General features: G+C 57.1%; 82 protein-coding genes and 1 riboswitch. Of the genes, 21 read left to right on the top strand and 61 right to left on the bottom strand.

Going from position 1 to position 85799, the window contains the following annotated elements; genetic code table 11:
• Window positions 1–161: 161 nt before the first annotated feature.
• The 14 genes from G7G_RS0102985 to ruvC all read right to left on the bottom strand — a co-directional run bounded on the left by G7G_RS0102985 (window position 162) and on the right by ruvC (window position 12474).
• Complete coding sequence (locus G7G_RS0102985) at window positions 162–737, bottom strand: MOSC domain-containing protein (protein WP_010438171.1); 576 nt, start codon at window positions 735–737, stop codon at window positions 162–164.
• Between the two features lie 95 nt (window positions 738–832).
• A complete protein-coding gene (gene ftsH, locus G7G_RS0102980; RefSeq protein WP_010438169.1) occupies window positions 833–2749 on the bottom strand; it encodes an ATP-dependent zinc metalloprotease FtsH in 1917 nt (638 codons plus the stop codon).
• A gap of 77 nt (window positions 2750–2826) precedes the next feature.
• Window positions 2827–4080 carry a tRNA lysidine(34) synthetase TilS gene (gene tilS, locus G7G_RS0102975; protein WP_010438166.1) on the bottom strand — a complete coding sequence of 418 codons (1254 nt, stop codon included), beginning with the start codon at window positions 4078–4080 and terminating at the stop codon, window positions 2827–2829.
• Window positions 4077–4907 (bottom strand): tol-pal system protein YbgF, encoded by an 831-nt coding sequence (gene ybgF / locus G7G_RS0102970; RefSeq protein ID WP_010438165.1) that lies wholly within the window; start codon window positions 4905–4907, stop codon window positions 4077–4079. The genes tilS and ybgF overlap by 4 nt, the downstream gene beginning before the upstream one ends.
• A gap of 4 nt (window positions 4908–4911) precedes the next feature.
• The gene (gene pal, locus G7G_RS0102965) at window positions 4912–5415 is read right to left on the bottom strand and encodes a peptidoglycan-associated lipoprotein Pal (RefSeq protein WP_010438162.1); all 504 of its coding nucleotides are present in this window, start codon (window positions 5413–5415) and stop codon (window positions 4912–4914) included.
• 86 nt (window positions 5416–5501) lie between these two features.
• Entirely contained in the window at window positions 5502–6821 is a 1320-nt protein-coding gene (gene tolB, locus G7G_RS0102960) for a Tol-Pal system beta propeller repeat protein TolB (protein ID WP_010438160.1), read from the bottom strand.
• On the bottom strand, window positions 6818–7921 hold the full coding sequence (locus G7G_RS0102955; protein ID WP_010438157.1) for a hypothetical protein: 1104 nt from the start codon (window positions 7919–7921) through the stop codon (window positions 6818–6820). The genes tolB and G7G_RS0102955 overlap by 4 nt, the downstream gene beginning before the upstream one ends.
• 15 nt (window positions 7922–7936) lie before the next feature.
• Window positions 7937–8407, bottom strand: coding sequence for a protein TolR (tolR, locus tag G7G_RS0102950; RefSeq protein ID WP_010438155.1), 471 nt, complete (start codon window positions 8405–8407; stop codon window positions 7937–7939).
• 2 nt (window positions 8408–8409) lie between these two features.
• Window positions 8410–9105 carry a protein TolQ gene (tolQ, locus tag G7G_RS0102945; protein WP_010438152.1) on the bottom strand — a complete coding sequence of 232 codons (696 nt, stop codon included), beginning with the start codon at window positions 9103–9105 and terminating at the stop codon, window positions 8410–8412.
• Between the two features lie 105 nt (window positions 9106–9210).
• A complete protein-coding gene (gene ybgC, locus G7G_RS0102940) occupies window positions 9211–9594 on the bottom strand; it encodes a tol-pal system-associated acyl-CoA thioesterase (RefSeq protein ID WP_010438150.1) in 384 nt (127 codons plus the stop codon).
• Window positions 9591–10214: a hypothetical protein gene (locus G7G_RS0102935; RefSeq protein ID WP_010438144.1), complete on the bottom strand. Its 624-nt coding sequence runs from the start codon at window positions 10212–10214 to the stop codon at window positions 9591–9593. Before G7G_RS0102935 ends, ybgC begins: the two co-directional genes overlap by 4 nt.
• 64 nt (window positions 10215–10278) lie before the next feature.
• On the bottom strand, window positions 10279–11298 hold the full coding sequence (gene ruvB, locus G7G_RS0102930; protein WP_010438142.1) for a Holliday junction branch migration DNA helicase RuvB: 1020 nt from the start codon (window positions 11296–11298) through the stop codon (window positions 10279–10281).
• A gap of 4 nt (window positions 11299–11302) precedes the next feature.
• Complete coding sequence (gene ruvA / locus G7G_RS0102925) at window positions 11303–11980, bottom strand: Holliday junction branch migration protein RuvA (RefSeq protein WP_010438139.1); 678 nt, start codon at window positions 11978–11980, stop codon at window positions 11303–11305.
• A complete protein-coding gene (ruvC, locus tag G7G_RS0102920) occupies window positions 11977–12474 on the bottom strand; it encodes a crossover junction endodeoxyribonuclease RuvC (protein WP_029621680.1) in 498 nt (165 codons plus the stop codon). The genes ruvA and ruvC overlap by 4 nt, the downstream gene beginning before the upstream one ends.
• 332 nt (window positions 12475–12806) lie before the next feature.
• Here ruvC and G7G_RS0102915 point away from each other — a divergent pair, with 332 nt between their 5' ends.
• Entirely contained in the window at window positions 12807–13019 is a 213-nt protein-coding gene (locus G7G_RS0102915; RefSeq protein WP_010438134.1) for a DUF1127 domain-containing protein, read from the top strand.
• A gap of 113 nt (window positions 13020–13132) precedes the next feature.
• Here G7G_RS0102915 and G7G_RS0102910 read toward each other — a convergent pair whose 3' ends face one another.
• The 4 genes from G7G_RS0102910 to G7G_RS0102895 all read right to left on the bottom strand — a co-directional run bounded on the left by G7G_RS0102910 (window position 13133) and on the right by G7G_RS0102895 (window position 18031).
• Complete coding sequence (locus G7G_RS0102910; protein ID WP_010438131.1) at window positions 13133–13558, bottom strand: hypothetical protein; 426 nt, start codon at window positions 13556–13558, stop codon at window positions 13133–13135.
• An 18-nt stretch (window positions 13559–13576) separates the two neighbouring features.
• Window positions 13577–14455 (bottom strand): 50S ribosomal protein L11 methyltransferase, encoded by an 879-nt coding sequence (locus tag G7G_RS0102905; protein WP_010438128.1) that lies wholly within the window; start codon window positions 14453–14455, stop codon window positions 13577–13579.
• A 68-nt stretch (window positions 14456–14523) separates the two neighbouring features.
• Complete coding sequence (locus tag G7G_RS0102900; RefSeq protein ID WP_010438126.1) at window positions 14524–15756, bottom strand: MFS transporter; 1233 nt, start codon at window positions 15754–15756, stop codon at window positions 14524–14526.
• A gap of 79 nt (window positions 15757–15835) precedes the next feature.
• A complete protein-coding gene (locus G7G_RS0102895; RefSeq protein ID WP_010438124.1) occupies window positions 15836–18031 on the bottom strand; it encodes a primosomal protein N' in 2196 nt (731 codons plus the stop codon).
• Between the two features lie 88 nt (window positions 18032–18119).
• Here G7G_RS0102895 and fsa point away from each other — a divergent pair, with 88 nt between their 5' ends.
• The 4 genes from fsa (at window position 18120) to G7G_RS0102875 (ending at window position 21362) form a co-directional block, all read left to right on the top strand.
• Entirely contained in the window at window positions 18120–18773 is a 654-nt protein-coding gene (fsa, locus tag G7G_RS0102890) for a fructose-6-phosphate aldolase (RefSeq protein WP_010438122.1), read from the top strand.
• Window positions 18774–18969: 196 nt separating this feature from the next.
• Window positions 18970–19677, top strand: a complete 708-nt coding sequence (locus G7G_RS0102885) for a DUF484 family protein (RefSeq protein ID WP_010438120.1) — start codon at window positions 18970–18972, stop codon at window positions 19675–19677.
• The gene (locus tag G7G_RS0102880) at window positions 19674–20594 is read left to right on the top strand and encodes a tyrosine recombinase XerC (RefSeq protein ID WP_010438118.1); all 921 of its coding nucleotides are present in this window, start codon (window positions 19674–19676) and stop codon (window positions 20592–20594) included. The genes G7G_RS0102885 and G7G_RS0102880 overlap by 4 nt, the downstream gene beginning before the upstream one ends.
• Before the next feature lie 54 nt (window positions 20595–20648).
• Window positions 20649–21362, top strand: coding sequence for a CDP-alcohol phosphatidyltransferase family protein (locus tag G7G_RS0102875; protein WP_010438116.1), 714 nt, complete (start codon window positions 20649–20651; stop codon window positions 21360–21362).
• Here the strand turns inward: G7G_RS0102875 and G7G_RS0102870 are convergent.
• The 10 genes from G7G_RS0102870 to G7G_RS0102825 all read right to left on the bottom strand — a co-directional run bounded on the left by G7G_RS0102870 (window position 21347) and on the right by G7G_RS0102825 (window position 33874).
• Window positions 21347–21814, bottom strand: coding sequence for a hypothetical protein (locus G7G_RS0102870; RefSeq protein ID WP_010438114.1), 468 nt, complete (start codon window positions 21812–21814; stop codon window positions 21347–21349). The genes G7G_RS0102875 and G7G_RS0102870 overlap by 16 nt on opposite strands.
• A gap of 76 nt (window positions 21815–21890) precedes the next feature.
• Window positions 21891–22349 carry a methylated-DNA--[protein]-cysteine S-methyltransferase gene (locus G7G_RS0102865; protein WP_010438112.1) on the bottom strand — a complete coding sequence of 153 codons (459 nt, stop codon included), beginning with the start codon at window positions 22347–22349 and terminating at the stop codon, window positions 21891–21893.
• A gap of 136 nt (window positions 22350–22485) precedes the next feature.
• Window positions 22486–25404 carry an isoleucine--tRNA ligase gene (ileS, locus tag G7G_RS0102860; RefSeq protein ID WP_010438110.1) on the bottom strand — a complete coding sequence of 973 codons (2919 nt, stop codon included), beginning with the start codon at window positions 25402–25404 and terminating at the stop codon, window positions 22486–22488.
• A 164-nt stretch (window positions 25405–25568) separates the two neighbouring features.
• The gene (locus G7G_RS0102855) at window positions 25569–28268 is read right to left on the bottom strand and encodes a DUF2339 domain-containing protein (RefSeq protein ID WP_238528754.1); all 2700 of its coding nucleotides are present in this window, start codon (window positions 28266–28268) and stop codon (window positions 25569–25571) included.
• 110 nt (window positions 28269–28378) lie between these two features.
• Complete coding sequence (locus G7G_RS0102850; RefSeq protein ID WP_010438107.1) at window positions 28379–28861, bottom strand: DUF2269 family protein; 483 nt, start codon at window positions 28859–28861, stop codon at window positions 28379–28381.
• Complete coding sequence (locus G7G_RS0102845) at window positions 28861–30144, bottom strand: DoxX-like family protein (RefSeq protein WP_010438106.1); 1284 nt, start codon at window positions 30142–30144, stop codon at window positions 28861–28863. Before G7G_RS0102845 ends, G7G_RS0102850 begins: the two co-directional genes overlap by 1 nt.
• A 115-nt stretch (window positions 30145–30259) precedes the next feature.
• On the bottom strand, window positions 30260–30970 hold the full coding sequence (locus G7G_RS0102840; protein ID WP_010438103.1) for a VIT1/CCC1 transporter family protein: 711 nt from the start codon (window positions 30968–30970) through the stop codon (window positions 30260–30262).
• A 54-nt stretch (window positions 30971–31024) separates the two neighbouring features.
• Complete coding sequence (locus tag G7G_RS0102835) at window positions 31025–32014, bottom strand: YcjF family protein (protein WP_010438101.1); 990 nt, start codon at window positions 32012–32014, stop codon at window positions 31025–31027.
• Window positions 32007–32462 (bottom strand): GNAT family N-acetyltransferase, encoded by a 456-nt coding sequence (locus tag G7G_RS0102830; protein ID WP_010438100.1) that lies wholly within the window; start codon window positions 32460–32462, stop codon window positions 32007–32009. The genes G7G_RS0102835 and G7G_RS0102830 overlap by 8 nt, the downstream gene beginning before the upstream one ends.
• Window positions 32459–33874, bottom strand: a complete 1416-nt coding sequence (locus G7G_RS0102825; RefSeq protein WP_010438099.1) for a YcjX family GTP-binding protein — start codon at window positions 33872–33874, stop codon at window positions 32459–32461. The genes G7G_RS0102830 and G7G_RS0102825 overlap by 4 nt, the downstream gene beginning before the upstream one ends.
• 107 nt (window positions 33875–33981) lie before the next feature.
• On the opposite strand from G7G_RS0102825, the gene truA reads away from it, so the two are divergent.
• Entirely contained in the window at window positions 33982–34749 is a 768-nt protein-coding gene (truA, locus tag G7G_RS0102820) for a tRNA pseudouridine(38-40) synthase TruA (protein WP_010438098.1), read from the top strand.
• 2 nt (window positions 34750–34751) lie between these two features.
• Here truA and G7G_RS0102815 read toward each other — a convergent pair whose 3' ends face one another.
• From G7G_RS0102815 to G7G_RS0102795, 5 genes are all read right to left on the bottom strand, one after another.
• Complete coding sequence (locus G7G_RS0102815; protein ID WP_010438097.1) at window positions 34752–35690, bottom strand: nickel/cobalt transporter; 939 nt, start codon at window positions 35688–35690, stop codon at window positions 34752–34754.
• Window positions 35675–36322, bottom strand: a complete 648-nt coding sequence (locus tag G7G_RS0102810; protein WP_010438096.1) for a DUF1007 family protein — start codon at window positions 36320–36322, stop codon at window positions 35675–35677. The genes G7G_RS0102815 and G7G_RS0102810 overlap by 16 nt, the downstream gene beginning before the upstream one ends.
• Window positions 36323–36392: 70 nt before the next feature.
• Window positions 36393–37193 (bottom strand): thioesterase family protein, encoded by an 801-nt coding sequence (locus tag G7G_RS0102805; RefSeq protein WP_010438094.1) that lies wholly within the window; start codon window positions 37191–37193, stop codon window positions 36393–36395.
• A gap of 16 nt (window positions 37194–37209) precedes the next feature.
• Window positions 37210–38445 carry an acyl-CoA dehydrogenase family protein gene (locus tag G7G_RS0102800; RefSeq protein WP_010438092.1) on the bottom strand — a complete coding sequence of 412 codons (1236 nt, stop codon included), beginning with the start codon at window positions 38443–38445 and terminating at the stop codon, window positions 37210–37212.
• A gap of 212 nt (window positions 38446–38657) precedes the next feature.
• Window positions 38658–39014, bottom strand: coding sequence for a hypothetical protein (locus tag G7G_RS0102795; RefSeq protein WP_010438090.1), 357 nt, complete (start codon window positions 39012–39014; stop codon window positions 38658–38660).
• Between the two features lie 176 nt (window positions 39015–39190).
• Between G7G_RS0102795 and G7G_RS0102790 the strand changes: the two genes are divergently transcribed.
• The 3 genes from G7G_RS0102790 (at window position 39191) to G7G_RS0102780 (ending at window position 41483) form a co-directional block, all read left to right on the top strand.
• Window positions 39191–40024 carry a bifunctional allantoicase/(S)-ureidoglycine aminohydrolase gene (locus tag G7G_RS0102790; protein ID WP_010438088.1) on the top strand — a complete coding sequence of 278 codons (834 nt, stop codon included), beginning with the start codon at window positions 39191–39193 and terminating at the stop codon, window positions 40022–40024.
• Window positions 40025–40115: 91 nt separating this feature from the next.
• Window positions 40116–40439, top strand: coding sequence for a hypothetical protein (locus G7G_RS0102785; protein WP_010438086.1), 324 nt, complete (start codon window positions 40116–40118; stop codon window positions 40437–40439).
• A gap of 54 nt (window positions 40440–40493) precedes the next feature.
• The gene (locus tag G7G_RS0102780) at window positions 40494–41483 is read left to right on the top strand and encodes a type I glyceraldehyde-3-phosphate dehydrogenase (RefSeq protein ID WP_010438085.1); all 990 of its coding nucleotides are present in this window, start codon (window positions 40494–40496) and stop codon (window positions 41481–41483) included.
• Window positions 41484–41523: 40 nt separating this feature from the next.
• Here the strand turns inward: G7G_RS0102780 and G7G_RS0102775 are convergent, their stop codons facing one another.
• The 3 genes from G7G_RS0102775 to puuE all read right to left on the bottom strand — a co-directional run bounded on the left by G7G_RS0102775 (window position 41524) and on the right by puuE (window position 44919).
• Window positions 41524–42951, bottom strand: a complete 1428-nt coding sequence (locus G7G_RS0102775) for a nucleobase:cation symporter-2 family protein (RefSeq protein WP_010438083.1) — start codon at window positions 42949–42951, stop codon at window positions 41524–41526.
• A 67-nt stretch (window positions 42952–43018) separates the two neighbouring features.
• Window positions 43019–43504, bottom strand: a complete 486-nt coding sequence (locus tag G7G_RS0102770; RefSeq protein ID WP_010438081.1) for an ureidoglycolate lyase — start codon at window positions 43502–43504, stop codon at window positions 43019–43021.
• Window positions 43501–44919, bottom strand: a complete 1419-nt coding sequence (gene puuE, locus G7G_RS0102765; protein WP_010438078.1) for an allantoinase PuuE — start codon at window positions 44917–44919, stop codon at window positions 43501–43503. The genes G7G_RS0102770 and puuE overlap by 4 nt, the downstream gene beginning before the upstream one ends.
• Before the next feature lie 163 nt (window positions 44920–45082).
• On the opposite strand from puuE, the gene uraH reads away from it, so the two are divergent.
• Window positions 45083–45439, top strand: coding sequence for a hydroxyisourate hydrolase (uraH, locus tag G7G_RS0102760; protein WP_010438077.1), 357 nt, complete (start codon window positions 45083–45085; stop codon window positions 45437–45439).
• Between the two features lie 2 nt (window positions 45440–45441).
• Here the strand turns inward: uraH and G7G_RS0102755 are convergent, their stop codons facing one another.
• Window positions 45442–46356 (bottom strand): LysR family transcriptional regulator, encoded by a 915-nt coding sequence (locus tag G7G_RS0102755; protein WP_010438076.1) that lies wholly within the window; start codon window positions 46354–46356, stop codon window positions 45442–45444.
• 95 nt (window positions 46357–46451) lie between these two features.
• On the opposite strand from G7G_RS0102755, the gene G7G_RS0102750 reads away from it, so the two are divergent.
• The 3 genes from G7G_RS0102750 to G7G_RS0102740 all read left to right on the top strand — a co-directional run bounded on the left by G7G_RS0102750 (window position 46452) and on the right by G7G_RS0102740 (window position 53716).
• Entirely contained in the window at window positions 46452–47675 is a 1224-nt protein-coding gene (locus G7G_RS0102750) for a urate hydroxylase PuuD (protein ID WP_010438075.1), read from the top strand.
• Window positions 47676–47828: 153 nt separating this feature from the next.
• Window positions 47829–49634 carry an autotransporter assembly complex protein TamA gene (locus G7G_RS0102745; protein ID WP_010438074.1) on the top strand — a complete coding sequence of 602 codons (1806 nt, stop codon included), beginning with the start codon at window positions 47829–47831 and terminating at the stop codon, window positions 49632–49634.
• Complete coding sequence (locus G7G_RS0102740) at window positions 49634–53716, top strand: translocation/assembly module TamB domain-containing protein (RefSeq protein WP_010438073.1); 4083 nt, start codon at window positions 49634–49636, stop codon at window positions 53714–53716. Before G7G_RS0102745 ends, G7G_RS0102740 begins: the two co-directional genes overlap by 1 nt.
• Window positions 53717–53769: 53 nt before the next feature.
• On the opposite strand, the gene fdhF is transcribed toward G7G_RS0102740, so the two are convergent.
• The 5 genes from fdhF to ychF form a co-directional block, all read right to left on the bottom strand.
• The gene (gene fdhF, locus G7G_RS0102735) at window positions 53770–56556 is read right to left on the bottom strand and encodes a formate dehydrogenase subunit alpha (RefSeq protein ID WP_010438071.1); all 2787 of its coding nucleotides are present in this window, start codon (window positions 56554–56556) and stop codon (window positions 53770–53772) included.
• A gap of 11 nt (window positions 56557–56567) precedes the next feature.
• A complete protein-coding gene (locus tag G7G_RS0102730) occupies window positions 56568–58271 on the bottom strand; it encodes an NAD(P)H-dependent oxidoreductase subunit E (protein ID WP_010438069.1) in 1704 nt (567 codons plus the stop codon).
• 85 nt (window positions 58272–58356) lie between these two features.
• Complete coding sequence (locus tag G7G_RS0102725) at window positions 58357–59238, bottom strand: LysR family transcriptional regulator (protein WP_010438067.1); 882 nt, start codon at window positions 59236–59238, stop codon at window positions 58357–58359.
• Between the two features lie 187 nt (window positions 59239–59425).
• Entirely contained in the window at window positions 59426–60193 is a 768-nt protein-coding gene (locus G7G_RS0102720) for an NYN domain-containing protein (RefSeq protein ID WP_010438065.1), read from the bottom strand.
• A 113-nt stretch (window positions 60194–60306) separates the two neighbouring features.
• Window positions 60307–61404 carry a redox-regulated ATPase YchF gene (ychF, locus tag G7G_RS0102715; RefSeq protein ID WP_010438063.1) on the bottom strand — a complete coding sequence of 366 codons (1098 nt, stop codon included), beginning with the start codon at window positions 61402–61404 and terminating at the stop codon, window positions 60307–60309.
• 201 nt (window positions 61405–61605) lie between these two features.
• On the opposite strand from ychF, the gene G7G_RS0102710 reads away from it, so the two are divergent.
• The 7 genes from G7G_RS0102710 to G7G_RS0102675 all read left to right on the top strand — a co-directional run bounded on the left by G7G_RS0102710 (window position 61606) and on the right by G7G_RS0102675 (window position 67644).
• The gene (locus G7G_RS0102710; protein WP_010438061.1) at window positions 61606–62091 is read left to right on the top strand and encodes an acyloxyacyl hydrolase; all 486 of its coding nucleotides are present in this window, start codon (window positions 61606–61608) and stop codon (window positions 62089–62091) included.
• Between the two features lie 79 nt (window positions 62092–62170).
• The gene (gene trpA / locus G7G_RS0102705; protein ID WP_010438059.1) at window positions 62171–62962 is read left to right on the top strand and encodes a tryptophan synthase subunit alpha; all 792 of its coding nucleotides are present in this window, start codon (window positions 62171–62173) and stop codon (window positions 62960–62962) included.
• Window positions 62963–63124: 162 nt separating this feature from the next.
• Complete coding sequence (locus G7G_RS0102695; protein WP_010438057.1) at window positions 63125–64291, top strand: alpha-hydroxy acid oxidase; 1167 nt, start codon at window positions 63125–63127, stop codon at window positions 64289–64291.
• Window positions 64292–64544: 253 nt separating this feature from the next.
• The gene (locus G7G_RS0102690) at window positions 64545–65204 is read left to right on the top strand and encodes a 50S ribosomal protein L25/general stress protein Ctc (protein ID WP_010438055.1); all 660 of its coding nucleotides are present in this window, start codon (window positions 64545–64547) and stop codon (window positions 65202–65204) included.
• A gap of 130 nt (window positions 65205–65334) precedes the next feature.
• On the top strand, window positions 65335–66018 hold the full coding sequence (gene pth / locus G7G_RS0102685; protein WP_010438054.1) for an aminoacyl-tRNA hydrolase: 684 nt from the start codon (window positions 65335–65337) through the stop codon (window positions 66016–66018).
• A 72-nt stretch (window positions 66019–66090) separates the two neighbouring features.
• Window positions 66091–67254, top strand: a complete 1164-nt coding sequence (locus G7G_RS0102680; protein ID WP_010438053.1) for a serine hydrolase domain-containing protein — start codon at window positions 66091–66093, stop codon at window positions 67252–67254.
• Window positions 67255–67263: 9 nt separating this feature from the next.
• On the top strand, window positions 67264–67644 hold the full coding sequence (locus G7G_RS0102675; protein WP_010438050.1) for a DUF2237 family protein: 381 nt from the start codon (window positions 67264–67266) through the stop codon (window positions 67642–67644).
• Here G7G_RS0102675 and G7G_RS0102670 read toward each other — a convergent pair.
• The 9 genes from G7G_RS0102670 to G7G_RS0102630 all read right to left on the bottom strand — a co-directional run bounded on the left by G7G_RS0102670 (window position 67641) and on the right by G7G_RS0102630 (window position 74477).
• Window positions 67641–68273: a class I SAM-dependent methyltransferase gene (locus G7G_RS0102670; RefSeq protein ID WP_010438048.1), complete on the bottom strand. Its 633-nt coding sequence runs from the start codon at window positions 68271–68273 to the stop codon at window positions 67641–67643. The two genes, G7G_RS0102675 and G7G_RS0102670, sit on opposite strands and share 4 nt — an antisense overlap.
• 51 nt (window positions 68274–68324) lie before the next feature.
• A complete protein-coding gene (trpB, locus tag G7G_RS0102665; RefSeq protein WP_010438046.1) occupies window positions 68325–69572 on the bottom strand; it encodes a tryptophan synthase subunit beta in 1248 nt (415 codons plus the stop codon).
• Window positions 69573–69640: 68 nt separating this feature from the next.
• A complete protein-coding gene (locus G7G_RS0102660) occupies window positions 69641–69976 on the bottom strand; it encodes a hypothetical protein (RefSeq protein WP_010438044.1) in 336 nt (111 codons plus the stop codon).
• Window positions 69977–70022: 46 nt separating this feature from the next.
• Window positions 70023–70667, bottom strand: coding sequence for a phosphoribosylanthranilate isomerase (locus G7G_RS0102655; RefSeq protein ID WP_010438043.1), 645 nt, complete (start codon window positions 70665–70667; stop codon window positions 70023–70025).
• A gap of 8 nt (window positions 70668–70675) precedes the next feature.
• Window positions 70676–71026 (bottom strand): lipopolysaccharide assembly protein LapA domain-containing protein, encoded by a 351-nt coding sequence (locus G7G_RS0102650; RefSeq protein ID WP_029621676.1) that lies wholly within the window; start codon window positions 71024–71026, stop codon window positions 70676–70678.
• Window positions 71027–71032: 6 nt separating this feature from the next.
• Window positions 71033–71317: an integration host factor subunit beta gene (ihfB, locus tag G7G_RS0102645; RefSeq protein ID WP_008758048.1), complete on the bottom strand. Its 285-nt coding sequence runs from the start codon at window positions 71315–71317 to the stop codon at window positions 71033–71035.
• A 270-nt stretch (window positions 71318–71587) separates the two neighbouring features.
• Window positions 71588–73264 carry a 30S ribosomal protein S1 gene (gene rpsA, locus G7G_RS0102640; protein WP_010438032.1) on the bottom strand — a complete coding sequence of 559 codons (1677 nt, stop codon included), beginning with the start codon at window positions 73262–73264 and terminating at the stop codon, window positions 71588–71590.
• A gap of 237 nt (window positions 73265–73501) precedes the next feature.
• Window positions 73502–73822 (bottom strand): DUF6525 family protein, encoded by a 321-nt coding sequence (locus tag G7G_RS0102635; RefSeq protein ID WP_310793670.1) that lies wholly within the window; start codon window positions 73820–73822, stop codon window positions 73502–73504.
• A 118-nt stretch (window positions 73823–73940) separates the two neighbouring features.
• The gene (locus G7G_RS0102630; RefSeq protein ID WP_010438026.1) at window positions 73941–74477 is read right to left on the bottom strand and encodes a hypothetical protein; all 537 of its coding nucleotides are present in this window, start codon (window positions 74475–74477) and stop codon (window positions 73941–73943) included.
• 218 nt (window positions 74478–74695) lie between these two features.
• Here G7G_RS0102630 and G7G_RS0102625 point away from each other — a divergent pair, with 218 nt between their 5' ends.
• The gene (locus tag G7G_RS0102625; RefSeq protein WP_010438023.1) at window positions 74696–75172 is read left to right on the top strand and encodes a YHS domain-containing (seleno)protein; all 477 of its coding nucleotides are present in this window, start codon (window positions 74696–74698) and stop codon (window positions 75170–75172) included.
• 24 nt (window positions 75173–75196) lie between these two features.
• Here the strand turns inward: G7G_RS0102625 and G7G_RS0102620 are convergent, their stop codons facing one another.
• The 10 genes from G7G_RS0102620 to miaB all read right to left on the bottom strand — a co-directional run bounded on the left by G7G_RS0102620 (window position 75197) and on the right by miaB (window position 85712).
• Entirely contained in the window at window positions 75197–75820 is a 624-nt protein-coding gene (locus G7G_RS0102620; RefSeq protein ID WP_010438020.1) for a (d)CMP kinase, read from the bottom strand.
• Window positions 75820–77178 (bottom strand): 3-phosphoshikimate 1-carboxyvinyltransferase, encoded by a 1359-nt coding sequence (gene aroA, locus G7G_RS0102615; protein WP_010438017.1) that lies wholly within the window; start codon window positions 77176–77178, stop codon window positions 75820–75822. Before aroA ends, G7G_RS0102620 begins: the two co-directional genes overlap by 1 nt.
• A gap of 69 nt (window positions 77179–77247) precedes the next feature.
• The gene (gene trmB, locus G7G_RS0102610) at window positions 77248–77958 is read right to left on the bottom strand and encodes a tRNA (guanine(46)-N(7))-methyltransferase TrmB (protein ID WP_029621673.1); all 711 of its coding nucleotides are present in this window, start codon (window positions 77956–77958) and stop codon (window positions 77248–77250) included.
• A gap of 97 nt (window positions 77959–78055) precedes the next feature.
• A complete protein-coding gene (metK, locus tag G7G_RS0102605; RefSeq protein ID WP_010438011.1) occupies window positions 78056–79237 on the bottom strand; it encodes a methionine adenosyltransferase in 1182 nt (393 codons plus the stop codon).
• A gap of 5 nt (window positions 79238–79242) precedes the next feature.
• Window positions 79243–79291: riboswitch (SAM-SAH riboswitch) on the bottom strand.
• A gap of 21 nt (window positions 79292–79312) precedes the next feature.
• Complete coding sequence (lnt, locus tag G7G_RS0102600) at window positions 79313–80839, bottom strand: apolipoprotein N-acyltransferase (protein WP_010438007.1); 1527 nt, start codon at window positions 80837–80839, stop codon at window positions 79313–79315.
• Window positions 80836–81720, bottom strand: a complete 885-nt coding sequence (locus G7G_RS0102595; RefSeq protein ID WP_010438005.1) for a hemolysin family protein — start codon at window positions 81718–81720, stop codon at window positions 80836–80838. The genes lnt and G7G_RS0102595 overlap by 4 nt, the downstream gene beginning before the upstream one ends.
• Window positions 81721–81756: 36 nt before the next feature.
• Window positions 81757–82251: an rRNA maturation RNase YbeY gene (gene ybeY / locus G7G_RS0102590; RefSeq protein WP_010438003.1), complete on the bottom strand. Its 495-nt coding sequence runs from the start codon at window positions 82249–82251 to the stop codon at window positions 81757–81759.
• Window positions 82252–82293: 42 nt separating this feature from the next.
• A complete protein-coding gene (locus G7G_RS0102585) occupies window positions 82294–83316 on the bottom strand; it encodes a PhoH family protein (protein ID WP_029621672.1) in 1023 nt (340 codons plus the stop codon).
• 147 nt (window positions 83317–83463) lie between these two features.
• Entirely contained in the window at window positions 83464–84198 is a 735-nt protein-coding gene (locus tag G7G_RS0102580) for an outer membrane protein (protein WP_120981289.1), read from the bottom strand.
• Between the two features lie 194 nt (window positions 84199–84392).
• Complete coding sequence (gene miaB / locus G7G_RS0102575) at window positions 84393–85712, bottom strand: tRNA (N6-isopentenyl adenosine(37)-C2)-methylthiotransferase MiaB (RefSeq protein WP_010437994.1); 1320 nt, start codon at window positions 85710–85712, stop codon at window positions 84393–84395.
• Window positions 85713–85799: the final 87 nt, after the last annotated feature.

Here is an 85799-nt window from a genome sequence, read left to right as displayed (position 1 = left end):
TCGGGTCCCTGATTGAATTCCGTGCACGGCCGACGCGCGGGAGTCGGCGCTAAGCAGTCCTTACGATGGTGCAGCGCCTTAGTGAACACAGATTCCGACATAATCAAGCCGTGAAACGGCTTCGATCCATTTCGGGCATTACCTATAGAGGTCTTATGTTTTCAAGGTGACCAAGGACGTTGATCCGGTACAAACAATGACATGCAATCGCCTATTCGCACTTTGCCTGGCCGTTCAACCCAGGCCGTCACGCCTCTGCGGCCCTGTGCCGCAGATTTGAATAATGCACCATAACCGGGGGAAACGGCCTCTATTTCACGCCCTGGCAGGACACAGGGGCGGTTTTCCATATCAACGGTGATGGTTAAGCCCCCCTCGGCCTGCAGCCGAGAGCTTGGCGGTATGTGGGTAAAATCCGGGATCCCTTTGAGAACCATACTTGCACCCAGCAAAGAGGGATCAAGCCCATCCAGCCGCATATCACGAGCGATCACATCCAGTTCATCAGCGCACAGAACAGAAAGCTGACGCACATTCCTTATCTCAGTGCCGTTCGAGTACAGGTCCCTGACCCGCGAACACGACGCCCGGGTATGCCCCTCATGGCGTGCACCCCGGTCGCCTTCGAATTCGAGATCAAGCGCTTCGACCGCCTGTGCGCTAATAGCGCCACCAACCACTACGTGACCCAACCAGACAACCTCGGCAGCGTATTCCATTTTCCGCAGTACCGGCATTTCCTACATCACCCTCTCGCCTTGTGGGTCATAGAGAACATGCGGGTGATGTGATGGAAAGAAAAAAGACCCGAGCAACGCCCGGGTCTGTCTGGTTAAGCTGAGGGTTCAGGCTCCATGCCACCTTCGGGTGGAGACTTCTTAGCCTTGGTTTTGGGAATCGCGGTGACGCTTGGCGCGTTGCCCTCATCTGGCTTATCGCCTTCGTCATCGCTCTCACTTGGCGATTCTCCATTCATAACCCGCTTGATCTCATCTCCGGTCAGCGTCTCGTATTCGAGCAAACCCTGAGCCAGGCGTTCCCATTCCTCGTTCTTTTCGGTCAGAATCTGGTGCGCGCGCTCATAACCTTGCTGGATCAAGCGCTTCACCTCTTCCTCAATCAGCTCTTTCGTATGAGCCGACACTGAGAATCCGGCAGTATTGCCCGAATAGCCTTCGTGGGCTTCGGCATAGTCAATGTTACCGACCTTGTCCGACATACCCCAGCGCATCACCATAGCCCGCGCCAATTGGCTGGCCTGCATGATGTCGCCTGCAGGGCCATTCGAGACGTGATCTTCGCCGTATTTGATCACCTCGGCTGCCTTACCTGCCATGGTCATGGCCAGTTTCTGCTCGCACTCATCCCGGTGATAGTTCAACCGATCCATCTCGGGTAAGGACACGACCATACCCAGCGCTCCACCGCGTGGAATAATGGTCGCCTTGTATACGGGATCGCACATCGGCAATTCCAGACCAACGACGGCGTGACCGGCCTCGTGATAAGCCGTCTTCTCTTTCTGATCCTGGGTCAGCACCATCGAGCGGCGCTCGGCGCCCATCATCACCTTGTCCTTGGCGTTCTCGAAATCTTCCATGGTGACAAAACGACGACCCACGCGGGCGGCCATCAGCGCGGCCTCGTTCACCAGGTTCGCCAGATCAGCACCCGAGAAGCCGGGTGTACCGCGCGCGATGATACGCAGATCAACATCTGGACCCAAAGGCGTCTTCCGCGCGTGCACGCCCAGTATTTTCTCACGGCCTTTGATGTCAGGGTTGCCGACAGTCACGTTGCGGTCAAACCGGCCCGGACGCAGCAGAGCCGGGTCAAGAACATCCTTACGGTTGGTCGCGGCCAGAATGATCACACCTTCGTTGGCCTCGAACCCGTCCATCTCTACCAGCAGCTGGTTGAGGGTCTGTTCACGTTCGTCGTTACCGCCGCCATAACCAGCACCACGATGACGTCCCACGGCGTCAATCTCGTCGATGAATACGATGCATGGCGCATTCTTCTTGGCCTGTTCGAACATGTCGCGCACACGGGATGCACCTACACCCACAAACATCTCGACAAAGTCTGAACCCGAGATGGTGAAGAACGGCACGCCCGCCTCACCCGCAATCGCGCGGGCCAGCAGCGTTTTACCGGTCCCCGGAGGGCCAACGAGCAACGCTCCTTTTGGAATCTTGCCACCCAAGCGGCTGAACTTCTGCGGGTTGCGCAGGAATTCAACGATTTCTTCCAGTTCTTCCTTGGCCTCATCAATGCCGGCGACGTCGTCAAAGGTTACGCGCCCATGCTTTTCGGTCAGCATCTTAGCCTTGGATTTGCCAAAGCCCATCGCGCCGCCTTTGCCGCCACCCTGCATCCGGTTCATGAAATAGACCCAAACACCGATCAGCAGCAGGAAGGGCAGCAATGTGATCAGGAACGACTGGAACCCTGACTGCTGCTGTTTCACAGCCTCAACAGGGATGTTTTTGTCGATTAGCAGCTTAGTGACCTCGGCATCGGCGGGTTTGATCGTAGTGTAACTGGCGCCGTTCTGAGTCGAATAGCGAATCTGCTCACCGTCCAGCGTGACTTTGTTGACCTCACCACTTTCAACGGCGGACACAAAATCAGAATAGGTTTTTTCATTGCCCTGAAGCGACCCGCTGGGTCCGCTGAACAGGTTGAACAGTGCAAGGATCAGTAGAAACAGAACGACCCAGAAGGCGATGTTGCGAGCGTTGCCCAAGGAAAATCTCCCGAAAGGTTTCGGCAGGTGGGGACCTGCCGGAGTTACCCCTTAAAATAGAGAGGATTGTGGCAGGTTCAATGCGATAAAATCAAAGCCGCAAAGTCAGACCTTTCTGGCAGCAATTCGACGCGCCATTCATTCGCAAAACTGGCCAAAGGTGCCGCCAAAACCGTATCACCAGCCCAAACGGCGGGTGTCGACAATACTGCTGTACGGGGTTTGCCTGTGGAGCGCCAATTTTCGAGCTGCAGAATTCCATCTTCACCCAACGCCCGAATTTCAGCATCTGCATGATTTGGTCCAGATACGATCCAGCGGCGATCCCATGGTTCAAGCGGTCGTGCGCGTTGATCCCTGATGGCGTTTAGCTCTCTGCAAATCCAAGTTTTTTTGCCTTCTGGAACCAGAATACAGCCCCCGAGCGTCGTCGTCTGGCCAGAAGAGATCGCATCCATCACTTGGTCCACCGCGTTGTGACGCGGAGGATAGCCAGCGCCAGCAATCCACAAGACAGACGCAATCACCAAACGCCGGCGAATTTCCTCGGGTAAAGTTTCGAAATCACCGCGGTCGAGACACAAATCGCCATCCGACACCTGGATGCATCTGACAGCGGATTCCTGCGTGTAGCGTGCCAGAGCCTCACGCGCTTGTGCCATATTTTCAGCAACCCTTGACAAGTTCTCTGCGGTGATGCCGATCTGATCCAACCCGGATAGGACCTGACGCGCCTTGATCCGATCAAAGCGATGGTCCTGATTCGAGGGGTCATCAATCCAAGAAATGTCTTGCGCGGTCAGATAGTCTCGTAAGCGCTCACGTGTCGTGGTTAGCAATGGGCGCAATAGGGCTATCTCCCCTTCTTTGCGCGACCCGGACATTGCTGAAAGGCCTGAAACGCCCGCTGCGCGCGCCAACCGCATCAGAACGGTTTCGGCCTGATCGTCTGCGGTATGACCCAGTGCGATTGCCTGCAACCCCTTGGCCTTGGCCCAGGCGCCAAGCAGTCGATATCGCGCACGCCGCGCCTGATCTTGCAGATTACCGGCTCTGTCCCAACCTTGCCATTTCAGTATTTCATGAGGGATACCCCAGCGCTGCGCCAGTGCCGCGGCAGCCAGAGCTTCCGAGGCTGATTCAGGTCGCAATCCATGATCGACCGTTGACGCATATAGTTCCAATTGCTCTTGCTGTGCTATGTCCGCCAACAAACGCATGAGGGCAGTCGAATCACTGCCCCCTGAAACCGCCACACCCAGCCGACATGGTAGCGGGTCCGGCAAGCGCGCCCGCACTTCAGCCCGAAGCGTATCGGCGTCAATGTTCAAGAACAGCCCAGCGTTGCCATTTCCTGCACGGCCGAAGCCGCTGGTGCCGAGGTCGGGAACCGCACACCAACTTCGCCGAGTGTAATGCAGGCCTGATCTGTTTGACCCAATTGTCCAAGCGCCGCGCCCAACTCGAACAAAGCCTCGGGGGCCAGGGGGCCTTCGGAATCGCCTGTGAAACTTGCCAAGAACGCGCGTGCAGCTTCCCGGGTATCACCCACCCCTTTAAGCGCCTGCCCGCGCCGCAAATTAGCCTGACTCGCCAGCGGGCTACCGGGATAAGACAGGTCGAACTGCGCAAACAGATCGGCAGCAGTTTGGAAATCCCCATCCGCCAATGCCTGTGAAGCAGCGTCAAAATCCGCCTGCTCACCCACAGCAAGTTCACCTTGATCTGTGTCCGAGGGTTGCGTCGGCGTTGGTGAAGGAGCTACCGCAACTTCCGTTTGTGTCTCACCGCCCAGTGTGGTGGTTTCGCCCAATGTGCTCAGGTCTCCGCCTTCAAGCTCAACCAGACGGAACTCCAGATCACCAATCCGGTTCGTGCCGTCGGTGACGATATTCTGCACCCGCTGGTTCAACTGCTCGGTTTGGCGCGTCAGACGCTGCAACTCGGCCTCGATCGCGTCGACACGTTCCAGAACGGAACTGCCGGACAGGTTCGGCGCGGGCGAGCCTGTGGTCGAAAACTCGCGCTTGAGACGCTGGATTTCAACATGCAGCACGGTCAGTTCCTGACGGATATCCGCCAGCGTCTGCTGATCCTGTGCTTGTGCCACACCAGCGACGGCCACAACCGCCGCCAGAACCAATCCTGCAAATCGCATCATCTTACCCCAAGGTTGAGCCGGTCAGCACCGTCACCGCGCGGCGGTTTTTGGAATAGCAATCCTCGGTGCTGCAAATTTCGATAGGGCGTTCCTTGCCATAACTGACGGTGGTCAATCGGTTGCCCGCAACTCCGCGCGAGATCAAATATTCCCGAGCTGCGTTTGCGCGACGGGCGCCAAGCGCAAGGTTGTATTCGCGCGTGCCCTGCTCGTCCGCGTGGCCTTCGATGTTGGCGACAAAATCCGGGTTGGCCAGCAGCCAGTCGGCCTGCCCCTGAAGAACCGTCTGCGCCTGCGGACTGAGCGTGGACTGGTCGACGGCAAACAGAACCCGGTCGCCAACTGTCTGCTGGAAATAAGCTGGCGAGCGCGGATCACTGGGAGACCCCGGAACCAGAGCACCACTGCCACCGGCACCTCCACCCAGTGCCGACGGATCGTTATTCGTACAGGCAGCAATCAGGGTCAGCACCCCGATAGCCGCGGCTTTGCTCAACAGTTTCATCTCAAGTGCCTCGTGTTTCGTTGTTTATTGCCGCGCTTCTATCACATTGCGGGTTTGTTGTGAACTTTACCCGCTGCCTGTTCCGATCAATTCTGCAGTGGTCCCCAAGACGGGTCGCTACCCCCATCCGGTGTTCGCACAGGACGCAGGTTCCTTCCCGAAATATCCACGGAGTAAAGCGTCGATCGACCGCCCGCGCCTTGTGTTTCGCGGGTGAACATGATGACCCGCCCGTTCGGTGACCAGGTGGGACCTTCGTCTAGGAAAGAAGCGGTCAGAAGACGCTCTTCACTGCCGTCGGTGCGCATAACGCCGATGTGAAAGCGGCCCTTATTCTGCTTGGTAAAGGCAATCAGGTCACCACGCGGAGACCAGACCGGCGTGCCATAGCGCCCCTGCCCGAAACTGATCCGCGTCGCCTCGCCGCCGTTGGCGGGCATGATATATAGCTGCGGAGTGCCCGAGCGGTCGCTTTCGAACACGATCTGGCCACCATCCGGCGAATAGCTTGGTGCGGTTTCGATCGCAGGTGTGTTTGTCAGCCGCACACTTTGACCCGAGGCCAGATCCATCTTCCACAGATCCGTGTTTCCGCCCTGCGTCAGCGAATAAACAATCGAGCGACCATCGGGCGAAAAGCGCGGCGAAAAGCTCATGGTGCCTTCCTGCGTTGGCAATTCCTGCCGTTTCACGCGACCAACATCCAGCACGTAGATGCGTGGCTGACCGGTTTCATAGCTGGTGTACAGCAGCCGGTCACCGGTCGGCGAAAAGCGCGGCGCCAGCACGATGGCGGCGCTGTCAGTCAGGTACTGCACATTCGCGCCGTCATAATCCATGATCGCCAACCGCTTGCGCCGCTGATCCTTCGGGCCACTTTCCGATACGAACGCAACCCGGCTATCAAAATAAGCACCCTCACCGGTGATCCGGGTATAGACCTGATCGGCCACCTTATGCGCCATCCGACGCCAGCCGTCGGTGGTGCCGACAAACTGCAACCCATTGCCCAGTTCCTGACCCGAGAATACGTCCCACACCCGGAACCGAACCGTCAGCCGTTTGCCCGAAACATTGACCGCCCCTGTCACCAATGCTTGCGCGTTTATCGCCTTCCAGTCGGCAAACTGCACCGGGGCATCAAAACTGCTGACCCGGCTGATGAACGCATCCGATGAGATTTCGCGAAACAGGCCCGTTCCCGTCAGGTCCGACACGATCACGCGCGATATATCCTGAGCGTATTGTGCCGCAGAAGGCCCATCCGGCACAAAACTCGGCACCGCAAACGGCATCGGCTCGATGATCCCTTCATCGATTTCCAAGCGCAACGGGCCACTCTGAGCATAGGCCGAGGTCGAAAGAAGAGTCAGGCCAACGAAGAGGCTGGTCAGAAGTTTCATCATTTGATCCGCATCCTCTCGGGATTGAAGGTAATCTCAATATCCTGCCATTGATCGTATTTGTCAGCAGGCAGGTCGTATCCTTTGGCGCCACAGCGTAAAATCGCGCGCCGCGCTGCCTCGTAGGCTTGTTTTGCCGAAGCGGCCGAGCCGCCGGTACTGTCCAGCAGCTGCAGGCTGCCACCGACCACTTTACCGTCCCGGGTAAGCGAGAACCCAACGACGACGACAGTTTCCAGCGCATCCGTCGACAGAGATCCGACATTCCAACACCGCGACACGGCAACCCTCATCGCATCTTTCTCGCCGCTGGTAAGTGGAGGACCCGAAGGTTCGGTACCATTCCCCAGCGCCTCAGCAAGCGCGTCGTTGATTGCCTGATCCTCTTGCGCGGGCTCTGGCGGAGCGGATTCAGGTGCTTCGGCAACCTCAGGCTCGGGTGGTGGCGCCGGACGGTTCGGACGCACGCGCGGGCGGGGCGAGGTGCGGGGAGCCGGGTCCTCGACCTCTTCCGCCTCGGTAACGATCTCGGGCGCGGCTTCTTCAGGAGCAGTCTGGTCCTGCTGCTCTTGCTGAACCTCAGCACCCTCATCCAAAGAGACGGGAGGGGTCTCAATGTCATCAGGTTTCGCCTCCGGCGGGGGTGGTGCAATCTGTTCAGGTGCGATCTTATCTGCGGGGCTCGGTTCCGCCTCGGGACCCGGAGGAACCGGAAGCGCCGCCACCTCGGGCTCGGGCTGTTCAAGCGTCGGGGGCTGTTCGATCAGCTCAGGCTCGGGCTGTAATTCTACCTCCTCGGGCTCCACCTCAGGCTCGGGTTCCGGCTCTGGCTGGGCAACCGGTTCCGGCTCTGGCTGTTCTTCCGGTGCTGGGTCCGGCGTATCAATCTCGTCCGGCTCTGTGGGTTGTTGTAATTCAGCCGGGTCAGTCGGCACCTCTGGTGCCTCCCGTTGGGCGGTCATTGCCGCAAACTGCTCAGACGATATCACGGTGACATCCTGCACTGCCATCGGCAACGGCTCGGACCGGAAGGTCCCTCCGAACAGCGCCCAGCTGATCAGGCTGACATGCGCAATTGCCGAAATCTTGGTGCCGGTCTCCACCGCGCGACCTCACTCTCACCCTTCGTCCAGCGTTGGCCCGCCGGTATCGGTTACAAGACCCACGTTGGAGAACCCGCCTGCATTCAGCGCACCCATGACCTGCATTACCTGCGCATATGGGATAGCACCGTCAGCACGCAGGAACACTCGATCACTGCTGCGCTCAGCCGCAATGGCGCGCAACTTGCCGATCAGCTCTTCGCGCAGCACATCTGTTGTCTGGATCTGTACTCGGCCGTCTGCCGTCAGAGTGACAGTCAATGGTTCTTCGTTGTCACCGGGTAAGGCGCTTGCGGCCGTCTTTGGCAGATCAACGGGCACACCAACGGTGAGCAAAGGGGCAGCCACCATGAAGATAATCAGCAACACCAGCATGACATCCACAAATGGCGTCACATTGATCTCGGCCATCGGCTGGGCACGGCCACGACGCCGCCCGCGCCGGCGTCCGTTATCACCCGAGGATTGCTGAACCGCCGCACCCATCGTCAGCTATCCAACTGTCTGGACAAGATCGTTGCAAATTCATCGGCGAATGCTTCGTAACCGCCTACGATCCGATCACTGTCGGCGCTGAGCTTGTTGTAGAAAATCACTGCCGGAATGGCAGCAAGCAACCCAAGGCCTGTGGCCAGCAACGCCTCGGCAATACCGGGGGCCACAACAGCGAGGTTGGTGTTCTGCTGCTCGGCAATCTCGATAAAGGCGTTCATAATGCCCCAAACTGTGCCGAATAGGCCGATAAATGGTGCAGTCGAACCTACCGTGGCTAGAATGGGCAGTCCTTTTTGCAGCCCTTCGGCTTCTTTCGCGATCGCCACATCCATCGAGCGGTCAATCCGCGCGGTCGCCCCGGCGATCAAACCACCATCGTTACGATGCGAGCGGCGCCACTCGATCATCCCGGCTGCAAAAATCTTCTCAGAACTGCCATCTGGCTGTGTTCCGATCTTCTCGAACAGCTCGTCCAGAGGATTCCCTGACCAAAAGCTTTCGTCAAACACCTGAGCCTCACGACGCGCCGCCCGGTAATTGATCAGCTTTTGAATGATGATCGCCCAAGACCAAAAGGATGCGATCAAAAGGATCAGCATCACGATTTTGACGATAAATGTCGCGCGGGCAAACAGCCCCCACATGGAGAAATCGATCTCCTGCGCCAGCGCCAGCGTTTCAGCTTCCATGAACCTGCTCTTTGTTTTGCCTGATGGCCATTTGGCCTTGTTTTGCCAAACGCTAACGCAGATGGATATGAAAAGCCAACAGAACCACCCCTGAGGGTGAAAATGTTACATCAATGCGCGAATCTCTGCCGGAAGGCGCACAGGCTTACCCTGCGCATTCATGCAAACCGCGGTGACTGCGGCACGAAAGATCTCGGTTTCACCACGCCTAACCAATTGCGACATCGTCAGCCGCGCACCCGATAGTGAAACCATCTCGGTTTCCACCACCAATTCATCTTCGAAGCGCGCGGCAGCCAGATAATCCGCCTCGATCCGCCGCACGACCCAGACAATACCCGCATCCCGCATCGCGTTCTGATCATTGCCCAGCTTGCGCACCCAGTCTGACCGGGCGCGTTCGATGAACTTCAGGTAATTCGCGTGATAGACCACCCCGCCCATGTCGGTGTCTTCGTAATACACGCGAACCGGGTAAACATGTTTCATTGCGGTTGTTCCAATCGGGCAAACAGACGCAACGCATGAGAGGAATCCTGCGCTGCCCCGGGTAAAACCGGATCGTAGGCGGCGCGGATCAAGGCGGCAATATCAGGCCGTAAGATCGTTGCGTCACCTGCGATGGCCAAAGGTGACGCGCTACGGAATGCCGTATCGGACCATAGCAGAATGGTCTGCACCACCTGGCTGAGCGCCAGTGTTTCCGCCGGGACCTTGGACATCTCCTTGTCCATGCGCAGAAACACAAAAGCCGCGCGAATTGCGCCATCTTCTTCGAACCGGAAAATGCGATACTGATTGGCATCAGCGGCAACCAACCGCTCGACCAATGGAGCCAAATCCGGGATCAGGCGATCCAGGTCAGGAACTTCCAACAACTCCTGCCAATCTCGGAAGAAGAAGACCATGCAGTTGGCACCCAGTTCAGGGTCCGTCTCGGTCATCTTATGACCGGCCAGAGTGACGACCGCTTCAAACGCGCCTTTGACGGTCGCGAGTGTCCCATCCTCGACACCGAATACGATTGGAGCGATGGGCCGCCCCCAGCGCGCAAACAAAAACTCACCGTTTTCGCGCGTGAACAGCGCTTGGATCTCTTCCGGAGTCACGCTTGAACCTTCATCTTCTGAAAAATACTCTCAGTGAGAGGCATAAAATCTCTTGCGAACTGCTTCAACCAAACAGATCGCTTTGCCCTTTGGGCGCAGCCATCCCCAGATGCGTCCATGCTTTTTGCGCCAGCATCCGTCCGCGCGGGGTGCGTTGGATCAGTCCTTGCTGCAACAGAAAGGGCTCGATCACTTCTTCCAGCGAGTCCCGGCTTTCCGACAACGCCGCCGATAGCGTCTCGATCCCAACCGGACCACCAGCATAGTTCTCGGCAATCAGCTTCAGATACCGGCGGTCGGCTCCGTCCAGACCCAAATTGTCGACACCCAGTCGGGTCAACGCCCCATCCGCCAATTCGCGGGTAATCCGACCATCACCTTCGACAATGGCAAAATCCACGACCCGCCGCAGCAAACGACCGGCGATCCGCGGTGTGCCGCGCGACCTTCGCGCAATTTCGCGCGCGCCTTCATCGTCGGCAGGTGCTCCCAGCTTCCGCGCATTCCGTGTGACAATCTCATGCAACTCGTCGACCGTGTAAAACTGCAGCCGGGTTGGAATACCAAAGCGATCTCGCAGTGGGGTAGTCAATAGCCCCATGCGTGTGGTCGCCCCGACCAGCGTGAAAGGCTGCAACTCAATTCGCACCGTCCGCGCCGCCGGGCCTTCACCGATCACCAGATCCAGTTCGAAATCCTCCATCGCTGGATAAAGAACCTCTTCAACTGCCGGGTTCAGACGATGAATCTCGTCGATGAATAACACATCTCTTGATTCCAGATTGGTCAGGATCGCCGCCAGATCCCCCGCCTTGGCCAGAACGGGCCCCGAGGTCATGCGGAAATTCACTCCCAACTCACGCGCCATGATCTGCGCCAGCGTGGTCTTCCCCAATCCCGGGGGGCCATGGAACAGTGTATGGTCCATGGCCTCACCCCGCTGGCGGGCCGACTGTATAAAGATGCGTAGGTTCGCGCGTGCCTCGGCCTGACCGATAAATTCATCAAGGCCCTGAGGGCGCAGGGCGCGATCATTGTCTTCCGGCATCGGCTCGGGGCGCAAGGCGGGATCGGCGTCTACCATTAACTTACCCTTTCGGAGCCAGCAGTTTCAGCGCGGCGCGGATCAGATCGGCTTCACCCGCATCGGGCAAATTGGCCGCTGCCTCGGCAACAGCAGAAGCCGCCTCGGATGGGCCATAGCCAAGATTGCCCAGCGCCGAAAGCGCGCCCGCAGAAGCTGCAGCAGCGCCTGAGGCCGGTTTTACCGCTCGTTTCGGCGCGGGCGCAGGCTCACCCGCGTCGATGACCTCCAGAGCGGGACCATCCATTGCCTCGGTCACAGTGCCGCCCATAGCCATCACGCCTGGGGCTTTGTCCTTCAAGTCCAACACGATCCGTTGTGCCGTCTTCGGTCCGACGCCCTTGGCCGCTTTGACCGCGCCCCAATCGCCCAAGGCGATCGCACGGCTGACACCATCCGGTCCCAGCGCACTGAGGATCGACAACGAGACCTTCGCGCCCACGCCCTGAACCGAGCACAGCAGACGGTGCCATTCCTTCTCAACCAAGGACAGAAAGCCGTAAAGCTGCATCAGGTCTTCGCGTACGACCAAGTCGGTGTAGATCGAAATACCTTCACCCACACCGGGTAAAGCCGCCATGGTCCGGTCTGAGCAATAGACGATGTACCCGACCCCGCGTACGTCGATAAGAACGTGATCCGCAGCGCGATAATCCAGTCGTCCGGTGAGTTTGCCGATCATGCACGCACCTCTTTCATTCGAGCCTGCGGAGCGGAGCCATAGTAGGAGTGACAAATCGCAATCGCCAAAGCGTCCGCTGCATCCGCCCCTTTGGGCGAACAGCCCGGCAGTTGCAATTTGACCATGTGCAACACCTGTTCTTTCTCGGCGTGGCCAACTCCCACCACAGTTTTCTTGACCCGGTTGGGGGCGTATTCACCCACCGGCAGACCGGCTTGTGCCAGGGTCAATAGCGCAACACCCCGCGCCTGCCCCAACTTCAGGGTTCCTGCTCCGTCTTTGTTGACAAAGGTCTGTTCGATGGCCGCCTGATCGGGCCGGTGTTCAGCGATAACCTCGACTATCTGGTTGTGGAGCGACAAAAGCCGTTCTCCCAAATCATCACCATCGGATTTACACAAGCCATTGGCGACGTGGCTCAGGCGGCTGCCCGTTGATTCGATAACGCCCCATCCCAGGGTCCTTAGACCCGGATCAATGCCCAGAATTCGCATGTTTGCTTCGGCCTGCTCGGGTTTACTTGATCTTTTTCCATCGATTAGCACGAAGCGTGAACGTTTTCCAAGCAAAATGGTCGCAGGTTGAAAAACGACAATTGTGTCGCCCCTAGTCTTCCTGGGTTCGTTTGCGACATGGATTGGTTTATTTTCGACCTGGATATGAAGGAAAATTAACTAATGATTTAAAGGGCTTTCAGAGATACTGAGCATTGCAAGAAACGCATAGGACACATGCAAATTCAGCGCTTGCGCGGCAAGATTGAGATCACTAGATGCCGCTCAGATCGCAAGATCAGAGTTTAACACAAACCAGAAGGAAACAGGATATGGCTGCACTGGACACCACCCGCACCACCACTGGCTCATTCGGCCTCGTCGGCCGTATCGGCGCGACTTTCGCAACGGTTGTAAGCACCGTAGTTGAATGGAATGACGCCCGTGTAACACGCAACGCGCTGAACGGTCTGACCGATCGTGAACTGGCTGATATCGGCTTGTGCCGTGGCGACATCGACGAAGTCGCTGAGGGCCGTCGATAACAACTTGTCACTGCTCCAAATAAGCCCCTACTTCCTCCCTGTGGGGCGAACAGAAACACCGCGTGCTTTAAGACACGCGGTGTTTTTGATTTAGGAGGGCGTTCAAACTTAGGCTAGAACATTACCTTGTTTAATTGGGTGGCAAAGAATGCAGTCACAGGATCGGCTTGCATGATCCATGCGCCAGCTTGTTCAACTGCAGTACCTTGGTGCAAGGCATCCACGCGCGTGTCGTAGGCAGACGGGCCCAGATGGGACAGAAGGAAAGCTTTGAAACCAAAGAAGCCCACCACACACATTAGTAAAACCCTGGCCGGAACTGCCGAGCGCACGCGCTGCGGCTTCATCACCACCAGTCCATCCGACCGCATGGTCGCACGATACCCACGGCTTAGTTTTTGATGCTTTTTGTTCAAGCGCGTAACGCGTTGATCAAATTCCAGTTGTTTTCCAGTCATGGCAGCCTCCAAAAAACCGCCCCCCGATTGCGTCCAATGACGGTAAAAGAAGAATGCGACAAAAACGTGGCGAAAATCCACAAAACTCCCGCAAATGGCCTAGCTTTCGCCCCGTTTGCTTAAGATTAGCGTCGTCCACTCACCAATCTCACTCCCGCGCACCTGATTGAAGCCATTTTGGATATAAACTGTGAGCACGTCATCAGCTTGTTCATTGAGGATTCCCGATAGGATTGCGTGTCCGCCTACCCGCAGATTCGCCGATATCTCTGGTGAAAGCGCGACTAGGGGTCCTTTGAGAATGTTTGCAAATATCAGGTCATAAGGCGCATGTTCATTCAGGTCGGGATGATCGAATCCCGCCGCTTCGACGCATTTCACGGCTCCTGCCATACCGTTTGCCCTCAGATTGGCCTCGGCCACGTCAACAGCAACCTCATCGATATCACTGGCGATGATATCGCCATCCCAAACCCGAGCCGCGGCCATCGCCAGCACGGCAGTACCGCAACCGATATCGGCAACTTTGGTGGCCGCGAAGCCTTCATCCAGAAGAAAGTCCAGAGCTTTGAGACATCCTAATGTCGTTCCATGATGCCCCGTGCCAAAGGCCATCGCGGCTTCAATCAACAATGGAATACGACCATCGGGCAGCTTGTCTGCGTCGTGGCTGCCATATACAAAAAAACGACCTGCTTCGACCGGGGCCAGTTCGCGACGTACATGTGCAACCCAGTCAGTTTCGGGAAGCTCTGAGACGACGAATGGCTTGGCCTCAAATGCGGCAGCCAAAACGGCCAACGCGGTCTCGTCTGGCGCTTCAGTAAAGTACCCGCCGATCTCCCATAGGCCCGAGCCATCCTCGACCTCAAACACCCCCACACCGGTGGGCTCCGGGTTCAGACGTTCCATCGCCTCGCCCAGACCCTCGGCTGCTACTCTGCCGGTCAGGGTGGTCAGTGCGGTGAATGTGGGCATTGGGGGCCTCCTGTCTCAAGCTGCCCCTGCGCGTAGGGCGGCGCGGCGCCGAGGTCAAGCGCCGGTGACTACTCGGCGGGTGCAGTGGCGTATTTCGACAGGATTGTCTCGTTCCCGGCCTCCGGATGCCGTGGGATCAGAAGAGACAAGCCCAACGACACCATCGCCATCGCAGCGGCAAGACCAAATACGGCGCCCGGTGAAATGACCCAAAGCAGGCCCAAAAGCGCAGGCAGGAACACTGCCGCGATATGGTTAATAGTAAAGGCAACGGCCGCAGTGGGTGCAATATCTGCCGGATCGGCGATCTTTTGGAAGTATGTTTTCAGTGCCAGTGCCAGCGCAAACAGAACATGATCGATCACATATAATATTGCCGCCAGCAAAACGCCCCAACCGAACCAATAGATACCACCGTAGGCTGCGAATACGATTGCAAGGCCGGAATATTCAAAGATCAGTGTGCGGCGCTCCCCGAATCTGGCAACTGCTTTGCCCAACATCGGCGCTGCGGCCATGTTGATCATCAGGTTGATGAGGTAGAGGCTGGTCAGTTCGTGCACCTCAAACCCGAACTTCTCAACCATCATGAAGCCCGCAAAAACGATGAAAATCTGACGCCGCGCGCCTGCCATGAATTGCAGGGCGTAATACAACCAGTAACGTCTGCGCAGTACGATCTTTTTGGTCTGGGGTGTCGGCGAATCGAACTGCGGAAATGCGATCAGACAAAACAGCGCAAGCAGAACGGTTACGCCGCCAGCAGCCATGAAGACGAAGTTGTAAGACAGATCGAACCGATCCCATGTCAGCACGATCAGGCCATAGACCACAGCCGTCGCAGCCGAACCCATCGCAACCAGCCAACCCAAAATCTGTGGCGCACGATCCTTGGGCAACCACTGCAGTTGCAACGACTGATTCACCGTCTCGTAATAGTGAAACCCGATTGAGCTGAACAGAGTGACAAACAACAGACCGCCAAGGCTTGGAAACCACGCGGTCACCGCAGTTGCAGCGCCCAGCATCATCAACGAGATCATGGCCAGAACCTGCTCGCGGATGAAGATGATCACTGCGATAACGCCGACGGCCAGAAACCCCGGAATTTCGCGCACCGTGTGCAACAGACCGATATCCGCCCCGTCAAAATTCGCAGCCTCAATGACAAAATTGTTCAGCAACGCACTCCACGCGTTGAACGCGATCGGCATGGTCAACGCCATCACGAACAAGAGCGTCATAGGACGGCGCCAGAGCGGAAGACTCTGCGCCTCAGACAAGGGCATGGGTTTCAGCATGAGGTTGCCTTACGCCCATTTGTACCTTTTGGCGAGTGGAAAGCGGCTGGCGCACAGTGGCTCTGCACTGATGCAGGGGTCAGTAGAAGCTTTGCGGGTCGATATCCACGGCCAGGCGGATATCGCCTTTCAACTTCAATGGCGCAATCCAGCGGGCGATGGCGTCCTGAATAGGCGCGCCTTTCGGGGCTTTGACCAAAAGCCGGACGCGGTGACGGCCACGTATGCGCGCGATGGGGGCCGGAGCCGGGCCAAAGACCTGCGCTCCGACGTCGCGCAGCGGTGCATCGTTGCGCGCCATGGCATTGCCGATATCGAAGACCGGCCCAACTTCGGGGCCCGACAGGACTATCCCGGCCATACGGCCGTAAGGCGGCACCCCAGCGGCCTGACGCCCAGCGGCTTCAGCCGTCCAGAACCCTTCTTCATCGCCCGATAGAATCGCCCGGATCACAGGATGCTCAGGCTGGAAGGTTTGCAGCAACGCCTGCCCCGGTTTATCCGCACGGCCTGCCCGGCCCGCAACCTGCCGCATCAATTGAAAGGTTCGTTCCGCCGCGCGCAGGTCGGCCCCGTGCAGGCTGAGGTCCGCATCGATCACTCCCACCAGTGTCAGCTTGGGAAAGTTATGCCCCTTCGCCACCAGTTGCGTCCCGATAATGATATCCGCATCGCCCTCGGCAATCTCTTCGATCTTGGCCTTCAAGGCCCTAGCTGAGCCAAACAGGTCAGAGCTGAGCATCGCGATCTTGGCCTCGGGGAACGTCGCCTCGGCCTCTTCGGCCAGCCTTTCAATCCCCGGCCCGACCGGTGCAAGCTTGCCCTCGACCCCGCAGGAGGGGCAGGTTTCGGGCATCGGCTTGGTCTCACCACATTGGTGGCACATCAGGCGTTTGAGGAACCGGTGCTCCACCATCCGCGCGTCGCAATGGTTACAGGCAATTTGCTCGCCACAAGCCCGGCACAAGGTCACCGGGGCATAGCCACGGCGGTTGATGAACAGCAGCGACTGTTCGCCCCGCTCAATCCGCTGCCGCACCGCCTGCCGCAGTGAGGGGGAAATCCAAGTCCCTGCCTGCATCTGTTCGGCCCGCATGTCGATGGGCTTCATCTCGGGCAGGACCGCCGCCCCGAAGCGTGCGGTCAGGTCGAGACGCTCATACTTCCCAGCCTCGGCATTCGCCCAGCTTTCCAGCGACGGCGTCGCGCTCGCCAGAACCACGCGCGCCCCGCAGATCGAGGCCCGCAGCACCGCCATATCACGTGCGCTGTAATGCACGCCATCTTCCTGTTTGTACGACGTGTCGTGCTCTTCATCGACCACAACCAGCCCCAGATCGCGGAAAGGCAGGAACAGCGCCGACCGAGCGCCCACAACCAGCTGAGCAGCCCCCTGCCCGACCATCCGCCAGACCCGACGGCGTTCTGTCATTGTTGCGCCCGAATGCCATTCCGCCGGACGCGCACCGAAACGTGCCTCGACACGGGTCAGAAACTCCGCCGTCAAAGCAATTTCGGGCAAAAGGACCAAAGCCTGCCGCCCCTTGCGCAACGCCTCGGCCACGGCTTCCAGATAAACCTCGGTTTTGCCCGACCCCGTCACGCCCTTCAGCAGCGTGGTCCCATAGTCACCCGTGCGCTGCCCAGCTTGAAGCCGCGCAACGGCTTTTGCCTGATCCTCGGTCAGGTCTTTCCCCGGCAGATCAGGGTCCAGATGGGGATAGGGCAGATCTCGCGGGCTGTCCTCTTCCCGCACAGCGCCTTGTTTGACCAGTCCTTTGACCACGGAGGAGGTTACACCCGCCTGCTCGGCCAGTTCTTTCAGTGTGAACGCCAGCCCACCGTAATCCCGCAGCACCTCCAACACCCGTGTTCGGGCGTCTGTCATCCGATCCGGTTCCGTGCTTCCCAGCCGATAAACTTTGCGCATTGACTGCGGATCACCCAATCCCGGCGCGCGCGTCGCCAGACGCAGCATCGCGGGCATAGGTGTCAGCGTGTAATCCGCTACGCGCCCCAGAAACACACGCGTCTCCTCGCGCATCGGCGCGACTTCAAGCACCCGGATCACCGACCGCGCCTTGGCCAGGTCAAAACCGCCCTGCCCCTGCCCCCAGACCACACCCAAGACTTTACGCGGCCCCAAAGGCACTTCGACAAACGCCCCAAGAAAGCACCCGCCTTCGGGCGCTTTATAGTCTAACGTCCGGTCCAGCGGTTGCGTGGTCAGCACCGCAACCAGCTCTCCTTCGTCGAAAAATCCGTTAGCGCTCACGGCATATCCTTCGCGGGGGGTTCCAGCATGGGTCTCTTTGAGGTAAAGCCATCCGCGACCAAGGCCAACCCATCAAAGGACTGCCCTCATGAAATTCTTCGTAGACACCGCCGAGATCGACGCCATCGCCGAACTGAACGATCTGGGCATGGTGGACGGCGTAACCACCAACCCCTCGCTGATCCTGAAATCGGGCCGCGACATTCTGGAAGTCACCAAAGAGATCTGTGATCTGGTCGACGGCCCCGTCTCGGCCGAAGTTGTCGCCACCGAAGCGGACGACATGATCGCCGAAGGCCGCAAGCTGGCAAAGATTGCATCGAACATTGCTGTCAAAGTACCGCTGACATGGGCGGGTTTAAAAACCTGTAAAACGCTGACCGACGAAGGCCAGATGGTCAACGTGACCCTGTGCTTCTCGACCAACCAAGCGATTCTGGCCGCCAAGGCGGGTGCGACCTTCATCTCGCCTTTCATCGGACGCCTTGACGATATCAACCTCGATGGCATGGATCTAATCGCAGATATCCGTCAGGTCTATGACAACTACGGGTTTGAAACCGAAATCCTGGCCGCCTCGATCCGTACCGTAAACCACGTGACCGACAGCGCCCGCATCGGGGCCGACGTGATTACAGCTCCTCCGGGTGTCATCAAGAAACTGGCCGACCACCCGCTGACCGACAAAGGTCTGGAAACATTCCTGGCCGACTGGGCCAAAACAGGTCAGAAAATCCTCTGATCCCAAGCGCTGCCGCGCGGTGCCGGCAGGCACCGCGCCCGGCCCAACCGCCAAAGCTGAATTTCAATCAGCGCATGGCTGGCGGGAGCTCCCGCCACAGCAGCGACGAAATTCGCCTTTCGCGTGCATTTTTCCCAAGGCAAATCCGGTAACCCGTGTTATAAGCCCGCCAAAACAAAAAACGACCGGACGGGACATGAGCAGCGATCCTAAACTCAAGGACAATCTCCGCGCCGCGATTCTGGCTGAGCCTGACGCAGTGCTGGATGACAAAGACCTGATGCAAGCCCTTGTGGCGGCAAATGAACAAGCCCGTGGTGACAATGTCGTTGATCTGCGCGGCATCGCCATGCAACGCCTTGAGGCACGGCTCGATCGGCTTGAGGATACCCATCGCTCAGTCATCGCAGCAGCTTACGAAAATCTGGCAGGCACAAATCAGGTGCATCGTGCCATTCTCCGGCTTCTCGAGCCCACAGTATTCGAAGATTTCTTGCGCGCGCTTGGCAATGACGTGGCCGAGATCCTGCGCGTCGATCACATCACATTGGTTCTTGAAACAACTATCGTGCGCGACGATCCTGTAGTGAACCAGCTTGGCGGCGTTCTGACCGTGGTCGAGCCCGGATTTATCGACAGCTACCTGACCTCGGACCGCAATGGCCAACCGCGCGAAGTAACGCTGCGCGAAATTCGCTGTCCCAATCCTCAAGTCTACGGTGAACAGGCTGATCAACTGCAATCCGAAGCCTGCCTCAAACTTGATCTCGGCGCGGGACGCTTGCCCGGCATGATTGTCATGGGTGCCAACGACCCACGGCATTTCTCACCTCAGCTTGGCACAGATCTTCTTGCCTTCTTTGCCGGTGTCTTTGAACGCTCGATGCGCCACTGGTTGTCATGAGCCTGATCTCCCCAGCCTGCCGCGATGCTTTGCAGCATTGGCTGGACAGTCTGGGGGCGCTCGCTGGGCGATCAGAGAATACGCTCGAGGCCTATCGCGGTGACGTGACCGAATTCCTGTCCTTCATGACCCTGCATCACAGCGAGCGCCAAGGGCTGGCAGCACTTGAACGTATTACCGTCTCGGATATGCGGGCCTGGATGGCGGATCAGCGCAATTCAGACGTCGGCGCGCGATCTCTGGCGCGCAAACTGTCTGCGGTCAAAAACTTCTATCGTTGGCTGGCTGAACGCGAAGGGTTCGAGCCGACCGCTGTCCTGTCCACACGCGCGCCTAAATTTACCAAGAAATTGCCGCGCCCTCTGGCCGAAGACGCAGCCCGCGCCATGATCGAAACTGTCGAGTTGCAATCATCTTCCGATTGGGTTGCCGCCCGGGATGTCGCGGTTGTAACACTCCTATACGGTTGTGGGCTTCGCATTTCCGAGGCACTTTCCCTGACCGGATCGGATGCGCCCCTACCGGATACTCTGCGCATTTCAGGGAAAGGCGGCAAAGAGCGAATCGTGCCGGTTCTTCCGGCCGCTAGGGCAGCGGTTGATCGCTATCTCCGGCTATGTCCGCATCCGCAAACACCTGATGCCCCGCTGTTTCGAGGCGTTCGGAGCGGCCCTCTGAACCCCGGGATCATTCAGGCCGTGGTCGCCAAAGCGCGAATGCAGCTTGGCTTGCCTGCCACTGCTACCCCACACGCAATGCGTCACAGCTTTGCCACCCATTTACTGTCAGCAGGTGGTGACCTGCGCGCGATTCAGGAGCTTTTGGGACACGTCTCACTTTCGACCACACAGACCTATACCGCCGTCGATACGGCACGGTTGATGGAAGTCTACAACCGCACGCACCCAAAAGCCTGAAGCAAAGACCCTTTTTGCTTTGCATCTGCGCCTTGCTTCCGTCATGACACCACCATGACACTTAGATTCAAAGCGCTTTCCGTTCATCTCTTCACCGCCACAGGTGCCGTTTTCGCAATGCTCGCCATGCTGGCCGCAGTCGAAGAGAAATGGAGCCTGATGTATCTCTGGCTGGTTGTCTCGTTCATCGTGGATGGAATCGATGGCCCGCTGGCGAGGCACTATCACGTCAAGAAGAACGCACCAGAGTTTGACGGCGTGTTGCTGGATCTGATCATCGACTATCTGACCTATGTGTTCATCCCGGCCTTTGCCCTGTTCAAATCAGGGCTGATGGACGGCTGGACCGGGTGGTTCGCAATCATCGTCATAACCTTTGCCAGCGCGATGTATTTTGCGGATACGCGCATGAAAACCAAAGACAATTCCTTCTCCGGCTTTCCAGGCTGCTGGAACATGTTCGTCATCGTGATCTTCGCTTTGGAGCCCAACTTCGGGGTCATCCTGCTGCTGGTCACTTTGCTGTCAGTCGCAATGTTCCTGCCGCTGAAATTCATTCACCCGGTCCGAACCGAGCGTTGGCGCACCTTGTCGCTGCCGATGGCCTTTGCCTGGACATTCTTTGCAGGCTGGGCCGCCTGGGTTGACTTTCACCCTGAAAGCTGGGCCCATTGGGGGCTGGTGATCACCAGCTTGTATCTGGTTTCAGCCGGAATAGCGCAGCAAATAATTCCACCGCGTAACGCCAGAGATTACAAGACTTCCTGAACCTCAAACTCAGTCCCGTTATGGGTGAACACATCACCTTCTTGCAGGCCGACCATGGCCAGATAGATCGGGCTTTGGGTCGAAATCCCCATGTAGGTTTTGCCGTCCACGTCAAACCGAGTCGTTGAGACACATACGACGAAGCGGCGATTGTTGAACTTGATCACCGCACCGGGCTGCACCGTGTCCGTGACGCTGAAATCAGTGTTTTCGATGACGTCAATCTTGGCGTGATGCGCATGAACGGGTGCATCAAAGGCGGCCGCCAGGTCCGCATTCTCGCGCGAGGCAGCAATGTCATCCTTGTCATGCCCTTCCCGGTCATCCAGTTGGGAATCCTTCAGAAAGGCATCATAATGCGCCTGTGCGGTTGCCAGTTCCTGTTCTTCCAAAGACATCAAATGATCAACAATGGCTTTCTTACGTACGGCGGGATCTGTCTGGCCGGTCATGCAATTCGGTCCTTCAAATTCACTATTTGATATAGGTTGGGGCCGTGTCGCTCTGAATGCAACAGGTAAGTGCAGATCAGATCAACAGGCTGGCAGCACCTTCGTGACGCAGCAGAGCCACTTTGGTCTCTACTCCACCATGCCCTGAAAACCCGACCATCTTGCCATCCGCACCCAGAACCCGGTGACAGGGAATGATAATCGGGATGGGATTCCCACCGCATCCCCGCCCAACCGCTTGCGCAGAGTATCCAAGCTCGTCGGCCAACTCGCCGTAGGTGCGCGTATCCCCGAACGGGATGGCATACATCGCATCGCACACGCGACGCTGAAATTCTGACCCCTTGATCCAATAGGGCAGATCGAACTGCTGCAAACGCCCTTCGTCATAAGCACGCAATTGCGCCGCCGCCTCTTGCAGAACCGGGGTGGCCGGGCCTTCGTCTCGGCCATTCCAGACAAGTCGTGTAATAGCGCCATCGATCTCTTCGACACCAAGGCAACCAAACTGAGTTTCTACGGCGATCATCGGCATAAGAGAACGGTTGCAGATGTTTCGTCACACCTGCAACCCGAATCCTGACGATCCGCCCTTCATCTGGCCAAAAATACCACGGAGCGCGAGGCAGAGCCTCGCATCAGCGAACTCTCTTACGCGCTCCGTTTGGGTGTCAGCTCAGCGCTTCGTTGCAGCGCCCGCACACGCCCGGATGGGCGTGCAGCCCCACATCGGGCAGGATTTTCCAGCACCGCTGGCATTTGTCTCCCTGGGCCTTTTCGAAGACCACGGCGACGCCTTCGATTTCCGGCACCCGGAACGCCTCGGCGGGGGCCGGATCGCCTGTGACGGCCAGGCCCGAAGTGATGCACATGTCATCCACGTCGAAAGATGCCAGCAGATCGCGGGTTTCTTGATCCTCGACATACACGATCGGAGCGGCTTCAAGGCTGGATCCGATCACTTTGTCCTGCCGCTGAATCTCCAGCGCGGCAGTCACGGCACGGCGGACACGGCGGACTTTGGCCATGCTGGCTTCCAGTTCTTCATGGCGCCAGTCGGTGGGCGTTTCAGGGAAATCGACCAGATGGACCGAGCTGTCATCGGCCGGGAACCGTTCCAGCCAAACCTCTTCCATGGTGAAAACCAGAACCGGGGCCAGCCATGTGGTCAGGCGGTGGAACAGTATATCCAGCACCGTCCGCGCGGCGCGGCGGCGCAGGCTGTCACCGTCGCAATATAGCGCGTCCTTGCGGACGTCGAAGTAGAAGGACGACAGATCGACAGTGGCAAAGGTGAACACGGCGCTGAACACGCCCTGAAAATCGAAGGATGCATAGCCCTTGCGCACCTGCTCATCCAGCTCTGCAAGACGGCTGAGCACCCAACGCTCCAAGCGTGGCATGTCCTCGGGCGCGACGCGGTCGGCTTCGGTGAAATCGGCAAGCGAGCCCAACATGAAGCGCATGGTGTTGCGCAGGCGGCGATAGCTGTCGGCGGTGCCTTTCAGGATTTCCGGCCCGATCCGCTGATCGGCGGTGTAGTCGGTCTGGGCCACCCACAGACGCAGGATATCGGCGCCGTATTGCTTTACGACCTCTTCCGGCACGATGGTGTTGCCCAGCGATTTGGACATCTTGTTGCCCTTGGCATCCAAGGTGAAACCGTGGGTCACCACATTGCGATAGGGCGCACGGCCCTTGGTGCCACATGCCTGCAGCATCGAAGAATGGAACCAGCCGCGGTGCTGGTCAGTACCTTCCATATAAACGTCGGCAATACCGTCCTCGGTCCCGTCCTCACGATCACGCAGAACGAAAGCGTGGGTCGAGCCCGAATCGAACCATACGTCCAGCACGTCGAACACCTGGTCGTACTCGTCCGGGTTGACGATTCCGTCGAGAATCTTTTCTTTGAACCCGTCCGTGTACCAGACATCTGCGCCGTCTTTCTCGAACGCTACCTTGATACGGGCGTTCAGATCTGCGTTGCGCAACAGATAATCCGCGTCGGTGGGCAAAGCCCCCTTCTTGGTGAAGCAGGTCAGCGGCACACCCCACGCGCGTTGGCGTGACAGTACCCAGTCCGGGCGCGCCTCGATCATCGAATACAGGCGGTTGCGGCCCGTTTGTGGGGTCCACTTGACCAACTCATCGATAGACCGCAGGGCGCGTTCGCGGATGGTGTCGCCCATCTCTCCCACGCCGTCATCCAGTTTGCGGTCCACTGATGCGAACCACTGCGGCGTGTTACGGTAGATGATCGGAGCTTTCGAGCGCCACGAATGCGGATAGCTGTGCTTGATCTTGCCACGCGCCAGCAGCCCGCCAACCTCGGCCAGCTTGTCGATGACAGCTTTGTTTGCTTCACCCTCACCGCCCTTGCGGGACAGGATGTATTTGCCCCCGAAGAACGGTAGATCAGCGCGGAAAGAGCCATCGTCCATTACGTTATAGGTGATGACCTGTTCCAGCATGCCCAGATCGCGATATAGCTCGAATTCCTCCATACCGTGCGAGGGCGCGCAATGGACAAAACCGGTACCTTCCGTATCGGTCACAAACTCAGCAGCGCGGAAGTCACGGATATCGTCCCATTCGCCGTTGCCGCCCTCGGCCCCCGCCAGCGGGTGGGTTAGCTGGATCTTGGCTAAATCCTCTTGACTGACATCGCACAGACGGCGGTACATCGAGTCATCCAGCCGCGCACGTGCAAATACGTCCGCCGCGCGATCGTCAGCCAGCAGGTAACGCTCACCGATCCGCGCCCAGCATTCCTCAGGGCGGCCAGTCACTTCGTAGAGGCCGTACGAGATGTCTTCGCCATAAACTACGGCTTTGTTCGACGGCATTGTCCAAGGTGTGGTGGTCCAGATCACCACATAGGCGTTGTCCAACGTCACATCGCCGGTGTTCACAACCTTGAATTTCACCCAGATGGTGAAGCTTTCCTTGTCGTGATACTCGACCTCAGCTTCGGCCAGAGCGGTTTTCTCGATGGGCGACCACATCACGGGTTTCGAGCCCTGATATAAAGTCCCATTCATCAGGAACTTCATGAACTCGTCGGCAATCACGGCTTCGGCGTGATAGTCCATAGTGATGTAGGGATCGGGCCAGTTGCCGGTGATGCCAAGACGCTTGAACTCTTCGCGCTGAATGTCGATCCAACCTTCGGCGAACTTGCGACATTCCTGACGGAAGTCGACGATGTTCACCTCGTCCTTGTTCTTACCCTTCTTGCGGTACTGTTCCTCGATCTTCCATTCGATCGGTAAGCCGTGGCAGTCCCAGCCGGGCACATAACGCGAGTCGAAGCCCATCATCTGATGCGAACGCACGATCATGTCCTTGATGGTCTTGTTTAGCGCGTGACCGATATGCAGATGCCCATTCGCATAGGGGGGGCCATCGTGCAGGGTAAAGGGTTTACGGCCCTCTTTCTCGCGCAGGCGGTCATAGACACCGATCTTTTCCCAGCGCTCCAGCCATGCAGGCTCGCGCTTGGGCAGGCCAGCTCGCATCGGGAATTCGGTCTTGGGCAGGTTCAGCGTGTCTTTGTAGTCAGGTGTTTGGGGTGTGTCGGCGCACATTTGGGGCGTCCTCAGGATGATCTTGTCGTATGTGGATCGAAGCGGTCAGTGCGATATCTCAAGCACCTTTGCCCGGCGTCTCGCGATATCAGAGCGCCGGGGATATAATTCGAATAATGATGGCCAGACGGTCAAACATGGCCGCGCTTATAGGACGCTCGCCCTCAATGGTCCAGAGGTTCCGCACTCTGAGGCGAATGGCGCAGCTTGGCCCAGCGATTGAGCCATGCCAGCCCTGCCAGAGCGAGCCCTAACGCAAGCAGAGAAAAGACGCGGATTAGCCCTCCCAATCCGGCGATATCGATCAGAAATACCTTGGCCACCGCCAACCCGATAACAGCCAAGCCAGCCTTGCGCATCAAATCAGAGTGGCGGGCCAGTGATTGATAAAACAACGCCGCTCCGACCACCAACAACGTGATTGTATAAGTATAAAGCTCGGGCTGAGTGACGCCGTTGCCTTCATACATACCGCCCGCGCCCTGCCAGACATGCCGGATCGCTAATCCCAGCCAGGCAATTGCCAGAACTGTGGCTGCTCCATAGCTGATCTGTTTCAGCAGAACGGGCTGTGTAACGACACGCCAGGCCGAGAAACCAATTGCCAGCGCGGGCAACAAATAGGCAACGGCGAGCGTGTTCAAAACCAGTGGTCCCAGTACCGGGTCCGCAAACGGGTTGAGCAGCGGGTTGGCTTCTGACAACGCCTGACCCAGGCGATACACACCATGCGCACCGAAGAAAGCAGCCAAGGCGTAGCGCAGATAGTTTAACTTACCGCCCAGCTTGAACCGTTGCACCTGTGCGAAAGCCAGCAGCAGCCAGATGACCGCGAGCAATCCCAGCCCCCAGTGGCTGTTGGTGGCACCGCCTTCGCCGAAACTTTCCAGCCAGCGCAGCAACAGCAGCGACAGCAGTATCCCCGCCGTCGCCCAAGCCGCGCTTTCAAGCAGCAATGAAGCAATCGGGCGGTCTAGGGGCTTTAGTAGCGCCCAGCCCGCGATGAACCCGGCAACCGCAGCCGAATAGACCAGCGTCATTTCGAGCAATGGAGCGCTTTCGGCCCAAACAAGCCCCGGGTCCAACACCAGTCGGACTGTGACGGTGAACACGCCTGCCCAGATGAACCAGCTCATCGGAGGCAGTTCAAATCGTCTGTCCAACGCGGCGGCCACAACGATCATGGCGACAAGCGCCACGGTTAAAGCAGCCGAACTGAGCACAATAATGCAGGCAAAGCTGAGACAAGAAAGAGCGGACAGAGTCGCCAAGGCAGGGCGCATACGGTTTTCACCATCCACCCGCGCGAACCGTTCGGCCAGAACTACCATCATCGCGCCCAAAGAGATGGCATGAAGCGCCCATGGGTAGGCTCCTAATACCTCAGCAGGCTGCCATCCGACCTCAAGCGCGATCGCCAAGGCCGGTGCAAATATCGCCGCCCCTCCGGCCCATACCACGCTATAGCGTCCGGCCTGAAAGGATCGCCAAGCTGCAATCAAAGTGACTAAAGCGCCCAAGGCCACCAATTGCGTGACGCTCCAAGGATAATCTGCCTCGGCTGTTTCCGCATAGGTATCCACAAAGCGAAGCCATACTGCGCCTCCATCCAACCCGTGCACCAAGACAAACCAGATTAGTCCCAGTGCTGGGAATGCGGTCACATCCTGCAATGCGCGCGCATCCTTTGCCCAGAGCATCAGCGCCAATACCAAACCTGCGAACAGCACAACGCCCAACCAGAATTCACCGCCTGAATCTGACCAATGCAGCGATAAAATCACTGAGGAAACAAGTACCGCACCAAAGGCAATCCGAGTTGGAAACTCGGGCCATGGTTCTCCTTTCCGGCGTCGGATAATCTCGGTCACCATCGCACCAGAGTGGTTTGGCCAGATACGCCGTATGGGTATCGCAATCGCAATGATCGCCAGTGCCGTGACGCAGGTTAGATACCCGGGCTCGGTCGACGGCGAAGACAGTACCAGCAGAAACGCGGCCCCATAGGCGCCAATTAGGGTCAACACCGAAATCCACGCCCAACGCCTGACTGTATCAATTCCCAGACCCAATACGGCGATTATGATAAAGTAACCGTAGAGCCAGCTCGGATCATCCGAGGAACCACCCACGGCAAAGGGGGCGGCAAAAGCTCCGATCAGGCCAACAGCCGCCAATAGCGGCCCATGGAACCAACCCAACACGAGCCCGAACAGCGCGATGACAACCAACCCGGCCAATGCTGCCTCGGGCCCAATCAGATCATAAAGCTGGCGTGCAGCCAGAACGCCGCCTAACAGGGTGACCAGCCCTGCGCCTGAAAATACCGATGGGAGATAAGCGGTTGAGGCCTCCTCATCATCACCGAACCGACGGCGGATCACCTCACCCGCGCCGATCAGCAGCAAGCCAAAGACCAGCGCAGCAGCGACCCGCGCCGTGGGGGGCAACAACCCGTTTTCGACCCCATACTGAACCAGAAAGATCCCCGCCAGCGCCAGCGAGAGCGCTGATACCGCGTAGAACCAGTTTTCGCGCAACCACGCGCCCAGCGCCGCGATTTTTTCTTCACGAAATACGATACTGGCTGGAGGATCTTTGATCTCGGGAGCTTGCGGTGTCTCCGTTAGACCTTCGTCGGTGGTGGTTGAAGCTTTTGCTGCTGCCCAAGGCGCAGGCTTAGCTTGCGCGGTCGTGGGTTCTGATCGGGACGTTTTGGGTGCCTCAGCAGTGCTTTCGGGCATTTGCCCTGCAAGTTGCCGCTCAAGCTGTTCTACCCGTTTGCGCAACCGCGATTGGCCAACCAGCAATACGATGATCGAAGCAGGAATGGCCAGAACGATCAGGCCAATGAGAACAAGCAAGGATTCCAACCGAAACCTCCGAGGTAGGATACATCAAACGTATCGCGGTGATCGGCAGGTTTATAGTAAGGAAATCCACATGATTACCGTATGTTGCTTTGCAAGCCTGCCTAAAACAGCGCCAAGTTGGGGCGCGCCAGCATCAACCAGACGATTGTCAGCACAGCAACAAAGGCCGGAATGCCGCAGGCGAACCAAAGGCGGAACAATCGGAAATATGCAACCGGCAAAGCAGTCCCATCGTGATTGGCCAGTCTTGCATAATCCCGCAGCCTGATTTGTATCCAAACCACAGGCAACCAGAACAGGCCGGTCGGAATATAAAGCAGCACAGACGCCACGATCCAATCCTCTGTCAGAGACCAACCTAAGCGCCATGCCAACAACAGTGCGCCCGTCACAGGCTGTAGTACGACCGCGGTTGCGGTGAAAATCATGTCGGCCAACACCACGATACCTGCAGTATGGGCGATAATCCTCGCGTCTGCTGTTCGATGCGCCATCAGCATGAAAAAGGCGATGCCCGCGCCTGTTCCCAACAGAACACACGCTCCGATCACATGCAGCCAGCGCAGAAACAGGTCCGGGTCCATTAGCGGCTCTCCAACATGGGTCGAGCAACCAATGACAGCATCAATGCGGGCGCGATTTTGACCAATGGTCCCAGCGGATCTAGCCAAAGCTCTGGTGCCATCAACGTTGCGGCTATCAAATAAAACATGGCGATCGCGGCTTGAGCCAAACAAACGCGGGCCGCCCAAGGGCGCCACAGAATTGCCAGCCCCAGCATTATGTCAATCAATGACCAGAACACTACGCTTGCATTTGCGATGGCGCCTGACCAACCATTCCTCGTAAGGACTTCGGCTGCCTGAGAAAGACCCGTTAGTCCGAACATACCGGATAGGACCCAGAAGAGGCAGAGCACAGCAATAACGACCGGCATCAGCAACGTCATCCGAGCTGTCAGCCTGTGTTCTTTCGCGCAAGCCAGCCCGCCATAAATCTCCTCTAATCCGGCCAGAGAGCGGCCCGTAGCACGGCGATATGGCTCAGGGTCGCCTGTCACCCCTTGCGCCATTACCTTCATCGCCGTACTCCGCAGCGGTGATCGCCACCCAAGGTACCCAAGCAGATCTGCCACAGCCGCGACGACTTTCGTTACCTTTGGTGGCATTGTGATAGTTAAGTGTGCAGGCGAAAAGCCAAGCCAGTGTCGTGTCACTGACAAAACCCGCGACAGCGGTTGCGGCGTATCTTCCACCAGATCGTAGCTACCTGGCGGCAGATCGTCGCGAATGGCTGACAAGACGGCGGCGCACAGGTCTCGCATCCCGACACATTGCACCGGAGTTCCAGGAAAGGCGACCGGCTGTACGAAAGGCACTGCCGCCAGCATTCGCAACAGCGCCGTGCCGCCATAATCGCTCTGTCCGATCACCAACCCGGGCTTGAAGCACCACAAAGTCGCGCCACTTGCGCGTAGGGCCGCATCCCCGTCCGCCTTGGAGCGCATGAACTCGGTCGTGGCATCGGTGTCGGCCCCGATTGCCGAGACCTGGACGATTGAAACGCCTGCCTCGGCACAAGCCTGTCCCAGCGATGCAATAGCCGTGTAATGCACTGCGCGCAGATCGTCTTGTCCCCCATCCTGCAGCGCCCCGGCGCAATTCACTACCACATCCACACCTGTGAGGAGTGGCCTCCAGTCCCCGGCTGATCTAAAGTCACGCAGGTCGCCCGACACCAAATCGACATCGGGCAAGACACGTCCCGCTGTCTTTCGGCTGCGTATAAGGCCCTTGACCTCGAGACCATCTGCATGCAGCGCCCGAACAACAGCCGCGCCGATGAAACCATAGGCGCCCAGCACCAATACTGTTTTTCTTTCAACTTCGCTGCCACAGGTTGACCCACACGTGTTTACGTCACCCTAGCGGATCAAACCCCTGCGACCAGCTTGACTGAGCTGTCTGCGACAACAGCACCGATCAGGGATGGAACAGGGAACCGACCAAGAATGCGATCCCAGCGGCCAGACCACCGATCAGAAGTGTTTCGGCCCCGGATCGCCACCAAGGCGCAAGGGACCAGCGGCTTTTCATGGCTCCGATGGCAAAGAATACACCTGCCGTCATCCAGGCCGAAACGGTAAACGCACCTTCAATCGAGAAAAGGAATGGCAGCAATGGAATCATACCCGCGACTAGAAAAGCAAAGAACGTCGCCATTGCGGCTTTCAGCGGGTGCGGGTCGACGCTGCCTAACCCGTATTCGCCCTCGATCATCAGGTTAATCCAATTGTCGTGGTTTGAGGTGATCTCATCCGTGGCCTCGTCCAACACGCGGCCCGACAGACCTTTTTGCGTAAGGATTTCGCGTACTTCCTTGCGCTCTCCGTCCGGATAAAGCCTGATATGCTGTTCCTCGATGGCGCGGATGCGATGGATGTTGTCGATTTCAGCCTTGGTGCCAGAATAGTTGCCCGCCGCCATCGAGAACCCATCCGCCAGCACATTGGCCAACCCGAGCGCTACGATGACAAATGGCGATAGCCCCGCCCCCGCGACACCGGCGACGATGGCGAACGTGGTGACCGATCCATCGATGCCGCCATAGACCACATCACGCAACACACCACGTCCAGGCGGGGCATTGATCCGTTCGGTAATCTCTTGCTGGCTGTGGCCGTGATCGGTCATGGCTTGCTCCGACTTTTTTATGACGGATCCATGCTATTGTGGCCTTGCGCCAGATCAACTCTTGAAAAACAGCCCGCTAAGTGCGCGTTTGATCATGCCCCGCGTCGAGGGTTTGTGGCGTTTTGAAAAGGGCAGAGGTCGGCACACCTCCATCGCGGCGACGCCAACGCGAGCTGTTAACGCACCATTGACCAAGCCCTCGCCGAACCGGCGAGACAGTTTGCTGAGGACTGAGCCGCCCAGGATCGGCTCCAGTAAATCATCCCCTACAGCTACGGCACCGGTTGCAACCAAATGCACAAACACAGCACGGGTCAGGCGCCAACTGCCAAGAAAGCCCGCCCGACCGCCGTAAATCTCGGCGACGCGTCGGATCATGCGCAATGAACTTGCCAACGCCGTTGCGACGTCAGCCAGCGCAAGTGGCACCAGAGCGGTCACGGTAGCGACCTGCCGGGCTGCGGCCTCGACCTCGCGACTGGCGGCGGCGTCCAGCGAGGCCAAAAGTTCGTCTTCGGCCAAGCTCAGCAGGGTTGCGGCATCGAATTGCTCTCCCATGCGTTCGTTCAGACGGTCGCGGCCCCAGCGGGTTTCATCACGCCCCTTGTAGAATGCAATCAGCCGTGTGGTGACGGCGCGGGCTTGCGACAAGTCCTCGTCTGCTAACGCAGCATCGGCAGCGCGGCGTAACCCGTCCACGCGAGCAAGGCGACTAATCGCGGCCAATTCACGTAGTGCGATAACCAGCACGACCAGCAAAAGCGCGGCGATCAGGCCCGTGACGATCCACCCCAGAATTGGGGCGCGTTCCAGCAGCGACATGGCAAAATCCCACGCCGCAACCGAGACCACCGCGCCTACGACTGCAAGCGCCAAACCCCAAAACCAGCGCGCCAATGCCGATGGTTTTCGGGCTGCAAACCGAACAGCGGCCTGCATCGCCTGCCCCTGAGGAGGTGCAATATCAGGTACGGGTGGTGCGGTTGAAACATCGGCTGCCGGGGTGTCGTCTTCCAGATCAATCAGCACGGGGCCCTTAGCCATCGACCTCCTCCTTACGTGTCCAGACATATTCGATATCTGGCAGGTTTTCGTCATTCTCGGACCCGTCGCTGCGCGCGACCTCTACAAACCCGTTGCGTTCATAGAACCGACAGGCGCGGTGATTGGCCTGAAACGCATATAGTTTGAGATTGGGGCGCTGCGTCTTCGCAAGATCAAGCAATTGCTTTCCGATCCCCTGCCCACGCGCCGGTGCTGTCAAATAGAGCGACTGCACTTCTTCCCCATCCAACGCCAGAAATCCGGCGACCAGGCCCTGCACCTCGGCGACAGTGACCCAGCCCAAATCAATCATGCGACCGCAAAATGCGATGGTTTCAGCTTCGGAATGCAGCTCTGGCATCCAGTCATTTTCCCGTGCAAACCCGTGCAGAATTGCGCCGGTGGTTCCGGCATCGGTACTGCGTGCTGGGCGGAGGATCGCGTTCACAACCGATCTCCGATCAGGAATTGCGCGGCTCGGTCTAATCGAATATGCGGTGGGCCGTCTCCGGGATTCAGGGTCAGATGCGCCGGTGCGAAGGCCATATAGCCATAATCCTCGCCCAACCAACCTTCGGCCCCGTTTCGCGCGGGGCCAAGCAGATGGGCCGGGTCCTCTGGCAGATCACCGGGATAGAACGCCGCCTGCTTGCCACTGTCCAGCAGAGTACCGCGCACGCAAGGGAGTTCAACGCCGTTATGGCTGCGCATCTCTTCCGTCGTGGTTCGAAGCGAAGCCAACGATAAGGCCGCCGTCTCAGCGCCCGCAAAGCTGGCGCGATCGCGCGCTTCACGGGTCAGAGCCTCAATAATCGCGGTCAGGCGTGGGTGCTGCAGATGGTGCAGATGGTCCGCTTTGGTGGCCGCAAACAGGATACGCTCGACCCGCTTGCCAAGCAGCAGTTTGTTCAGCCACGCATTGCGACCGGGGCGGAAGGCCGACAGGATTTCGGCCATGGCGCGGCGCATATCTTCAACCGTTTGCGGGCCTTTGTGGATCGCGCCCAGCGCATCGACCAGAACGATCTGCCGGTCGATCCGGGCAAAGTGATCGCGGAAGAAGGGTTTGACCACCTGCGCTTTATACGCCTCGTACCGCCGCTCCATCTCGCGGTGCAGTGAACGGCGGCGTGACGTCTCGGACACTGGCAAAGGTGCGAAGGTCAGCACTGGGGACCCGGCAAGATCACCCGGCAGGAGAAACCGACCGGGGGTGCAGTCATAGAACCCGGCCTCACGCGCGGTATTCAGGTATTCGGTGAAGCTGCGGGCGAGGTCCTGCGCCTGGGGCTCATCATGTGGCGCGGTTGGGTCGGCCGCTCTGACCTTGGCCAGAAACGCCTCTGCTTGTGGACGGTTGGATATGTGCTCCAACGTGCCACGCGACCAGTCCTCGTAGGATTTTTCCAGCAGGGCCAAATCCAGCAACCATTCACCGGGATAATCCACGATGTCCAGATGCAAAGTTCGCGGCCCCTGTAGCCCTGACAGCAGACCCGCGGGCTGGACTTTGAACGACAGGCGAAGTTCCGATACCGCCCTTGTGCTGTCTGGCCAGTGCGGTGTAGGCCCCGTGAGCGCTGACAGATGGGATTCGAAATCGAACCGGGGCACGGTATCGTCGGGTTGGGGTTGCAGATAGCTGGCGGTGATCCGCCCCTCTCGCTGCGCCACCAACCCGGTCATACGGCCGCGGTCCAGGAGGTTGGCCACCAGCGATGTGATAAATACGGTTTTACCAGACCGCGCCAATCCCGTAACGCCCAGCCGAATGACCGGCTCAAAGAACGTCTCGGACACGCGGTCGCCCACGGATTCGACACCGCGCACCAGACTGTCTGCAAATGATGAGATGACCAAGCTGTCGCCCCGCAATTATCGTTTTGCCCAAGATAGGTAGCGGTTACCGCACTTGCCAGAGCTTTCGCCCCCTTGCCCGACCGACCAAGGCGCGATACCAGCGCCTCATGCCCAGATACGCGCTGAAAGTCGAATACCAAGGGGAACCGTTCGCCGGATGGCAACGGCAGAAAGAGCTACCCTCGGTTCAGGGTGCCATCGAACACGCATTGTCGCGGATCGAACCCGGCGAACATACCATTGCTGCCGCCGGACGTACGGACGCAGGAGTTCACGCGCTGGGGCAAGTGGCCCATTGCGATCTGGTCAAGGACTGGGATCCGTTCCGTCTGTCCGAGGCGCTGAATTACCACCTCAAGCCGCAGCCCGTCGCCATCGTGAACGCCGCGCGGGTGGATGATGACTGGCACGCCCGCTTTTCGGCGCTAGAGCGGCAGTATCTGTTCCGCATCCTGATGCGTCGGGCGCCTGCGACTCATGATCGGGGACAGGTCTGGCAGATTAATCATACCCTGGATGTCGCAGCGATGCAGGCCGGGGCGGATATTCTGATCGGGCGTCATGATTTCACCACCTTCCGATCCTCCATCTGCCAGGCCGCCAGCCCTGTTAAAACGCTGGATGAATTGCGGGTGGAACGGGTGCAGGGCTTCTCTGGCCCCGAAATCCACTTTCACGTCCGCGCCCGATCATTCCTGCACAATCAGGTACGTAGCTTTGTTGGAACGTTAGAGCGCGTGGGGGCCGGAGCGTGGACGCCCGAGGACGTGCGCGAAGCGCTGGTGGCAGTTGATCGCTCGGCTTGTGGCCCAGTTTGCCCCCCGCAGGGGCTGTATTTGGCAAGGGTCGGATATCCGGAGCCAGTTTTCGACTAAGGTTACAAAGCCCGAAGCAGCAGCCCGCTTGCAATCACAGCGATGATTAGTCCTGCAACCAGTTCGATTGTAGGGGCCAGCACTGATGCAAAGCGCGTGGCCGAGGCTGAGGCAAGCAACCCGCCGCGCAGCCCGAAGGACGTCCATCCGACCAGAGTCGTCACCGTTGCAGTGCCCAGCGCCATAGCGAACGCGCCCGCGATGCCAACCATCGCGATACCCATCTGCCAAGTCAGAATCAGTACAAACAACGCCCCGGCACAGGGTCGTGCAGCGATGCCTGCGACCAAAACCATTGCCTCGCGCACGCTGCCGACCTGAGCGACCTCTTCGGCTGTCGGGCCGTGACGGTGGCCACAATCCGCGCAGACGTCGTGGTCGTGATGATGGTGATCAGGGTTGTGCGCATGATGATGGTGGTCGTGTGTATGCGATGTCTGGCTTTTGCGATGCCGTACAAAGCTGCGCAGCGCGCGAAAGATCAACCACAAGCCGATTACCGCAATCATGCCATAGCTGATCGGCGCCATGACCTGTTCGGTCGTGCCTACCAACGTCTCGCGCGACATCTGGAACACGAGAACACCCGCATAAACCAACACGATTGCCGTGACTGCTTGACCCAGACTCGACAAAACACTGATCGCGGATAGTCGCCAAAACGCGACACGACGGCCCAACCCGTACCCCCCGATTAATACCTTGCCATGACCTGGTCCAATGGCGTGGAAAAAACCATAGGCGAAACAGACGGCCAGTAGCGTCGCGATAGCTTCGGGCTGCTCGGCCCGGGCTGCACGCAAGGCGCGAGCGATCTGGTTCTGGAACTCCCGCTGCTCATCAGCCGCCCATGCAGCCAGATGATCAAAGCCACCGCTGCCCCAGAACCAAAGGAGCAACCCGCAAGCGATAACGACGGGAACGATCAGGTATTTGGACATGAAAGTCTGATCTCAGTTGCGAATTTCTCACCAACCAAGGGGATGTCGTTCTCCTCGAGGTCATAGTCGGCATCGAGTGTCCGTAAAAACGCCTGCATCTGCGCCAGTTCTGCGTCAATGTCTGGATCGCTCCGGTCAATCTGACAGATGACAGGACCCGAAACCGTCACAGGCCGGGTCACCTCGTAGGCGGTGTAAAAGCTCTCATCAAAGGCTTTGATCGACAGGTCACTTGCCGGAACGGGCGTGCCTTCTACCGAGCGCAAATGCGTGGTCACGATACGTGCATCTTCAGTCGTCGCTTGTGGCTCTAACGGGCCAGACAGGGGGATCACGGTCTCGCCCATACGAATGACCAAATCGCCGTTGTACCCTTCAACCCATTGCGCATCGAAGCCGCTTAGAAATTTTTCTTCCGCTTCGGTCAGCACGCCATCGCCGTCCTGATCCAATCTCATGTCTTCCAGCACCAGCAGCGAATAGAATTCATCATAGGCCCAGGTCACACGCACATGGGTCAGGTTGCCTGCGTCATCGACCACGAACTCCAGTCCCGTGTCGATAAAGACGTGCGGGTGGGCCAAAACCGGAAATGGCAGGCAGCAGGTTAGAAGGGTCGCAATCCAACGCATAGCGCAAAGATAGGGTGCGGGGCAGGCATCGGCAATCCGGTTCCCCGGAGTATCGCAGAATCTAGCCGAGTTAATTGGGCGGAAACAGAACCAGAGTCTGTAGCGCCGTTCCCACAGGTCCCTGCGTGTCAAACAAAACCGACTGCGACATACCAATCCCCGACGGCTGCCAGTGCGAAATCGAATCGGAGGCCAGCCAGTCTGAGGTGGGCTCTCGATGGACTTGTATCGTCAGATCGGTGTTCATGAATCCCATCTCGGTCGTGGGCGCATTCCATGATATGCCATTACCACAATCCGCGAGCGGGCAGAGCGCCTGTATCGGCGAGGGATCTTCGCCATCAACCAAGGGGGGCGTGCGCATCCACACGATTTTGGGACCAGCGCCCTGATTGCCGCCAGCTGGATAGCCAATTTCTGAGTGATGGGCAAAGCCAGGCAGATCATGCCGCATTTCACCGATTGGAAATGGGCCATCGACGACATCTTCCAATCGCGGTGCGGGCAGGTCGACATTGGGAACAGACCCAAGGTCCCTGCGCGCCACATGCATGGTGGTTGCCGTTGCACAAAGCGTATCATCCAGGTCATGAACGGTGACGCGTGTGGTCGCCAGCGTTTTTGTGTGGCGCGTGGTCTCCGCCGCGACCCGCAAACCGGCCAAAGGCAGCGGGCGCAGCAAATTGACCGTGAGGCGGGTCAACATCTTATCTGGTCCGACCTCGGTCTCGGCCGCTCGTACAATCAGGCCACTGACTGGCCCCGCATGACAGTTATCTGCGGACCAGGGCCCGCGCGCGGGATCATTGCCGACAAACTCACCTTGCGTATTCTGATGAAAATACGCCTTCCCCAACACATCCGATATCATCGCGGTTGCTTCTGCCTCAGACTTTTTCCTGCGTGTACTTCTTTAGTTCGGCGCGGGCGACCTGGCGACGATGCACCGCGTCGGGTCCATCCGCCAGACGCAAGGTGCGTACATGAGTCCACGCGTTCGCCAAAGGTGTATCCTGGCTGATACCCTGCGCGCCAAACATCTGCACAGCCTCGTCGATAACCTTCAGCGCAACTTTAGGCGCCACGACCTTGATCTGGCTGATCCAAGGGGCCGCCGCCCGCGCATCGCCCTGATCCATGTACCATGCCGCCTTTAGGCACAGCAGTCGGGCCATTTCGATCTCCATCCGACATTCGGCAATGATGTCGTAGTTGGCGCCCAGTTGCGCCAGCTTCTTCCCGAATGCTTGGCGTTGCAGTGACCGCTTGCACATTTGCTCCAATGCAGCTTCGGCCTGACCGATGGCGCGCATGCAATGATGAATGCGACCCGGCCCCAGACGACCCTGCGCGATCTCGAACCCGCGCCCTTCGCCCAGCAGGATGTTCTCGGCTGGAACCCGGACATCTGTGAAACGGATATGCATGTGACCATGAGGTGCATCGTCGTGGCCGTAGACTTCCATCGGCCGCAATACCTCGATGCCAGGCGTGCCTGCTGGCACCACGATCATCGACTGGCGCTGGTGTTTCTGCAGATCATCTCCGCCCGTTTTGACCATCACGATATAGACCTTGCAGCGCGGATCACCTGCCCCGGAAGACCACCATTTCTCACCATTCAGAATGTAGTCAGCACCGTCCCGCACACAGGACATCGAGATATTCGTGGCATCCGACGACGCCACATCCGGTTCGGTCATCAGATAGGCCGACCTGATTTGGCCATCGAGCAATGGCTTCAGCCATTGTTCCTTCATCGCGGCGGTGCCGTAGCGCTCAAAGACCTCCATATTCCCGGTGTCAGGCGCAGAGCAATTAAATACTTCAGCCCCCAAAGGGGTCTTACCCATTTCTTCGGCAAAATAGGCGTACTCAACTGTACTGAGGCCAAAGCCCTTATCACTGTCCGTTAGCCAGAAGTTCCACAGCCCAGCCGCTTTGGCCTTGTCCTTTAGACCTTCGAGGATTTCGGCCTGACGCTCGGTGTATTGCCAGCGATCACCTTTGTTGATCTCGGCATGATATTCCTGCTCAAGCGGCAAGACCTCATCCCGGATCATATCAGCAACACGTTGCAACAAGGCACGATTCTCATCGCGCAGTCCGAATGTTATGGTCATGTATAGTCCTCTCTACAGCACCGCGCGCACCCGACGCTTGGGTCCGAGGATGGCTCAGCACCTATGACACTGTCCAGTTGGGTGACGGAACGTCATTCAGATAAAACGACACCATACACTGCATCACAGTGAGGTGCCTGCGGTCGCGGCAGAAACGTTCGATTGGATCGGGCGTAGATACATGAGGTCAGACGCCGACCCAGTGACAGCGTCTAAGGTGCCAGTATCCAGTTACCATCGGCAGTTCTGCAACGGCGTGTTCTGATATCCCGAGCCTGTTCCGCGCCTTCGGGCTGCACAATATGCTGGAGTATTACGCAATTATCCTGAACGCTGTGAACCCGGATCGTCCCTTTTGAGCCCGTATCCTGATTAAGCCATGCCCTCTCTTGCCCAACCGAGGGCGAGCCTGAGGACAACAACGCATTCGAGGTGGCGCTTAGCACTTCGAAATCCGCGGGGCTCAACCCCATTTCCGCGATGATTCGGGAAATCGATTTGGCCTGAGCGATTCCACTCGAACCCAGTAATAGAACGGTAACGAGCGCTGAATAAAAGAAGGCTTTCATTATGGGGCCTCGCCGATCTGAACAACTTTCACGCTCATAGATATACCTCTGTGCGTGTGTGGCCAAGCCCAACTTGGTCACCTTCAAATTATCCCGAACAAACCTATTGCAAGGCGGGTGCTAGGTCCCTCCGCCAGTTCGCCTCATATTATCCCAAGACGAACCAGAGGCATTTGATGACACATCCAAAATACTATGCACCTACAGGCGGTCACCCGGGGCAAGAGCAGTTATTGACTGACCGCGCCATGTTCACCGACGCCTATGCGGTGATCCCGAAAGGCACGATGCGCGACATCGTCACCAGCTTTCTTCCTTTCTGGGAAGGGACACGCCTGTGGGTTCTTTCGCGGCCTCTGAGTGGGTTTGCCGAAACATTCTCGCAATACATCATGGAGGTTCAGCCCAGTGGCGGCAGTGATACTCCGGAAACAGACCCAAACGCACAAGGTGTGATTTTTGTCGTCGAAGGCTCTGTAACCCTGACGTTGAACCAAGCGGAGCACGTACTTGAGACCGGAGGATATGCCTATATCCCACCCGGAAGTGACTGGACCCTGCACAATCGCGCCGATTCCGTTGCCCGGTTCCATTGGGTTCGCAAAGCCTATCAGGCCGTGCCCGGTCTGCCAGCCCCTGATCCGATCATCACCAACGAATGCGAGGTGACGCCCGTCGAGATGCCCGGCACCGAAGGGCGTTGGTCTACCACGCGTTTTACCGATCCGCATGACCTGCGGCATGACATGCATGTCAACATCGTCAATTTCGAGCCCGGTGGCGTAATCCCATTTGCAGAAACCCATGTGATGGAACACGGCCTTTATGTGCTGGAGGGCAAGGCGGTTTATCGACTCAATCAGGATTGGGTCGAGGTCGAGGCCGGAGATTATATGTGGCTGCGCGCTTTCTGCCCCCAAGCCTGTTATGCGGGTGGTCCGGGTCGGTTCCGGTATCTGTTATATAAAGATGTAAATCGGCATATGCCTCTGTCGGTTCCCTCGCGATAGACGACCATAGCGTTAATGTCCGGTATAGGGGTTCACAGAATCGCTGGAATCTGATGAAATTACATAAGTTTTCAGCACTGGAGATTGTTCAATGTTACTGCGCGGTACGATGATTGCACTGGTTGCCACCCTTGGCCTTTCGGCGTTCAACGCCGAGCCGGTCGCAGCCAAGGAAGAAACCAAGTCCGTTTTCGTCATGAGCCGTACCTGGGCGGTGACGCAGGTCTCGGACGCGCCTGTGGTCTATCGGGCCACGCGGGACAACAACAATCTGAACCCCTTTGGCCCCCCGCCACGTCTGCGCACCATCCAGGCGATGGCTGCGATACAGCAGGCGACCGGATGCAAGGCGATCTATTCCAGCATGTATCAGAACATCTCGGGCCAGTTCTTTTCACAGGTCAGCTGCAACTGAAATTGGTACAATACTTTGATTGAGATCGCCTGATCTGCCTGCCATAGCTTGCGCATGAAACTTGCGATCAACGGATTCGGCCGTATCGGCCGCACCATCCTGCGACAGGTCCTAGGCCCGTCGCAGCATTCGGATATCGAGCTGGTGCTGATCAACGATATCGCACCGCTCGAAACCTGCGCATATCTGTTCAAGTACGACAGCACTTTCGGAACTTATCCAGGTTCGGTGGCAGCCGAAGGTGGAGCATTGAACATTGATGGCCGGATTGTTCCAATGTCCCACAGCGCAGATTTGGCAAAGGTCGATCTGTCCGGCGTCGATGTGATGCTGGATTGCACCGGCATCGCGCGCACGTCGGATGTTGCCAGCCGGGGATTGACTGCCGGGGCGGGCAAAGTGCTGATTTCCGGCCCCTCACCTGCTGCCGAGATCACGGTTGTACTGGGTGCAAACGAAGATCATTTGGGCAACGCACGGATCGTGTCGAATGCGTCATGCACCACGAATGGGCTGGCACCGCTCGTCAAGCTGATTGATGAAATCGGCGGGCTTGTGTCCGGGCACATGACCACGATCCACTGCTATACAAACAGCCAGCCTATGGTCGATGCACCACGCGGGGATCTGGCCCGTTCGCGCGCCGGAGCATTGTCGATGGTGCCTACGACCTCAAGCGCCACACATCTGATCGATGTTGTGCTGCCAAATCTTGCCGGTCGCATTTCAGGGGCTGCGGTGCGTGTTCCCACGGCCAGCGTATCTGCTGTCGATCTTGTCGCCACCCTTGAACGGGGCAAGAGCGCGGATCAGTTCGACCAAGCGTTTCGCAACGCGGTCGCAGCTTCTGCCGTACTGGGCTGGACCGATCTGCCCTTGGTATCATCTGATTTGCGCTCCCGTCCTGAATCACTCGTTTTGGCCGGGCCCGAGACGCGTATGATCGGAGAGAACCAAATCAGGGTCTTTGGTTGGTATGACAATGAATGGGGGTTTTCGGCCCGCATGCTGGATGTCGCACGCTTGATGGCCGAAGCGGGGTGACCCGCAGCGCTGAGCCGAGCTGCGGGATTGTTCATAGGCCTCATTCGTGAGGCAGGCTGCCCGAGCCGTGACCGGCCATTCCGCCAGAAACTTCCTCGGTCGATTCTTCTGCCAGCTCTTCAGGCAGGATCAGGTTCAGCACGATGGCGATCAGAGCCGCTGGCAGCAGGCCGCTTGTCATCAGAATGCGGAGCGTATCCGGCAGGTGCTGGACCGCACCAGGTTCCAGCTGCAACCCAAGACCAATCGACAGTGAGATCGCAAAGATCACCATGTTGCGGCGATTCCAATCCACGTCCGACAGCATCGAGATGCCTGCCGCAACCACCATGCCGAACATGACGATCACGCCGCCACCCAGCACTTCGATGGGTACTGTGCGAATGATCGCTCCGACCTTCGGCACGAGACCACACAGGATCAGGAACAAGGCCCCGCAGGTCACCACATGACGGCTCATGACGCCTGTCATCGCGATCAAGCCGACATTCTGGCTGAACGATGTATTCGGAAACCCGCCGAACATACCGGCGAGTGCAGTTCCAAAACCATCGGCATATGTTGCACCTTCGATCTCTTTGTCTGTCGCCTCACGACCTGCACCACCCTTGGTGATCCCCGATACGTCGCCGACGGTCTCAATGGCCGAGACGAAAGACATCAGACAGAATCCGATAATGGCCGCCAATGAGAACTCAAAGCCATATTTGAACGGGACTGGCAGTGCGAATGCGGAGGCCCGCGACCAGCTGTTGCCGATGGCTTCGAACGTCACCATGCCGACCATAAGGGCATAGACGTAGCCAACCGCCAATCCGACGAGTACGGCAGACACCGACAGCATACCACGCGCAAAGAACTTGAGGCCCAGCGTCACGACAACCACGACCAACGCCGCCGACCAGTTGAGCAGCGATCCGTATTCCGGAGTACCAATCGCAGGCACGCCACCGGCAGAATATTGAATGCCAACCTTGACCAGCGCCAAACCGATCATTGTCACGACAAGCCCGGTCACCAGCGGCGGAAGCGCAAAACGTATCTTGCCAATGAACAGGCCTAGAAAGGCGTGAAAAAGACCACCGATCAGGACGCCACCGAACAGGGCTGCCAAAGCATCCACACCCTTACCAGCGACAAGCGGGATCATGATGGGCAGAAAGGCAAAGCTTGTTCCCTGAACAATCGGCAGTGCCGCGCCAACTGGGCCCAGCGTCACAGTCTGCAACAAGGTCGCCAGACCCGCGAACAGCATCGACATTTGGATCAGGTAGAGCAGCTCAGGAAAATCGGGGGAATTGGATCCAAACCCAAACCCGGCGGCTCCGGCCACGATAATGGCGGGTGTGACGTTTGAAACAAACATTGCCAGCACATGCTGAATGCCCAGCGGTATCGCCTTGTGTAAGGCGGGCGTATAGTTCGGGTCCCGAAGTTGTTCGGGGGTCCCTATCGAAGTTTCGGCCATGATCTCATTGTCCTCCCTAAGATCCAATGGGGTTCTTACCGCTTCTTTGGCGGCTTCGTATTTGGATTCAGCGGTCGACCACCTCGTACGGAGTGCTGAACCAGTATTCTTCTAAATTTGGACCGTCCCCGATCCTATCGACGACCGCGAACAGGCCGGGCCCATGCAGAGGAGTTAGAACCCCGTGCCAAGTGCCTCGGTGATAATTCACAACTTGCCCGGGGAGCGTGATGAAAGCCTTTGGTTGCCCTGGTTTACCGCCCTCATCCGGTGCGACGATCACCAGAAAAGGCTGGTGAGTCATCGGAATAAAGGCCTGGCTGCCATCGGGATGACGCTCGACCATTTCCAGCCGGTAAGGCAATTCGCGCGGGTTGGCGTTGAACAGGCTAATACCGGCACGCGCGTTACCGAAATCCAGTCCAGCCCGGTCGTGATAACGGCCGCATTTGCCTTGATTGATGATCTTGTCAGGCTCACCTGAGATATCAATCAGATCGCCAAAAGGTGCGAACGCTGCTGCCGAGATCGTTTCAGCGACAATCTGGGTCATGAGGGCAGCACATCGCGCAGACGGAATTCGGCGATCCGTTCGACCTGCCGGCATGCCTCGGCGAATTCGGTTTCGCGATCCTGTTCGATCCGCCGCTCAAATGCGCCCAGTATCGAGGCCTTGTTGTGGTCCCTAACGGCGATAATGAACGGAAAACCAAATTTTCCGGTGTAGCGCTGGTTTAATTCGGTAAAGGTGGCTCGTTCGTCATCCGTCAGCGCATCGAGACCGGCCGAAGCCTGCTCAGACGTGCTTTCCTGTGTTAACCGCTTGGCCTGCGCCAGTTTACCAGCAAGATCGGGGTGGGCCGTTAACACACCCAGCCGTTCCTCGTCCGAGGCGGACCGGAACATGCGGGTCAAAGCATTGTGCAATCCACCCGCCGTGTCATGTGCCGCGCCCAGTTCCAGACCAAACGCTCGCTCGGCGATCCATGCGGAATGCTCGAAGATACCTCCGTAAGCTGAGACAAATTCGTCGCGGCCCATCTGTGAGGGTTTTGGGCGCTCAGCCGGCGGGTGCGTTTCAGCCCAATGTTCCGCAATCTGCAATCGCGTTGCAAACCACACATCCGAGAACCCGAGCGCGTAATCCAGAAACCGTTTCAGCGCCATGACGCGTCCCGGACGCCCGATCAAGCGACAATGAAGACCAATCGACAGCATCTTGGGTGCGCCAGCTTCGCCTTCTGCATAAAGCGCATCGAAGCTGTCTTTCAGATAAGAATAGAACTGATCCCCGGCGTTGAACCCCTGCGGTGTGGCAAAGCGCATATCGTTGCAGTCCAGCGTGTAGGGTACAATCAACTGATCCCGACCACCGGTCTGCATCCAGTATGGAAGATCGTCCGCATAGGTGTCCGCGACATAGGCAAAACCACCCTCTTCGGCGACCAGACGCACAGTGTTGTCCGAACAGCGCCCGGTGTACCAGCCACGCGGGCGATCCCCCACAACTTCGGTATGCAAGCGGATAGCTTCTGCAACCTGAGCCCGCTCTTCATCCTCGGGCATGTCCTTGTGCTCGACCCATTTCAGCCCGTGGCTGGCAATCTCCCACCCTGCCGATTTCATTGCGGCCACCTGATCTGGCGAGCGCGCCAAAGCCGTCGCCACACCGTAGACAGTGATCGGCAGATCTTTCATCAACCGATGCAGGCGCCAGAACCCTGCCCGCGCGCCGTATTCATAGATCGATTCCATGTTCCAGTGACGCTGGCCCGGCCATTGCGCCGCCCCGACTATCTCGGACAAGAACGCCTCAGACGCAGCATCCCCATGCAGAACACAGTTTTCACCACCCTCTTCGTAGTTCAGCACGATCTGTACAGCCAGTTTCGCCCCGCCGGGCCATGCGGCGTCAGGCGGGTTGGCTCCATATCCGATCATATCGCGGGGGTAACGAGGCGGCTGCATAGGGTCTTCCAGTCCGATTAGGTGTTTTGACAGCTTTACCGCAGAAACGGTCCATTGATTATCAAATCAATCCGAACACTGTTTCCAGTTCTTTCGGCATTTCAACCATTTTGCTGTTTGGCCCAGACTGTGGCACACCAAAAGAAACACATAGGAGAGACCCTTGGCTGGCTATCTGACGACCCATGTTCTGGACACGGCACGCGGCTGCCCCGCTGAGGGGTTGAAAATCTCTCTTTACGAAGTGTCGGGAGATTCTCATCGCAAACTGGCTGAGATGGAAACCAACGAGGATGGTCGCACCAACAGTCCGATCCTACCGCAGGACGACTTCAAAATCGGCACGTATGAACTGATTTTCTTTGCTGGCGATTACCTACGCGCGACGGGCCAGGACGGCGATGATCCTCTGTTTCTGGATCAGGTGCCTATCCGCTTTGGTATGTCCGACCCGTATGCCCACTACCATGTGCCGCTGCTTCTATCCCCTTATGGGTATTCGACCTATCGGGGCAGCTAGACCTAGATTTCGGCGCTGCGGACCACCTTGCCGACACGATCAATCATGAAATCCATAAACAGCCGTGCCTTGGGATCTTGGTGGCGGCGATGGGTATACAGGCAAGCCATTTGAACCGGCACCGGTGGCGTTTGCGTCGCCACCGGGATCAATCGTCCTGCCTTCAGATGTTCGGACACCTCAAAGACAGGTTTCATAGCAATTCCCTGCCCTGACAACGCCCAATCGGTTAAAACATCGCCATCGTCGCACTCATAGCGGCCTGAAACAGCGAACCGCTTCGGGCCATCGGGCGTTTCCAGCATCCACTGAAACTCTGCCGCTCCGGGGAAGCGTAGGTTCAAACACTCATGTTTGCCTGAAATCAGATCCGTCCCAGATTCGGGCATCCCACAACGGCTCACGTAATCAGGGGCCGCGCATAGCACGCGCTGACAATCCGCGATCTTGCGAATGCGCAATGTGCTGTCTTCGGGCTGACCGATGAAAAAGGCCAGATCCAACCCTTCGGTGGTTAGGTCGACAGAGCGGTCTGTCAGCCTTAGACGCACATCAATCTCAGGGTATTCTGACAGAAAATCAGGCACATGAGGTGCCAGAAGACGGCGCCCGACACCCAGGGGCGCTGCGACGAACAGCGACCCGCGCGGCGCTTCGGTCAGATGTGTGACTTGCGCTTCTGCCTCATCCACCGCATCCAGAACTGCAACTGCACCGGGGTAAAATGCACGCCCTTGCTCAGTCGGGGTCAAGTTGCGTGTGGTTCGCTGGAACAGACGAACCCCAAGGTGATCTTCTAACTGCGAAATCCGCGCTGACGTCACCGCAGGTGAGATTCGCATATCGCGTCCGGCGGCTGACATACTGCCTAGATCATAAACCCGTACAAAGGTTCGAATGTTGTCGAGATAGGACATCTTATCGTTTTTTTGATACAGTTTGACAATATACGGGAATACCGAAGAAAAGCCCGTTTGCCTAGTGTGGCGATAGCTTATCGGAGACCTCATCAATGTACGACTTCGCCGTGTTCTGGGATTGGATTGGTTTTGGCGTGCGCTGGCTGCACGTCATCACTGCGATCGCCTGGATCGGATCATCCTTCTATTTCATCGCGCTGGACCTTGGCCTGAACCGCGATATTCCCGGCCCGGCGGACGGCGAGGAATGGCAAGTCCATGGCGGTGGCTTTTATCACATCCAGAAATATCTTGTCGCGCCGGAGCGCATGCCTGACCACCTGACCTGGTTCAAATGGGAAAGCTACGCGACTTGGCTGAGCGGCGCCGCGCTTTTAATGATCGTCTACTGGGTTGGCGGCGAGCTTTACCTGATCGATGCGCATAAAGCTGATCTGGCGCTGTGGCAGGGCATCCTGATCTCGGCTGCGTCGCTGACCATTGGCTGGCTGGTCTATGATTTTCTGTGCAAATCTGGCCTCGGTGAACGCCCGACGCTGCTGATGGTTCTGTTGTTTGTCCTGCTGGTGGCCATGGGCTGGGGTTATAACCAAATCTTCACCGGCCGTGCGATGATGCTGCATCTGGGGGCTTTCACAGCCACGATCATGACGGCGAATGTGTTCTTCATAATTATGCCAAACCAGCGCATTGTTGTGGATGACCTCAAAAACGGACGTACGCCTGATCCCAAGTACGGCAAAATCGCCAAACTGCGTTCGACTCACAACAACTATCTGACCTTGCCCGTTGTGTTCCTGATGCTGTCGAACCACTACCCGCTGGCCTTTGCCACCGAGTACAATTGGATCATCGCCGCGTTGGTCTTTTTGATGGGCGTCACCATTCGCCACTATTTCAACACCCGCCATGCGCGCGCCGGTAATCCAACCTGGACCTGGCTGGTGACTGCACTGCTGTTCATGGCCATCATGTGGCTGTCGACCGCTTCCATGCACGACCCGTTGGAAGAGGCCGAAGCGCAAGAGCTTACACCATATGAACAGAAATTTGCAGCGGCGGATGGCTTTGAAGAAGCGCACGACATTGTTTTGGGGCGCTGTTCCATGTGCCACGCGCGTGAGCCTGTCTGGGAAGGCATCCTGTGGGCACCCAAAGGTGTGTTGCTGGAAACCGAGGCCGACATTGCGCAGAACGCGCAGCAGATATATCTGCAATCCGGCGTCACCCACGCAATGCCCCCCGCAAACGTCACTTACATGGAGCCCGAAGATCGCGACGCAATCATTAGGTGGTTCCGAAATGCCGATCTGTGAGAAATTGGGACACGGTCGAGCCAATAATAGCAACTGAGTTTGGTTTAGTTCTTCCCCTTGGCGTCGCCAAATGCTCTAAATGAATTCAACAAGCCGCATTTCTATTGTTTCGCGGCCATAGTGATTTCGACTTGGGGCAGTTGGAGCCAGACAATGATAGGGAGCAGACCGCGCAGCGTTCTGAGAAGCTGGTTTTTTTGCGCCCTTTTGGCATTGTCTCCCAATCTTGCATCCGCGCTGGAAACCACCCTCTCCGCTCCCGGCGCATCTAAAGATCTGATTGACCGACTGGAAGAGACCTCATCGGTTTTTACCTCAGAATCGCGTGGACTGGATACGTCGCTGGAAATCCTGTCGGCTGCTCTGTCCGACTACCGCACCATCGTTCAAATCATGTATGACGAAGGGTATTTCAGCCCCGTTGTCAGCATCAAGTTAGACGGGCAGGAAGCTGCAAATATCAACTCTTTGAATGTTCCGACCCAGTTCAAACGTGCAACGATATTGGTCAACTCAGGGCCGAAGTTCAAATTTGGCACGGCTGTCGTTCAACCATTGGCACCAGAAACCGTGCTACCCGAGGAATTTGCCATAGGCAAAACGGCCACCACCGGAGCAATCCAGCAAGCAGCATCCGCAGGGGTCCAAGGCTGGCGCGATACGGGCCACGCAAAGGCAGAGGTGTCGGACCAAAAAGTAATCGCGCGACATGCGCAGGCACGACTGGATGCCACAATTGATCTGGCACCGGGGCCAAGGCTGCGGTTCGGCAAAATGAACATCCAAGGCGACACTAACGTTCGCCATCGGTCGATCGAAAAAATTGCAGGCTTTCCCTCGGGTGAAATTTATTCGCCAGAACAGGTGCAAAAGGTTGGAACCCGGCTGCGGCGCACCGGCACGTTCAGCACGGTCTCTATAAAGGAACATGATGAGCCCAACCCGGACGGCACATTGGATTTCGATGCCACATTCGAAGATCTTCCCCCTCGTCGGCTGACTTTCGGGGCCGAGATCGCCTCGCGCGATGGGCTGGATTTAACTGCCACGTGGACCCATCGGAATGTTTTCCGGCGGGCAGAGCGGTTAAGGTTTGAGGCTGCGATCCGCAACATTGGCGGCGCCGAGGATATCGACGGGCGCATTGGCCTGCGTTTGGATCAACCAGACCGGCTCGGCCCAGATGACAATACATTCTGGAGCGCACTGCTGGAACGGCGAAATACCGAGAATTATAACGTCACTATCGCCTCGCTTGCCTATGGTGCCCGCCGCACTTTTTCGGACCGTCTTTATGCCGAAGCCTCAGCCGGTTTCCAATGGTCAGACGCGGATGACGCCTATGGCGATGGCCGCAAGTTCCGGTACTTCATCCTGCCCTTCCGGTCTGAATGGGATGAACGGGATAGCAAGGTCAGCGCCACGCGTGGCTACTATCTGGATTCGCAGGTAATGCCCTTTGTCGGGTTCTCTGGTTCTGACACTGGCCTGAGGATGTTTTTTGACGGGCGTTACTATAACGACATAGGCACAGGCGGCCGGTTGGTGCTCGCCGGGCGCGTTCAACTTGGATCAGTCCTTGGCCCGCCGCCAGACGGTGTGACGCCGGATTTCCTGTTCTTCTCAGGCGGCGCGGGAACGGTACGCGGTCAACCCTATGAAAGCCTCGGTATTCCAGTCGGAGACGGTGTGGCTGGTGGCAAGTCCTTTTTGGGACTGTCAGCTGAAATTCGTGGCAAAGTCACCGACGCAATCTCGTTGGTCGGCTTCTATGACTATGGCGTCGTCGACACGTCCTCGTTCATCGGCAGCGGCGCGGAAGAGCATTCTGGCGCCGGGCTGGGTATTCGCTATGATCTGGGCGGTTTCGGGCCATTGCGCTTTGACCTTGCCGTCCCAGTTCAGGGTGACACGGGCAATGGGCTGCAGTTCTACCTCGGGATCGGGCAGGCCTTCTGATGCGTCGCTTTCTATACCCTCTGTTGCTGAGTTCAGCAGTGATCATCGTCCCCTTCGCAGCGACCGCGCAGGACGAAGGCGGCAGCATGATCGAGCAGTTCCTGCAGGACACCCTGTCAGGTGACGATCAAAATGTGCGGGTGATCGGTCTGGAAGGTGCGCTGAGTTCACGAGCGACGATTCAGGAAATTACCGTCGCCGATGACGAAGGTGTCTGGCTGACCATCAAAAATGCTGAGCTGGATTGGAACCGGTTGGCGTTGCTGCGGGGTCGATTCTCAGTCAATACATTGTCCGCGCAGGAGATTGACATCGCCCGTGCCCCGGGCACGACGACTAAGGACACACCGCCGCCTTCAGCTGAGACCCAACCCTTTCAACTGCCCGAGCTTCCGGTTTCCATTGAAATTGGCGAGCTTCGGGTCGATGACTTGTCTTTGGGTGAGCCATTGATCGGCGTTGCGGCTGATCTTGCCGTGAATGGTAACCTCTCGCTGGCGGACGGAACGCTGGATACAACGCTGGATATCGACCGGCTGGATCGAGCTGGTGATACGATTGATCTTAAAGCCGGATTCCAGAACGATAACAGCCAGATCGACCTGGACCTCACCGTCGCCGAAGCCTCGGGCGGGTTGATCGCAACGGCCCTGTCCATCCCCGATGCCCCACCGCTAAAACTGACCGCAAAAGGTTCGGGGCCGGTATCAGATTTCAACGCCGATATCGGGCTGAGCAGCGATCAACAGCTTCGCGTATCTGGCCAAGTTCGACTGCGGACAGCCGAAGAGAATGGCACTGCATCCGATGGGATAGCATTTACTGCCGATGTCGGCGGCGACCTGACTCCGTTCCTGGCCCAAGAGATGGATACGTTTTTTGGCACAGACACGAGGCTTTTCGTGGACGGGCGCACCCATTCCGATGGCGCGCTGGACATCTCGGACATTGAGATCACGTCAGAAGCATTGGAACTGAAAAGCGAGGTGAGCCTTGCCTCTGGCGGTGTTTTGCAACTGGTTGCCCTTCAAGGCCGCATCACGCCACCAGAAGGCGACAAAGTTGTTCTGCCCGTCAGTGGCGGCGACACGTCCATTGGCGCGGCGCAGATTTCGGCCTTGTACAACTCCAAAAACGGAAACTATTGGGATCTGAGCCTTACAACTGACAACGTTGAGACCCCCAATCTGAATATTGATCACGCCAGAATTACTGGGCAGGGCACCTTGGATCAGTCCGGCGGCTTATCGATGGATGGAGACATCCAGGCCGTGCTTGATGGCATCGATTTGACTGAACCAGCGCTGAAAGCTGCCGTTGGAGATCAGATCACGCTGGATGGACGGTTCGATTATGGCAGTGACCAATCCTTACAACTGACCGGTTTCGAACTGGTTGGCAGCGACTATACCCTTGAAACCGATGCCGTGATCAGCGGGCTTGCGACAGGGCTGCAAGTTGATGGCGCGGCGCTGCTGCAGGCCACCGACCTATCGAGGTTTTCGGACCTGGCACAGCTACAGCTAGGTGGCGAAGCTTCGATCAAAGTCGAAGGCAAAGGCTCACCGCTGGAACGCAGCTTTGATGGCAAGCTAACAGTAAACGGGCGCGATTTGATTACTGGCCGCGACGATATCGACCCATTGATCACCGGCGAAACCGACATTGTGTTAGACGCCAAACGCGGAACCGATGGCGTGTCCATACGGGAGTTTTCGATCAACGGTGATGCGCTGACTGCTCAGGCCAGCGGTACGGTCACGACCCTTGATGGCAACATGACGATCGATGGGCAGGCCAACGTCAACGCCCCCGATCTTAAGGTATTCTCGGGCCTCGCCAAGCGTGATCTCTCCGGTGCGGTGCAGGCCCGGCTGGATGGCAAGGGCACCGTACAAACACTGGAATTTGACGGCCAGGCCAACGTAATCGGTACAAATATCGAAACAGGGATGAGTGAGTTCGATCCGCTGTTGAGAGGCCGGGTATCGATCAATCTGGACGGCGCACATTCTGGCGATCAGGTCGTCGTCCGAAATGCTACAATCAAAAGCGCCGCGTTGACCGCCGAGGTTGGTGCTACGATTGATGATCCTACCGGCGACATTGCCGTAGACGGCAGTGCCAAGGTAACGGCACCGGATTTGTCAGTGTTCTCAGGCCTCGTCGGGCGCGACCTGACGGGATCAATCAATGCTGATGTCACAGGCAGAGCCGCGCAAGGTAGCAAGACTTTTGACATCATTGGCAACCTCAGCGCGGATGATCTTGGAACAGGTATAAACGTGATTGATGCGCTTGTTCAGGGCAGAACAACGCTAAACGTGGATGCCGCAAACGACGATCAAGGTCTTAACATCCGCACGTTCAGTCTGAACGGAACAGCGCTGACTGCAGATGCATCGGGACGATTGGACCGCGAAGCAGGTGGCCTGAATTTCTCGGCCATGCTGGACAATGTGGGTCGGGTCTCGCCTACTCTGTCCGGCCCGCTAAAACTTGATGGCAATGTCGCCCCGACCGGGTCTGGCCTTGAGGGCAACGCCCGCTTGAAAGGACCTGAGAGCTCATATGCCGAATTGTCGGGAACCGTTGACACCAATGGTTCAGCCGACTTTGATTTTGAGGCCAAGATCAACCGGCTCGAACGTCTGATCCCCGATTTCCCTGGAACCCTGTCTGCCATTGGAAATGCTCGTCGTGATGCAGGCAAGTGGACTATCGACGCCAAAGCCAACGGCCCCGCCGAGATCAACACTACGGTCGCGGGTACCTTTGATGAAAGTAGCGGCGAGGCAGACTTGAAGATGCAAGGCGGTATCAACATAGGTATCGCCAATGCGTTTATTTCACCCAATAGTCTGGCAGGTAAAGCTCGGTTCGATCTAGCCCTGAAAGGGGCGCCTGCACTGGATGCGCTCAGCGGAACGATTTCAACAACCGGCGCATCAATGGCGCTGCCAGATGTGGGGCAAACGATCACCGATATCGGCGGAACGGTCAACATCGCGCGAAGCCGTGCAACTGTTGCACTGCAGGGTGGCCTGCGGGCAGGAGGAGGATTCACCGTCAACGGGCCGATCAATCTGACTTCGCCCTTCAACACTCAGATCAGCACGAAACTCAATAATCTCGTTCTGACCGACAGACTTTTGTATGAGACCACGTTGAACGGCCAGATTGCCCTGACCGGGGCATTGGCTGGAAACAGTGCTCTGGCCGGTCAGATAAACTTTGGCGAAACCAACATAAACCTTGCCGCAGCGGCAGGTGCAGTTGGCGCTGCACCAATCCCAACAATCGACCATATTAACGAAAGCCGAGCCGGTTTTGTGACGCGGGAACGTGCCAATCTGGTCGAAACAGAAGACAAAGCCAAAAGCAACTCGCGCATGTCATTGGACATCGGCCTGCTTGCCCCCAAAGCCGTGTTTGTTCGAGGCCGAGGTGTCAACGCCGAATTGGGAGGGCGTATTCAGATTGGCGGAACCACCACATCCGTCGTCCCCTCGGGTCAGATTGAATTGATCCGGGGTAACATCGACATTCTGGGCCGTCGTCTTGCGCTGACCAAGGGTCTGGTGACACTGCAAGGCGACCTGACCCCCTATATCGAGTTTGAATCTTCGACCAGCACCTCGGACGGTACAGCCACCATTGAGATCGCAGGTCCTCTGGATTCGCCCGAAGTGGACGTGTTCTCAGACCCCGAACGCCCGACCGAAGAAGCACTGGCCATGCTGCTGTTCGGCAACCGTTTTTCGGAGTTGTCGCCTTTTGTGATCGCCCAGATGGCGGCTTCACTGGCCCAACTCAGCGGCGCGGGTGGGGATGCAACCAAGGGCGTGCGCGAGGCTACGGGGCTTGACACTGTAGACCTTGGCGCAACGGAAGGCGGCGGTGGCAGCCTTGGGGCAGGCGCATATCTAAGCGACAACCTCTATACCGACTTCACCGTCAATACCGAAGGTGATACCGAAGTGAATTTGAACCTGGACGTCACCGACAGCTTTACAGTGCGTGGTACGGTGGATGGCCGGGGTGAGACAGGGCTGGGTATATTCTTCGAACGGGATTACTGATCACAAAAAAGGGCGACCTCAAATGAGCCGCCCTTTCTAAGAGTACGTGAAGTTTATTCCGCCGCGATGGCGTCTTCGATCTTTTCGACACGAATGGCCGAGAATTTAAACTCGGGGATCTTGCCATATGGGTCGATGGCCGAGTTGGTCAGGATATTCGCCGCCGCCTCGACATAGGCGAATGGTATAAACACCATGTCCTCGGCAATCGCTCGGTCGGCTCGCACCATGATTTCAATCGAACCGCGGCGAGTAGTCAGACGGATCATCTCGCCCGGCTCAATCCCCATCAGTTTCAACGTACGCGGGTTCATCGAACAGTTCGCTTCAGGTTCTACGGCGTCCAAAACAGTGGCCCGGCGGGTCATCGACCCGGTGTGCCAGTGTTCCAGCTGCCGGCCCGTGGTGGCGATCATCGGGTACTCGTCATCCGGCGCCTCATCCGGCGGAATGACGCTGGCCGGGGTGAACCGGGCCCGGCCATCTGCGCGTGGGAACCCGTCACCGAACACGATGGCCTGTCCCGGATCGGTTTCGCTGAGCGAGGGATAGGTAATGGTCTCGGTCTCCAACCTTTCCCAAGTGATATTGTCGAGCGAGGCCATGGTCAGCTTCATCTCGGCAAAGACCTGGGACACATCCGTGTACTCCCAGTTCAGACCTATGCGCTGCGCAAGCTCGACAGTGATTTTCCAATCCTCGCGCGCCTCACCCGGAGGCGTCACAGCAGGACGCACGCGTTGTACCTGACGGTTGGTGTTGGACACGGTGCCGTTCTTCTCATAGAGCGCCGAGGCGGGCAGGATGATGTCGGCATAGTTCGCCGTTTCGGTCAGGAAGATATCCTGCACGATCATCAGCTCCAGCTTGGCCAGAGCCTCACGCGCGTGGCCTACATCCGGGTCAGACATGGCAGGGTTTTCACCCTGAATGTACATGCCCTTGATGTTGCCTGCGTAAGCCTGATCGATGATCTCGGTGACCGTCAGGCCCTTCTCGTTCGAGAAGTCGCGTTCATCGTTCCAAACATTGTTGAACTTGGCCCGGATGCTGTCATCGGTGACTGACTGATAATCCGGTAGGAACATCGGGATCAGACCCGCATCTGAGGCGCCCTGAACGTTGTTCTGACCCCGCAGCGGGTGAAGACCCGCGCCCGGCTTGCCAACGTTCCCGGTCATCAAGGCCAGCGAGATCAGGCAGCGCGAATTATCGGTTCCGTGGATGTGCTGGCTGACGCCCATACCCCAGAAGATCAGACCGGCCTTGGCTTGTGCAAAGGTGCGCGCCACTCGGCGCAGTTGATCCGGTTCAATACCACAGATCGGCGACATCGCTTCGGGCGTGAACTGGCGCAGATGCTCTTTCTCGGCTTCCCAGTTCTCGGTCCAGCGGTGGATATACTGGCTGTCGTATAGTTCCTCTTCCACAATCACATTCATGATCGCGTTGAGCATCGAGACATCCGCTCCCGGACGGAATTGCAGCATTTCATCGGCAAATTTGCGCATGCCGACGCCGCGCGGGTCCATCACGATCAACTTGCCGCCGCGTTTGGTGAACTGCTTGAAATAAGTCGCGGCTACGGGGTGGTTCTCGATCGGGTTGGCCCCGATGATGATCGCCACATCCGCGTTTTCGATCTCGTTGAAGGTCGCAGTAACAGCGCCGGAGCCGACGTTTTCGATCAGGGCCGCAACAGACGACGCGTGGCACAGACGGGTGCAGTGGTCGACGTTGTTGTGGCGGAAACCCTGACGGATGAACTTCTGGAACAGATAGGCTTCTTCGTTGGTGCACTTGGCCGAGCCGAAGCCTGCAACGCTGCGCGGGTCTTCGTCGCGCAGAGCCTTCAGCTTGGTGGCGGCCAGATCCATCGCCTCTTCCCAAGTCGCTTCGCGGAAATGGGTACTCAGATTGCCCGGATCGACGTTCAGGCCCTTCTCAGGCGCATCTTCACGACGGATCAACGGCGTGGTCAGGCGGTGCGGGTGATGAATGTAGTCAAAACCGAAGCGGCCTTTGACGCACAGACGGCCTTCGTTTGCGGGACCGTTGATACCTTCGACATACTTGACCTTGCCGTCTTTGACCTTCAGCGAGACCTTACAGCCGACACCACAGAACGGGCAGACGCTTTCGGTTTCGCTGTCGTAATCCTTGCTGTCGCCTTTCTGCTGGTCGTCCAGCACAGTGGCAGGCATCAGCGCTCCGGTCGGGCAGGCCTGCACACATTCGCCACAAGCCACACAAGTGGACGCACCCATCGGATCATTCTGGTCGAACACTACCTGCGCAGTATGGCCGCGACCGGCCATGCCGATCACGTCGTTCACCTGCACGTCGCGGCAGGCCCGGACGCAGAGGTTGCAGTTGATGCAGGCATCCAGATTGACGCGCATCGCAACGTGGCTGTCATCCAGCAGGGGAATTTTCTCAGCTTCTTTCGCCGGGAAACGGCTGTCGCTGACATCGTTCAGCTTGGCCATATCCCAGAAGTGGCTGGAGGTGTCGTGTGCTTCCTCAGGCTGATCCGCGACCAACAGCTCCATGACCATGGCACGCGATTTCTCGGCACGCTCGCTGTCGGTCTTAACGACCATACCGTCCGCTGCGGGGCGGATGCACGAGGCGACCAGAGTGCGCTCACCTTCCACCTCGACCATACAGGCGCGGCAGTTGCCGTCGGGTTTGTAACCGGGTTGCGGCTTGTGACACAGGTGCGGGATTGTGAACCCCTGCCCCTTGGCCGCTTCCCAGATGGTCCAGCCCTCGGGCACGGTGACATCTTCGCCATTCAGGTTGAAGGTGACGGTCTTGTTTGGGCTTGCATCAAGCATGGCTGTCTCCCTCAGATTTCGTCAGCGAAATGTTTCATGACAAGGCGGATCGGGTTCGGGGCTGCCTGCCCCAGACCGCAGATCGAGGCGTCGCCCATGACCTGACACAGGTCTTCCAGCAGATCCTGATCCCACTTGTCGGCTTGCATCAGCTTGACCGCCTTTTCGCAGCCTACACGGCAGGGCGTGCACTGGCCGCAGCTTTCGTCTTCGAAGAAGCGCAACATGTTCAGCGCCGCATCGCGCGCGGTGTCCTGATCGGACAGAACCACCACAGCGGCAGAGCCAATAAATGTGCCGTGCGGTTGCAGCGTGTCGAAGTCCAATGGGATATCGTCCATCGACGCGGGCAACAGGCCCGAGGAGGGACCACCCGGCTGATAGGCTTTGAAGGTCTGCCCTTCGGCCATACCACCGGCAGCTTCGATCACATCCAAAATGGTCGAGCCAGCAGGCAGAAGGTAAACACCCGGCTTCGCGACCCGCCCCGAGACCGAATAGCTACGCAAACCCTTGCGACCATTCTTTTCGGTGCTGTTCAGGGATTCAGGCCCTTCACGGCAAACTTTGGTCACCCAATAGAGGGTCTCGACATTGTGCACCAAGGTCGGGCGGTTAAAGACCCCAACCTGCGCCACGAACGGAGGACGGTGACGCGGAAGGCCCTTTTTGCCCTCAATCGACTCGATCATCGCGGATTCTTCACCGCAGATATAGGCACCGGCACCCCGGCGCAGGTCGATATAGCCCGGCTCGACAATGCCCGCGGCTTCCAGCGCGGCGATCTCGCGGCGCAGGATTTCCAAAACTGCAGGGTATTCGTCACGCATGTAGATAAAGCACGTCTCGGCCTCGACCGCCCACGCGGCGATCAGCATACCCTCAAGGAAGACATGCGGCGTGCGCTCAAGATAATAGCGGTCCTTGAATGTGCCCGGCTCACCTTCGTCCCCGTTCACGGCCAGATAGCGCGGGCCTTCGTTCATGCGAACAAAGCCCCATTTCTTGCCTGACGGGAAGCCAGCGCCGCCCAGACCGCGCAGGCCCGAGGACAATACGTCTTCCTGTACCTTTTCCCAGTCGCCACCGTCGCGCAGCTCTTTCAGCTTAGCGTAACCGCCATTCGCCTCGTAGGTCGCGTAGGCTTCATAGTCAGGCAGATGCGCGTGGGTGTCATCGGCAGCAATCGCAGCCTGCACTTTTTCGGGGGTCGCATGGTCGATGTGGTTGTGACCGATCTCAAGCACCGGAGCGGTATCACAGCGGCCCATGCAGGGCGCGCGAACGACACGCACTTGTGAAGCGTCCAAACCGTCTTCCAGCGCCTTTTGCAGCTGTTGGGCACCTGCCATCTCGCAGGACAGGGAATCACAGACACGGATCGTCAAAGCGGGCGGAGGGGTTTCACCCTCTTTCACCACATCGAAATGGGCATAAAAGGTCACCGTTTCGTAGATCTCGGCTTGTCCGATCCGCATTTCAACGGCCAGAGCCGCAATGTGGTCGGCGCTGATATGGCCGTGTTCGTCCTGAATCAAATGCAGGAATTCGATCAGCAGGTCGCGGCGACGCGGGCGGTCGCCCAGCAGACGCGCGATTTCAGCCTGCGCCTCATCCGTGAATTGGCGGCCTTTGGGCGTGTGCCGCCCCTTGCCTTTACCTGACTTCCAGACGCCCTTGGGTGCGCCTGATGGCTTGGTATCTAATGGTGCCATGATGCCCTCCGATTAAGGCTCCGTGTCTCATCAGACTAGCATATCGTCAAATCGCATATCTCAATCGTACGATAACGACAGATTATCACCGTAATGACGCCACCACATCACGTAATGCGCCGACCGTGGGCAATTCCGGGTCGCGAGTCAGGGTCGCCAGACAAATCGGCTTGCTGACCACCGGGTCGACCAAAGGCAGCACTTTGGTATCTTTCAAATCCCCCAGCGCCCGCACCAGCACGCGCGGGATCACAGTGGCAGCCAGCCCCTCGCGCGCCATAACCATCGAGGCAGTGAACCCACTGGTCTCGGCCACAATATCCGGGTGCAAGCCCTGTTCGGCAAATATCCGGTCCAGAATTCGCCGATTCTGCATCTGAGGCTCCAACAGGCTGAGCGGGAACTCGGCCACGCGCGCCCACGGTATCGGGCCTGTCTCATCGGTCATATGCGAAGGGACCAACAGGACGTAGGTTTCTTCGTATAAGGGCTGCACCTGCCGCAGATCAGTACCTATGCTGTCGCCATAGGTGATGCCCGCGTCCAGACTGCCTTCGTCCAACCGGTGTTGGATCGCGGTCGCGGACATGGTCTCGATCCGGGTCACGATACGCGGGTGGGCGTCGCGCAACCGCTTGGTCAGACGCCCGGTGAAGGCAATCGCCGTAGGGATCACGCCGAGGATCAGCGTACCGGTAATCTCTCCCTTGGCAGCCAACACCTGCTGTTCCAAAGCTTTGGTGTCATCGAGAATGCGTCGCGCCCGCTGAACGATCATCTCGCCCTCTTCGGTCAAGCCCTGAAACCGATTGGCGCGCCGGACAATAGAGACACCCAATCGATCCTCGAGATTACGGATGCGCATTGAGAACGCAGGCTGGGAAATGCCACACTCCTCAGCCGCTTTGGCAAAATGGCGATGCCGCGCCAAAGCGCTGAGCAGTTGCAGGTCGCGGATTTCGATCATTTAGGTACATCCTACCCAAAAGGAGAACCGCAGACTATCGCGTTTTCTGAGCGAAGAAAGCCCGAGTTGAACAAACGCGGAAGGGCGAGCGGCTCCGGACTTACATCAGAACCCAAACCACAGAATGTGAAAACACAACGCGAGGGCAATACTTCAGCGTCTGCTGACGCCAAACGCTCAACTTTTGTCAGCCATGGAATTTGTGCTGAAGCAGCTTGATTTTACCGTCTGAAATCGCCACGCTTTTGCGCCAAAGGTTTTCGCTCATTACAGTCGGGTACTCGCTTGCATAGTCACGGTATTTATCGTTGGTTACGGCAAACGAAATTGGCAGGTACTTGAGACACTCAAGAATAAAAACATCCGCTTGAACGCCGCTGGGCACGACATAAATCTCGCTTACGTCGAGCCCAAAAATCTGTTGAAGCAACACCAACGAGTGTCGCTCTCTCCTTGGAATTGCCCCGTGTTCACTCAGTGTATGATAAATGTTTGCATCGAAGAAGCATATGACACGATACCCTTGCGAACGCAGCTGACGGACGATCTCACTCAGCGGTTGGGCATCTAACCCATTGTCATGCCCGAAATGGTAAATATTACTTCCGTCAATAACGACCGTTTTCTCATCAAGTCTAAGACTACGCATAAAGCCAAGACGATCATTGGCTAACAAGAAGTGCTGTTTGCCAACGTTACTTTTGCGACCTGCGGTCAACCAGACAAAAACAAAGGCGCATAGCAAAATTAGGACCGGGTCTATTTTGATATCTGACCATTCCAAGAGCAAACCCAAAGCCAGAGCAAATGTACAAACCAACAAACCAAAGCCTATGAGCTTTTTCAGAATACGCGATACACGTGTGAGACTACCGAGGCCGTGTTCTGCGGCAGAGCTTTTTGAGGAGAGCACCTCACCTAATGTGTTGGATTTAGAAGCAAAATTGCCTCTCATTTGAATACCTTTAGGACAAAATATTTACTAAGATAATCTGAGGAAGCCCGTAAGGGCCTTTAAAGGACTTGACCTGTTTTTAACTCAATTCTTACGACCTCGCCGTCGAATGTTCACGTATTAAACAAAAAATGCATCACATCACCATCCTTGACGATGTACCCCTTGCCCTCTGCCCGCATCTTGCCTGCCTCTTTGGCACCCTGCTCACCATTCGCGGCGATGTAGTCATCATAGGCGATGGTCTCGGCGCGGATGAAACCCTTTTCGAAGTCGCCATGGATCACACCTGCGGCCTGCGGTGCGGCGGTACCGGTGCGGATGGTCCAGGCGCGGGCCTCTTTCGGGCCTACGGTGAAATAGGTTTCCAGCTTGAGCAGATCGTAACCAGCGCGGATCAGGCGGTCGAGGCCGGGTTCTTCCAGCCCCATTTCCTCAAGGAACATCTGCGCTTCCTCGTCTTCCAGCAGGCTGATCTCTTCTTCAATCTTAGCACTGATGATGACATGAGCATTGCCCTGCGCAGCGGCCATCTCGGCAACCTTGGCGGAATACTCATTACCTTCGGCGGCTTCTTCCTCGGACACGTTGCAGACGTAGAGCACCGGCTTAGTCGTCAGAAGCTGCAACATCTTCCAGGCCTTGGCGTCTTCGTCCGAGACTTCGACCAATCGCGCGGGCTTGCCGTTTTCCAGCATCACCTGTGCCTCGGTCAGAAGGCGATCCTGCTGCTGTGCCTCTTTGTCGTTACCCTTCAGCTTGCGCACCAGATTGGCACGGCGCTTTTCGATGCTTTCCAGATCGGCCATCATAAGCTCGGTTTCGATCGTGTCCGCATCCGCCACGGGATCGACACGACCATCCACATGGGTCACATCACCATCCTCAAAACAGCGCAGAACATGAGCAATCGCATCGGTCTCACGGATATTTGCCAGGAATTGGTTGCCAAGTCCTTCGCCCTTTGATGCGCCTTTTACCAGACCGGCGATATCTACAAAGGTCATGCGCGTTGGAATGATCTGTTTAGAACTGGCGATCGCCGCCAATTTGTCCAGGCGATCATCAGGAACAGCAACATCACCCACGTTGGGTTCGATGGTACAGAATGGGAAATTCGCCGCCTGGGCTGCCGCAGTTTTTGTCAGCGCATTGAAGAGGGTCGACTTGCCCACATTCGGCAAACCCACGATTCCCATTTTAAAGCCCATAACGGCCTCCTGATACCATTCGAGCGCCGCTTCTAGGCAGGTCTAGCGCAATGCGCAAGGCGTAGCACTCCCTCCCACCCCCGAGTCTGATCTGCCACATCACGAAATTGGCATGACATTGTGTTCTTGCCCTCATTGAATTCATGCACATACAGTCCCCAATAAAACTAATACCAACGAACGACGGACATAGTAGGTACGATGAAACCCCTTGTTATTCTGGCCTTCGCGCTGGCGGCGGCGACTTCTGCGCAGGCACAATCCATCATTTTCGGCGCTGGCTACGCAGATTACTCCCACAGCGACGGAGACGATCAGGCCATTTTTTCGCTTGAGTATCAGCATCGCCCGTTTCACGAGGCAACTCGGTTCAGCGCAACATGGGGTGGGGCTCTCTCGGTTGATACAGACGGCGACACGCATATTGGTGCCGGATTGATCGGAGTATATAGCTTTGCCGACCGATGGTTTATCGAAGGCAGCGTCATGCCCGGCTACTATAGCGAAGGAAGCGATCAGAATGATTTGGGAGGCAGTTTTCAGATTCGCAGCCTGTTGGGTCTTGGTTATACGCTTGAAAGTGGAAACAAACTGTCGGTTGCCATCACGCACAAATCCAATGCTAGTACGCAGGGCGATAACCCCGGTGTGAACTCACTACTGCTGCGGTATCATTACTCGTTCTGATCTCTAGTCCACCAAGCGGGATTGATTTTCAGCGAAAGTTTCTGCACATCAGGTCCAAACCCGAGTGCAAGGACTTCCGATGACCCGTATCGACGCCAAATTCGCCGCTCTGAAAGAACAGGGCAAAAAGGCATTTGTAGCTTATGTCATGGCCGGGGATCCCGACTATGAAACGTCGCTGGAGGTCGTAAAGGGTTTGCCTGGTGCAGGCGTCGATGTGATCGAACTGGGCCTGCCCTTTACCGACCCGATGGCGGATGGCCCCACCATCCAGGCCGCAGGTCAACGGGCGTTGGATGGCGGGATGACGTTGCAGCGCACGCTTGATCTGGCACGCGCTTTCCGCGAAACCGATGATACCACGCCGATTGTGCTGATGGGATACTACAACCCGATCTACAGTCGAGGAGTTGAGACCTTTCTGGCGGATGCAAAGTCTGCCGGAATTGACGGGCTGATCGTCGTCGACCTGCCACCTGAAGAAGACGAAGAGCTTTGCCTGCCAGCACAGGCTGCCGGGTTGAACTTTATCAGGCTGGCAACACCGACAACCGACGATAACCGCCTACCTCGCGTGCTGCAGAACACGTCTGGCTTTGTTTATTACGTGTCGATTACCGGTATCACCGGCGCTGCTGAGGCGCAGGCGGCCGATGTCGGACCCGAGGTTGCACGGATCAAAGCCGCAACCGATTTACCGGTCATTGTCGGGTTCGGGATCAATACGCCAGAGAAGTCACGCAACATTGCCAGCGTGTCAGATGGTGCCGTTGTCGGGTCCGCAATAGTCAGCCAAATCGGGTCTGGAAAACCAGTGACTGAGGTGTTGGACTTCGTCAAATCACTTGCTGACGGCGCGCACACCGCCTGATAACTCATTATATCTCAAATCGGTATCCACCGCAGCTGGCGTTCAACTTGCTGCGGTATTTTTCGTTTTAAACCACGTGGCGACCAACCGCAGTTGATCGCCATTGCAGAGCAATAGAAAAATTGGTAAAGAAACTTAACCAATCCTGCGGAAGCCAGATCCATGCCTACAATTACCAATATCGAAGATCTCAAACGGATCTATGAACGCCGGGTGCCCCGCATGTTTTTTGATTATGCGGAAAGCGGCAGCTGGACGGAACAAACATTCCGCGAGAACACCTCGGATTTCGAAGACATCCGTCTGCGTCAGCGGGTGGCCGTAGACATGACCGGACGCTCGACCGCGTCGCAGATGATCGGACAGGATGTGTCGATGCCGGTGGCACTGGCTCCGGTAGGTCTCACAGGCATGCAACATGCAGATGGTGAGATCAAAGCGGCCAAAGCTGCCGAGGCCTTTGGCGTGCCCTTCACCCTTTCGACGATGTCAATCAACTCGATCGAAGATGTTGCTGAAAACACGACTGCTCCGTTCTGGTTCCAACTCTATACAATGAAGGATCAGGACTACGTCGGGCGACTGATCCAGCGCGCGAAGGATGCGAAATGCTCGGCCTTGGTCATCACGCTCGACCTGCAAATCCTCGGTCAACGACACAAGGACTTGAAGAATGGCCTGTCTGCACCGCCAAAACTGACACCAAAAACCATTGCCAACCTGATGACAAAATGGGCCTGGGGTATCGAAATGCTGAGTGCCAAACGTCGGGAGTTCGGCAATATCGTCGGCCATGTCGACAGCATCACCGATACCCGCTCACTGGGAACATGGACTGCTGAACAGTTCGATCCCAGCCTCGACTGGGACAAGGTTGAGAAGCTGATGGAACAGTGGGGCGGCAAAGTAATCCTCAAGGGTATATTGGACGCCGAAGACGCAAAGATGGCCGCCAAGCTGGGTGCGGACGCCATCGTCGTATCAAATCACGGCGGGCGACAGCTGGACGGTGCGCTTAGTTCAATCCGGGTTCTGCCCGAGATCATGGATGCCGTTGGCAATGATGTCGAAGTGCATCTGGATAGCGGCATTCGTTCGGGGCAAGACGTGCTAAAGGCTCTGGCGCTTGGGGCCAAAGGAACCTTCATAGGCCGCGCCTTTGTTTATGGGCTGGGTGCGATGGGTCAGAATGGTGTGACGACGGCTTTGGAGGTAATCCAGAAAGAGCTCGATACAACGATGGCACTTTGCGGTGAGCGCAACGTGGCTGATCTGGGGCGCCACAATCTTCTGGTCCCGGAAGACTTCGGCGGCCGCTGGCAGGCCTGATCCTCGACTTACCAAAAAAAGGGGGCGCTGCCCCCGCCGCCTTTGGGCGTCTCCCCCGAGATATTTGCAGTCCAATGAAGAAGTGGACCCCATCTTCATCTGGCCCTAAATATCCCGGAGCGCGAGGCAGAGCCTCGCAAAATTCCTCAGGCCACAAAAAGCCCTTTCCAAACCAATTGAATCAAGCTAAGGACGCGGCTTCACGCGGGCATACAGCCTTGGAGGATGCCCGCCCTAACATTGGAGAATTATCATGGCTGGAGAGATTCCTGATCTCGTAGCTCTGGAACGGACGGGGACAGGCAAGGGCGCCGCTCGTCAAGCACGCCGCGACGGCATGGTTCCGGGCATTGTGTTTGGGGGCGACAAAGACCCGCTGCCGATCCAAATCCCGTTCAACGTCCTGTTCAAGCGACTGAAAGCAGGCCGGTTCAAGTCGACCCTGTGGAACCTGAAGGTTGAAGGCCACGAAGACGTTCGCGTCATCTGCCGCGACGTTCAGCGTGACGTGGTCAAAGACCTGCCGACCCACCTGGACCTGATGCGCCTGCGTCGGACCACAAAGATCGCGCTGTTCATACCTGTTGAATTCGTCAACGAAGAAGCGGCCCCCGGCATCAAGAAGGGTGGCGTTCTGACCGTTGTGCGTCCGGAAGTTGAACTGTTGTGCACCGCGGGTGACATTCCTGAGAAGATCACCGTTGATCTGACTGGCATGGAAATCAACGACGTTGTCACCATTTCTTCGGTTGATCTGCCTGCTGGCACCAAACCAACCATCGATCGTGACTTCGTGATCGCCAACGTTTCGGCACCCACCGGTCTGTCGACAAGCGACGATGAAGAGGGTGAAGAGGGCGAAGTTGCAGCTGATGAAGTTGAAGTCATCGGCCAGGACGAAGCTGAAGAATAAGTTCGGATCATATCCGAATAGTGTAACGGGGCTCGTTTGTAGCCCCGTTTTTTTATGCAGATGTTGGGCTGGAAACGAGACGGTAAGATGTGGCATCAACCGCTGAGATTACGCTGTTAAGGACGATGCGATGAAACTGTTTGTCGGCTTAGGAAATCCCGGGCAGAAATACGCCCGTAACCGGCACAATATCGGGTTTATGGCATTGGAGCGGATCGCCGAAGACCATGGCTTTGGCCCTTGGAAATCTAAGTTTCAGGCTGAGATCGCCGAAGGTCGCCTGGGCGGGCAGAAAGTGCTGCTGGTTAAACCTCAGACATTTATGAACCGTTCGGGCCAGTCCGTGGGCGAGGCAATGCGGTTCTACAAACTCGATTCGACCGACGTGACCGTCTTCCACGATGAGCTTGATTTGGCCCCGGGCAAGGTACGTGTGAAAGCTGGCGGTGGACATGCGGGACATAACGGGTTGCGGTCGATCCACGAACATATCAGTTCGGCCTATGATCGCGTGCGGCTGGGCATTGGCCATCCGGGTCGGAAGGAAATGGTATCACCTTATGTTCTGAGCGACTTTGCGAAAGCCGATGCAGACTGGCTGGATAGCGTCCTGCGCGGGGTTTCGGATGGTGTGGATTATCTTGCCGATGACGAAAGCGGCAAGTTCATGAATGCTGTAGCTTTGCGAACCGCTCCGCCAAGATCGTCGAAGCAGTCTGGCAAACCTGAAAGCCCCCCCCAAAAGAGCGTCGAGGCCGTATCTGTGCCAGATGAGCGTTCGGCCATGCAGAAGCTGCTGGACAAATTCAGGTAATGCTTCCGCAACGTAGCAATTGCGTAATGGAACTGACCGGGGTCCACTGTCAGGTGTAATAGGAGACTTCGAATGAGATCTGCTTTTAAGTGGCTGCTACGTCTTGTGTTTGCTCTGGCGTTAGCGGCGTTTGTGGTCGGCTTTTGGAAACGCGAGGAGATTCAACGCCTGATGGCCGTGAACTCTTTGTTTTCAGAAGAAAAGATCGTGCATAATTTTTCGCACATGGACGAGGCGTTTCTGACCACCGATTTGCCGCGCGGTGACAGCCCGACCTGGGAACTGCCTTATGGCCCCGGTTTCGATCTGCCCGATGAAACTGACCAGTGGATCGAAGATCGCGCAGTAACATCTTTGCTTGTGATGCAAGACGGAGCGATCCGGTTTGAGGAGTATTATCTGGGCACCGGACCCGATGACCGGAGAATTTCGTGGTCAGTTGCAAAAAGCTATTTGTCGGCCCTGTTTGGTATTCTGATGGCAGAGGGCGCTATTTCATCGCTGGATGACCCGGTTGCACAATACGCCCCAGAGCTCAAGGGCAGCGCCTATGACACTGCGACGATCCGCAATGTCTTGAATATGGCCAGCGGTGTGACCTTCGACGAAGACTATCTGGACTACAATTCTGATATAAACCGAATGGGGCGTGTGGTTGCCTTGGGGGGTGAGTTGGATGATTTTGCGGCCTCACTGCAGGACAGCTTCGTCGCGCCGGGCGAAACTTGGCAATATGTGTCCATAGACACCCATGTAATCGGAATGGTTATCCGGGGCGCGACAGGGCGCAGCGTCGCAGAGCTGCTGACCGAGAAAGTGATCGAGCCGCTGGGGTTGGAGCGGGACGGCTACTACATCACCGATGGCGCAGGCGTTGCATTTGTTTTGGGCGGTCTCAACTTCACAACGCGCGATTTTGCACGGTTCGGGCAGTTGATTTTGCAGGGTGGCGAACGCGATGGCCGGCAGATTGTACCTGCGGATTGGATCGACACATCTACTTGGCCTAGCGCCCCGACAGACCCCGGCGAGATCGGTTATGGCTATCAGTGGTGGATACCTGTTGGGGCGCATGAGGGTGAATTCATGGCGCGCGGCATCTATGGCCAGTATATCTATTTCGACCAGCCACGCGGGGTCTTGATCGTGACAACTGGCGCTGACCGAAAGTTCCGCGATCCTGGCGTCAACGAGCTGAATGTCGAAATGTTCCGCAAAATTGCGCAAAGCCTGTAAGATGCAGCCATGCAAAAGCTAGACAGCATCAATGTTCTGGGAGGCGTACTCGCCTCTTGCTCTCGCGATCCTCTGACCGGGTTCTTTCGCGACGGCGTTTGCAACACCTGCCCGGAAGACCAGGGCAGCCACACGGTTTGCGCAGTAATGACCGCTGAGTTTTTGGCGTACTCGAAATATGTCGGCAATGACTTGAGCACGCCTCGACCTGAATTCGATTTCCCAGGTCTCAAACCCGGCGATAGCTGGTGCCTATGTGCGTCGCGCTTCTTGCAAGCCTATGACGAGGGCTGTGCACCCCTGGTCCACCTTGAAGCCACCCATCAGAGAGCGTTGGATGTCGTTCCCCTGCATATCCTGCAGGCGCAGCGTTCCGAAGACGAGACCTAGATCGCGGTAGCCCGATATCCACGTGACGTGCGTGAGGGTGGCCCGGTCGGAAAGCTGTGTTCAGCTTGCAGATCCCATCCTGAGCGGGACAACATTTTCACCACCGTCTCTGGCCTGTAGGTCCGGTGCCGCCACTGAAACCAGATGATCGCATTGCACCAATGCGGTTTGCTCACGACCAGCCAGAGCATCGCACCGGGTTCGGCAAGATCGCGCATTTGGCGCAGAGCCTCAGTAGGGTCGGCGCAATGTTCCAGAACATGCGCGGCCAGTAGGCAGTCAAATCGGGCCTCCGGTTGAAAATCGTCCAATCGGGATTGAATGAGCGTCGCATCGAATCCGCGGCGCTGCAAAGCTGAATGCGCCAAGTGCAGCATCCGGGCAGAAGGCTCGAGCAGCGCGATGTCACCTTCGGGCCGGATGACAGTGCGTGCTTCGGCGAAAGCACCCGTCCCACACCCGATATCCAGCGCATTACGCCCCAAGTCTGCAAGCGGATCTGACGACAGAAATCCTAGGTAGGCATCAAAATAACCTAACAGCCGCATCTTATCCGCCCAGCCGGGGGCTGCTTGATCGTATTTTTGGTCAAGCCGATCAAGTTCAGCCTTTGAGGATGCGCTGCTCATGATTAGCAAACTGGCACAGTTCCTCAAAGGCGCAAAGCCTGTTTTGGGTGATCAGTCTGCTGTACGGCCTTCGGTGTCGGACATGTCGAAGTTCAGGTATTGCGCAACCGTCTGCACATCCTTGTCGCCGCGTCCGCACATGTTCATGCAGATCAGGTGATCTTTGGGCAAATCTGGTGCGATCTTCATCACATGCGCCAGCGCATGACTGGGCTCAAGCGCCGGGATGATGCCCTCGGTCGCACAGCACAGCTGAAACGCCTCCAGTGCCTCTTTGTCGGTGATTGAGACATAGTTGGCACGGCCGATATCGTTCAGCCAGGAATGCTCAGGCCCGATCCCCGGATAATCCAGACCCGCCGAGATGGAATAGCCTTCCAGAATCTGCCCATCGTCATCCTGCAACAGATAAGTGCGATTACCGTGCAGCACGCCGGGGCGACCGCCGGTCAGCGAGGCACAATGCTCCATCTTTTCATTCACGCCCTTGCCGCCTGCTTCGACGCCGATGATGTTGACCTCTTTGTCATCAAGGAACGGATAGAACAGGCCCATCGCATTCGAACCACCGCCAATGGCTGCGATAATGGTGTCGGGTAGACGGCCTTCGGCCTTGTGCATCTGCTCTTTGGCTTCCTTACCGATGATCGACTGGAAATCGCGTACCATCGCCGGGTACGGGTGCGGACCGGCCACTGTGCCGATGCAATAGAACGTGTCGCGCACATTGGTTACCCAGTCGCGCAGCGCGTCGTTCATCGCGTCTTTCAGCGTACCCCGACCGCTTGTCACCGGAATCACCTCAGCCCCAAGCAGGCGCATACGGAATACATTCGGGGCCTGACGCTGTACGTCATGCGCGCCCATATAAACGATGCACTTCAGGCCGAACTTGGCACAGACGGTAGCGGTGGCTACGCCGTGCTGCCCTGCCCCAGTTTCCGCGATGATCCGGGTCTTACCCATGCGGCGCGCGAGAATGATCTGGCCCAGCACGTTATTAATCTTATGCGCACCAGTGTGGTTCAGTTCATCGCGCTTCAGATAGATTTTGGCCCCGCCTAGATGCTCGGTCAGGCGTTCCGCGTAATACAGCGGCGAGGGGCGGCCCACATAGTTGGCCCACAGATCATCCATCTCGGCCCAGAAAGTAGGGTCATCCTTGGCTTTGTTATATTCCTCTTCCAGCGACAGGATCAGCGGCATCAGCGTTTCGCTGACGAACCGTCCGCCGAAGATGCCGAAACGGCCCTGCTCATCCGGGCCGGACATGAAGGAGTTAAAAAGATCGTTGGCCATGGGTGTCTCCACTCGTCGTACGCGACTTTCATAGGTGGTAGCGGCAGGATTTGCCATGGCAAAACGCATCATTGCTGATCCCGGACGCATTGCGCCCAGACCTTCAAAGCCTGATCCCTGCTAGGGACAGCGATGCAGGGAAAATGGTGGAATTCATAGGTTTTGGCCAAGCGTGAAGCCGCATCCACCACACATCGATGCGGGCCCGATTGGGCGAATGTCAGCATAGCCTCTACGTCTTCCCAAACACTGAGTGAAAAAAACATGCCCTGATGTAAAAAGACCTGTGCTTCCAGGCATAATGGATCGCCGCGCGCCTGAAGCAACGCCTGACGCGCCCGCCAGAATAGCTCCGGCCCGTAGTACCATCGTCTTAACGAAACACCGCCAATTGCCGCAAGCATCGTCGTCTCCCCTTTTCCGGAGATACGCAGCAGACAATTGTTCAGATCACCGTGTGGCGTCGATAAATGCGCTGATCAAGGCCTCATCCTTGATACCCGGAGCACTTTCAACGCCCGAAGCGACGTCCACTTGCCGGGCTCCCGTGGTACGAATGGCCTCCGCCACGTTGTCGGGAGTTAAACCACCCGCCAGCATCCACGGCTTGCGCCAATACTTCCGCCCGGCCATAAGACGCCAATCGAACGCCAAGCCGTTGCCGCCCGGTAGAACAGCATTTTTTGGTGGTTTGGCATCGATCAAAATCTGGTCAGCGACGTCGCTAAAGGCATCAATCGCATCCAAGTCTTCGGCATCAGCCACTCCAATGACCTTCATCACTGGCAACCCATAGCGTGATTTGATTTCCGAAACCCGTTTGATGCTTTCGCCACCGTGCAACTGCAACATATCGAACGGTACGGTTTCGGTAATCTGATCCAAAACCTCGTTCGACGCATTCACAACCAAAGCCACCTTAGCGACCCCAACAGGCACAGATTGCATCAACACTGCCGCTTGCTCAGCGGTTACATAACGCGGCGATTTAGGAAAGAAATTGAAGCCAAGATACCGTGCACCTGCTTCAACTGCCGCACGCACATGATCAGGCGCGGTCAGACCGCATATTTTGACACTGATTTCACCGGACATGGTCGGCCTCAGCTTGCCTCATCCAGCAGAGCGAGCACATCATCCTGCCCATCGTTCTGCTTTTTCTTGAGCTTCTTGACCTCGCGCTCAAGCTTGCGCACTTCGCTTTTCTTCACAGTGGCGTCTTTACGGTGCTTGTGCTCACGCAGCCACTCCCAAAGGAAGCCGATGACCAGACCGGCCACAACGCCACCAAGGACAACCAAAAACAAAGGGAGCGAGGTTGAAAAGTTGAACCCAAGCAACTCTGCCAGTGCAGTCGGCATCAGCTTCAATTCAACCAGCTCACGATTGGCCAGAGAGATGGAGACCAATATGATCCCTAAGGCAGCCAGAAAAGCATAACGAATGTAGCGCATCATGACTTACGCTTTACCGTTCAACCGATCCCTTAGCAACTTGCCGGTCTTGAAAAACGGAACACATTTTTCTTCAACCTGTACGGTTTCACCAGTACGGGGATTCCGTCCGACACGTGCATCGCGTTTTTTCACGGAGAAAGCGCCAAATCCACGCAGCTCAACGCGATCGCCGCGCGACATTGCATCGGTCACTTCTTCAAAAACTGTATTTACAATCCGTTCGACGTCGCGCTGATAAAGATGCGGGTTTTCGTCGGCGATTTTTTGAATCAGTTCTGAACGGATCATGCGTAATACCCTCCCAGGCGTCCGGTATGTCTGGTCTACTGATTTGACAGTATAGGAAAAAACCCGGTTTGGGGGAACGCATACTCTGCATCGATTGGACTTATTTTGCCACATTCTAACGCGAATATTAGCGCACAAGCTCGTTTTCTACACCTATTGAGCGAACATGACGGGGAAAAACCCGGATAATTGGAACATATTGATTCGCAACAAAAACGGCCCCGCGCATGCGCACGGGGCCGAAATTCTTGGTTAGGCTTTCGCCCTGAATCAGTCGCCGGACTTCAGCGCTGCACCCAGGATATCGCCCAGCGATGCGCCCGAGTCGGAAGAACCGTACTGTTCCACGGCCTCTTTCTCTTCGGCGATTTCGCGTGCCTTGATCGACAGGCCCAGACGGCGGGTCTTACTGTCGACGTTTGTGACGCGAACGTCGACCTTGTCACCGACCGAGAAACGCTCGGGGCGCTGTTCGGCGCGGTCACGGGACAGGTCCGAACGGCGGATGAAGGATTTCATGCCTTCGTACTCGACCTCGATGCCACCATCCTCGATTGCGGTCACTTCGACGGTTACGATCGAGCCACGCTTCACGCCGCCCACGGCTTCGGCGAACTTGTCACCGCCCAGGGCTTTGATCGACAGCGAGATACGCTCTTTTTCGACATCAACTTCCGAGACAACGGCCGAAACCATGTCGCCTTTGCGGTAGTTCTGGATCGCATCTTCGCCACGCTCGTCCCAGGACAGGTCCGACAGGTGAACCATGCCGTCGATGTCGCCTTCGAGGCCAATGAACAGACCGAATTCGGTGATGTTCTTGACTTCGCCTTCGACCTCTGTGCCTTCGGGGTGAGTTTCTGCAAACACTTCCCATGGGTTGCGCTGAGTCTGCTTCAGGCCCAGAGACACGCGACGCTTGGCGCCGTCGATTTCCAGAACCATGACATCGACTTCCTGGCTGGTCGAAACGATCTTGCCGGGGTGGACGTTTTTCTTGGTCCAGGACATCTCGGACACGTGCACCAGACCTTCGACACCGGCTTCCAGCTCGACGAACGCGCCGTAGTCGGTGATGTTGGTGACGCGACCCTGATGGACCGAGCCCAGCGGGTATTTCGCAGCAACCAGATCCCACGGATCTTCCTGCAACTGCTTCATGCCCAGGCTGATGCGGTGGGTCTCTTTGTTGATCTTGATGACTTGAACCTTGATGGTTTCGCCAATTGTCAGGATCTCGGACGGGTGGTTCACGCGGCGCCATGCCATGTCGGTGACGTGCAGCAGGCCGTCAACGCCGCCCAGGTCAACGAATGCACCGTATTCGGTGATGTTCTTGACAACACCCTCTACGGTCTGACCTTCGGACAGGTTGCCGATAACTTCAGCACGCTGTTCGGCACGCGATTCTTCAAGGATTGCGCGACGCGAAACAACGATGTTGCCACGACGGCGGTCCATTTTCAGAATCTGGAACGGCTGCTTCAGACCCATCAGCGGGCCAGCATCGCGCACGGGGCGAACGTCAACTTGCGAGCCGGGCAGGAACGCAACTGCGCCACCCAGATCAACGGTGAAGCCACCTTTGACGCGACCAAAGATTGCACCTTCGACGCGCTGGTCGTCGGCATATGCTTTTTCCAGACGGTCCCATGCCTCTTCACGGCGGGCCATCTCGCGCGAGATGACGGCTTCGCCACGGGCGTTTTCTGCGGCGCGCAGGTAAACTTCTACCTCGTCGCCTACAGCGATTTCAGGGGCTTCGCCGGGATTTGCGAATTCTTTCAGATCAACGCGGCCTTCCATTTTGTAGCCTACGTCGATGATGGCTTGACCGGCTTCGATCGCCAGAACCTTGCCTTTGACAACAGAACCCTCTTCGGGCGTGTCCATTTCGAAGCTTTCATTCAGGAGGGCTTCGAATTCCTCCATGGATGCGTTAGCCATGTGGCGTTGTTTTCCTTTACAGTACGTTTTTGCTGGCCGAGCGGTTGTCTCCGCCGGTCTTGTTTCATGATGTCTTTAGGCGTGATCCGGTGCGGCCCTGAGCAAACAAACACAAAGGGCCGAGGTTACCCGGCCCTGCTCAGAAACGTCATCCGGACGTTGACCGCCCTTGTATCGACAGCGCGCGTATAGGCGGATTCCAATGCTTGCGCAAGTGCAAAGCCAACAAACGCTGGCTTATGCAGCAGGATCAGCGCTTGATTGCTTGCCCGGCGTGTCCCAAATCAACGCATCTTGCCGCAACATGGATCGCTCAATGGCGTCAAGCCGCAGAATAGCGGCCATGGGATTTGCCGAACCCCCAGCTTGGTCCCAGATTTTGAGAGCCGAGGCCGGACTCCATGGCAAACAAGCAGGCGCCAGCCACTGCCTAAGGCCTTGCGGTAATGCGTCATAGGCCTGCATCGGCGAGCCCCGCCGCCTACGACGTTTGAGCTGAGTCTGCAAATTACGGCCTGAATTGCCTTTGATTGCCCTACCGGCGTTGGCAGGGATCACACCTCGTATTACATCGTAACGCGCAGACACACAGAAACTCCATCTTTCAAGCTTGCGTTACGATATCATATAACATAAACCTTTTAGCAAGACGTTCTTTGGGTCGTGCAGTCAGAAATTAGATTTCCTCGCCCTTTTTTAACAGTTCCTTGAACAGCTCTTGCTGCAACTCACCGCTGTCGCCGCCGCCAAACTGTGCCCCCCCACTGGAATAGAGGGTGCCATATGTTTGTGCGATGTTCACAGTTTGCGCGATGCCCGAAATCAATTGATCCCTTTCCAGCGACAAAAGCGGGTGCAGGAACGCCGCCCAAACCCTGCCGTTCGCGATCGCATATCGCGCATCCAATGCCGTATCGAAATTGGCCTGCATCATCCGTTGCATGTCGGCCTGAGTCAGACCGTCTGCAGTTCGGATCGGAACCATCACGCGCATACGGTCCGCATTGGTATCAGTCACAACAAATACACGCGTCTCTGAGATCTTCAGTTCAAAACCAGGCCCGTGGGGTTGCGCGTCGGGATCCAGCGCAAACAGAATTTTACCCAGGCGTTCGTATGTCATCGGGGGTTCTTTGATCGGAGACGGGGTTTCAGCTTCCTGAGCAGCGATGCCGGTGGCCGTTAACACCAGAAACAAAACTATTCGGATCATGTGGCCCCTCCTGTAGATATAGAAACGACCATAAGATGTTCAGTTCTGACGAACCAAACAAAGCTCTGTGAACACTTATCACACATCATGCATCAGTTAGGACGATCTGCAATACTTTGCGTTCTATCGGCGATTACGCGTCCGAAAAGCCTTTCCTATTTTCACCCCATCGGCCGACGACTGTTGCGGCCAGGAACCAAATGGAAAGGAATAACCAAATGAAATCTCTTGCCCTTACGGCCCTTGCGATGACACTTGCCCTTACTGCTCCTGCATTTGCTGCAGATGAAATAAACGTCTCAAAGGGTATCTCTGCTGCTGGCGCTCCATTGGCGGTACATGGTGTAGATCTGGTGGCCCTGGTGAATGACGGCAATCCGGTCGAGGGTTTTGCAACCCATACAGCGACCTATGACGGCGCGTCCTACTATTTCACCAGTGCTGCAAACCTTGAAGCGTTTGAGACCAACCCAGCAGCATTCTTGCCTCAACACGGCGGATATTGCTCATTCGGTGTTTCGGTCGGAAAGAAATTTGACGGCGACCCGGATCAATATCTGGTTGCCGACGGAAAGCTGTTCTTGTTCCTGAACGCAGACACCCGTGCATCTTTCCTGAAAGACGTCACCGGGACAGCAAAAACCGCCGATGATCAGTGGGCCAACATCAAAAGCATCGCTGTAGGCGAGCTGTAAGGAATTGGCCCTGCCTGAAGGCGATTATGCTTTAGGCAGGGTCATTTCGATGACTTCGATCGCACGGGCCAGTGCAGCATCGACACTCAGATCCGAGGTATCCAGCAGCACAGCATCAACTGCGGGCTTCATCGGTGCAGTGCTGCGTTCAGCGTCACGGGCATCGCGTTCTTTGACGTCTGCCAGCACCTGTTCGCGCGAGACATCATCGCCTTTGGCTGCAAGCTCCAGATATCGCCGTTCCGCGCGCACTTCGGCACTGGCCGTGACGAACAGTTTGACCTCGGCGTTCCGACAAATAACGGTTCCAATATCACGCCCGTCAAGAACTGCGCCTCCGACACGTCGCGCAAAGGCACGTTGGAAATCAACCAGTGCGCTGCGAACCTCGGGTATAACAGCCACTTTTGAGGCCGCCTTTGCGATCTCGGCCGTACGAAGGTCACCCTGACCCAACTCTTCTGCGGTTAGAGATTGCGCCGCCGTAACAGGCTCTTCACCTTGCAGCATGCGTCGTCCAACCGCTCGGTAAAGCAATCCAGTATCCAGATGGGCAAACCCAAAATGCGCGGCTACCGCCTTCGAGATCGTGCCCTTACCTGCCGCAGCAGGGCCGTCGATCGCAACCGTATACCCCTGCTCGAGCATCAGACGGGCCGGTTGTCGCGAAGCAGCTTGGCACCCAAACCCGTCATCAACGGCTCAAAGATCGGGAACGAAGTTGCAATCGGACCACCATCATCTACCGAAACCGCCTTTTTCGCGCCCATACCCATCACCATGAAGGACATGGCAATGCGGTGATCGAGGAAACTCTCACAAATGCCGCCGCCGGGAACACCACCAATGCCTAGGCCCTCGACTGACCACCAATCGTCACCCTCGTCTACCGTCACGCCATTCGCGCGCAGGCCACGCGCCATTGCATCGATCCGGTCACTTTCCTTGACGCGTAACTCTTTGACGCCGCCCATCATCATTGTGCCGGTTGCATTGGCGGCAACAACGGACAGCACAGGGTATTCGTCAATCATCGAGGCAGCGCGTTCTGGTGGGACGGAAATTCCCTTCATATTCGGCGAGTATTTTGCCCGCAGATCCGCAACGGGCTCACCACCCTCTTCGCGCTCGTTCTCATAGGTCAGATCCGCACCCATCTCGCGTAGCGTTGTAAACAAACCTGCACGCGTAGGGTTTAATCCGATGCCCGGCACCAAAACATCCGATCCGGGGGTAATCAGTGCGGCACATACCGGGAAGGCTGCGCTAGATGGGTCACGCGGCACCGCAATGACCTGCGGCTTCAATTCTGGACGCCCGGTCAGGGTAATCACTCGCCCCTCGTCGGTATCCTCGACGGTGATTTCTGCGCCGAACCCGGCCAGCATCCGTTCGGAATGATCACGGGTTGCCTCTTTCTCGATTACCACGGTCTTGCCGGGGGCATTCAGCCCTGCCAGCAGAACAGCGGATTTCACCTGAGCCGATGGCACAGGCACCTCGTAACGAACCGGGATGGGGTCCGCAGCACCGACGATGGTCATCGGCAGGCGTCCACCATTACGACCGACAGATTGCGTACCAAACAGCGCCAGAGGATCGGTGACCCGGGCCATCGGACGTTTGTTCAGGCTGGCATCCCCGGTAAAGGTCGCCGTTATCGGAGAGGTTGCCATCGCTCCCATAATCAGGCGCACACCGGTGCCCGAGTTCCCGCAATCGATCACCTGATCGGGTTCCGCAAAGCCGCCTACGCCTACGCCGTGCACCGACCATTCGCCGCCTCCGTGATCCGTAACTTCGGCCCCGAAGGCCCGCATGGCCTTGGCCGTGTCCAGCACATCCTCGCCCTCAAGCAGGCCCGAAATCCTGGTTTCGCCAACAGCCATCGCCCCTAGGATCAGGGACCGGTGCGAGATTGATTTGTCGCCAGGCACCTCTGCCGTGCCGGTCAGCGGGCCGCATGGATGCGACGTCATCGGGATGGGCGTGCCGTGTCCGGACATGGGGGCTCCTGTTTTCGCTATCAGTCCTCAGGCCGATTAGCGAATTGGGGCCGGTTGGTCCAGCGGCAATCAGTCTTTGCGTCGGAAGGTCAGATAATGCGGGGTACGCCCCTCGCGTAGGGCTTTTTGTTCGTAGCGGGTGGAAATCCAGTCATCCCAAGGCTCGCGCCAGTCGGCGGGGCGCTCGGCGAGCCACTCAAAACCGGCACGCGGTACCTCTTCAAGAGTCTGGCGCACATAGTCGGGGATATCGGTGGCAACGCGAAAAATCGAACCCGGCTTCAAGGCACGCGCGAGAGGTTCCAGATGCTCAGGGGTCACGAACCTGCGCCGATGATGACGTGTTTTCGGCCACGGATCAGGATAGAGCAGGAACGCGCGCGAGATACTGGCCTCGGGCAGCACATCAAACAGATCCCGCACATCGCCGGGGTGCACGGCGAGGTTTTCGGCACCAGCCTGACGAATTTTGCCCAACAACATTGCGACACCATTGATGTAAGGCTCTGCTCCGATAATTCCGATACCGGGATTGTTTTGCGCCTGATGCACCAAATGCTCGCCACCGCCAAATCCGACTTCGAGCCAGACAGGCTTGCCACCGAACAGGCCCTCTAGGTCCAAAGCGGTGCGTTCTGGGTTGGTTTCCCAATCTACCGCACCTGGAGACAGGGCGGCCAGATCTTCTGACAGATAAGTCTTTTGGCTGGGCTTCAAGGTCTTGCCTTTGAAGCGGCCATAAAAGTTCCTGCGGGGGCGTTGAGGGGTCTGGTTGCTCATGCCCGTGCCCATACTGCTGACTCGTGCCTGAGGCAAGGGTGGAGGTTGGGGGCTGGCCCCACACCTCCGGCGTATTTACTGAATAGGTGAACGGCGCTCAGACAGCCTGCTTAAGAGCGTCGGCCAAATCGGTACGCTCCCAGCTGAATCCGCCATCTGCATCGGGTTCGCGTCCGAAATGGCCATAGGCTGCAGTACGCTGATATATCGGCTTGTTCAGTTGCAGATGCTCGCGAATGCCGCGTGGTGTCAGGTCCATGACTTGACCGACAGCCTTCTCGATAACCGCGTCAGCGATCTGGCCTGTCCCGTGTGTGTCGGCATAGATCGACAGAGGTTTGGAGACGCCAATCGCATAGCTCAACTGAATGGTGCAGCGTTCCGCCATTCCTGCCGCTACCACGTTCTTGGCCAGGTAGCGTGCGGCATACGCAGCCGAGCGGTCCACCTTGGTCGGGTCCTTGCCAGAGAACGCACCGCCCCCGTGCGGAGCAGCACCGCCATAGGTGTCCACGATGATCTTGCGCCCGGTCAGACCCGCGTCGCCATCGGGACCGCCGATCACGAACTTGCCGGTGGGATTCACATGCCACTCGGTCTCGGCGGTCAGCCAGCCATCGGGTAGGGTTTCGCGAATATAGGGTTCGACAATCTGGCGGATATCATCCGAGGTCAGCGCCTCATCCAGATGCTGAGTGGACAGCACGATTGAGCTGACACCAACTGGATTGCCATCCCGGTAGATGACCGACAGCTGCGATTTCGCGTCCGGACCCAGCGCGGGCTCGGTACCATTCTTGCGAACTTCGGCCAAACGCCGAAGGATTGCATGCGAATACTGGATCGGAGCTGGCATCAGTGCGGGTGTCTCGGTCGTGGCGTACCCGAACATGATACCCTGATCGCCCGCGCCCTCGTCTTTATTGTCAGCGGCGTCGACACCCTGCGCAATATGAGCCGACTGTTCGTGCAGCAGGTTGGTCACCTCGACGGTTTCGTGGTGAAACTTGTCCTGCTCGTATCCAATATCTTTGATACAGGCGCGCGCGATATCATCGATATGCGCCATGTAATCGTGGAGCTTGTCCTGATCCGACAATCCCACTTCGCCACCGATGACCACACGGTCCGTTGTAGCGAAAGTTTCGCACGCAACGCGGGCTTCGGGCTCTTCACGCAGGAAGGCGTCTAGCACCGCATCGGAAATACGATCGCAGACCTTATCAGGGTGTCCTTCGGATACGGACTCCGAAGTAAAAGTGTAATTCTGTCGGGACATAAATGTGCTCCATTAAGATTTTCCCATCACGTCAGGAAGCCGTTGTGAAGGGCAATTGACCGAATACGCGCGCAGTCAGGTAGGGTCAATCGGTATTTGACGGTTGAACCTACGGGTATGACGCCAGAGCAACGCCCAAGCTGCTAATATAACGAAAAACACCGGTTTGTCCCCAATCCGGGAATATATCGTCGCGGCTTGGGGCTGCGGCAATTCGGCATCGATAAACCCGGCCTGCCCAAGCGCCAACGCGTCGGTAATTCGCCCCAAAGGGTCAATCATCGCAGAAACACCGGTATTGGCCGAGCGCAACATCGGCAGACCCTGCTCGATGGCGCGCATCTGTGCCTGTGCAAGATGCTGATACGGGCCGGAGCGAGTCCCGAACCACGCATCGTTAGTGATCTGCAAAAGAAAATCTGCCCGGCCCGGCGCGGACAGAACATCTTGTGTGAATACGGCCTCATAACAGATCAGCGGCAGAGCTTTCCCAAGCCCTCCTGCATCCATCAGGGAAGCGCCCCGCCCAGCGCTGAAACCACTTCCCGTGGTTGCCGCCATTCCGTGAATTCCAATCCGCGCCATCAATTCACCAAAGGGCACATATTCTCCGAATGGGGCCAGGTGGTGTTTGTCATAGAGCCCTGCCTGTTGACCATCTCCATTCAAATAGATCATCGAGTTATAGATCTGCTGTCCGTCAGCACGCTGAATACCTAGAAAAACAGGCGTACCCTGCGCCGCTTCACCAATTGCTGAAAGATAGGGCTGCGCACTGCCAAGCCACGCCGGAACCGAAGTTTCTGGCCAGACAATCAGATCTGGCCTGGGCTCGGCTACCGTGAATTCAAGTTGGCGGGCAAAAAACAGGGGTGCATATTCCGGGTCCCACTTTTGGTGCTGTGGAGCATTAGGCTGTATCAGCCGCACGATACGGCTGGTGTATTCAACCGACGGCCGGTTCGCAGCGTAAGCCAGAGCCAATACAGTGCACCCCGCAGCCACAAAGATTGGCATCCCCAGGCCGCGTGGGGTCCGATCACTGGAGATGGCTGCACCGAGTGGAAAAGTCGCAATCAGCGTCAGTGCGCCCAAGCCATAAGGTCCTATCAGCGACAGGAGCTGAGCAAAAGGCGTATCCACCCAGATCTGAGCAATACCAGCCCAAGGAAACCCTGTAAGTATGTAACCCCGCGCAAACTCGGCCAGGGAGAGCGTCAAAGCCAGTAATATACCCTGCAGGATCGGCGATCCACCGATGCGTTTTGCAACTCCAAAGGCCAGCGCCCAGAACAATGCCAACCCGCCTGACAAGAAGATCAGTGCAAAGGGCGCCATCCAGGCATGGCGTTCTGCGTCAACCATGAATGGTTCGATGATCCAGTTTAGCGCATGGGCAAAATACCCGGTGGCGAACACCCACCCCAGCAAAGCCGCGCGGCGGGATGTTTCAGAGTTCAAGTACAATGGAGCAAGCAGGATCAGCGCCACCAATGCCGCTGGCCAAAAACCCAACGGGGCAAGCCCACAAGCAGCCACGATTCCCAAGGATGCCGCTAGCAGCAACCGCAACCAATAGGGCCACCCCTGGGCAGGATTCATGCAGCGATATCCGGCAACATGACGCGCAACCGCTTTATGCGGCGTGGATCTGCGTCAAGAACTTCGAATTCAGGCCCTTCGGGGTGGCATACCACCTCACCACGCGCCGGGACGCGCCCAGATAGCATGAAGACCAAACCGCCCAAAGTGTCGATCTCTTCTTCGTCCACATCTTCGTGGCTGGTCAATGAACGACCAATTTCGGCTTCAAAATCTTCAAGCGGAACCCGAGCTTGAACCACGTAGCAGCCAGGTTTTTCTTGTATCCAAAGCTGATCTTCATCGGCGTCATGTTCGTCGGCAATTTCGCCCACAACCTGTTCGATTAGGTCTTCGATGGTCAACAGGCCGTCGACACCACCGTATTCGTCAATGACCAGCGCCATATGACGACGTTCAGTTTGCATCTTGGTTAAAAGTACACCAATCGGCATCGAGGGCGGAACGAACAGCAAGGTCCTTAGCATTGACGTCAAATCAAACTCGGACGAGTTGCCATTAAATCCATGGGTCAGCGCGAAATCCTTGAGGTGGACAAAGCCCAGTGGAGTGTCGAGCGTTCCCTCGTACACAGGGATTCGCGACAATCCACTATCGCGAAAAATTTGCGCCAACTCGTCCTTGGGTGTTGTCGAGGGAACCGAGATAATCTCGGCCGTGGGTATCGCGACATCTTCGACCCGCATTCTGCGCAGGTTGATCATACCCCTCGGTTGTGAATCCGTGACCTTAGCCCCGTTCACCTGACTGGCTTCATCGCCCGGAGGTGAAAATGCGTCGAATATCCGGGATAAAAGCCCGCCTTTTTCATCGCTATCCGTGTTGCTGTTCTGTGAATGCGCGCCTTGCGCTGCCCTAGAACTGCCGTCTGTATCGCCCATTATCCTGTTCCAAATGATCGGGCAAAGCTGCCCCTGTCATACATTATATGGGTTATCTATACCCAGTTTGCCAAGTATTTCGATCTCAATCCGTTCCATCAAAGTGGCGTCGAGGTCACGAATGTGATCGTATCCTAACAAATGTAACGTGCCGTGAATTATCAAGTGGGTCACATGATCTTCCATTGATTTACCCGCTGCGATGGCCTCACGCGCGCAGGTGTCATATGAAATCGCAATGTCTCCCAAAGCGATTTCCCCAGTGAAATCGGGTTCGGGCAACATTGGTATGCCCCCAGGCTGATCAGGGGATAAATCTTCGGCAGGCCAACTTAAAACATTTGTCGGCTTCAGTTTTTCCCGGAATTCGGCATTCAGAACTGCGATCCGTTCATCGTTACAACCCAACAAGCTGATTTCGCAGAGATCCGATTTGAGACCGCAATAATCAAGAACTTCAATGAGTGCGCGTTGTGCCAGCGGCTCCAATTCCCTCCAGCGCTCGTCTTCGATCGTTACATCCAGAATCATACCGGCTCTCCAAGGCTCCAAAACCCTTCGGAACCTTGGGTTTCACCCCGTTTCGCGGCCCGAGTCGGCCTCATACGCCTCAATAATGGCGGCGACAAGCGGGTGGCGCACGACATCTTTCGACGTGAAATAATTGAAACTGATATTCGGGATCGTCTTCAGCAGTCTTTCCGCATCCGCCAAACCCGATTGCACACCGCGCGGCAAATCGACCTGTGACCGGTCTCCGGTGATCACCATGCGGCTGCCTTCGCCAAGTCTGGTCAGGAACATTTTCATTTGCATGGTGGTGGCATTTTGCGCCTCGTCCAGCACGACAAAGGCATTCGCCAGCGTCCGCCCACGCATAAACGCCAGAGGCGCAATTTCGATCCGTTTTTCTTCGATCAGCTTGGCCAGCTGCTTGCCCGGGAGGAAATCATTCAGCGCATCATAAAGCGGCTGCATGTAGGGATCGACTTTATCCTTCATGTCACCGGGCAGGTAACCCAGCTTTTCGCCGGCCTCTACCGCTGGACGGCTGAGAATGATCCGGTCCACATGGCCTCCGATGAACATCGACACACCCACAGCAACAGCCAGATAAGTTTTACCCGTACCTGCGGGGCCGATTCCAAAGGCCAGCTCATTGTTAAAGAGCGACTGAACATATGCCTTCTGGGCGTCTGTCCGCGGCTCAACCAGCTTCTTACGGGTTTTGATTTCGACCGTTCCGCCCTTGAACATCTCAAGCTGGTCACCATCCCGTGTACCAGTTCCGGCCTCGGAAGTGCCCATGCGCAACTCGCGATCGACATCTGCTGCCTCGACATCTCGCCCACCTTCAAGCCGAGTGTAGAGCGCCTGCAGCACTTCAATGGCCTGCTTTTGCGATTCTTCATCACCTAGCACGACCAACTGATTTCCACGCCGCACGATCTGCACCGAAAGCTTTTGCTCGATATCGGTCAGGTTACGGTCATATTCGCCGCACAAATCGATTAGTAGTCTGTTGTCTGGGAACTCAACAAGCGCCTCACGCTGGGGCATATCTTCTTGCGGTGGGGTCAGGGCACCGATGGCCAATCCGTTCTCCTGTCTTGGCGTTTCACCCCGAGCGTAGACAACATATTGAGGTGGACGCAAGGCGCAGTTTCGTTTTTTGCAAACGGGATGACAAATGCGCCGATCAACGCCGTTGTTGCGCATAAAATATCAGTTTTTGCGAATGGTTCAGAATGTATAATTCAATCCGATCCGCAATCCGCGGTAGCTTGGCGTCGATTTGGTGCTGAAAGAAGGGCCCAGTTCTACGGTTTTTGATTCGAACTGCAGATATTCGAGCTCACCAGTAATCGACCAATCGTCATTCAGTCTATGCTCGGCACCCAGGCTGGCAGAAAAACCCTGACGTCGATCAACGTCTTCAAAGCGGGTAGTCCCACCCACTTCGGTCACAGAAGCCGACGTTGTGATATCACCACGCACATAGCCCACTGTAACGAAGTAAAGGACACTCTTGCTGCGGTTTGTAAGTCCATTTCGAAGGCGGATCGAGAATACATCGGAAATTGCAGATCTGCCGCTGACGGGTGTTCCGCCGATCTGTCCCGACGTGCTTCCGTCCAGAGTGCCAAAGTCGTAGCCGACTTCCAGACCATAGACATAGTCGCGCCCGCCTCTCGCAGGCAAAATCCCGCGCCAACCCCCGCGAAACCCGGCAAAGTTGCCGTCAGTACTGACCTCTCCGATCCCGAAAACTGAGCCGCCATTGACCTGCAAGCCAAACTCATCGGAACCACCCGTTGCACGACTGGCGCTCACCCCCAGATAAAACGCCCTGATATCGCTGGCATATCGTTCGGACGAAATCACGTCAGGTTCAGTGACTTCCCCGGTCACATCCCCAGCCAAAGTCGGAGCAGCGCAAGATAACATCAATAAGAGGGCCGTCAAAACGCGGGACATCTTCGATTTTGGAAAACATATCCAGCTCACTACTCGTACCCTCCGCCATCATGGCTTGCCTCTTCGGGTCAACAGTTTCGTAGGCCGCAAAACCCACACCCGAGAAATCTGGCCTCTCTCGGAGCATAGTTCCAAGTCATAAATCAAGGGTTAAATTTGGTCGGAAGGAACCCTTGCAGCATACGTATATTGGATTAAATCACGTCGCCGCCCAGCGAGTTCGCGCCAGAGGATTTGATCCTTACCTTACGTAAATCTCCACGTGCCACATCTGCATCCGAAACGTGAACCGCGTGAAGATACTCGGATTTTCCAACCATCTGGCCCGGTTGACGCCCAGATTTTTCAAACAGGACAACGACTGTTTTGCCAACCATGGAATCCTGAATCACTCGCTGATGACGTGTAATCAAGGCTTGTAACCGTTGCAGACGCTCGTCTGCCACTTCGGCATCGACCTGTGGCCGTTCTGCCGCAGGCGTACCGGGGCGGGTAGAATACTTGAATGAATACGCGTAGCCGTATTTGACCTCTTCCACCAAATCCAGAGTAGCCTGAAAATCCTCATCTGTCTCTTCGGGGAAGCCTACGATGAAATCGCCGGACATTAGAATATCGGGCCGCGCTTCGCGGATGCGTTCGATCAATCGCAGATAGCTTTCAGCCGTATGACTGCGGTTCATGCGTTTCAGAATTTTGTCCGATCCCGACTGCACCGGCAGGTGCAGATAAGGCATCAGTTTTTCGCAGGTCCCATGTGCCTCGATCAGCGCATCGTCCATGTCGTTCGGATGCGAGGTGGTAAAGCGGATGCGCTCCAACCCATCGACCTTGTTCAACTCCCAGATCAGGCCCGCAAGGGTCATGTCCCCATTCGGCCCAGCCCCGTGATAGGCATTTACGTTCTGCCCCAGCAACGTGATCTCGCGTACGCCACGTTCGACCAGATCCTGCGCCTCACGAATAATGCGGTCTGCAGGCCTGCTGACCTCGGCCCCGCGGGTATAGGGCACCACGCAGAATGCACAGAATTTATCACAGCCTTCCTGCACGGTCAGAAAAGCAGTCGGGCCGCGCTTCGCTTTGGGACGGTTCTTGAGCTTCTCGAATTTGTCTTCTTCGGGGAAATCGGTATCCAGCGCCTTTTCACCCGCGCGCGTCTTCGCCTCCATCTCGGGCAGGCGGTGATAGCTTTGCGGACCCACCACCAGATCGACCAGAGGCTGACGGCGCATAATCTCTTCGCCCTCGGCCTGGGCTACGCAGCCAGCGACACCAATCTTCAATTCCGGCTTTTCTGCTTTCAGCCCCTTGAACCGGCCCAGTTCGGAATAGACTTTCTCAGCTGCTTTTTCACGAATGTGGCAAGTATTGAGAAGGATCATATCCGCATCATCGGCCGATTTGGTCTCGACATACCCCTGCCCGCCCAGCGCTTCGGCCATGCGTTCACTGTCATAGACGTTCATCTGACAGCCATAGGTCTTGATAAACAGCTTTTTCGGTTCAGACATGGGTTGGCCTTTGCAGTCGCTGGGTCGGCGTCGTCTATACGTATCGAACACCGCTTGCAATGCTGGCGCAATTACCCGAATTTGGCG

The organism is Ruegeria conchae (genome assembly GCF_000192475.1).
GTDB classification, from domain to species: domain Bacteria; phylum Pseudomonadota; class Alphaproteobacteria; order Rhodobacterales; family Rhodobacteraceae; genus Ruegeria; species Ruegeria conchae.
Note: the sequence above shows the minus strand (reverse complement) of the source record. Positions and strands in the feature narration are given on the sequence as shown.

Excerpts from the sequence above, each read along its gene's own strand:
- G7G_RS0102985 (WP_010438171.1), bottom strand. The coding sequence starts at position 737 with ATGCCGGTACTGCGGAAAATGGAATACGCTGCCGAGGTTGTCTGGTTG.
- ybgF (WP_010438165.1), bottom strand. The coding sequence starts at position 4,907 with ATGCGATTTGCAGGATTGGTTCTGGCGGCGGTTGTGGCCGTCGCTGGT.
- pal (WP_010438162.1), bottom strand. The coding sequence starts at position 5,415 with ATGAAACTGTTGAGCAAAGCCGCGGCTATCGGGGTGCTGACCCTGATT.
- tolB (WP_010438160.1), bottom strand. The coding sequence starts at position 6,821 with ATGATGAAACTTCTGACCAGCCTCTTCGTTGGCCTGACTCTTCTTTCG.
- tolR (WP_010438155.1), bottom strand. The coding sequence starts at position 8,407 with ATGGGTGCGGCGGTTCAGCAATCCTCGGGTGATAACGGACGCCGGCGC.
- tolQ (WP_010438152.1), bottom strand. The coding sequence starts at position 9,105 with ATGGAAGCTGAAACGCTGGCGCTGGCGCAGGAGATCGATTTCTCCATG.
- ybgC (WP_010438150.1), bottom strand. The coding sequence starts at position 9,594 with ATGAAACATGTTTACCCGGTTCGCGTGTATTACGAAGACACCGACATG.
- ruvB (WP_010438142.1), bottom strand. The coding sequence starts at position 11,298 with ATGGTAGACGCCGATCCCGCCTTGCGCCCCGAGCCGATGCCGGAAGAC.
- ruvA (WP_010438139.1), bottom strand. The coding sequence starts at position 11,980 with ATGATCGGCAAACTCACCGGACGACTGGATTATCGCGCTGCGGATCAC.
- ruvC (WP_029621680.1), bottom strand. The coding sequence starts at position 12,474 with ATGCGAATTCTGGGCATTGATCCGGGTCTAAGGACCCTGGGATGGGGC.
- G7G_RS0102915 (WP_010438134.1), top strand. The coding sequence starts at position 12,807 with ATGGCTGCACTGGACACCACCCGCACCACCACTGGCTCATTCGGCCTC.
- G7G_RS0102905 (WP_010438128.1), bottom strand. The coding sequence starts at position 14,455 with ATGCCCACATTCACCGCACTGACCACCCTGACCGGCAGAGTAGCAGCC.
- G7G_RS0102900 (WP_010438126.1), bottom strand. The coding sequence starts at position 15,756 with ATGCTGAAACCCATGCCCTTGTCTGAGGCGCAGAGTCTTCCGCTCTGG.
- fsa (WP_010438122.1), top strand. The coding sequence starts at position 18,120 with ATGAAATTCTTCGTAGACACCGCCGAGATCGACGCCATCGCCGAACTG.
- G7G_RS0102885 (WP_010438120.1), top strand. The coding sequence starts at position 18,970 with ATGAGCAGCGATCCTAAACTCAAGGACAATCTCCGCGCCGCGATTCTG.
- G7G_RS0102880 (WP_010438118.1), top strand. The coding sequence starts at position 19,674 with ATGAGCCTGATCTCCCCAGCCTGCCGCGATGCTTTGCAGCATTGGCTG.
- G7G_RS0102875 (WP_010438116.1), top strand. The coding sequence starts at position 20,649 with ATGACACTTAGATTCAAAGCGCTTTCCGTTCATCTCTTCACCGCCACA.
- G7G_RS0102870 (WP_010438114.1), bottom strand. The coding sequence starts at position 21,814 with ATGACCGGCCAGACAGATCCCGCCGTACGTAAGAAAGCCATTGTTGAT.
- G7G_RS0102865 (WP_010438112.1), bottom strand. The coding sequence starts at position 22,349 with ATGCCGATGATCGCCGTAGAAACTCAGTTTGGTTGCCTTGGTGTCGAA.
- ileS (WP_010438110.1), bottom strand. The coding sequence starts at position 25,404 with ATGTGCGCCGACACACCCCAAACACCTGACTACAAAGACACGCTGAAC.
- G7G_RS0102850 (WP_010438107.1), bottom strand. The coding sequence starts at position 28,861 with ATGGACCCGGACCTGTTTCTGCGCTGGCTGCATGTGATCGGAGCGTGT.
- G7G_RS0102840 (WP_010438103.1), bottom strand. The coding sequence starts at position 30,970 with ATGACCGATCACGGCCACAGCCAGCAAGAGATTACCGAACGGATCAAT.
- G7G_RS0102835 (WP_010438101.1), bottom strand. The coding sequence starts at position 32,014 with ATGGCTAAGGGCCCCGTGCTGATTGATCTGGAAGACGACACCCCGGCA.
- truA (WP_010438098.1), top strand. The coding sequence starts at position 33,982 with ATGCCCAGATACGCGCTGAAAGTCGAATACCAAGGGGAACCGTTCGCC.
- G7G_RS0102815 (WP_010438097.1), bottom strand. The coding sequence starts at position 35,690 with ATGTCCAAATACCTGATCGTTCCCGTCGTTATCGCTTGCGGGTTGCTC.
- G7G_RS0102810 (WP_010438096.1), bottom strand. The coding sequence starts at position 36,322 with ATGCGTTGGATTGCGACCCTTCTAACCTGCTGCCTGCCATTTCCGGTT.
- G7G_RS0102805 (WP_010438094.1), bottom strand. The coding sequence starts at position 37,193 with ATGATATCGGATGTGTTGGGGAAGGCGTATTTTCATCAGAATACGCAA.
- G7G_RS0102800 (WP_010438092.1), bottom strand. The coding sequence starts at position 38,445 with ATGACCATAACATTCGGACTGCGCGATGAGAATCGTGCCTTGTTGCAA.
- G7G_RS0102795 (WP_010438090.1), bottom strand. The coding sequence starts at position 39,014 with ATGAAAGCCTTCTTTTATTCAGCGCTCGTTACCGTTCTATTACTGGGT.
- G7G_RS0102790 (WP_010438088.1), top strand. The coding sequence starts at position 39,191 with ATGACACATCCAAAATACTATGCACCTACAGGCGGTCACCCGGGGCAA.
- G7G_RS0102785 (WP_010438086.1), top strand. The coding sequence starts at position 40,116 with ATGTTACTGCGCGGTACGATGATTGCACTGGTTGCCACCCTTGGCCTT.
- G7G_RS0102780 (WP_010438085.1), top strand. The coding sequence starts at position 40,494 with ATGAAACTTGCGATCAACGGATTCGGCCGTATCGGCCGCACCATCCTG.
- G7G_RS0102775 (WP_010438083.1), bottom strand. The coding sequence starts at position 42,951 with ATGGCCGAAACTTCGATAGGGACCCCCGAACAACTTCGGGACCCGAAC.
- G7G_RS0102770 (WP_010438081.1), bottom strand. The coding sequence starts at position 43,504 with ATGACCCAGATTGTCGCTGAAACGATCTCGGCAGCAGCGTTCGCACCT.
- puuE (WP_010438078.1), bottom strand. The coding sequence starts at position 44,919 with ATGCAGCCGCCTCGTTACCCCCGCGATATGATCGGATATGGAGCCAAC.
- G7G_RS0102755 (WP_010438076.1), bottom strand. The coding sequence starts at position 46,356 with ATGTCCTATCTCGACAACATTCGAACCTTTGTACGGGTTTATGATCTA.
- G7G_RS0102750 (WP_010438075.1), top strand. The coding sequence starts at position 46,452 with ATGTACGACTTCGCCGTGTTCTGGGATTGGATTGGTTTTGGCGTGCGC.
- G7G_RS0102745 (WP_010438074.1), top strand. The coding sequence starts at position 47,829 with ATGATAGGGAGCAGACCGCGCAGCGTTCTGAGAAGCTGGTTTTTTTGC.
- G7G_RS0102740 (WP_010438073.1), top strand. The coding sequence starts at position 49,634 with ATGCGTCGCTTTCTATACCCTCTGTTGCTGAGTTCAGCAGTGATCATC.
- fdhF (WP_010438071.1), bottom strand. The coding sequence starts at position 56,556 with ATGCTTGATGCAAGCCCAAACAAGACCGTCACCTTCAACCTGAATGGC.
- G7G_RS0102730 (WP_010438069.1), bottom strand. The coding sequence starts at position 58,271 with ATGGCACCATTAGATACCAAGCCATCAGGCGCACCCAAGGGCGTCTGG.
- G7G_RS0102725 (WP_010438067.1), bottom strand. The coding sequence starts at position 59,238 with ATGATCGAAATCCGCGACCTGCAACTGCTCAGCGCTTTGGCGCGGCAT.
- G7G_RS0102720 (WP_010438065.1), bottom strand. The coding sequence starts at position 60,193 with ATGAGAGGCAATTTTGCTTCTAAATCCAACACATTAGGTGAGGTGCTC.
- ychF (WP_010438063.1), bottom strand. The coding sequence starts at position 61,404 with ATGGGCTTTAAAATGGGAATCGTGGGTTTGCCGAATGTGGGCAAGTCG.
- G7G_RS0102710 (WP_010438061.1), top strand. The coding sequence starts at position 61,606 with ATGAAACCCCTTGTTATTCTGGCCTTCGCGCTGGCGGCGGCGACTTCT.
- trpA (WP_010438059.1), top strand. The coding sequence starts at position 62,171 with ATGACCCGTATCGACGCCAAATTCGCCGCTCTGAAAGAACAGGGCAAA.
- G7G_RS0102695 (WP_010438057.1), top strand. The coding sequence starts at position 63,125 with ATGCCTACAATTACCAATATCGAAGATCTCAAACGGATCTATGAACGC.
- G7G_RS0102690 (WP_010438055.1), top strand. The coding sequence starts at position 64,545 with ATGGCTGGAGAGATTCCTGATCTCGTAGCTCTGGAACGGACGGGGACA.
- pth (WP_010438054.1), top strand. The coding sequence starts at position 65,335 with ATGAAACTGTTTGTCGGCTTAGGAAATCCCGGGCAGAAATACGCCCGT.
- G7G_RS0102680 (WP_010438053.1), top strand. The coding sequence starts at position 66,091 with ATGAGATCTGCTTTTAAGTGGCTGCTACGTCTTGTGTTTGCTCTGGCG.
- G7G_RS0102675 (WP_010438050.1), top strand. The coding sequence starts at position 67,264 with ATGCAAAAGCTAGACAGCATCAATGTTCTGGGAGGCGTACTCGCCTCT.
- G7G_RS0102670 (WP_010438048.1), bottom strand. The coding sequence starts at position 68,273 with ATGAGCAGCGCATCCTCAAAGGCTGAACTTGATCGGCTTGACCAAAAA.
- trpB (WP_010438046.1), bottom strand. The coding sequence starts at position 69,572 with ATGGCCAACGATCTTTTTAACTCCTTCATGTCCGGCCCGGATGAGCAG.
- G7G_RS0102660 (WP_010438044.1), bottom strand. The coding sequence starts at position 69,976 with ATGCTTGCGGCAATTGGCGGTGTTTCGTTAAGACGATGGTACTACGGG.
- G7G_RS0102655 (WP_010438043.1), bottom strand. The coding sequence starts at position 70,667 with ATGTCCGGTGAAATCAGTGTCAAAATATGCGGTCTGACCGCGCCTGAT.
- G7G_RS0102650 (WP_029621676.1), bottom strand. The coding sequence starts at position 71,026 with ATGCGCTACATTCGTTATGCTTTTCTGGCTGCCTTAGGGATCATATTG.
- ihfB (WP_008758048.1), bottom strand. The coding sequence starts at position 71,317 with ATGATCCGTTCAGAACTGATTCAAAAAATCGCCGACGAAAACCCGCAT.
- rpsA (WP_010438032.1), bottom strand. The coding sequence starts at position 73,264 with ATGGCTAACGCATCCATGGAGGAATTCGAAGCCCTCCTGAATGAAAGC.
- G7G_RS0102630 (WP_010438026.1), bottom strand. The coding sequence starts at position 74,477 with ATGATCCGAATAGTTTTGTTTCTGGTGTTAACGGCCACCGGCATCGCT.
- G7G_RS0102625 (WP_010438023.1), top strand. The coding sequence starts at position 74,696 with ATGAAATCTCTTGCCCTTACGGCCCTTGCGATGACACTTGCCCTTACT.
- G7G_RS0102620 (WP_010438020.1), bottom strand. The coding sequence starts at position 75,820 with ATGCTCGAGCAGGGGTATACGGTTGCGATCGACGGCCCTGCTGCGGCA.
- aroA (WP_010438017.1), bottom strand. The coding sequence starts at position 77,178 with ATGTCCGGACACGGCACGCCCATCCCGATGACGTCGCATCCATGCGGC.
- trmB (WP_029621673.1), bottom strand. The coding sequence starts at position 77,958 with ATGAGCAACCAGACCCCTCAACGCCCCCGCAGGAACTTTTATGGCCGC.
- metK (WP_010438011.1), bottom strand. The coding sequence starts at position 79,237 with ATGTCCCGACAGAATTACACTTTTACTTCGGAGTCCGTATCCGAAGGA.
- lnt (WP_010438007.1), bottom strand. The coding sequence starts at position 80,839 with ATGAATCCTGCCCAGGGGTGGCCCTATTGGTTGCGGTTGCTGCTAGCG.
- G7G_RS0102595 (WP_010438005.1), bottom strand. The coding sequence starts at position 81,720 with ATGGGCGATACAGACGGCAGTTCTAGGGCAGCGCAAGGCGCGCATTCA.
- ybeY (WP_010438003.1), bottom strand. The coding sequence starts at position 82,251 with ATGATTCTGGATGTAACGATCGAAGACGAGCGCTGGAGGGAATTGGAG.
- G7G_RS0102580 (WP_120981289.1), bottom strand. The coding sequence starts at position 84,198 with ATGTCCCGCGTTTTGACGGCCCTCTTATTGATGTTATCTTGCGCTGCT.
- miaB (WP_010437994.1), bottom strand. The coding sequence starts at position 85,712 with ATGTCTGAACCGAAAAAGCTGTTTATCAAGACCTATGGCTGTCAGATG.